Here is a 115,343-nt window from a genome sequence, read left to right as displayed (position 1 = left end):
CCGATCAGCATGTACAACTCCAGCCAGGATAAATCCTCTTCCCTGGAAAGACGCTCCCTGGTTAAGCCGAAAAATGCGCCGGACAAGGATATAACGCGGCAAAAAAGGCTAGGATAATCTAAGGCAAGGTGCAGAGAAACCGTTCCTCCCAGCGAGTCGCCGGCAACGATGCGTTCGGTGCGGTCTTGGCGGGCCGGATAGAGCCCTTCGATGTAAGGAATCAGTTCCTCAGCAAAAAAACGGGTGTAAGCGGAATGACGCTCGCCTTCAGGGGCGTATTCGCTTGTGCGAACGGCTGTATCGACGTCCACTCCGACAACGATGGCCGGCTCCATTCCGTCATCCAGAATGCAGCGGTTCAGAGTCGTCGCGATGCGGCCGAAATTAAAAAATTGTTCGCCGTCCTGGCAATAAATGACCGGATAGGACAGCAGGTCGTTATAGCCGGGCGGCAGGAAAATGCGGAGGGAGCGCCGTTCGCCCAAATAAGCGGATGTAATTTCGTCTTTGACAATCGTTCTTTTGTAGTAGCGGGAGTCTTCCATTGTATCATGCGCCCCTTTTTTAAAATGATGTCAGCCGTTACCGGCGTGTTATTGAGTGCCAGCAATGTGTGGCGGTTTTTTGCAAAAATTGGGTATTTTTTGGAGAGGTGTATTATAGCAGTTATTAATAAATTGTTAACTGTATTATATATTTTGATGAACTGTACTATTCAATTAGGTTAAAAAATGTCGTATTCCTTAAGGAAACTGGTGTACAATTCACAAAAACAGGTTTATAATAATACTATAACAGAAACGAAGCTAGCAGGCATTAAAATCATATATGAGGTGAAATGGTATGAGTAAGCCACTTGTCAGCCAAGCGAATTATGAAGTGACCACAGAGAAAGTTCAGCCTTTGCAGGTCCTTGCTCCGGACGGTACTGTTGTCAATCCTGACAAAATGCCGAATTTGAGCGACGATCAATTGAAAGAATTAATGAGAAGAATGGTATTCACCCGCGTATGGGATGAAAGAGCCGTTAATCTGGGCCGTCAAGGCCGTCTTGGTTTCTACGCGCCGGTATCTGGACAGGAAGCGTCCATGATCGGCAGCGAGTTTGCTTTGAACAAGGACGATTTCATTTGCCCGGGCTACCGCGATATGCCGCAAATCGTATGGCACGGACTGCCGATGTATCAAGCTTTCTTGTATTCCCGCGGTCACCAGCATGGCGGTCAGATTCCGCAGGATGTGCACGTGCTTATGCCGCAAATCATTATCGGCGCGCAAATTTTGCATGCTACCGGCGTTGCGATGGCGTTCAAAAAGCGCAATCAGCCTCGCGTAGCGATTACTTACACAGGCGACGGGGGCAGCTCCGAAGGCGATTTCTATGAAGGAATGAACTTTGCGGGAGCATTCAAGCTGCCTGTCATTTACTTCGTGCAAAATAACGGGTATGCGATCACGACTCCGTACGCCAAGCAAACAGGCGCGCTTTCCGTAGCGCACAAAGCGCTTGCCGCGGGAATCAAGGGCGTTCAAGTGGACGGCATGGACGTTCTGGCTGTCGTTCAAGCAGTGACTGAGGCTGCCGAGAGAGGCCGTCGGGGCGAAGGCGCAACTTTGATCGAAGCATTAACGTACCGTTTCCGTCCGCATTCGATGGCGGATGATACGACCAAATACCGCACCAAAGATGAAGAAAGCGAATGGGAGCCTAAAGATCCTCTTGCGCGCATGCGCCTGTTCCTGACACAAAAAGGACTGTGGAGCGAAGAGGAAGAGAACCGCGTGAAGGAAGAAGCGAAGGCTACTGTCGCCGAGCATATCAAAAAAGCCGAGGAAACCGAAAAAATGACGATTCCTGGCTTGATCGATTCGATGTTTGAAACTACACCGCAGCATCTGGAAGAGCAAAAGCAAGCGTACAAATAAATGGTTTCGCGGCTGTCGGCCGCGAGAACGAAAGCAATGCTAACGAGGCCAGTTTTTTGGCGAAAAACTCTTAGGAGGCACGGACTGTCATGGCACAAATGACGATGATTCAAGCGATAAAAGACGCGATGCGCGTTGAATTGGAAAGAGATCCCAACGTAGTTTTGTTCGGGGAAGACGTTGGTCATGTCGGCGGCGTATTTCGCGCGACGGAAGGTTTACAAAAAGAGTTCGGCGAAGAGCGCGTATTCGATACGCCTCTGGCTGAATCCGCGATCGGCGGACTTGCCGTAGGTCTTGGCATCCAGGGCTTCCGCCCGATTGCCGAAATTCAATTTGTCGGCTTCATTTATGAAGCGCTCGACCAAATTTGCGTACAGGCTGCCCGTATGCGCTACCGCTCCGGCGGCCGTTACAACGCTCCGATCGTGTTCCGCACGCCTTTTGGCGGCGGGGTTAAAGCGGCTGAGCTGCATACCGACCCGCTGGAAGGGCTGCTGGTGCAAACTCCGGGGATCAAAGTCATTGTCCCTTCCAACCCTTACGATGCGAAAGGGCTGCTCATTTCCGCGATTCGCGATAATGACCCTGTTTTCTTCATGGAACATTTGAATTTATACCGTTCTTTCCGTGCAGAAGTGCCGGAAGGCGAATATACCGTGGAAATCGGCAAAGCGAATGTCGTTCGCGAAGGCTCCGATGTCACGATCATTACTTACGGCGCTATGGTGCACACTTCCCTCAAAGCGGCCGAGGAAATCGAAAAAACGAAGGGCGTCAAAGTCGAAGTCATCGACCTGCGCACACTGCTGCCGCTTGATATCGACACGATCGTCGCTTCCATCAAGAAAACGAACAGAGCGATTATCGTACAGGAAGCGCAAAAAACTTCCGGCGTAGCGGCGGAAGTGATCGCGCAAATCAACGAGAAGGCGATCCTCCATCTGGAAGCTCCCGTGCTTCGCGTGGCGCCGCCGGATACGATTTATCCTTTTGCGCAAATCGAAGACGCTTGGCTGCCTAATCCTGCGAGCGTCATTGCCGGAATCAATCAAGTCCTCGAATTTTAATTATACAGTCGAAAGTAATGGGAGGTAGTGTACGTGGCACTTTTTGAATACAAGTTCCCTGAGCTTGGCGAGGGTATACATGAAGGCGAGATCGTCAAGCTGCTCGTAAAAGCGGGCGACGCCGTAACGGATGAAACGATTTTGATGGAAGTTCAAAACGATAAAGCGGTCGTGGAAGTACCTTGTCCTGTCGACGGAAAAGTCGTCGACGTGAAAGTGAAAGACGGCCAAATCTGCACGGTCGGCGAGCTCGTGATGACGATCGAGGTCGCGGGCGAACTGCCTGCGGCATCGATCCACGGCCACGACGCGCCTGCGGCCGCGGCGCCTGCTCCTGCTGCCCCTGCGGCGGCAGCACCGGCCCCTGCAGCAGCACCAGCGGCTGCTGCTGCAGCTCCGGCAGCGCCTGCTGCAAGCAGCGCCGGCCGCGAAGTGCTTGCGACGCCTAGCGTGCGCAAGCTGGCAAGAGAGCAGGGCGTCAACCTCGCAGAGGTGACGCCGACAGGCAAGCACGGCCGCGTTACGCGCGAGGACGTGCTCGGTTTCACAGCCGGAGGCGGCGCAGCCGCGGCTCCGGCAGCAGTGCCGGCCGCTGCGGAGGCGGCTGGCGCGGCGGCGCCTGCGGCAGCAGCGCAGGCGGCCGTGAGCGGCGATCGCGTCGAAGAACGGATTCCGTTCAAAGGAATCCGCAAAGTGATCGCGAACGCGATGGTCAAGTCCGTGTATACGGCTCCGCACGTGACGCTGATGGACGAGATCGACGTGTCGGCCCTCGTCGCTCTGCGCGAGCGGACGAAGCCTCTCGCCGAGAAAAAAGGCGTGAAGCTGACTTACCTGCCGTTCATCGTCAAAGCGTTGGTAGCAGCTTGCCGCCAATTCCCGGTCATGAATGCGATGATCGACGAAGAGAAGCAAGAGATCGTGTACAAAAAGTACTACAACATCGGCATCGCGACCGATACGGACAACGGCCTGCTCGTTCCGGTCATTCATGACGCAGACCGCAAAAACGTATGGTCGATCGCATCCGCCATCAAAGATCTTGCCGTTCGCGGACGCGAAGGCAAACTGGCTCCTAACGAAATGAAGGGCGGAACGATTTCCATTACGAACATCGGCTCCGTAGGCGGCATGTTCTTTACGCCGGTCATCAACTTCCCTGAAGTTGCGATTTTGGGTGCAGGCCGCATCACGGAAAAACCTGTCGTGAAAAACGGACAAATCGTAGCAGCTCAAGTTATGGCGCTTTCCCTAAGCTTTGACCACCGTATCGTGGACGGAGCGACGGCGCAAAGCTTCCTGAACTATATCAAGCAGCTTCTGGCCGACCCAGAGCTTCTTGTCCTGGAGGTGTAACATATGGTAGTAGGAGACGCTTCTTTAGATATTGACGTATTGGTTATCGGTGCGGGTCCGGGCGGCTATGTGGCCGCCATCCGCGCCGCGCAGCTCGGCAAAAGCGTATTGATCGTAGATAAATCGGAATGGGGCGGCGTATGTCTGAACCGCGGCTGTATCCCTTCCAAAGCTTTGATCTCCGCTGCGCATCAATACGAGCATGCCCTTCATGCCGACAGCATGGGCATTTCGGTTGAAAATGTGAAAGTGGATTTCGCCAAGGTGCAGGAATGGAAAAACGGCATCGTCAAAAAGCAAACAGGCGGCGTCAGCGCATTGCTCAAAGGCAATAAAATCCAGATGTTCCAGGGCGAAGTCATGTTCATCAACGAGCATGAAGCGCGCGTATTCAATGAGCAGGAAGCTCCGCGCTACCGCTTCCAGCACTGCATCATCGCGACGGGCTCCCGTCCGATCGAGTTGAAAGCATTCCCGTTCGGCGGCAGAATCATCTCCTCGACAGAGGCGCTTAACCTGCCGGAAATTCCGAAAAGCATGATCGTCATCGGCGGCGGCTATATCGGCATCGAGCTGGGCCAAACGTACGCGAAGTTCGGTACAAAAGTAACTGTTCTGGAAGGCTCTGACAGCGTGCTGCCGGGCTTTGAAAAAGAAATGTCCAAACTGGTTGCCCGCAACCTGGACAAAGTAGGCGTTGAGGTGCATACTGAAGCGTTGGCGCAAAGCTGCACCAAAACGGACAACGACGTGACGGTTACGTTCACTGTCAAAGGCGAGGAAAAGCAAGTTACGGCCGATTACGTGCTTGTAACGGTTGGCCGCCGTCCGAACACGGACGGCGAGCTCGGCTTGGATCTGATCAACCTGAAGCTGACAGAACGCGGTTTGGTCGAGATCGACAATCAATGCCGCACGAGCATTCCGCATATTTTCGCGATCGGCGATATCGTTCCGGGTCCGGCTTTGGCGCACAAAGCTTCCTACGAAGCAAAAGTGGCGGCTGAAGTGATTGCCGGTCATCCGAGCGTAATCGACTATAAGGCGATCCCGGCGGTCGTATTCTCCGATCCGGAAATTGCCAGCGTCGGTTTGAACGAAACCGAAGCGAAAGCGCAAGGCTACAATGTAGCGATCGGCAAGTTCCCTTACGCAGCCAACGGCCGCGCGAACTCGCTGAACGCAGGCCAAGGTTTCGTGAAACTGGTCGGCGACAAAGATACGGGCATCCTGCTGGGCGGGCAAGTTGTCGGTCCGGAAGCATCCAACCTGATCGGCGAGCTTGGCTTGGCGATTGAAATGGGAGCCACCCTGGAAGACATCGCATTGACCATCCATGCGCATCCGACATTGACGGAAATGGTGATGGATGCAGCGGAAGGCGCTTTGGGCCATCCGATCCATCAGCTCAAATAATAAATTAGAAAAAGTCCCGAAAGATTGGCCGTGGAGCCGATCCTTCGGGACTTTTTTAGCGTTTGAGTTCGATGCAGCGCGGCAACGCATGGAACGGTATTCCGGTTGGCGAACCGGCTTCCCCACCCACGCTGCTGCTCACTTTCGAAACGGGGCGAGGCTGTCGCACAAGTAGTTTGCGGCTGCTTCGGTAAATTAATCCAGAGTAGAATAAACCCATCAACCTAGCAATCACTAGCTACCTGTATAAACCCACCAATCCAGCAATCACTAGCAACGTCCAAAAAACCTGCAAAAGTACATCTTTTTGTGTGTTGATAGGCTTGTTTCAGGAAATTCCTGCAAATCTGCAGTTTTTTTGGCTATTAAGCAGGGTTCAGCCAATCAAGAGCGGAAATTCCTGCACAATCGCAGGCTTTTCGCCAAAACAAGCATATTCAGCCGAAAAAGCCTGCACTTTTGCAGGCTTTGCGAGCTGCCAAGCCGTTTCCCGAACGGCCGAGCAGGTTTTGCGAGCTGCCAAGCCGTTTCCCGAACGGCCGAGCAGGTTTTGCGAGCCGCAAAGCCGTTCCACGAACGGCCGAGCAGGTTTTGCGAGCCGCAAAGCCGTTCCACGAACGGCCGAGCAAGTTTTGCGTGGCGCCAAGCCGTTCCACGAACGGCCGAGCAGGGTATGCGAGCCGCTAAGCCGTTTCCCGAACGGTCGTGCAGGCTATGCGTACCGCTAAACCATCCCACGGCCACGCCGGTTGTTCGGCCTTACTCTTTTAGTGTCGGATTTTTAACGCCCCGCGACAGCTTGTCGATTGTTTTTTCAACGCGGGTGCGGCGCGTTTCTTTGCGTTTGGCGTCGGTGATCCAGCGGACGTATTCTTTGCGGTTCGTGTACGACAGCGTTTCGTAGAACGCGAAGGCTTCGGGGCTGGCGGCAAATGCCACAGCCAGATCGTCCGGCACGACGACGGTTTTGTCGGCGCTTGCCGCGGCTTTGTCGGCGTCCGCCGAGCGGTCTGTTGTGTGCTGGCTTCTCGTCGCTTTTACCTGGCTTGCGTGCCGAAAACGCATGGCTGACCAAGTGTCGTCCAGGGAGATGAGGGAGACGCCTTCGTACTGTAGGTCGTAAACCGGCTGCCACCCGGAATCCCGGTTAATGTCGGTTTTTATTTTTCCCGTACCTTTCGGGTAGCACATCCACAGCAAACCGTCCGGGGCGACGGCCTGGATCGCGATGGGCGCCAGGCTTTGCACTTCAGCGGCGCTATGGAGAAATACTTGCACAAAATCGTAAGCGTGGTCGGTTTCTTTTTGCTCGGATGCCTGAACATCCTCAGGCAGAGGGCCGAGCGATGCGATATAACCTTCAGGCGCATTCAAAATCAAAGCCCGCTTGCAGCTTGCCAAGCGGAGTTTTTTGACCAATTCGTTGCTCATGTGAGGGCTCACTCTTTTCTTTAGTTAGCAATCTTACCCACTATTCTAGAAGCAAGGAAGCCGCTTTGTCAAAATGCCGGCGCGAAATATGGCGAAAAGCGGTCAACCGTGTCTTTTTTGAAAATCGGTCATAAAATCGGCGAGCGCTCTGCACGCTTCCTCGGGTACTGCGTTATAAGCGGATGCGCGCAAACCGCCAACGCTGCGGTGTCCTGCCAGGCCTTCGAAGCCGTTCAGCTCGGACTCCCGGACGAACTTGCGTTCCAGCGCTTCGTCTTTCATTCGCCAAGTGATATTCATATGGGACCGGTCGGCCGGATCGATGATGCCTTTGTAAAATCCGCCGCTGGCGTCAATTACGCTGTAGAGCAGGCCGGCTTTGGCCGCGTTTTGCTTTTCGAGCTGTTCCAGGCCTCCCTGCCGGAAAAACCATTTTAACACAAGGTTCATCATGTAGATGGCATGCACCGGCGGCGTATTGTAAAGCGACCTGTCTTTGGCAAAAGTTCCGTAGCGGAGAATCGCCGGAATCCGCTTCGACGCCTGCTCCAGCAAATCTTCGCGGATGATGACGGCCGTTACGCCGGCAGGCCCGAGATTTTTTTGCGCGCCCGCGTAGATCAGGGAAAAACGCTGAAAATCCAGCTTCCGGCTGAGAATGTCGCTGGTCATATCGCCGATCAGCGGGACCGCCCCGACCGACGGTATTTCAGCATAGCGCGATCCTTCGATGGTGTTGTTCGTCGTGATATGGACGTAAGCCGACGAAGGGGCCAAGTCGCTTGCCGCCAGCTTTGGAATGTGGCGCCATTCCTGCTCGCGCGAGCTTGCCGCAACATGGACCGGGCCTACTTGGGCGGCTTCTTTGCAAGCTTTTTCCGCAAAGCTGCCGGTGAGCGCGTAGCTGGCCGTTGTTCCCTCTTGCAGGAAGTTAAGCGGAATTAATGCAAACTGGGTGCTTGCGCCGCCGCCCATAAAGAGCGTGTGATACTTGCCGTCGTCGAGCCCCAAAGCTTGCAGCAGGAGCTGCTGCGTTTCGTCGTTCAACTGCTCCACTTCTTTGCTGCGGTGCGACATTTCCAGTAGTGAAATTCCTTTGCCTTGGTAGTCGACGAATTGTTCTTTCGCTTGTTCCAGCACTTCGAGCGGCAGCGCAGCCGGACCCGGGTTAAAATTGTACAATCTTTCAGCCATCTCATGATTCCTCCCGTATATCGAATAAAAAACAAAAAGCGCCCTCATCCGATTGGGACGAGGAGCGCTTGCTCGCGGTGCCACCCAAATTGAGGAACTTCGTTCCTCCTCTTGGTTCCGCGGTAACGGGCGGGTCCGGTTAACTTAGAATCGACGCAGCGTCTATCTTGGCGAAAACGCCTCCGAGTTGGATTCTCATCACAGGCATGATCCGGTTATGAATGTTGTTAAGAAGTATATCCCAAGTAGGGGCATATGGCAATACCGGGAAATTATTTTTTTGAAAAGCGCTGCCGGTAGGTGCGCGGGGTAATGCCTTCGTATCTCGAAAAGCAGGATGTGAAATAAGCGGCATGGTTGAATCCGACTTCTTCCGCAATGTAGGCGACGGGTAGATCGGTTTGCAGCAAAAGCAGCTTTGCCTGTTCAACGCGGTAATGCAATAAATAGTCCATGGGCGAGCAGCCGAACTCCTTTTGCATGCAGCGGGCGATATAGACCGGATGAAAATTAATCGCTTCGCCAAGCTCCTGAGCGGTAATTCCTTCGCGGTAATGGAGCCGCAAATAAGTGGCGGCCTGATGGGCAACCGCCGCTGCCGGTTTGGCGGTCGTTGAATCCAGGGAGGCGCTGAGCTGCTCCATTATTTCCTGGAAAATAATTTGCTGCTTCCAGCGCACCCAGCTTTGGTGGGAGTTCTTTTCCAACCCGATCAACTGATTCAAACTTTCGTACATTTTGGAGGGCTGGAGCAGCTTCGTGAACTGTGGAACTTGAATTTGAAAAGTTTGCAGCATGAAATTGTTTTCTGCGTGGCCGGTTGAAGAACTTTGGCTGTTCTCCTCGACTGCTTGCCACGAGCCCGTAGTTTGGAAGTGTAGCCAGTACGTTCCGGTTGGGCTGCGGTTGCCTTCAGTCGGATAATGATGAAGGTCGGGCCGGAGAATGAGGGCGTAGTCTTCCGCAACCTCGTAATGGCGGTCTTCCTCGCCGACATAAAGGCAGCCCTTGTCCACTACAAGCAGGTCAAATTCGCCGAGCTTGTAGCGTTCGGGATGTTTTCTGCCTATTTGAGCTACGCTGTAGCCGCCCGAAATGTAATGCGGAAGCGGCGGAGCGGTAAATTGCAGGATGGACACAAGGCAGACCTCCCAGGAAATACAGCTGATCCGAAAAGTTGGAATCTTGATAGTATAGGTTGAAAAACTGATACTTGATGCCTAGTATACCATCTATAATGTGAATAAACGAGCTGTAATTAAACACGCGTTTAAAGCGTTTACATTGAAGTGGCAGTCGGGCAGCTCCGGTACATACGGCAATCGATACTTTTCGTTTTTGGATGAAAATTATGTAAAGAAAAGAGGCCGGTTCATGATGAAATACCGTAAATTGGGAAGAAGCGGACTGAAAGTTAGCGAAATCAGTCTGGGAAGCTGGCTGACCTACGGGAATTCCGTCGCCGAGGAAACGGTAGCGAAGCTGACTCGCAGGGCGTTCGAGCTGGGCGTTAACTTTTTGGATACGGCGAATGTGTATGCGCAGGGCGAAGCGGAAATATTGCTCGGAAAAGCTTTGAAAGCTTATTCGCGCGATTCTTATGTGCTTGCGACGAAAGCTTTTTGGCCGATGGGAGCGGGCCCGAACGACAGGGGACTCTCGCGCAAACACGTTTTCGAGCAAATTCATGCCAGTCTGCGGCGTTTGCAGACCGATTATGTTGATATTTTTTACTGCCACCGCTACGATCCGGAGACGCCTGTCGATGAAACGCTGCGCACGATTGATGATATGGTCCGCCAGGGCAAAGTGCTGTACGTCGGCGTAAGCGAATGGACGGCGGCGCAAATTCAGGAGGGTTTGCGGACCGCCGACAAATACTTGCTTGACCGGGTCGTCGTGAACCAGCCGCAGTACAACATGTTTCACCGCGGCATTGAAGCCGAGGTGCTGCCGGTCAGCGAGAAGAACGGCATCTCGCAGGTCGTATTTTCGCCTTTGGCGCAAGGTGTACTAACAGGCAAATACCGTAAAGGCGGGAAGCTTCCCGAAGGAAGCCGGGCGAGCGATCCGACAGCGAATTCGTCGATCGGCAAATTTCTGAGCGAAAGCCACCTGGACAAGGTGGAGCAACTGGCAGGCGTCGCGGACGAACTCGGCCTATCGATGTCGACGCTGGCGCTGGCTTGGGTGCTTCGACAACCGGGCGTCGCCAGCGCGCTCGTAGGCGCGACGCGGGTCGAGCAGCTGGAAGACAACGTGAAAGCGTCCGGCGTCACGCTCCCGGCCGAAATTATCCGAAAAATAGATGAAATTCTCGCTTGATTTTGGATGAATAGCTCCTTGTGAGCAAAGCGGTGGTTCACGGAAGCCGCCGTCTTGCTCACGAGGAGTTTTTTTCGTTGTACAAAGCTGGAAATCGTTATAAAATGAACTCGTTACAGCTGTCAGCGGTTTTTTTATCAATTTGGGTTACCGATAACACAAGGCTGAAAGGAGCATGTTTGTGAACCTGAAAAATAGGAGATTGTGGTACAGGCAGCCTGCGAACGAATGGACGGAGGCGCTTCCGATTGGAAACGGACGGCTGGGCGCGATGGTATTCGGCGGGACGCACGAGGAGCTGTTCCAGCTGAATGAAGACACGCTGTGGTCCGGATATCCGCAGGACAAGCTCAATTATAAGGCGCTCGGCCATTTGGAAGAAGCCAGGGAAGCTCTGCGGGCCGGCGCATATGCGAGTGCGCAGGATATCGTCGAGACGCATATGCTCGGCCAGGACAGTGAAGCGTATCAGCCGCTTGGAGATCTGCGGATCCGCACGGGCAGCGGGGGGGCAATCAGCGGCTACGAACGCGAGCTGGATCTGGAGACGGCGATTGCGCGGGTCAGCTACGAGCAGGACGGCGTGCGGTTCACGCGGGAAGCGTTTATTTCCGCTGCGGATCAGGTGCTGGTCGTCAGAGTGCAGGCCGATCCACCCGGACGGTTGAATGTGACGGCATCCATAGACAGTCCGCATCCGTTCTCCACCACTGCGGAAGCCGGCGCGCTGCAGGTGAAAGGAGCCGCTCCTTCCCGGATCTGGCCTGAAATTACATACGACGGCAAGGGCATGCTGTTCGAAATCGGCTTGCAAGCTGTGGCGGAAGGCGGTTCGCAAGCTGTGAACGAGCGATCCGAGCATACGTTGACGGACGCAGATGCCGTCACTTATTTATTGACTGCGGCAACGAGCTTTAACGGTTACGACCGGGATCCTGTCCAGGCAGGCAAAGACGCTGCGGCCATTTGCCATAGCATTTTGGCGGCTGCCGGCGCGTATTCGTACGAGGAGTTGAAACAGCGGCATATCGCCGATTATAGCGGGTTGTTTCATCGGGTGGAGTTGGACCTGGGAAGTTCCGGTGCGGCGGAGCTGCCGACGGACGAACGGCTTAAACTGGTGCAAGCGGGAGCCGACGATCCCGGCCTTGAAGCGCTTTTGTTCCAGTATGGGCGTTACTTGCTGATCGCCAGTTCCAGGGCGGGAACGCAGCCGGCTAATTTGCAGGGCATATGGAACAAGGACATCCGCCCGCCGTGGCGCAGCAACTACACGGTTAACATTAATACGCAGATGAACTACTGGCCTGCCGAAATAACGAATTTAAGCGAATGCCATGAGCCGCTTTTCCGGTTTGTACAGGAATTAAGCGAGAGCGGCCAGAAGACGGCCGACGTTCAATTCGGCTGCCGGGGGTGGACGGCTTGTCACAATATCGATCTTTGGCGGCACACTTCGCCGGTATCCGGTTCGGCAAGCTGGGCGTTCTGGCCGATGAGCGGCGCATGGCTGAGCAGGCACCTTTGGGAGCATTATTTGTTTACCGGGGATTTGTCGTTTTTGGAGCGGGAAGCGTACCGGCCTATGAAGGAAGCGGCATTGTTCTGCCTTGATTGGCTGATCGAGGATGGGAGCGGATACCTCGTCACTTCGCCGTCGACTACGCCCGAGAATATGTTTCTCGCGGAGGATGGAACCAAATGCAGCGTCAGCGTTGCGACTACGATGGATATGGCGATAATGCGCGAGCTGTTTGCGCAGGTCGTGCAGGCCGCCGAACTATTGGGCGTGGATGCGGATTTCCGTGCGCAATTGGAGAGCGCCGCTTCCCGCCTGCTGCCTTACAAGATCGGTCCTGCCGGCGAGTTGCAGGAATGGTCGGCCGATTTTGCCGAAGAATCTCCCGGGCACCGGCACATTTCGCATTTATACGGATTTTATCCGGGGAGCAAAATCGATCTGCTGGACACGCCCGCGCTGGCTCAGGCGGTCCGCCGCTCTCTCGAGCGCAGACTGCTTAACGGGGGCGGGCATACGGGCTGGAGCTGCGCCTGGATCATCAACGTCTGGGCGCGCCTGGGCGATGCGGAGCAGGCTCACCGCTACGTGAAGACGATGCTGGCGAAATCGACGTACCCGAATTTGTTCGACGCGCATCCGCCATTTCAAATCGACGGCAATTTCGGAGGCACCGCAGGCATAGCGGAAATGCTGCTGCAAAGCCATAACGGCGAAATCCGGCTGCTGCCGGCGCTTCCGTGCGGATGGGCAACCGGTTCGGTCAAAGGCTTACGCGCCAGAGGCGGCTATGAAATCGACATCGCCTGGAAGGACGGCCGCCTGACCCAAAGTGTGATCAAAGCGGACCGCGATGCGATTTGCAAGCTTCGATCTCCCGAGAAGCTGCGAATTAGCAAGCTGAACGGTGCGGAAGATATCGGGGAGCGGACGGAGCAACCCGGAATCACGACATTTCAGGCACGCAAAGGCGAAGTATACGTCATTCAGGCATAAGCTGCGAAAAGAAACTCAGCCCAGCAAGTGCAGCATCAGCGCTTTTTGAACGTGACGTCTGTTGTCCGCCTGCTGGAAAATGATCGATTTCTCCGATTCGATAAGCGCCTCCTCAATCTCATAACCGGGATGAATCGGCATGTCGTGCATGATGTAGGGCGAGTTGGAACCGAGATTGCTGCGGTTGATTTGATAGGGCAGCATTACTGCAATGCGGCGCTGTTTTTCCTCTTGATAGCCGGGGTGATGGAAAAACTCCATATCGATCCAGGTATCCGCGTAAACAAAATCGGATTGTGAGACGGCTTCCTTGAGATCGTCCATATGAAAAATAAACCCGCTGGCACGCGCTTCCTGCATAAGCTGTTCGTCCCAGGAAGCTTCATTGATGATCGGCGTCACCAGGATCAGCCGTACGCCCAGCTTCATACACCCGGCAATTAACGAGTTGGCGACGTTATTATGGATGCCGGCATAGGTTAGAGTAGCGCCCTCAAAAGATCCGATAGTCTCATAAATCGTCATCAAATCGGCCAACGCTTGGCAAGGGTGATATTTGTCGCAGCATCCGTTAATTACAGGGACGGCTGAAGCCTCGGCAAGCTGCAGCAGGTCTTCGTGCTTCTTGAGCCGAGCCATAATCAGGTCGCAATTGCGCGATACATATTTTGCTTCATACCGAATGGGAGAAAGGCTGAAATTGCTTTTCTCCCATTCCATTTGAATCGGATTTCCACCCAACTGTTGAATCCCTGCATGAAATGAGAGATAAGTTCGGGTTGAAGTTTTTTGAAACAACATAAGAAGTCCTTTGTTGGCGCAGGCGGATGCGTATTTATCAGGGTGAGCTTTCAGATCCAGCCCGGCTTCGACGATAGCGCGGATTTCTGACGCTGATAATTCTTTTAGAGACAATATATGATTCATGAGTTCTCCTACATATAAATTGAATATTTATTCATAATTATGAATATAAATTCATGATAATAAGTAGGGGAACAACTGTCAATCGCAATATTGCTAAAAAAAGGAGCACCTGGCTGCCGTCAGCCTGTGTGCTCCTTTTTATGACCGCTTATTTTACGGTTTTGTTATAGGCGGCGATTTTTTCAGTGATGCTCTTGGCTGCGCCGTCGAGCGCTTCTTTCGGCGATTTTTTGCTGTTCAGCGCTTCTTCAATCGCGCCTTCGACGATTTGGCGGGCTTCCGGGAATACGCCCATGACGGCGCCTTGCGTCGCTTTGTTCAATTTGGTGCTGTGAAGCTGATTGATCGCAGTTTGGAACTGCGGATATTTGGCGAGGTTGTCTTTCACGAGCTGCTCGTCATACGCTTTTTTCGTGATTGGGAAGTAGCCTGTATTGACGTGCCAATAGGCTTGCGTTTGCGGCGTTGCCAGGAACTTGATGAATTCCCAGGCCGCTTTTTGCTCGGCTTCCGATTTGTTGTTCAAGATGTACAGGCTCGCTCCACCTACGATGACACCGCCGTCTTTGGCATCGGCAGACTTTGGCGAAAAGCCGGTTCCGACCTGGAATTTGCCTTCGGCGCTGCTGACGATTCCGCGAAACGAAGCGGTGGTGTCGAGTGTCATTGCGATTTGACCGGCAGCGAACGCTTTTTTCGTGTCATCGGTTTTGCGGCCGAGGTTGGAAGTCGTTTTGTTGTCGACCATTTGCTTCCACCAGGTCAATGTGTTTACGCCTGCGTCGCTGTTTACGAGCGATTCGGTAGCCGGGGCGGTCCGGCCGTTGCCGTTGTTCACGTATTCTGCGCCCTGGTTCGCAAAAACATGAACTGGAAAAAGCGCATGCCCTTCAGGCGGTTGTGAGTCAGCGCAGCGAGCAGCAGCGCCAGCGCAATGCCGGTTGGAACCGTGAGCAGCGTAAAGGCGCCGGTCACTTTTAGACTTGTATAAAACCGTTCCGACGTGAAAATATCGACGAAATTGTCCAATCCCACGAAACCTGCGACTCGGCCGCGCGGATCTGTTTCATGGAAGCTGAGATAGACCGATTGCAAAAGAGGGTAGAACAGAAATATCGCAAACAACAGGATCGAGGGAGACAGGAAGAAATAACCGAGAAGGTTGCCTTGCCATTTAAAAGCGGATCGTGTTCCGGCCTTGCGGCGAACGCGAACAGCCGGCGGTGAGAGAACTACATCTCTATCAATCGTATTCATTAGCATCCTCCTAGAATAGGTCGGCAATTCGTTAATTGACCGTTTTTAGTGTATAAGCCCTATATTTGACCAGTGTTAAAAAAATATTAAAAATTGTGTATTTTCCCATTATTAGGTATCTTTTGCCGTCGTACATTGCGTTTATTAATTCTTAACTGTGCACAGGAAGGCAAACTCTACTATAATTGGAGAAAAGCAGTTTACTATCATTTGTCAGGAGTGTTGGATGATGAGCGGACACAAGCCTTTAATCATCGGCCACAGGGGCGCTGCCGGAGAAGCGCCGGAGAATACGTTGGCTTCCTTTGCGCTTGCGCTGCAGCAGGGGGCACAGGGCATTGAGCTGGATGTGCATCTTTCCAAAGACGGGGAAATCGTCGTTTGTCACGATCCAACGCTGAACCGCACGACTAACGGCAGCGGGCTTATCTGCGAGCAGACGGCCGGGGAGATCAAGCGCCTGGATGCGGGATCATGGTTTGGCGAAGCTTACAACAAGGAGCGGGTGCCGCTGCTTCGGGAAGTGTTCGAGCTGATTCCGCCGGGCTATCTGATCAACGTGGAAGTGAAGCTTGCTTATGAAGGACGGATGGAGCAGGCGCTGCTGGCTTTTTTGCATAAAAGCGGCAGACTGGACGACGTCGTTATTTCTTCGTTCGATCATAAATGCGTCAAACGTCTGAAGCAGGCGGAGCCGGAAGCGCGGATCGGACTGCTGTACGTAGGCAATTTGATCGACCACGCCGCTTATGCGCAGCTGCTCGGTGTGGAAGTGTACTCGCTGCACCCCCACTTTGAAGGGATCGGCAAGGCGGATGTGCACGGCGCGGAGGCGGCGGAGCTTCAAGTGTATCCGTACACGGTTAACCGGGTGGAGGATTACCGCAGGCTGATCGGAGCCGGAGTGTCGGGGATCATCACGGATTATCCGGCCCGGTTGGCGGGGCTGCTCAGGGAACAGCGGTGACAGCCGCAAGCCCAACCGAAACATTTTGCATGAACAAAAAAGCGCTGATCCACGGATTGAGATGTGGAAGCTCAGGGCTTTTTTTGCTTTGCAGGAAAAAATCGCTTTTTGTCGAATTATTGGAAATACCAGTATAAAGGAGAGAGAGGAAGATGAACAAAAAGCTGATTGCCGCTTGTATGGCGGGCGTACTGATCTTTGGAATCGGAATTGGCGTGCAGGCCGCATCCGATATCCGGCTGTTCATTCACGGAAAGCAAGTTAATGCCGACGTTCAAATTATTGACGGCTCCAGTTACGTGCCTTTGCGGGTAGTTTCCGAAGCGTTGGGCGCGAATGTGAATTGGGACGAGGAGTCCAGAACGATCAATATTAAAAAAACGAGGTCGTTTGAAGTGAACAGCGTCGTATGGTCAGGCTCTTTGTTGATGCAAATATCGAAAGTCACATTGGACACGTCCTACCGCAACAACAAAACCCCGACACCGATTAATGCGGTTATTTTCGATGTTACGATTACGAATAATGCGTACACCAAATTAAAGTGGTACCCGAAAAAAGGGCAGATCCGGTTGAACCTCGACGAAATCGCGGAAATAAGCAATCCTAACGATTATTCGGACGATTTTGACGGCACCTATACGACCCAACAGGTCAGAAAAGGAAAAATTGTCGTTCCGGTGAAAACGAATCTGGATGACGTCAAGACGATCGATTTTCTGATCGACGGCTCGACTGATGGAGAAACTTTCAATAGAGTGGAGTCCGCGCCGATTGAATTGAGATAGTGTATGGGGGTGACCGCCGCCATATAGGCCGACGGCCGCTTGCGAGAAATCGCGGGCGGCTTTTTGCTTGCTGACACGCTTGCAGCGAAACATTCCTGCAAAAATCAGGCTGCCGGCAGGCCATACGCCGGTGTCGGTCGCAGCCCCTGCCTGGCTGTGCGAAGAAAACCTGCAAAAGTACATCTTTTTGCTCGATGGTTGCGCTGGCCGCGACAAATTCCTGCAAATGTGCAGGCTTTTCGTCGCGAACGTGGGCTGAGGTCCGTTTTCGTGAAAAATTCCTGCACAATCGCAGGCATTTTGCCAAAACGAACCGTTTTCCCGGAAAAAGCCTGCACTTTCGCAGGTTTTTGCCTGCCAAGCCGCGTTTGTCTCCCCGCAGATCCCCAACCCGTGCAGGAGAAGCATAGGTTGGCGAAGAGCGCCTAACGTTCCCTCTGGTTCCTCTACTCAGTCACTTTATCAACAATCTGATTTTCGCAAGCATTCGGCTTGCCAAGCCGCTTAACGGACGACCACGGCCGCATCGCGCACAGTTCTCAGCGCACGGTATTGCGCTGCATGACGGCGATCGGTCGAGCACATGTCGTCTTGGACGGCAAAAGCCCTCCATGATTGCAGGGAATATTCTGCAAAATCGCCAAGGGCCGAAAAGATGCACAACCAATCGCAAGCTCTTTTGCGAACCTGAACCAAACTCCCGTCCGACACGCTAGTCGATTCCACGGGCTGCAATCAAGGTACTACGCAAAGTTAGTACTACTCGCGGCGCCGGAAATACATACAATAGAATTAAGACCAGGTATTAAGATGTGCCTTTAGGAGGTTGCCATCATGCTCAAACAACTGTTTTATATCGCTTTAAAACTGCTGCTTCCTATACTGAACCCGCTCGTTCGCGCTTGCTTCCGGCTTCGCGTCAGCGGCATGGAGCGCCTGGATTTTTCCGTTCGCACGGTGCTGATTCCGAATCACGTTTCTTTGCTCGATGCGGTGCTGCTGGCGTTCATTTTGCCGAAAGAAGTAGCGTTTGTCGTCAATACGAAAATTGCCAGACGTTTTTCCTTGATTCTGATGTTTCGCGAACATATTCCGGTAGATCCGCTCAATCCGTACTCGGTCCGAAAAATGCTCAAAACCGTACAGAGCGGAACCCCGCTCGTCGTATTTCCCGAGGGAAGGGTCACGACGACAGGGGCGATGATGAAAGTGTACGGAGGCATAGGCTATATCGCTCTAAAATCGCAAGCCCGGATGGTGCCGGTAGCGATTAACGGCTTGGAATTTTCGAAGCTTTCTTATTTGAAAGGCAAGCTCAGGCAGCGCTGGTTTCCTGCGGTCAGCATGCAGATCGGCGAGCCGTTTCAAGTCAAGCCGGAAGAGGGCGTTCCGATGCGCGTGCAAAAGGAACGAGCGGCCGAACTGATCCGCAGCCGTATGCAGAACCACTTGTTCGCAAGCCGGATGAAGCCGCAGCTCAACCTGTTCAATGAACTGCTTGCGGCCGCCGGGGTTCACGGCAAGTCTTTCAAGGTTTGCGAGGATCTCGTAAGCGGCACCGATTTCAGCTACAAAAAGCTGCTCGTCAGCTCCTACACGATGGCTGCCCGCCTGAAGCGGGAACTGGCCGGCCAGCAGCGCGCCGCCGTACTGCTGCCCAACTCCGCGGCGCACGTCATCACTTTGTTCGCGATGTTCCGGCTCGGGCTGACGCCGGCCATCCTGAACTACTCCGCAGGCAAGCAGACGATGCTCGATGCATGCGAAACGGCTGCCGTGCGGACGATACTTACGTCCAGAGCTTTTGCGGAAAAAGCGGGCCTGGCCGATTTCATCGAAGCCGCGCAGGGCCGATTTGCCCTGGTTTATTTGGAAGATGTGAGAGCGGGGATTACATGGGGCGACAAGCTTGCCGGGCTCAAAGATTACCTGCTCCAAGCGAAAGGGCCGGTCGGCGAAGACCGGAACGAAATCGTCCTTTTCACCTCGGGGAGCGAAAGCAAGCCCAAAGGCGTCGTGCTCGCACATCGGAACGTGTATGCGAACATTTTGCAAGCGCGGACGGTCATCGCGTTCAATTCGACCGACAGCGTGCTCGGCGCTATGCCGATGTTCCATTCCTTCGGGCTGACGGCCGGCACGATGCTGCCGATTTTGTCCGGCATGAAAGTGGTGCTGTACCCGAATCCGCTGCACTACAAAGTCATTCCCGAGCTCGTATACGACAGGAACATTACGATTTTGTTCGGCACTTCCACGTTTTTGGCGGCTTATGCCCGGACCGCGCATCCGTACGATTTTGCCCATTCGCTTAAATATGTCGTGGCCGGCGCGGAAAAGCTGAAAGAAGAAGTGCGTCAAATTTGGATGGATAAGTTCGGCATCCGCATTTTGGAAGGGTACGGGACGACGGAGACAGCGCCGGTCGTTTCGCTGAATACGCCGATGCACATGAAAAAGGGTACCGTCGGGCGCCTGCTCCCGGGTATGGAATACCGATTGGAGGCTGTGGAAGGAATTGAGCAAGGGGGCAACCTGTTAGTGAAAGGGCCGAACGTGATGAAAGGCTATCTGATTCATGAAAAAGGTTTTGTGCCGAGCCCGGAATGGTACAGCTGCGGGGATGTCGTGCACATCGACGAGCAGGGCTACATCACGATTCAGGCGAGGCTGCAGTCTTTTGCCAAAATCGGCGGTGAAAAGGTATCGCTTCCCATGGTAGAGGAGCTGGTTTCGGCAGCAATGCCGCAGGCTCTCTGCGCCGCCGTCAGCGTCCCGGATACGCGTAAGGGCGAGCGGATTGTCGTCTACCATAACGATCCCGGCGCTCAAATCCAGCAAGTAAAAGAATTTATGAAACAGCAGGGGCAGTCGCCCATTTATATGCCTTCGGAGTTGAGGTTTGTCGACAAACTGCCTCTGCTGGGAAGCGGCAAAGTCGATTATGTGACATTGAAGAAAATGGCTTTTTAAAACGGAACCTACGAACAGGAGCGAAACCGGCATGAACATCAAACGGATCAAACCGCTGCAAACTTTGTACCTGACGCAATTTCTTTCCGCTTTTGCCGATAACATGATTCTTTTCATTACGCTGGCTATTATTCAGCAAAATGCGTATCCCGACTTTTACATCGGTGTCGTGCAGGCTTCTTTTCTTCTGGCTTTTGTCATTTTGTCCCCGTTTGTCGGAGCTTTCGCCGATAAAAATCCGAAGGCCCACGTGCTGCTGGTCGGCAATGCGATCAAAGCGGCCGGGATCGTCGCCCTGTTCGCGCATCTCGATCCGGCGGTGTGCTACGGCATTGTCGGTATCGGTGCGGCCATATATTCGCCGGCAAAGTACGGCATCCTGCCGACGCTGACGCATTCCGAAACGGAGCTGCTGCGCGCTAACGCCAAAATCGAAGGCTACACCATCCTAGCGATTTTGATGGGTTCCGTTTGCGGAGGGATCGCAGCGAAAATGTCGCTGACAGGCTCGATTGCCGTCTGCCTTTCCTTGTATCTCCTTTCGCTGGGCATGACGCTTCTGATTCCAAGAATTGCCGGCAATCCGCACATTCAATATATGCGGGAAGCGAGGGCGTTCGCGTCCGATCTGCTTGTTTTGGTGAAGGACCGCACGACCCGGTTTTCGCTGGTGGGCACAGGCTCCTTTTGGATGGCGTCGTCCGTCGTTCGTTTGGCTATTATCGATTGGGTGCCGGCGCATTTGGGCATTCAATCGGTTGACCGAATATCGATGCTCGTCGCGGTAACCGGCATCGGCATCATGATCGGCGCCTTAATGACGCCCAAGCTGATTCCGGCCCGAAAATATTACAACTCCTACGTATTCGGCATTTTGATGATCTGTGCGATCCTGCTGTTTACGGTCATTTCCAACCTGTACCTGACGATCGGGCTGCTGCTTCTCGTCGGCTTCAGCGGCGGTGTGTTTATCGTTCCGATGAACTCGGTGCTGCAGGATAAAGGGCAGGGCATGGTAGGAGCCGGCAAAACGATCGCTGTGCAAAATTTTGTGGAAAATGGGCTCATGCTGACAGGGGTGGGGGCCTACACCCAAATTTCCAAGGCCGGCATTTCTACAGACTTGTCCATCGCCGGAATTGCCGCAATTTTGGCGGCTTTCGTAGCCTACCTGATGGTTCAGCGCCGACAGTTGAAAACGGCTTACACCGGACAGATGGAATAATCCCTAGTGCTTCTCTCCCAGTTTTTTCTTTACAGTCCCGATTCGTTTTTGTAGAATAAACCGTAGGTCAATTAAAGGTGTTATGTTTTCTCACATGCATCTGGCGCATTGGCGATTCGGAAGGGGAGATGGGATTTTGGGGGAGAAGTTTCAATTATTTTCGGGCGGTGCGGAGTTTCGTTTGTCCGGGCTGCGGAATCTCAGGCTTCGTTTTAAATTAATGCTTATGAACGGCTTTGCGATCGGCTTTTTGCTCATTGTTGGTTCCACGGGCTACTACTTCATGGATAAAATGTCGGAAAACTCGTCCCGCATGTATGAGGAAAGCTTGCTCTCCGTACAATGGATCAACCAGTTGAAATCGAGCTTTAACGAAACCGAATCGGAAATTTTGGAAATGATGCTGACCGTCGATATGAAGTACAAAAGCAAACTGCAGGCTCAGCTTGACGCATCGATAAAAGCCAATGACGAATTGGCTGCGAAATTGTCCGAAGTTCCTTTGAATGAAGCGGAGTCGGCCGGTTTTAAAAAGTTTGAGCAGTTGAACGCCAAATACCGGGAGCTGCTTGCCGCAACGATCGAACATGCGACGAAAAATAATCAGGTTGCATACCAGGTGTACAACAACCAGCTTTCCCCGCAAAGCGGGCAAACTTTGGCCGCGCTGAATGAGTTGGCGGCATTGAAGGAAGAAGCGGCCAAACAGTTCCGGAACAGCAATGCGAAAGATTCCGCCCGCGCGCATGCGATCATTGTCGTTACGATTATTTTGGCGATTCTCGTGCTGACCGGAAATGCTCTGTTGTTGAACGTATTGCTGACGAAGCCGATCGGCAGTTTGCAGGCTCAGCTGGAGAAAGCGGCTGCCGGCGATTTGTCGGTTAAAGGCGACTATCCGTACAAGGATGAGATCGGGCGTCTGACGGGCGCTTTTAATGCGATGACGGAAAACTTGCGAATCCTCGTCGCCCAAGTGGCAGATAACGCGATCACGCTGTCCGCCAGTTCGGAGGAGCTGCTTGCCGGTTCCGGACAGAGCGCGGAGGCGGCCAGACAAGTTGCGGTATCCAGCTTGCGGCTTTCGCAAGATTTTGAGAAGCAGTTTGCCGGCGTCATCCAGGCGAATGAGGCTGTGAGGCAAATGACGATGAGCACCAAAAGGATCGATCATTCGGTGCAGGAAGTCGCCGTTCTGGCGCAAGAAGCTACGGCTGCAGCGCAAAACGGCAAGCGGTCCGTCGTATCGATAGCCGGACAAATGCATGAAATTGCCGACTCCGTTCGGGAAGTGAACGCCGTCATTGAGGCGCTGGGCCGGAACGCCGATGAAATCGGCAACATCGTCAGCGCCATTAACGAAATCGCCGCGCAGACGAATCTGCTTTCGCTCAATGCGGCGATCGAAGCTGCCCGCGCCGGGGAAGCGGGTCGCGGCTTTGCGGTTGTCGCGGGGGAGGTCCGCAAGCTTGCGGACCAGTCTTCGGCCTCCGCGAGGCACATCACGACCCTGGTCGCGACGATTCAGACTCAGATCCGTCGCGCAGTCGTGTCGATGTCGGCCGGGGCGAACAAAGCGGAGCAGGGACTGGCCGTCTCCGATCAGGCTCAAGAGTCTTTCACCGACATCGCCGCATCGGTTGAAAAAGTAAGCGTCAAGGTGGAAGACGTGAACCAGGCCATCCGGGAGCTTGCCGATTCGAACGGGCGGATCGAAGAAGTGATGAATGTCGTGAGCAGCGTATCCGAAACGGGAATCGGCGTTAGCCAGGAAGCGTCGGCGGCCAGTCAGCAGCAGCAAGCTACGACGCAAGAGATCGCAAACTCCGCGAAATCGCTGGCAGGCCTCGCCGAAGAACTGCAAATTTCTTTGCAAAAATTTGTCGTTTGAGATAAGTAGTCATTGATTATTTTGTTACAATATGGTATTTTAATGTTCAAGAGAATACCGAATGTGTGCGGAAGAACCGCCCATGTTGTCGCTTATGAAGCTATAACGACAACGTGGGCGTTTTTGCGTTAAATTGGATGATTTTGGAGGAAAATGGTAGACGTTCACAGAAATGCTGTGTCATACTTTATGGCAGGAAGTCACATTTTGAATGGCCGCCAGGCAGCACATATTTATAAAAGGGGAGATTCGTTTATGAAAAAAATAATTTCTTTCGCAGTACTGATGTCGGTTAGCAGCGCCGGCTGTGAAGCCAGCGAAATTACCGGCGCGGCGGAAGCGGCTGTGCAGTCGCCCGCAGTCGTTGCGTTAAGCGACGTTAGCGGGCACTGGGCGGAAAAGCAAATTGCAGCCGCCGTCAAAAAAGGCTACGTAGACGGCTACGAGGACGCCGCTTTTAGGCCGGAGCTTAACATAAGCCGGGCCGAGTTTTTGAAAATGGCCGTAACCGCGTTAAAGCTTGACGCTGCCAAACCGGAAAATGGAGATAGCTGGTATACGCCTTACATCAACTCAGCCGTAAAAGCCGGAATCCACCGATGGAGCGATTTTACGACAGGCGACTGGAACACCCCGATAACCCGCCTGGAAATGGCGAGACTCGCCGTGCGCGCCACCACCAAAGACTTGCAGCATGCAGCCGTACACATGGATGATAAATCTTTCATGTACAACGCCACGAAAACGGGACTGATCCAGGGACTCGCCGGCGGGGAACTGGGAACGGATAAAGCAACGACAAGAGCGCAAAGCGTAACAATCATCGAGAGGATACTGACCGTGAACGCGGGCGGAAATCTGGAAGTGGACAAGTATGCTGTGAACAATGCCGAGCTGGCACTGAAAAAGACTAACATTTTCACGGTTATGCCTGAAATTTTTGGAGGGGAACAGTTTATTCCTTGGAATCCTGAAAACTTATCTGTAGAGACAGGGGACGGTCTGTATAAGGGCACGATGGATCAGATTATCGCCATCGATTTAGAAGATCCGAATGATCCGAATTTAGGCTTGTTGGGGGATATTAGCCAACTTAGGTGGCATAATGGCAGGTCGGCTAAAACCAGCCGATTTGTAAAGGATGGATATATGAATAGCTACGCTCTTTATTTTAAAGGGCATGTTGATTTTAATAAGGATACATCTATTTATAAGAACACAAGCAACGAGCCGTCATTTACCTTATACGGATTTGGTAATGGCGAACCTACAGACGGTATAAATGGAATTCTGAGTAGCACAGCACTATTGTTTAAGGAATCTATTGGTGATATACCTGCGCTTATTATTTCCAAAAATGCCCGTCCGATTGATGATTTAATCTTATCTATTAGCGCCCCAGCTATACCACCAGCACCAAACTTTAATAGAGAATTTTTCCATAGCTTGATTCCTAAAAAATAATAGATAGGAATGTTGATTAAGGGAAGGGGGATAAAAGCAGATCAAATTAAAATATATAAGTATTTTGATGTTGTTTTTGTTAGCAATTCAAATATTCCCAATACAATATATCGACTGGCCCATTGCAAATGCAGTATCGAGCAGTACACCTGATGAGACAAGGAATATGACTTATGCAGTTAATTCTCAGCTTGGCGATAAAGCTGTGTATAGTGATTCAAAAACAGCGAATACGAATCCTTTTTCTATAACTGCTCCTACAGGGAAAATCATTAAAGAGTTATCATTCTATCGAGAGGGACAAAAAGTTAAGACCATTGATGAGGCAGCCGGTTTGTCTACATGGAACACTCAAGGGGTTAACTTTTTAGGTACACCTGTAGCTGTAGAATCGATTGGAAATGACTCAGCACAGGGATATTTTGCTTGGTATCGATATGCCCCTAACAGTCCGGGAAGAACATTAGATTGGTATCAGGATGGGGCTACTGGCTGTGCAGATAACTCGGGCCGTGATTATACGGAAAACGTAAATGGATATCTTATGCCAAAAAGTCCGAATTGTGAAGGGGCTGGATTGTCTCTAAAAGCTAATCGAAAAAAAACCTATAAAATCGAAAATAGTTCAACCGAAATTCCTTCAATAATTGTTAATGTTTCCGACATCACGGCTACGGCGACCATTTTAAAAGAAACTATAGTTAAAGGGCCAGAATCTGTTCCAGATGGCACAACAGATTTTGCTTCGACTCGTTATGTTGAAACGAAAGGTATAACATCGGATTATTATGAAGTTTTTTACAAACAAGATTTGAATTACGAATCTGATTATGTAAAACAGCTAGCTTTACCCGGAGCAAAGGTAATGGTTTACTATGCCGCATTCACAGTCAATTTAAAATCAAACACCTATAAATATCCCGATCATATTGAAATTTCTTATGAGAATGCAACAGGCCCTCCGAACTTGGGAAATATTCATATGACTTTGCCCTCCTGTGTTGAAGCGGGTAAAGCGACAGTGTTTACTTTCACTTTTTCCAACTCGGGTGGAACGAACGTAACTTCTTCCTTCAACGTAAAAGTACTGATTGACGGATCGACGTTCAAAACGTTTAGTTATTCAGGGTTAGCAGCGTCATCGAGTAAAACTGAAACTTTTACCAAAACATTCGGAGGAACGTCGAGCTATTCGGTAGCTGTCATCATCGATGCTGTAAGCGGAGAGAGCGATACGGCGGATAACAGCAAATCATATTCGGTTACACCCGTTGCTTCTTGCAGTGGAGGCGGCGAAGGGGGAGGCCCTGAGGTCGTAACGGCCAACTTTACCATCGAAAAATCCACGATCCCTTTCGGTCAATCCAATACCTTTTATCCAACTGTTTCCGTAACAGGCGGTCAAGATTGCACGCTCCAGACCGTTACATGGACCGTCACGCAAGGAAGTTCAACTTGGTCTGTCACAAATACACAAGCCAGCAACCAAGGCTTTAATGGCCCGCCTTATCCCGGAGGGATCGGAGTAGGAACCGTCTCGGTTATACTCAAGGTTGTAACGTCATGCGGCACCATCCAAACAATCGGACCGAAGACGTTTACGATTACTACGCCGGCTTCATGCACCCCTTCCAATCAACCGCCGGTATTCAAAGCGGGCTTTGTTAACCACGGGAACAGCGGGGCAGTGAATGCGGTCACAAAAGCGTTTCCCGGCGATTGGCTGGACTTGCAAATCATTTACGATAATCAGTCGGACCCTCCGTATCCGCGGGATGTGGACGGCGATGCCTTTTATTTTACATGGGATTGGGCCAGCGCAGCGGCAAAAGATGCATGGCTAAAAAAATATGTGGACCTATACGGCAGCCCGTACACGCACGATGATCGCTATTCTTTTGGCTTCAGCATGATATTGACGGGAGCTGATATCGGTATACATACCATTGATGTCTATGCGACGGACTATTGCGGCAACACGTCAAAAGTAACGGCTAATGTGGATGTGACGTACCCGAATCCGATACCTGTAATCTCTATTCCGCGCAAAGTCGTAGAGGGCAGAACATTTACTCCGCTCATTAGCGGAGTCTCCAGCTACAGCCCAAAAGGAAATTCAATCGTCAGCTTCGATTGGCACGGCACGTACTCGACTTATTATGCAAGCCCCGGCGATTATACGATTCAATTGGATGTTTGCGATAGTGCCGGATTTTGCTCTTTGGCACCTGCTGTCAAAATTCTCCCCGTGCAGCCCGATTTGCCGCCCATCGTTCAGATCGTGAACCCGGGCACAGGAATGCGCGGAAACCAAATGGTATTTCAGGATACCAGTTACAGCCCGGACGATGATCCGATCGCAGTCCATACGAATAAGATCACCTGTGATACGAACAATGACGGTTCCTATGCAGATGAAACGTCTATAATGGTTTCCAAGGACGCAAGCGGATATATTTTTTATACGCCAACGCGGGTGGGCAAGTGCAAGATGGATATATTTATTCAGGAAGGTTTGGGGTATAAAAAATCCGCTTCGAAGACAGTCTACTTCGAAGTTGACAATGATTCACCGAATGCCACGTTTACGATGGCAGGGGCGTACAATCCTCCGGCACTAAGCTTGCCGACGCCGATCTCTATAGACGCGCTGCTCGGGTATTCGCGAACTTCGTTAGATGGCGATATGACGACCGGTTCCAACTGGTATAAAACAAGCAGCGGAACGCTAAAGAACGCGGCTGTCTACGATGTACCGATTTTGACTAATAACAATGTCCCGTATAACGGAATTGATTTGAGCCAGCCCTACACGGTTGCAAGTTCTGCAAAATTAGAATGGGAATGCTCCAATTTTTGTGCGGATAAAGCATCAAATTACAACGATCCATCCGGCTTGCGCTCAGACAACCACAGCGGAGCGATCCCGTTTTATTCTGTTTCCGGCGCCTATTACGTCAAAAACGTCGATGGTGTTCAGCAATGGGCGGTTTTATCGACGGATACCGATCATTGGAACTTCGGCGATGTTCGCAACCATATTACGCCAAGCAAAATTACAGCCGTGAGTCCTGACTTGTCCAAGTTCGCTTATGTCATAACAGATCAACCGACATATGCACCAACTATCATGGAATCCTGGTTGTATATCCGAAATGGTTCCGATGGCAGTCACCTGCAAAAAGCTCAGTTGACTTACAGGGAAACCATTGCCGGAACGTACAAGAATCTGATTGTCACATCGGGAGGCAGAGCATACGATTGGGACGGAAATCTCGTTTGGTCGGTCCCTGCCAACGCTTGCATAGTTACAGCCGGCAATCATGGAGCTTATGCCATAACAAAAGACGGGCAGCTATATTGTGCCGTGGCTACCGGGGGAACCGTTCAATTAACCCAAATCAATCTAAACAATGGCACTTTAACCAAAACTATGACTGTGGGCTCGTTCGCACACGGAAGCAATGATGCCGGCGATTATTGGGACGTTGGCACGTACATACAAGCTCTGAACATCGTTAATGAGGGCGAATTGGTACTGCAAGTGCATACGGTTTGGCAGTCAAGGGCGTCGGGTGGAGGAGCGCACACCTATTACGATGATCGTGAGTTTTACTATAGCGGCTCGCTAACGTCTACTGCCGGGAAAGAACCTTATTTCACGTCCGGACAGCTGTATGACCCGGCGGCCAACAATCAAAATGGCGAGTTCACCTATGCGTTTAAGTTTTCGGGTGCAACGAAGGCGAACGAGACGGCCGGATTTTCCTTCCGGATGAAAGACCGTTTGAATTTTTATCGGGTTGAAAATGACACGAATACCACCTCGCTCGTCGCTTATGTAAACGGCGTTCGGACGGTCATCAAATCGAAGGCGTTTCCGATCCCGGCGTATACCTTTGCTAACGGCAAAATCAAAGTTTCTGCCGACCATATTAAAGTTTATGTGAACGGGGCATTGATCATCGATGTATACGACCGGGCAATTGCCGAGAACGGCATGTACGGGATTTATGCGACTAAGGCGGGTACGGAGTTTAAAAACGTTACCGTTCTGGACGGACCGGGTACGAAATATTTGGGCAACGTCGTCGTCGTCGGCAATCCGATACAGTACTCGGTAAATTACAACGATCCGGAAGGCGATCCGGCGCGGCCGGAAACGGTGAAATGGACATTTACGAATGAGCAGCCATACAAATATCTTGATGCAGGGGACGGCTACTCGGATGCGCCTCCGGCCAACTCATACGATAATCAGGTCATCGGTTCGCCAAACGCTTCGCTTTATCGCGTCGGGTATTTTAAGGTCGATTATCAAATTGCGGACGACCCGTCGCCGCGGCCTTACACTTATGCGGACGGAACGTTCAGCTCCTACAGCAAATTGTCGGAGCCGTACACACAGTACGTCAAGGCGGTTCGTCTGCCGGTTGCCCTTTTTACGGTGTATGAAAACGCGGACCATACGCTGGGATATACGGATCAAAGCTACGATCCGGACCACTGGCTCAGCACGACAAACGTTCAAGCCGGCTATGAAAATAGCCGCGGTATTTTCGGCCGATTGTGGAAGTATACGGCGCCTGACGGCACTGCGGCCTACGGATTCCCGAGCCGGCCGAATCAAAACGGCACTTACGTCATCAGCGAAGCCGTCATGCAGGAGGATGGGCTTTGGAGCGATTGGTACGATCAAAGCATCAATGTAAGCGTGCCGGTTGCGAACAATCCGCCGGCAGCGGTCCTGACGTTCCCGGACGGAACGCAAGCAAGCCCAAGCTACGTGAACACGCTGACCCCTACGATTACGTGGAATCAGACGGATCCCGATGCGGGCACTGTTTTTGCAGCGTACGAGGTCATCGTCAAGGACGAGGGCGGCAATGTCGCCGCCGCTTCCGGAGTTCAACCGCAAGGGACAACAGCATCAACCGCTCAGTGGACGCTAACGCAAAGCTTGCAGCTCGGTCAAAAATATCAAGCCGCCGTCAGGGTCAATGACGGTCTTGTCTGGTCCGGTTGGTCGAATATCGGCTGGATGGTTACCAATCGTCCGCCGGTGGCGGCGATGACCGTTCCGGATGGAACGCAAGCCAATCCAACGATTGTTAACAGCTTGCGGCCGACGCTGCAGTGGCGGCAGACTGACCCTGATCCGGGGACAACGTTTACGTACTTTCAAATTCAGGTGACGAATGAAGCTAATGACGAGATGATCCTCGATTCCGGCCAGCACTGGCAGGGGACCGTTTCCAATACGGGGACGTGGGCGGTGCCTGCGGATTTGCCGGCCGGCCAAAAGCTGCGTGTTCGCGTTCGTGTTTTTGACGGATATGTCTGGTCCCCGTACTCCGAACAGACCTGGATGTACATCAATCGGCCTCCTGCCGCTGATTTTGACTGGTCGCCGAAGCCCGTATGGGAAGGGGATTGGGTTCATTTTACGAATCTGTCGTCGGATGCCGACGGCGATCCGTTAACTTACGAATGGAAGATTTCGACTCCAAGTGGAGACGTTGCCGTGTTCAGGACACAGCACGCAGCTTATCTTTTTGGCATACCGGGTCCTTACACAGTATCGTTGACGGTTTCCGACGGATATGCGTCGGCTCACGCGGAAAAAATCGTCGCGGCGTCACCGTTAACGATTCAATCGGATGTGACTTATACGGATCGATGGCTCGCCTACCATGAAAGCAAAGGGCACCGAACGACCGAGCATCCGAAGGACTTTTATTCGGGCGAAATATTCGTTGTCTCGACCCGAAGCTCCCCGGCTCCGGTTGCCGAAGCTTTGGCCTGGATTGATACGACAGGGCAGGACGGCCATTCTTTGTATGTATCCGCCAAATTAGCGCCCGATCCGGCCGACCCTGCTTCATTTAGAGGGCAGCTGTTCGATGAAAGATTTCTTTCTCTTACCGCGGGGCTGCCTGAAGGGCTGCAGACGATTCATTTTCAAATCCGTTACATGAACGGAGTCGTGCGAACGGAGGATATTGCCGTCCGTATCATCGGCAGCGCAAACAAAACCGTTGGCGTTCATCGGGTTCAATGAATGAGGTGTTGACAATTGCATATGGTACGTAGTATTATATGTAAATTGATATAAATGAAGTATATAAACACTTCGTACCAAAACCTCATTTACCCCTTTAAAATGTTTAGCGAGATGAAAGCAATTCCCTTCCATGTTTCTTTCTCCTTACGCGCAAGATGCTCATTTACAGGTAAACCCGAGGCAGGCGTTACGGTGTTTCGGCAGGCGTTTGTTAGACAATTCTCACTGGCGCGGTCATCGGAGCCGCAAGGATGGAAGAGAGGCAGGGCTTTCGTTGTTTTGATTCAGACACGCTTCTTATGCAAATTCATGAATATCAACTTTATAAAGAGGCCGTTTCTTTGTCCGGCAGGATGAAGAAGCGGCTTTTATTTGCTATACGGAAGTATGTTTTTGATGCCGGAAATTTCCAAAAAACATTGGGCAAAGAGAACGGTTTCATGTAGAATAATGTCAAAAAGCATAAGGGATTAGGAAGGGGAGTTTTGCAGGTTGAACAGTTTGTTGGCACGCATGGTTTTGTTTTTCTCGGGTCTTATTTTGATTGCGGGAACGGTTCTAGGATTTACGCTGTACCGCTCTTCCGGCAAGTTGGTGGAAAATTCCATGGGACTTCAGGCAAAGGCCGTTGCGGAACGCGCGGCCAAACTGATCGATGCGGAAGCGTATGCGGGCCTGAGTCTCAAGTCCGGAGCGGAAACGGAATATTATAAAAAGCTGCGTGCGGAGCTTAATGCATTGCGGGAAACGAACGGCTTCAAATATGTATACACGCTCGGAAAAACGGAAAAAGACGGGAAAGCCTCCTACGTTTATATGGTGGACGGGGCTCCGGCCGATGCGAAGGACGGGGATTTTTCGCCTTTGGGGAGCGAAGAGGGGCATGGCTATCCGGGGATGATCAAGGCGTTCGAGGAAGGACAGGTCATGATCGGCGATTTGTCCAGGGATGAGTTCGGAGCGACGATTACCGCCTATGTGCCGTTTAAAGGGAAGGACGGCAAGCTGCTTGGCGTCGTCGGGGCCGATTTGGATGCGACGGAAGTTTACGCATTGATGGATGCTTCCAGGAAGACGATGATCGGCGTCGCGGCGGGCGTTTTTGCCGTCAGCATGCTGGTCGTGTTCGGGCTGGCCCGCTACTTGACGCGGCCGTTAATCAGGCTGACTGCGCAGGTGGCCAAAGTCGGCGAAGGCGATATGACGGTCGAAATCCCAGTGAACTGCAAGGATGAGATCGGAGGGCTGGCGGCGGCTTTCGGGCTTTTGGTATCCGACACGAGGACGGTGATCCGGGGGATTCGCGGCAGCTCGGACAAGCTGCTCGGCGCATCGGTAGGCGTGGCGGATCACGCGCGCCATGCGACATCGGCGAGCCATGCGATCGCGGCGAACATCCGGGAGGCGTCGCAAGGCGCGCAGACGCAGGTGCGGCACGCGGCGGAAATGACCAAGGCGATGGAGGAAATGACATCCGGGATGCAGCGCATCGCCGAATCGGCCTCCATCGTCGCGGAAGTGTCGAAGCAGACGACCCGGGATGAGCACCGCGGCAACGCCTCCATCGTCACGGCGGTCAGCCGGATGGAGGCGATCGTGACGACGTCGGCGCACATGGCCGCCGCAACGAAGCATTTGGAAGGACGATCCGGCGAAATCGGCGAGATCGTCTCGATGATGGCGGAGATTGCGTCGCAGACCAATCTCCTGGCGCTGAACGCGGCGATCGAAGCGGCGCGCGCGGGCGAGAACGGCCGCGGCTTCGCTGTCGTGGCCGAGGAGGTGAGGAAGCTTGCGAATCAGTCGCAAGCTTCCTCACAGCGGATCGCCGAGCTGATCGAGGCGATCCTGGAGCAGACGGCCTCGCTGTCTGCCAGCATGGCGGCGAGCTCGGCGGAAGTGCAGGCCGGCCTCGGCATCGTCCGGGACGCCGGCGGCGCGTTCGGCGACATTGTCGCCGGGCTGGAGCGGATGACCGCGCAGCTCCAGGACGTCTCCGCCGCGTCGGAGGAAGTATCGGCCGGCTCCGAAGAAGCGGCCGCGTCCGTCGACGAGCTGGAGCGCATTTCGCGGCACGCGGCACAGCATTTCCGGGAAATCGCGGACTCTTCCGGCTCGCAGCTGGTATCCATGAACGAGGTAAGCCAATCCGCGGATTCGCTTAAAGCGATGTCGGCGGAGCTCAGACAGCTGATCGATCGTTTTAAAGTTTAACGTCTACAGGGACAGGGGGGAGCGGCAAGTATGGGCATTCATCGGTTTGAATTGGCGGCCCGTTGGTCGGGAGGTTTGCATGGCGCCGGAGAGCTTGCTTCGGGCAAGCTGGACACCGCAATTTCCGTACCGGCGGAGCTTGCCGGTCCGGGCGTCGGAAGCAATCCGGAGGAGCTGCTGCTCGGAGCGGCCGCGGCCTGCTATCTCATTTCGCTGGCGGCGCTCGTGCAGCGGCAAGGAATTGAACGGCTTGAGCTTGTATCGGAGCTGTTTGTAGCCGCAAACCCGGCGATGAAGGTCGACAAAATCGTCCACAAACCGGTTATCGCCGTCCCTGCAGGTTTTATGCCGGAGCAGGCGGATAAGCTCCGCAAAGCGGCCGTTCGCGCGGAGCGAACCTGTATGATCAGCAAGGCGCTCAAAGGAAACGTCGACATCGTCGTCGAACCGGAGCTGCATTTCATGTGACCGGTCATATGACTTCATTCACTAGACGCTGGCCCCCCTCATTGGATAGACTGGGATGGAAAGGGGTGCTTTTTCATTTATGTCACAGTCTGCATCAACCCAGGCGCCAAGCATGCGTACTTTTTTTGCCAACCGTTTCGTCCAGGCGATTTTGCTGTCGGGCCTGTTTCTCCAGATCGGCATTTGGGTCCGCAATTTTGCCGTACTGCTTTACGTTACGGATCAAACGGGAAATGATCCTTATGCGGTTTCATTAATCTCCGTCGCCGAATATGCACCGATCTTTTTGTTCTCATTCATCGGCGGAACGTTTGCCGACCGTTGGCGGCCCAAGCTGACGATGGTATGGTGCGATATACTTAGCGCGGTTTCGGTGTTCGTCGTTATGTTCACGCTCGCTTACGGTTCCTGGAAAGCGATTTTCTTTGCAACGCTCGTATCTTCGATTTTGTCGCAATTTTCCCAGCCGTCCGGTATGAAGTTGTTCAAGCTCCATGTGCCGGAATCGCAAATCCAACTGGGCATGTCCATGTACCAATCGATGTTCGCGATATTTATGATACTCGGTCCGATCCTGGGCACCTTCGTCTACTTCCATTTCGGCATTGAAGTCGGCGTCGGCATTATGGGCGTCTGCTTTCTGATCTCCGCCCTCGTTCTTACTTTTCTGCCGCCGGACCGCCAAACCGAATCTTCCGAAAAGCAGGAGCCTACGCATATTTTCAATGAGATGGCGCAAGGCTTCAGGTACGTGTTCAAGCGCAAAATACTGCTGATGCTTGGCGGATGCTTCGCCGTCGCAGGACTGGGACTCGGACTGATCAGTCCGCTCGGTCTTTACATCGTGACGGAAAATCTGTCCCTGCCCAAAGAGAATCTGCAATGGTTTATTGCGACTAACGGCGTCGCGATGATTATGGGCGGCGCTTTGACGATGGGGTTCAGCAAAAAAATGACGCCCCAGGCAATGCTTGTCGCAGGCATGGTCGTCAGCGTCGTTACGATCTCGGTTATGGGCAATACCCATCTGTTATGGCTTGCGCTTGCCGCCCAGTTCTGCTCGGGCTTCGTCATGCCGGCCATTCAAATCGGCATCAGTACGATGATTCTCGGCTACACGGATGAAGCTTTTGTTGGCAGGGTAAATGGCATCCTGAACCCGCTCTTTATGGGAGCGATGGTCATTACGATGAGCTTGGCGGGTTATTTGAAGGCACTGTTTCCGCTTAATTCGATCTATCTGGCTTCCGCAGCTTTATTTGTTATCGGTGTCATCGTGATGCTGCCTTCGTTGAAATACAGGCCTCAATCGCAGAGCGAGGGAAGTCCGGAAGCGCAGACGGCATCTTAAAAATCGAAAAAACCTCGGTCTCGACGGCATCGGCCGTGGAAGATCGAGGTTTTTGTTTTTACAGAAAAGGCGCTCCCGCTTCCTGGTAAGCGTCCATCATCTCGCGGGATACGGCAGAGTCGCTCAAAATGCCGGTCGTCTCGCGGACATCGCCGATGACGAACAAGGAGCTGCGGCTGAATTTGGAATGATCGGCCACAAGATACGTTTCCATGGACCTGCGCATCATGCAGCGGTTCGTTTCCGCTTCCAGCTCGTTGTAAATCATCATGCCGCGGGACAAGGAAACCCCGTCTACGCCCAGAAACGTTTTGCGGATGCTGAGATTGTCCAGCGTCGCATTAGCCAGCGGGCCGGAGAGCTCGAACGTCTGCGTCCGGATAACGCCGCCTGTAACGATGAGCTGCAGACTGGGCGTGCCGATCAACTCGTATGCGATATTGACCGCATTGGTGATGACGGTCAAGTTTTTGAATTGGTTGAGCTTTTTGGCGATAAACGTCGTCGTCGTGCCGCCGGTCAGCCCGATAATGTCGCCGTCCTCGATCAAGCGGACCGCTTTCTCGGCGATTTCTTTTTTCTCCTCGGTATACAGGTCCATTTTTTTAAAAAACGGCACTTCTACCTTCAAGCTTTCCAGTACGGCGCCGCCGAAAGTGCGGATGCACCGTTTCTCCTGTTCGAGAATTTCGAGGTCCCGCCTGGCGGTAGCTTCGGAAACGGCGAACTGCTGCACAATGTCGGTCAGCGCGATGGAGCCTTTATCTTTAATGATCTGCATAATCGCATCCCGGCGAATGTCGGTCTTTCCCATGGGCCCTCCTAAAGAGTAACAGCTTTCCTTAATAGCGGTAACGCTTACTTGTATCTTATCATGCCGATTGATAAAACGTCCATCATCGGATAAGCTGTAGATAGATTGGGAAAGGGGTGTCGGGCATTGAAGTATTCCCTTTGCATCGGAGCGTATCCGGGTAAAGATGCAGTGTATCATTTGGAAAAGGTTAAGGAGCACGGGTTTGATGGTTTGGAGCTGTACCAGTGGTGGGGGCTTGGCGATTTGCAGCGGTTTGCTGCGGAGCAGGAGCGGATCGGCGTGGGCATCATCAGCACCTGCACTAAGGTGTTCAATCTGGTTGATCCGGCTTACAGAGAAGCTTATGTAAGCGCTCTTCGCGAGACGATCGAGGCGTGCCGCAGGCTGAACATCCCGGCGATTATTACCCAGACCGGCAGCGAAAGAGCCGGCGTCCCCAGGGAGCTGCAGCGGGAAGCGATGATCGAGACGCTGAAGCAGTGCGCGCCGCTGCTTGAGGACGCGGGCATCGTGCTGGAAATAGAGCCGCTCAACGGGCTGGTCGATCACGCGGGCCATTATTTGCAGCGCTCCGACGAAGCGGCGGCAGTGATTGACGCCGTAGGCAGCGAGCGGGTCAAGCTGGTGTTCGACGTGTATCACCAACAGATAACGGAGGGCAACGTGATTCGCAATGCGACAGCCTATCGGGAGCGCATTAGCCATTATCATATCGCGGACAATCCGGGACGCAAGCAGCCGGGAACCGGCGAGCTCAATTACGTGAATATTTTGAAAGCGATTCAAGATACAGGGTTCGACGGTTTTGTAGGACTGGAGTGCGGCTACACGATCGATACGGATCAAGCCGTCGAGCAGTTCAAAAACGATATTCTCGCCAGGCTGTAACGGGAGACCGCCCCGGATTGCACGGAATCATGCAATCCGGGGCGGTTTGTTTCACGCTTTTAACGCTTCCTGCGTCAAGTCGAGCCATTCGAGCTCCTGCGGAGTTAATACCAGCTGCGCGCCGGCGCTGCACGACAGCATTTCGGCTTCGCTGCGGGGACCGATCAGCGCGCACGCCGGGAACGGCTGGTTCAGCACGTAAGCGAGCGCGATTTGAATCGTGGTAACGCCTTTCTCGGCAGCCAGCTGCTCGGCGCGGTGAAGCCGTTCCCAGTTGGCATCGCTGTAAAATACGCGCACGAGATCGGCATTGTCCCGGATGTCGGGCGTGAACCTGCCGCTGAAAAAGCCCCGCGCTTGCGCAGACCAGGAGAGCAGCGGAAACTGATTCGCCGCATGCCACTGCAAGGTGTGCTCGTCGGCCGACACGCAGCCTGCCCAGAACGGCTCGTTCGCCTTGGCGAGGCTGAGGTTGGGGCTGCTGAAGCTGAAGCCGATCAGACCGTGCTGTGCGGCATATTCGTTGGCTTCCTGAATGCGCTGGTGCGTCCAGTTGGAACCGCCGAATGCGCGGATCGTTCCGGCTTCCACCTGTTCGTTCAGCGCTTCGATAATCGCGCCGACCGGAGTCGCGGGATCGTCGCGGTGCAGAGCGTACAAATCGACGTAAGGGGTGCGCAGCCGCTCCAAGCTCGTCAGCAAATCGCTGCGAATCGCCTCGCGGTTCACGCGCGGGCCGTTCTGGTCATGATGCGCGCCTTTTGTAAAAATATTGATCTGTTCGCGGTTGTTCATCGCGTCCAGCCAAATGCCGAGGGCTTGCTCGCTTTCCCCTCCGCAGTAGATAAAGGCCGTATCGATCGTATTTCCGCCGATCGCCAAATAATGCTCCAAAATTTGACTCACTTCGTCGCCATTGTCCAGCCTGAAAAAATCCGAGCCCATGATGAGCTGGGAGACGGGCTTGTTCAGCCCGTTGATTTGGATATGTTTCATTGCGTTTCCCAACCTTTCCGATTATGAGTGAGAGAGAACGATTCGGCTTCGCTCCCTGGCTGATTGCAGACAAGCATCGATCACTTTCATATTCAGGACCGCATCGGAAGGAGCAAAGCGCTGAGGCTTTTTGCCCCATACCGCATAGGCCATATCGTCGGCTTGGAGCGCGTATTGGTTCAGGAACGGGGCTTTCTCTTCGCGGCGGCCGTCGGCATTCCATACGATGAAATGCCCGCTCTCCTCCGTAGGCGTAATAAAGGCGGACGGAACCTCGATGCGGCCTGTCGTTCCCAGCACTTCCACGGTGTTGCGGAAATTCGCCCACATGCCGCAATCGAACGTCAGCGCGACGCCGCCGCTGAACTCGACGAGCCCGGACATGACCATGTCGACGTCGTCATGCTGCGGCGAGAAAAAGGCGTGAGCTGTAACCGCTTCCGGCTCTCGTCCGAGAATGAGTCTTGCCGCGCTGATCGGATAGCAGCCAACATCGTACAGCGAGCCGCCGCCCATTTGCTTGTCAAAGCGGACGTTCCCTGTGGCTCCGGGGTTGTTGAACGTGAAAGTGCCGTGAATGCCCCGGACCTCGCCGATTTCACCGGATGCGATAATTTCGCGGATCCGTTCGTAGCGCGGATGGTGCCGGTACATGAACGCTTCGGCGAAATGTATGCCGGCTTTGGCGCAGGCGGCGATCATTTCTTCCGTTTCAGCGGCCGTAAGCGAGGCAGGCTTCTCGCAAAGCACATGCTTGCCGGCTTCGGCGGCACGAATGGTCCATTCTTTATGCAAATGATTCGGCAGCGGTATGTACACGGCGTCGATATCGGGATCGGCGATGAGCTCTTCGTAACTGCCGTAAGCTTTCGGGATGTTTAAAGACTCGGCGTTTTTTTGCGATTTGTCCAAATCGCGGCTTGCGATCGCGGCTACTTCGCCCGTTTCCGACTGGCGGATGCCCGGAATGCAAGCCCGGATGGCGATGTTGGCGCAGCCCAAAATGCCCCAGCGTAGTTTTGACATGAAAAACAACACTCCATTCTTTTTTAATAGCGTTATATTGTCATTATAAAAGCAGTTGATTAAAATGAATATAATAATATATTGCATTAGATATCGTAATATTGTCATCAGGAGGATGTATGTCCAGACATGTGATGCTGCCAACGCTGCAAAACTCGCCATACTTTATTTTTCCCGAATCCGTCGGATGGTACAGAAATGTGCCGAATCATATCGTGGATCGTGCTGAAGGCGCGTGGGCCAGCTACAGCCTGCACTTCGTGACCGCCGGCAAAGGATACGTAGTACTGGACGGTACGGCGCATACGCTGCAAAGGGGCGACGCCTTTTTGTTTTATCCGCTGCAGAAGCAGAACTATTACAGCAGCAAGGAAGACCCGTGGGACGTGCGCTGGGTGCATTTTTACGGGGATCATTTGAAGGAGTTTTTGCTGGAGAAAGGTTTTTTTCGCAATCTTTGGACGTTGAAGCGGTGGAGCGAGCTGGAGGAGGCGATGGATGAACTGCTGCTGGAAGCGGAGGCGAACAGCATTTTGCGGACGACGAAGCTGACTTCGCTCACGTATACGATTCTCGCCGAATTTATGAGCTATGCCGCGCCGCTTACGGGAGCGAATAGAGGAACGGAGTCGATTGACCGGATTTTGGCGCTGCTGTCCGAGATGCAGCAAAAAGCGTGCGAGCCGTTTGTGCTGGAGGAATGGTCGGAGCGTGCGGGAGTCAGTCCGCACTATTTTTGCAAGCTGTTCCGCAAGGCGACTTCGATGACGCCGCTTTCGTTCATTACGCTCTGCCGCATGCAGTACGCGAAGCAGCGGCTGATCGAGCAGGAGCATTGCAGCGTCAAGGATATCGCCAGAGAAGCGGGGTATCCCAGCGCCAGTTATTTTAACCAGCGCTTTCACGAGCATGAGGGGATGACGCCCAGCGAATTTCGAAGTTTGTATCCGAAACGGCTATGAGCGGAGGCGAGACCGGATCGGCCGGCCGTCCCAAAGCAGTTCCGTCGCCGCTTGGCGGCTCTTGACTTCCGGCTCTTCGAGCAGCAGGAAAAAGTTTTTGGTCGGGAGCTCGCCGAGCCCATGCTTGGCGGACAGCTTGTCCAGGTAAGGCCGCATATTGTCAAGCTGGCCGGACATGTTGCCGCCCTGCTGGGAGAAGGCATAGAGAACGCTGGCGACAGGCGCCCGCTTGACGCGGAACTGCTCTACGGCGCGCAGGAAAAAGTCCCAGTCCCAGTAATGAAACATTTCGGTGTCAAAAGGGCCCAGGGCGTCGAGCAACTGCGGGCGGAACAGGCAGCCTGACGAGAAAAAGGTGGAAAACCTGCGCATCGCCGGCACATCGAACTCGTAGGCGAATACGAACCGGCTGGTCGGCCGGCGGATTCCGTCTTCGATTACATAGTCGAAAATCTCGACATCTGTGTATACAAGATCGCAATCCGCGATTTCTTGCAGCATTCGCTCTACGTGAACGGGCAGCAGCAGGTCGTCGTCATCGCAAAGCATGATGTAATCGCCGCGCGCTTCCTGCAGCCCGCGGTTACGGGCATGAACGTGCTTGAGATTGCGGGGCATGTTGACAACTTCAATGTGCAGCTCCGGGTACAAGCTTTGAATGAAATCGACCGGCTCCCCGCAGTCGTTGACAACGATGATTTGCAGGTTCGAATAAGTTTGCGCAGATAACGATTCGATCAGTTCAGCCAGCTCCAGGGGCCGATTGTAAGTTGGTATTATGACGGAAACTAACGGTTCTGCGGACGGCAAAAGCGGAGCACCTCCTGTTAGGGCTTTGGTTGTGAAGCGGTTCAGTTTCATTATAGTCAACGCTTTTGCAATATGCCAGCGAAACCGTGGATAGACAGAGGTTCCATAAGGATCGGCAAGCAGCCTGGCCCAAACGGCCGCAGGCTGTTTGGCATGGATAAGCTGCAGCTTCCTGTTTAGTACTACTAAAAGTTAGTACTTCCGGCAAACCGGACCGGCAGGGTACCCTTGTCTTGAGAACTTCAGAGCAGGGGGGATCTAACCGTGAAACAGACGCCGAAGCGCGGAGTATGGCTGAACCGGGAAATTCCGTTTAGAGTGAACTGGATGCTGCATGCTGTCATCGTTGTATTTGTCTCAGTATGGACATGGCTGGCCACGGAGCCTTCCAGCAGGTTTGACTGGTTTTTGGAAAATTTGTTGGTCTGGGCTGCACTGCTGCTGCTCGCAGGTACTTACCGTCGGTTCGTTTTTTCCAATTTGTCCTATGTGTTGATCGCCTTGTTTTTGTTTCTTCATGTGTGGGGCGCCCATTATGCTTATAATGAAACGCTGGCCGGCGCATGGATGAAAGAGTGGTTTCATACGGAACGCAACCACTACGACCGGTTGGTTCATTTTAGCTATGGGCTGCTGCTGGCTTATCCGATTCGGGAAGCGTTGAAAGCGCGGACAGGACTCGGCAAAGAATGGCTGTATACGCTGACTTGTACGATCGTGCTGGCCAGCGGGGCATTTTATGAGTTGATCGAGATGTGGGTGGCGAACATCGTCGCGCCGGAAATCGGGACCTTGTTCCTGGGAACCCAAGGCGACCCGTGGGACGCTCAGCACGATATGGAACTGGCCTTGTACGGCTCGATCGCAGCGATGCTCATTACGGCAATGTGCGGACGAATCGGGCGGAAAATGCAGGGCGGATACGTTAAGAAACGGCTCAGGCCGTAAAGAAGCATTTTGTGCGCAATATCGGTTATAATGAGTGACAGGTTTGTATGATTGGGACAAAATGGAACAAAGGCTGGGAGGCTGCTTTATGGCAGAATCGAATGAAAACGTGTATAAATGGTACGCGGGCTCCTATACGGATGCCGGCAGCAGGGTCGGAATTACGTTGTGTTCGTTTGATGCCGGTACCGGCGAGCTTGGCATTTTGGAGACTTATGACGATTTGCCGAACGCTTCTTTTTTGGCGGTCGATTATCGCCGGTCGAGGCTGTATGCGGTCAGCGAAACGGAAACGTACAACGGCATGTACGGAGGAGCTGCCGCCGCTTACAAGATCGACGTCGGGACCGGCAGGCTGACGAAGCTGAACGAGCAGCCGACGCATGGCGCGGCGCCGTGCTACGTCAGCGTGGACCGGACGAGCCGGAACGTGTACGTCGCCAACTATTTGGGAGGCAGCGTTACCGTGTTCCCGGTTGCGGAAGACGGCAGCCTGATGGCCCACAGCCAGCTGCACAAGCACGCGGGCGAGCTCGGGCCGAACGCCGAGCGTCAGGAAGCGCCGCACGCCCACTCGATCGTAGTGGACTCGGATAACCGCTACGCGATCTCGGCCGACCTGGGCCTCGACAGGCTCGTGATCTCGGCCGTCGACGCGGCAGGGCACAAGCTGGAGCCGCACGGCGAAGCGGCATTGACGCCCGGCGCCGGGCCGCGGCACCTCGTTTTCAGCGCAGACAGCCGTTTCGCGTATGCGGTAAATGAGCTGGATTGCACCGTGACGACGCTGCAATACGATGCGGCAGCGGGCACGCTGACCCCGCTGCAGAGCGTTTCGACATTGCCGGCCGGTTTCTCCGGCAAGAACATATGCGCGGACATCCATCTGTCACCGGATGGCCGCTTTCTTTATGCGTCCAACCGCGGGCATGACAGCATCGCGGTGTTCGCGGTGGACGAGCGGCAGGGCGCGCTGTCGCTCGTCCAGGTGCAGGCGACGCTGGGGCGGACGCCGCGCAATTTTGCTTTGACGCCGCAGGGGGATTACCTGCTCGCGGCGAACCAGGACTCGGACCGCATCACGGTGTTCCGCGTCGATGCGGCAACAGGCCGGCTGACCGATACCGGTCAGTCGCTCGGCATTTCGCGCCCGGTATGCATCAAGTTTTTGTAGCGAGCGGATGCGACTCAAACTGTAAAGAACCGTTCAAGTCTTAAACGTGCTCCTCAGAGGCTTTTCTGCATGTAACGAACCGAGACGCCCCTATATTGTGGTAAACCGACTGAAACCGTGGTAATCCGTGGTAACCCGTGGTAACCCGTGGTAGGGAAAAACCTGCGAAAGCGCAGGTTTTTCCTCTGAAAGTGGCTTATTTGGGCGAAAAGCCTGCAAAAGTACAGGGATTTTCGCTGAAAGTTGAGCCTGAACCCCTATCCCCGCTGAAAAACCTGCACAATTGCAGGAATTGTTCGTGGCCAGCGATCAAGGACGCAAATTCATGTATGTTTGCAGGTTTTCTTCGCGCAGCCAGGCAGATTGTGGTTATCGCCTATGACGCGGGGGTTTTTGGACAGCCTGGAAAGTGCAGTTTTTTGCTCGTCGATACACTGGCAGCGAGACATTCCTACAAAAATGCAGGTTTTTCATCGTATACATAGGCTCAGACTAGCATAACCGTCATTTAAAACGCCCAAATGTTATTTTTTTGTAAAAATATCTGTTGCATTTACAACTAATCAGGCGTATGCTGAATTAGTGGCAAGTGCAACTAATCGGTGAAAGGAGGGAACGTATGATTGACGCCAAAAATTCGATACCGCGATGGGTATCGCTGTTGTACCGCTACGGCCAAATGTATATAGGCGATCGCCTGAAAGATTACGACATCGGCAGAGGGCAGCATATTTTTCTCAACGCGCTCTACAAGGAAGACGGCCTGACGCAGGAAGAGATTTCCGATTACTTGAAGATCGACAAAGGTACGACGGCGAAAGCGCTCAAAAAGCTGGAAGAGCAGGGATACATCACCCGGAGCGTCAGCGAAAAGGATAAAAGGTGCAATCATGTCCACCTGACCGAGAAGGCGCTCGGCATTAAGGAAGACGTGCGAAACGTCTTGACGGATTGGAGGGAGAGGTTGACTTTCGGCCTGACGGAAGAAGAGAAGCAGCTCGCTCTTACGATTTTGGAAAAAATGGGGAACAATGCGGCGCGGTTTGCCGCGGAATGTTCGGATTCCCCCGAAAAATCAACATCAAGCTAGCAGGGCAGGTGTTCGCAATGAATATTCGGCTTACCGGGGCTTCGATTATTGACCGGCATTTTCATGCTTTGACTCACCGGAATTACCGTTACTTGTGGCTCGGACAATGCGTTTCGCTGATCGGCACCTGGATGCAAAATATCGGACAGTCGTGGCTCGTGCTGACCTTGACCGGCTCCCCTCTGCTGCTCGGGTTTGTGGGCGCTTTTCAATTCACTCCGATTCTTTTGTTTTCCTTGTTCGCGGGCGTTGTCATCGACAAGTTCCCGAAGAAAAACATTTTGATCGTGACGCAGACGATCTCGATGCTGCTTGCTTTTACGCTGGCGATCCTCGTATTTACCGATACCGTGCGGTACAGCTACATCCTGGTGCTTGCGCTGCTGCTGGGTCTGAACAACACGTTCGATATGCCGACGCGGCAGGCGTTCAACATCGAAATTGTCGGTAAGGAAGATTTGATGAACGCAATCGCCCTGAATTCCACTACGTTTAATATGGCCAGAATCGTCGGCCCTTCGATCGGCGCGGTCATGATGGCTTTCTTCGGGGCGGGCTGGTGTTTTTTGCTCAACGGGCTCAGCTTTCTTGCCGTTTTGTACGGTTTGCTGCAAATTAAGGCGACCCCTTATGTGCGCGAAAAGAAATCAAGCGAAAACGTGCTTAAAGAAATTAAAGACGGTCTCCGCTACATCGCGAAGGACCCGCTGCTGTCGCAGACGCTTCTGCTCGTTACCGTAATCGGAACGCTTGCTTTTAACTTCAATGTGCTCATTCCCGTATTTACGAAAGATGTGCTGCACCTCGGGGAGACGACGTACGGAACTTTGATGTCCTGTCTCGGAGCAGGCTCTTTCATCGGGGCGCTTACGATGTCGCTGCGCAGCAAAAAAGGGCCGCGTCTTACGCTCAGCATTATTTGCAGCATGGTTGTAGCGGGCTGTCTCGTGCTGAACGGGCTCAGCAAATCCGTCGTGTTGTGCGGGATCGCGCTGGCGATGACGGGATTTTTCAATATTTTGTTTTCGACCAACAGCAATTCCGCGCTGCAAATGCATGCCAAAGATGAGTTCAGGGCGCGGGTGATGAGCGTCTATGCCCTCGTATTCGCCGGATCGACGCCTATCGGCAATTTGATCGCAGGGTATGTGGCGGACCGATTCGGCGCGGGCGGCGCGTTTCTTTGCTGCGGCATTTTGAGCGCGGTGCTGAGCTTGGTAATTATTTTGAAATACCGCGGAAAAAGCGGCGTCCAGCCGCTGATTGAGGAAGCGAAGCACGCCTAGAAGAAGCTGCAAGCAAGCCTGCTGGCGTTTTCAGACTGAACGGGCAAGAGAAGCGGTCAATAAGTTTTTTGCGACCGATCCATTTTTTGGGTTGTCAAATTTGTCCGAATCCTCTACAATAGGCTGTAGATTCATGTCGGAAACGGAGGAAAGACCATGTTTGATTTTTTGAAGAAAATGTTTCAACCATCGAAGCAGGAACCTGCGGCGGCGGATGATTACAGAACGATGGAAATCGACGTTGTCATTAAATGTTTCGTTTCGGACAAGGAGAAGCCTTTTCGCGTCATCTTTAAGGTGGAAAAGCAGGGCTCGTTTTTTACGAAGGACATCTTCGTGAAACATGCGGATGCGAACACGCAATTTGAGCTGGTGAACAATTTTTCCACACTTGGCATGAATCCCGAGGAACTGCGCAAATACGGGGCGACCGACCATGCGGAGTACGGCTTTGCGACGATCGAAGAAGCGAGGAAAGTCAAGGATACGACCGTGGAATACGTCAGGTTCCTTTTGCGCGAGCACAAGCACGAAACAATGGCGAAAATCTCATAAAATAGATAGCAAAAAGGAGTCGGCGCTAGTTCGCCGGCTCCTTCGCTTTTTTACAAATTGAGGGGCTCCGCATTTCTTTGCAATATTTCTTTTAAACGGTGCTGCCGCAGCTTCGTAATGGGAGCGTACTTGGAATCCGCGCCTTTCATTTCGAAAAATACTTTGCCTTCCTGAACGACGGCGATTTTTTTAATATTCACGTAACAGTCCGTGTTCGCTTTGAAAAATGCGGTGTTCCCGATCAGCGCGCTGAGCTGCTCGGTGGACATGCGTTTTTTTATGTTATAGTTTTTGCCGTGAAAGCTGACGAGACCGTGTTCTCCGACGCGGAAAAACATAATATCTTTTTCCAGAACAAAATCTTCATAACTGTTTCTTGAACTGAGCGCTACATTCATGTGTATTCCCCCTCATTTTAATGTGAACGACTCAAATGTTAACGCTTTCATTTTAGCACATTTTTCAGTAATGTAAAAGGGCTTTTCACCTAATATAAAAGCCCTCCGGGAGGAAGGCTTTGTCGTTTTACGAAACTGCTTATGCCGAAAATCGCTTCAGCACATTCCGTGCGATCCAGACGCCTGCTGCGCCTGCTTGGGCCAATCCCCGCGTAATTCCTGCGCCGTCCCCTCCGCAAAATAAACCTTGAATCTCGGTCTCGAATTCCTCGCTTAATCGCGGACGCGCCGAGTAAAATTTCGCCTCGACGCCATAGAACAGCGTATGCTCCGCGGCGATGCCGGGCGTGACCTTTTCCAGCGCATGAATCATTTCGATCAGGCTTTTCATGGTGTTGTAGGGCAGCACCAGCCCCAGGTCGCCGGGGACGGCCTCCTTGAGAGTCGGCTCGAGGAAGCCTTCGCGGATGCGCTCGACGGTCGATCTGCGGCCGCGCAGGATGTCGCCGAACTTTTGCACGATGACGCCGCCGCCGGACAAATCGTTGGCGCGCTTGCAAATTTCCCGGGCGTACTCGTTCGGCTTATCGAACGGCTCGGTAAATTTGTGCGAGACGAGCAGCGCGAAGTTCGTATTGCCCGACCCGAGCGCAGGATCTTTGAACGAGTGACCGTTGGCGGCCATGACGCCGCTGTGATTTTCGACGACGACGTGACCGGACGGGTTGCTGCAAAACGTGCGGACGCGCGTACCGACGGACGTGTTGAAAATAAATTTGCCCTCGTACAAATGCTCGTTGATTTCGCGCATGACGACATCGGAAGTTTCGACGCGCACGCCGACGTCGACCTGATTGTTGTGCATGCTCAGGCGGCGCTGCTTGAACACCTGCGTCAGCCAGGCGGAACCGTCTCTGCCCGGGGCGAGCATGACGTGGCTGCCGTGTATTTCCGTACCGTCTTTCAGGCGAATGCCCCGGACTTCGTGCTTGCTGCCGCTTTTGACCGTAATGATGTCTTCCACTTCGGTTTTGAACTGCATGTCGATGCGCGGTTTCAAATATTCATAAATGGACTGCAGGATGAGCAAATTTTGCTCGGTGCCGAGATGCCGGACCTGTGCGCGCAGCAGTTTGAGCCCTGCGGCATAGGAGCGCTGCTCGATGTTCCTGACGGCCTCAGTCGTCGGATCCGTAATGCCCGGCGCCGCACCGTGCTGCAAATTGATCCCGTCGACGTAATGGATGAGCTCCAGCACCTGGGACGGAGCCAAATAATCGGTCATCCACCCGCCGAATTCGGTGGTGATGTTGAATTTGCCGTCGCTGTAAGCGCCGGCGCCGCCGAATCCCGCTGTAATGGAGCAGGCCGGCAGGCAGCCGGAGAAATCTTTTTTCCCCGCCGGGGGCGGGCACAGCTTGATTTTATTTTCCAAAATCGGGCAGCTGCGGCGGTAAATATCGTGGCCTTTGTCCACGAGCAGCACTCTTGCCCCGGGCTTGCGAAGGGTCATCTCGTAGCAGGCAAAAATTCCGGCCGGGCCTGCGCCGACCGCAATGAAATCATATTCGCTCATGTTCAGTCTCCTTTGTGCGTTATGCCCCGCTGGGCTAATTGAACACAAAAAATCCCAGCCACCCGGGTATGCGAAAGCAGTACCCGATCGTAGCTAGGAAGTTATGGCTCCCTCTAGAGACCCTCAAGCCGATTCTTAAGGATATACGAACGTTATTTGAAGTGATGACTGTTATTTCGTTTCATAAATATCATAATACGTATGATTGAAATGTGTCAATAAAAGAATGTTCGTAAATTAGCGGAAAAATGCACGAAAGAAACCACTCTGTCATCGCCCCCCCCCCCAGCGGGAGCCTATGAACAGAGTGGTTGGCATGCCGCTACAGTTTGACCCAAGCAACCAGGCCATCCGGCTGGTCGGGGTTGATGCCTTGCCGCTCGGCGCTGCTCAAGGCAACGATTTGCGGGATGAAAATGAAAGGAATGCCCTGCGCCGCAATGTCGAGCTCGCTCTCGGAAACGACGGCCAGATCGACGTGCTCGGCCGGGATCGCTTCGGCGCGGTCGGCGAAGGCGATGATCCGCGCGCCTCTGGCTTTAATATCGCGCATCAGGTTGCGCTGATGCTCCGTGCCTTCGCCGGACAGCGCCGCGATGACGAGCGTATCTGCGCCGATCGTCACCATCGGGCCGTGGCGCACGTCCAGCAGATGGAAGGAGCGAGCCTGCACGTTGGCGATTTCCGTCAGGGCGATTGCGCCTTCGGAAGCAAGCCCTTGCAGTTCGCCGTCGGCGAGCACGACGGCATTCGTCCAGGCGAAGCCGGCCGCTTGGCGTATTCCGCTTTCTACGCGGGCCATATAAGCTTCGCCCTGCTCGATCGCCTTCCCGATGTCGGCGATCAGCTTCTCGTCGCCGCCTATGAAGGCCGCCAGCAGCAGGTTCGCAGCGTACAGGTTCGTCACGGTTCTCGTCTGGCAGACGCTGTTATCGAACGCCCAAGGCAGCTCAAGCGACAGGTCGGCTATTTTCGACAACGGAGAATCCGTTACGCAGGACAGCGCGATAACGGGAATGCGTTGGCCGGTTTGAATCAAGCGGACGGCTTCCACCACCTCTGTGGTGGAGCCGGAGCGTGATGGCGCGACCAGCAGCGTGCTCGCGATAAGCGGGCGGTAGCGATCCAGGTTCAGCAGCAGGTCGCCTCCGGCAAGTGCGCTGGCCGGCAAGCCTGCGCGCAGCCGCACGGAGAAAGCGGCGGACTCGCTCAGGCAGTAGCTGGAGCCGCAGCCGACGAAGGTGACCGATGCGGCGGACCCGGCGCGGGCGAACGCTGTGATTTGTTCTCTTTTGGACAGCAAGTAGTCGTAGGTTTGCCGCAAGGCGGAGTACTGCGCAACAATTTCGTTATAAGTCAAGCTCATAAATGATGACCTCCCGAATATGAAGATGTATCGTAAACATAGTTTAAAGCATAGATATGATTTTTTCAATCAAAAAATGATTTTTATGATCAATATATGGAATTTGAAAATCTATAATTAGTGATTATTGTCGAATATCGATTAATTTTGATCAAAAAAAGATTGAAAAAATCATTTAATGGGATTATCATAATCACAAAGATGAAATAAAAAATCAAATGAAACAGCATATGCGCGGCCGGATGTCCGGATGGCGGGTGCGTGCTCGGCCATGTGGTCGACCGACCGCCGCCATGCATCGGAACACCGTGCGCCGCTGGCTGCCGGTTTCATTAGTAGTGAACAAAGCGATACAAGATTGCCTGACTTTTGCCGGAGACCGCAGCTTACGAAGACGGGACTCCGTACTGTTCGGCGGGAGCCGCCTGATGCGGATTTGCTCCAAACGAAGCTTTTTAGGAGGAAGATGCTTGTGAAGTATGCGGCAGGGGTTGACGTTGGCGGTACGAATATCGTCTGCGGCTTGCTGGACGAGAGGGGCCGGATACTGATCAAACGCAAATTTGCGACAGCTCCCGAGAAAGGCCCGGCTTCCATTCTGGAAACAATTGCCGGACAAATTGAAGACATGCGAGAGGAAGCCGAAATTGCCGCAGACGAGTTGGTTGCCGCCGGGCTGGGCATCCCTGGCTTGGTCGACCCGGAAGCGGGAGTGAGCCGCAGAGCGGTCAATTTGCGCTGGGAGCAGGTTTCCGTTGCCGCGGAGATGCAGCGCTTGTTAAGAAGGCCTGTTTTTATCGACAATGACGTGCGCATGTACGCTTATGGCGAAGCGGTTGCCGGCGCAGGGCGCGGCTATCGTTACGTGTACGGCATTACGATCGGCACGGGGTTGGCCGCCGCGCTCGTGCAGTGCGGCGAGCCGTATAGCGGCTACCGCTTTATGGCCGGAGAGATCGGGCATGTCAAAGCGGAGGGCGGACATGCGATGTGCAATTGCGGCAGGATCGGCTGTCTGGAGACGATCGTATCGGCAACGGGCATCGCCCGTCAAGCCAGAGAACGGCTGGCCAAAGGGGAGCAGAGCATCCTGTTGGCCCGGTTCCCGGACCTTGCCGCGATTCGGGCTGTCGACGTTTCGCGCGCCGGCGCCGAAGGAGACGCCCTTTCGCTGGACGTTCTCGCGCATACCGGAAAAACGCTCGGCCGCGCCCTTTCGTCGGTCGTGCCGCTTTTGTCACCGGATGCGATCGTGATCGGCGGCGGGGGTGCTTTGGCGGCCGGCCTGCTCATAGAGCCGATGAAGCGCGAACTGGACGGCGCATTGCTTCATGACTACCGCGGCCAGTATGCCGTCAAAACCGCCGAATTGAACGACGATGCGGGCCTTGTCGGCAGCGCGCTCCGGGCGCTGCACCGCGGCGGTTGGCCGAAGTCAACGATGATTACAAACCATTAGGGAGGAACTTATATGCCGCTTATTTCATCCACAGAAATGCTGCAAACCGCCAGAAAGAACAAATACGCCGTCGGTGCTTTCAACGTCCACACGCTGGAAATGCTGCAAGCCGTCGTTGAGGCGGCGGCGGAGACGCATTCCCCGCTAATTATTCAGTCTACGGTCGGCACGGTTAAACATCTGGGCCCGGACTACATTGCTGCGGCCGCGACGGTCGCCGCGAACCGCACGGGAGTGCCGATTGCGCTGCACCTCGATCATTGCACCGATTTTGCACTCATCGTTCAGTGCATCCGCGCGGGCTATACATCGGTCATGATCGATGCTTCGATGCACCCGTTCGAAGAAAACGTGAGCCGCACGCGCAGCGTGATGGAAGTGGCGTCGGCAGCGGGCGTGAACGTCGAGGCCGAGCTGGGCAAAGTCGGCGGCGTCGAGGACGATATCGTCGTCGACGAGCGCGACGCGCTGCTGGCCGATCCGGAGGAGTGCAGCCTGTTTATCGAGCGGACCGGCGTCGACACGCTGGCTCCGGCTATCGGAACCGCGCACGGCATTTACAAGGGCGAGCCGAACATCGATTTTGCACGGATCGAGCAAATCGCGTCGCGCGTCGCAGCTCCGCTCGTGCTGCACGGCGGTTCGGGCATTCCGGCCGAGCAGGTGAAGCGGGCGGTGTCGCTCGGCATGGCGAAAATGAACGTGGCGACCGAACTGCGCATCGCTTTTTCGAATGCGATCAAAGACGTATTTGCCGCGCATCCGGACGAGAACGACCCGCGCAAATATATGGTTCCGGCCAAAGAAGCGGTCAAACGTCTGGCGATTGAAAAAATGTATCTGTGCGGCTGCATCGGCAAAGCCGGCGATCTGCGATGATTACGACGGTCACGCTGAACGCGGCCATTGACAAGACATATTATGTCACGCAATTCGGCTTGGGGGTCGTGCAGCGCGTCGCCCGGCAAATCGCCGAGCCCGGCGGCAAGGGCAACAACGTCGCCAAAGTAGCCCGGCTCCTTGGCGGCGACGTAACGGCATCCGGCTTCATCGCGGGAAGCAGCGGCTCTTTCATCGCGGAGCGGCTTGAGGAGCGCGGCATCGCGACAGCGTTCGTCCGCGTGCCGGGCGAATCGCGCGTATGCCTGAACATCATCGACGAGTCCAGCGGCACATCGACGGAACTGCTGGAGCAAGGCCCCGCCGTAAGCGAAGCGCACATCGGGGAGATGAAGCAAACGATTCGCAGGCTCGCCCTGCAATCGGGCGTCGTCGTGCTGTCCGGCAGCCTGCCGCCGGGCGCACCGGCCGATCTGTATGCCGACCTCATCGGCATCATTCGGGCTGCGGGCGCACGCGCTTTCCTGGACACCAGCGGCGCGGCGCTCGGCAGCGGCCTGCGAGCGCGGCCGCATTTTGTAAAGCCCAACGAGCAGGAGCTGGCGCAATGGCTCGGGGTTGACGCCAGCGCCATCGGCGAGACCGACGGGGCGGAGGCCGCCGCCAAGCTTGCGGACGAAGGCATCGCCCAAGTGTGCGTGACGATGGGCGGCCGCGGTGCGATAGCTGTCATCGACGGCCGCGGCTATCGGGTTATCCCGCCGGTCATCCCGGCGGCGGTCAATACGGTCGGCAGCGGCGATTCGTTCGTGGCCGGGATGGCTTTTGCCGAGGAGCGCGGCGCGTCCGCCGAGGAAAAGCTGCGCATTGCCGCAGCGGCCGCTGCAGCCAATGCGATGTCGGAAAAAGCGGGTCACATCGACTACGCGCTATTTCAATCGTATATGGAGCAGGTACGGGTCACGGCCCTGTAAAGGATCGCCGTCATGCACCGCCACACCGCGCGGCTAGGATGCTCCTTTTTGCCGGGAGAGGGGGAATGGTTATGAAACTTGGTGTTGTCGGATATGGGACAAGAATACGCTCTATGATCGACGAGATTATGCAAATTGCTCCCGATACGCAAATTGCGAGCGTTTGCGACCCGCAGTCGGAGCGGGTTCGTGGGCAGTTTGAAGGGACGGGGCGGCCTGTTCCTGCTTTGTTCGACGCCGTGGAACAAATGCTTGCTGAGTCGGATTCGCTGGACGGCGTTATGATCGGGACGCGCTGCTCGCTGCATACGCCCATGGCATTGCAGGTGCTGCCGACGAATCTCCCTATATTTCTGGAAAAGCCGGTCGCTACCAGCGATCATGATCTGGCTCTGCTGCAAGCGGCCGGCGGCAAGCGCGGCAGTACGGTCGTCGTCAGCTTTCCGCTGCGGCTCTCGCCGCTCGTCAAGCTTGCGAAGGAGATCGTCCAGTCCGGCAAAATCGGGCGCGTCGAACACGCGCAGCTGGTCAACAATGTGCCCTACGGCAGCGTTTATTACCAAAATTGGTACCGGGACGAAGAAGAAACGGGCGGATTGTTTCTCCAAAAAGCGACGCATGATTTCGATTATTTGAATGCGATTCTGGACATTGCTCCGACGGAAATTTGCGCGATGACCTCGAAGCAAATTTTTAAAGGCGACAAGCCGGCCGGACTGATTTGCCCCGACTGCGCGGATCATGCGACATGCCCGGAGAGCGCTGTGCGGAAGCGCAGGGAAGGGCAGGAGCCCGAGGGCGAGCAGTGCTGTTTCGCAGTCGATACCGGCAATGAAGACTCCGGCTCCGCACTGATCCGCTATGAAACGGGCATGCATGCCGCGTATTCGCAAAATTTTTTCGCCCGCGGCGCAGCCGCTGCCCGAGGTGCCAGGCTGCTCGGCTACAAGGGTACGCTGGAGTTCGACTTTTATACGAACGCGGTCAAAGTTTTCATGCATCACACGGCGCGGGTGGAGACGTACGATCTGAGCACGGGGAATTTGAATCATAGCGGCGGAGATACCGCGCTGGCCGCGAATTTCGTCGATGTGATCGCCGGGCGGGCGAAATCCGAGGCGCCGCTCGAAGCGGGCATCGTCAGCGCAGCGATGTGCCTCAGGGCGCGCGAGTCGGCGGCGACGTCCTCTTTTCAGAAGATAACCATTCCTCCGCGCCCGCTTGCAATCTAGTCTTTTATCCTCCAAAATTAGGAATACCACGGAAGACGGATGCGGATTCCTCAAAAGGAGAGAATTATGGAACATTCAAAAAGCGAGCTGCGGAGAATGAGGGCGCTGGAGCTGATCAAGCTGCACGGCAAAATCACGGTACAGGAAATCGTCGAGGCCATCGGCTGCTCGGAAGCTACGGCCAGACGCGATCTCGATATGCTGGAAAAATCGGGCCAAATCATTCGCACCATCGGCGGCGCAATTTATGAGGGAGCGCTGATGCAGACCTCGTCGGAGCTTCCTTTTGCCGACAAGCGTTTTTTTCAGCGCCAAAGCAAGGAGCGCATCGCCAAAGTGGCGGCCGAGCTTGTCGAAGAGGGCGATGTCGTCTGCCTGACGGGGGGGACGACGACGTTTTTTATCGCCAGAGCGCTGAAACAGCATCGCAACATTACGATTGTGACCAATGCGGTCAATATCGCGGCGGAGCTGGCGGATGCCGAAGGCGTGCAGGTCGTCGTCATCGGCGGCGTCATGCGCGCCAAAAGCTACGAGCTGATCGGTCCTCTGGCCGAAAGTGTGATCGACAAAATCAACGTCACCAAAATGTTTCTCGGCGTCGACGGCGTTTCGCTGGAGCACGGGTTTACGATGCATTCGGAGCTGGAAGCGCGCATCGCGCAGCTGCTGATCGAGCGTTCCGGGCAAGTGTATGCAGTTTTTGACCACAGCAAGCTGCAAAAAGCGGCGCTGTTCACGATTATCCCGCTGAGCCGGGCAACGGGAGTGATTACGAACAAGCAGCCGGAGAGCTGGTTCGAGCAGGCTTGCCGGGAGCGGCAAGTCGCCGTGCATCTCGCAGCGGACGATGCCGCGCTGCTTTTGTAGGGCTCTGGCCTGGCCGCAGCGCTTGCGGACATGCGAAAAGCGCCTCCGCGGTTCCGGAGGCGTTTTTTTTGCGGGCGGGGCACGCGGCGCTCCGGCTCCAGTGGGCGGCCTCGCCGCCAGAGCTGCGGAGCCGGGAGCGTGCGGCATCCGCCAGCGCCAGCGCTAGCGCGGCGCGGCGAAAACTCTGCGGCGCTTATGCCGCCGCAAATCGTAAGCGGCTCGGACAAGTAATCGGATGCCAAGCCAACAGATGCTGCGCCGATTTGAACGGCTGGTTTCGTGCTCCTGCCGCCTATTATAGTTGGTGCACGGTTCTTTAAGCGACTTGGCATCAGCAGTCGGCAAAAACCTGCGAAAGTGCAGGCTTTTTCCGCGAAAGTAGCTCATTTTTGGGAAAAGCCTGCGATTGTACAGGAATTTTCGAGGAAAATGAGTCTGCGCCGACGTGTTCGATGAAAAACCTGCACATTTGCAGGAAGTTCTTGAAGCCGGCGCTTTAAAGCGCAAAAAGCTGCACTTTTGCAGGCTTTTTACGCGCTGCGTGCGGAATCCACCAGCGCGCCGTGGCGTGCCCGGGCGTCACTGTAATGCACCGCTCCAGCGTGCAGGCTAACCGCATCGCCGCAGAGGCGGGAGCGTGCGGCATCCGCCCGCGCCATCGCGCCGCGTCTCGCCCGGGCGTTCACCGCGCCGCACCGGTTCCAGCATGCGGGCTCGCCGCATCGAAGCGGAGGTGGGAGCTGCGTGGCGAAAACCTTGCAGCTCTTACGTCCGCCGCAAATTGATTCAATAGTCTCGGACAAGCAACTGGATGCCAAGCCAACAGATGCTACGCCGATTTGAGCGGTTGATCGCAATTTCGTGCTAATTCCGCCTAAAGCCGGTGCACGGTTCTTTAAGCGACTTGGCATCAGCAGTCGGCAAAAACCTGCGAAAGTGCAGGCTTTTTCCGTGAAAGTGGCTCATTTTTGGGAAAAGCCTGCGATTGTGCAGGAATTTTCGAGGAAAATGAGCAAGAGCCGATGTGTTCGATGAAAAACCTGCACATTTGCAGGCTTTTCCCAAAGGCAGCGCATTAAAGCGCAAAAAGCTGCACTTTTGCAGGCTTTTTACGCGCTGCACGGGGATGTGCTGTCATTTGGCGTGCGGGTTTACTGGCAATGCGCCGCCTCCAGCCAGCGGACTCACTGCATCGCAGCAGAGGCGGGAGCGCGCAGCACCCGCCCGCGCCATCGCGCCGCGTCTCGCCCCAGGCGTCACAGCGCTGGGCCGGCTCCAGCGTGCGTACACGCCGCATCGCAGCAGAGGCGGGAGCGCGCAGCACCCGCCCGCGCCATCGCGCCGCGTCTCGCCCCAGGCGTCACAGCGCCGCGCCGGCTCTATCGTGCGGCACCCGCCCGCGCCGTCGCGCTGCGCCCCGCTGCCGTGGGCGTTCATTGCGGCCGTGTGACCGGCCAATCGCTCGATTGCCGGAAGATCGGCTCGAACGGCAGCACGATTTTGATCGGCAGCGGGTAGGGCGAGTGGATGCATTGCAAAATCGTTTTCGCGGCGACGATGCCGATTTCGAATGTCGGGATGTGGATCGTCGACAGCGGCGGCACCGTGTAGCGCGAAGGCTCGTTGTCGTCGAAGCCGACGATCGCGAAGTCTTGCGGCATGCGGAAGCCTTTCTCCGCAATGGCACGCATGGCGGCCATCGCCATGATGTCACTGGCGGCGAACACGGCTGTCGGCAGCTGCCCGCGGTGCTCGTCCAAGTATTTCAGCATCAGCCTGTAGGCATGATCCGGCTCCCATTCGGCGTTGATCACATGGTGCGGCGATACGGGCAGACCGGCTTGCTCCAGCGCCTGCTTGTAGCCGCGGTACCTTTTTTCCCGGTCGAATTCGCCGGACAAGCCGGTGCCGCCGATGAACAAAATGTCGCGGTGGCCCTGGTCGACCAGGTGTTTGACGGCAATGCGCGCCGCTTCTACACGGTCGTAGGAAATGGTCGGAATGTCCGGGTCGGACACGTCGATGCCGACGATATGTTTGGTGTGCTTTTTCAAGGAGTTGTATATTTTGGGATCGATGCCTTCGACTACGATTATCCCTTCGATCTGATCCTCAAGCGTAACTTGGCGCAAAATTTCCGCTTTTTTCAAATCTTCCTGCGTATACGTGAAAGCGATTTTATAGCCGTTTCTGGACAATTCCTTCTCAATTCCGTCGAAAATGACGGAGAAATAAGGATGGTAATGACGGTTTTGCATCGTCGACACAATGCATCCGATGCTTTTGGCCGCCGCTGCCGTTACCAGGCCAGGGGTCTTGATATGATAACCGAGATCGCGCGCGGTATCCCAAATTTTTTGCTTCGTCTCGCTGTTCACGGTGCGGTTGGCTTCATTAGCCAGCACGCGGGATACGGTGGAGATGGAGACGCCGACGCGAACAGCGATATCTCTTAAAGTGGTCATGACGATAACCTGCCTTTTTCAACATTCTTATTTTTTTGCCGCAAAATCTCACTCTTTATGTTAAGTAAAAAGCAGCGCAAGGTCAACTTGAATTTGGGTGAAAATATTGCAAAATGATTGTAAAATTTGCGGCAAAATAACGAGAAAAATGCATTGACTGCACCTATTTTTTGCGGTATATTTTTCATATCGGCAATAAAAATGAACTTATACATACGTTCGGAAGGGGTTATTTTTATGCGATTCTCGAAGTTTTTTGCTGTTTTTGCATCTGTTTGCGTAATTTTTGCAATAGTTGGCTGTTCCAGTGATGCAAATTCTCAACCGACGGCGGCCGAATCGTCCGCAGCGCAAGGGAAAGTGAAGCTCGTTTTTTGGAGCCACCAGGAAGACGCTTTTATAAACGCCTACAAAAAGATGATCGAAGCCTACCAAACCGCGCATCCGGGCGTAGAGATCGATTATCAAACTTTCCCCTACGACGTTTATAACCAGAAATTGAAAGCTTCCTTCTCAGCCAAAAATCCGCCGGATATTGCCGAAGTTTTCGGTACGTGGGTGCCGGAGTATTCCAAAAACGGCCTGCTTGCCGAGCTGCCGAACGGCGACGCACTGCGCAAGGAGTACTATGAAGCTCCACTCGGCGGATACACATGGGACAATAAATTGTATGGCTTGCCGATGGAGTACAACATCGAGAACGGGGGCATGCTGATTCATCCGCAAATGCTGAAGGACAAAGGCATTGCCGGCCCGCCGGCGACATGGCCGGAGCTTGTCGATGCGGCGAAAAAACTAACGGTCCGGGATGGCGGCGGAATTAAGGTGAAAGGCTTCGATTTCGTTTCCGGCGACAATATTACGTTCACGTTCCTTTCATTCATTTTGCAGCAAAAGGGCAAAATTTGGGGCGACAACGGCCACGTAAACTTCCAGACCCCGGAAGCGGTTAAAGCGATGACGGCGCTTAAAACGCTGGTCGCCGACGACAAGGTCGCAGACCTGACAACGTTTGGCGGCGAGCTGGATACGTCCGATTATTTTTTCCGCGGCAATTCCGCGATGACTTACCGCGGTCCGTGGACGATCGCCGCCGGCCTGAACAATTACAAGGCGAAAGATTTTGAATACGTGCCCATGCCTTCCTTCACTTCGGAAAAACCGTACTTCGCAGCGGAATCCGGCTGGGGAACGATTGTGGCACAAAAGAGCAAAGCGCAGAAGGAAGCGCTCGACTTTGTTCAGTTCATGGCTTCCAAAGACAACCTGCGCACATGGAATCTCGCCACGTTTACGGTTCCGGCCAAAAAGGAAGTGGCTGAGGACCCGGAATTTTTGAAGCAAAATCCGTATATGAAAACGCCGATCGGCGTTCTGCCGTACGGTCAGTGGATCGGACCGGTAGCCGACCGCGATTTTTTCTTCAAACAAGTCAACGACCATTTCCAACTGATGGCGACGGGGCAGGAGAGCGTAGAAGACGGGCTTAAAAAAATCGAGAAAGCGATTAACGATAGCCAGGATCAACATAAGTGATCGGAGTGTTAGGACATGAGCAACCGTACGATAACTAGCGAGAATAGGCGCATGCAGACAGCGGAAGCAGCGCCTGTCCGATACCGCAGCGGGAAACGATTTGTATTCATTTCACTTACGCCTGTGCTGCTCCTGTTCGGGATATTCGCCTTTCTTCCGATTGCCTGGAGCTTGATTTTGTCATTGTTCAAATATAATCCGCTCAGCGATCATGCGATCTTCACCGGCGCGGATAATTATGTCCGTATGCTGGGGGACGCGGTTTTTCTCAAATCGCTCTGGATAACGTTCAAATTCGTCATCATTACCGTCGCTGTCAACATCGTCGTTACACTGCTCATTGCCATGGCGATTCAACGGGTGCGGGTGCGCTGGCTGAAAGATTTGTTCCGCACGCTGTTCTTTTTGCCGACGATCGCACCGCTGGCCGGAACCGCCATCGTGTGGAGCACGATGTTCAATTACCAGAACGGCCTGTTCAATATGCTGCTCGGCCAGCTGCATGTTGCGCCGGTTCAATGGCTGAGCGACCCGCGTTACGCCCTGCTCTCCGTCATCATGATGACGCTGTGGGCCGATATCGGCTACAATATCGTGCTGTTCATGGCAGGGCTGGATTCGATACCGGATATGTATTACGAGGCCGCCATTCTGGACGGCGCGAACAGGTGGGAACTGTTTAGACACGTCACGCTGCCGCTTCTAAGAAGAACGACGCTGTTCGTGACGATCACGACCGTGATCTCGTACTTCCAGGCGTTCCCGCAGTTCCAGATCATGACCAAAGGCGAGCCGTTCAACGAGACGAGAGTGCTTGCGCTGCACATTTACGACCAGGCGTTTTCCAACTCGAATATGGGTTATGCGTCGGCGATGGCCGCCGTGTTCCTCGTCGTCATCTTATTGGTCACTTTGCTGCAGCTGAGATGGGGCCGCACGCAATGGGAATATTGACAGGAGGCTGGAGCTTATGCATCGCAAAAGTGTCTGGATCGATACGTTCGTCATCGTCGTCCTCATAGCGGCTGCTGCCGTCATGCTTACGCCCTATCTTTGGATGGCGCTCTCTTCGCTCAAGAGCAACATGGACATCATTTCGGGCTCAAGCGGCTTTTGGCCGAAGCATCCGAGCCTGGACGGCTACCGCACCGTGCTGCGGGACGCTCCTTTCGGCAAATGGCTGTTCAACAGCGCCCTGACTTCCGTCATCATCACGGCGGCGACGCTGTTCACCAGCGCGCTTGCCGGATACGTTTTCGCCAAGCACCAATTCAAGGGCAAGCGCCTTATGTTTCTGCTCATTTTGGCGACGATGATGATTCCGTTTCAGGTTGTGATGATTCCGACTTATTTGATTACGGCGAAGCTCGGACTTATCAACCACTTGATGGCAGTCATTTTACCGAATCTGGTCAGCTCCTACGGCGTATTTTTGGCCAAACAGTTCATTGAGGATATTCCCGAGGACTTGCTGGATGCGGCCAGGATCGACGGTACGGGCGAGCTGAAGCTGATGGTTCGCATCGTTGCTCCGCTCATACTGCCGATGCTGTCGGCGCTGGGCATTTTCACCTTCATGAATTCGTGGAACAATTATTTGTGGCCGCTCATTGTGCTCAACGATATGAACAAAATGACGGTTCCGCTCGCACTGGTCTATTTCAACGGTACGCATGTCGTCAACTACAACGTCGTCATGTCGGCGGCCGTGCTCATTACGATTCCGGTTATTATCGTGTTCCTTATTTTCCAAAAGCAGTTCATCAAAGGCTTGACGATGACGGGCATGAAATAAATGCATACAAGGAGAAGCATATGACGAAAATTACGATCATTGGCGCAGGCAGCGCATTCACGCAGGAGATTGCAATGGACATTTTGAATATTGCAGGAGTGGACGGCGGCACGATTGCCCTTGTAGATATTGATGCGGGCCGGTTGGATATCGCCAGACGGCTGGTGCTCAAAATCGTAGAGATGACGGGCAAAAAGTGGGACGTTATCGCATCTGTCGAGCGCAGGGACGTACTCGCGGGCTCGCAGTTCGTGATCAATCAGATTGAAGTTGGCGGGCTGCAAACCGTCAGATACGAATACGAAATTCCGCTGAAATTCGGCGTCAACCAATGCATCGGGGACACCTTGGGCCCCGGCGGTTTGTTCAAAACGCTGCGCACGCTCCCCAGCTGGATGGACATCGTCAAAGACATCGAGGACTTATGTCCGGACAGCATCATTCTCAACTACACGAATCCGATGTCGGCGGTAACTTTGCTGACCTCCCGCATTACGGACATTCCGGTCGTCGGGCTGTGCCACTCGATTCAGAACACGTCCCGCCAGTTGGCGAAATACGCCGGCGTTCCGTACGACGAGCTTCAGTGGAGAGCTGGGGGGATCAATCACATGTCCTGGTTCGTGGAGCTGACGCATCAAGGGCAAGATCTGTATCCGGTGCTGCGGGAAAAAATCCAAAATCCGGACCTGCTGCGCAAAGATCCCGTGCGCTTCGACGCGATGAAATATTTGGGCGCTTTCGTCTCCGAATCGAGCGGCCATTTCTCGGAGTACATTCCGTACTACCGCAAGCGGCAGGAGCTGATTGATCTGCACTGCAATTCCGGCTACAATGGCGCTACCGGCTACTATGCCGACAATTGGCCGATTTGGCGCAAGGAAAACGACGAGAAAATCTTGCAGCAGTTGGAGGGTACGGCGCCACTTGAGCTGCAATCCAGCAACGAATACGCTGCAGTCATTATCGAAGCGATGCTTAAAAACGAGACGAAGGTGATCTACGGCAACGTGCCGAATCAAGGACTTATTCATAATTTGCCGCAAAACGGCGTCGTCGAAGTCGCCTGCATGGTTGACCGCAACGGCGTCAACCCTTGCCGCTTCGGCGAGCTGCCGGAGCATCTGGCGGCGCTGTGCCGCAGCAATATGGCCTTCTTCGAGCTGGCCGTGGGCGCCGTGTTGAACAACGACAAGGAAATGGCCCGTCATGCGCTCATGGTCGATCCGCTCTCCGCGGCCGTCTGCTCGCTGGCCGAAATCAGCGACATGTTCGAGCAATTGTACGAAGCGGAGCGGGATTACATCCCGGCGCTCCGATGATGCGCGCCGGCCAAGGGGCCCGGCCCCGTACTGTTATTGTCGCCGGCGAGCTGAACGTAGACATCATCCTGTCCGGCAGCGACGTCGTGCCGGAATGGAACCGCGAAAAAATAATCGACGGCTTCCACGTCGTCTTGGGCTCTTCCTCGGCCATTACGGCGTGCGCGCTGGCGAGCCTTGGCATGGATGTCCGGTTCGTCAGCGTAGTCGGCGACGATGACTTCGGAGCGTTTTGCACGGCTGAGCTGCGCCGCATGGGCGTAGGCACCGAGCATATCAAGCCGCTGTCCGGCGTGAAGACCGGCGTGACGCTGTCGTTCTCGACGCCGTCGGACCGCGGGCTGCTGACGTACCCGGGCTGCATCCCGCTGCTCGCGCCGGAGCACTTCCCGGAGCAGCTGCTGCAGGAAGCGGACCACCTTCACTTCGGCTCGTACTATTTGCAGGACGGGATGAGGCCGCATTGGAAGGCGCTTTTCGGGAACGCGCGCAGCCAGGGCGTCAGCACCTCGTTCGACACGGGATGGGATGTGCGCAATGCGTGGGACCGCGAAGGGATTTGCGCACTGCTCGCGCATACCGATTTGTTTATACCGAGCGAAGAGGAAGTTTTCCATATTTTCGAAACCGATTCGATCGACGGCTTGTTCGCGAAGCTGCCGCCTGACGCCGGGCTCGTTGCCGTCAAACAGGGCTCCAGAGGGGCGACGCTGCGCGAGCCTGGAAAAGCGCCGTTAACAGCGAGACCATACCGCGTAATGCCTGTCGATACGACCGGAGCGGGGGATTGCTTTAACGCAGGTCTGATCTATGGCTATCTGCAAGGCTATAGAGCCGGGCAACTGCTTCAATACGCGAACGCTTGCGGCGCTTTATCGACTCAGGGGTCCGGCGGCACGGGCAGTCTGCCGACGGCGGAAGGCGTAGCCCGTTTGCAGGCGGCTGACTGAGCGCCCATCCGGATTGCACAAACGGTACAGCATCTTTCATTTTGCCTGTGACAGACTCCTGGAATGACGGTTCCGCTTCGGAAAGGGGGTGATGCGAGAAGGTTTCGGGTACTGCAGCCTCAAGAAATTCGCTTGATTTGAAAGCGCAAGGCCAAATACTTGATCAGGGAGATGATGGTTCGTGTTGAAAATTGGGAAAAGTGCAATTATAGGCATGAGTATCGCCGCATTAAGCCTTATAATCGGAGAGGTTCGTCCGTCGTCGGCTTCCGCCTCCGGGCCGGAGTATTACGTATCCGCGACAGGCAGCGATTCGAATGCCGGCACCAGCAGCGCGCCGTGGAAAACGCTGCAGCATGCGGCGGACGCAGCCGATCTGGGGAGCACGATCTATGTGCGGGGAGGCGTCTACAACCAGAAGCTGAAAATAACGCGCTCCGGTTCCGCTGCGCAAGGGCCGATCACATTTACCAATTATGCTTCCGAGGTTCCGATCATTGACGGAACGGGACTTTCCGTCAGCGGTGCGGAAGGAATCGTCGATCTTACAGACGCCAACTACATAACGATCAAAGGTTTCGAAATCCGCAATTATACGACGACGACGAACGGCGCCATGCCGGTCGGCATTTACGTGCACGGTTCCGGGAGCTTCATCAGCTTGCTGAACAACAAAGTGCATGATATCAAAAATACGGCGACTCCGACAGGCAGCGCCTTGAGCGGCAGAGATGCGCACGGCATCGCCGTGTACGGCACGAAGGCGCCCGATTCGATTCATGACATCACCATCGACGGCAATGAACTGTACAATAACGTGCTCGGCTCCAGCGAGACGCTTGTATTGAACGGCAATGTCGATACGTTCGCCGTCACCAACAACGTGATTCACGACAATGACAACATCGGCATCGATATTATCGGCTTTGAGGGCAAGTCTCCCAATACTGCCTACGATCAGGCCCGCAACGGCTTGGTCAAGGGCAATAAGGTTTACAGCATTACGTCCAACAACAATCCGTCCTACGGCAAAACGCTGCCGAACAACAGCAACGCGGCTGACGGCATCTACGTCGACGGCGGTAAAGATAGTGTGATCGAGCAGAACTACAGCTACAATAACGACATCGGTATCGAAATCGCTTCCGAGCACGCCGGCAAGTCGACGAGCAACATTACGATCCGCAGCAACATGGTGTACAACAATCGTTTGACAGGCATCGCCATGGGCGGCTATGACACCAAGCGCGGTTCGACCGAAAATTGCAAAATCGTCAACAACACGCTGTACAAAAACGATACGCTCGGCGACGGCAGCGGCCAACTGTACGTGCAGTACGACACGAAAAACAACGTTATCAAAAACAATATTATGGTAGCCAGCTCGTCCGATGTCTTGATCTATAACGAGTACACGAAAAACTCGGGCAATGTCGTCGACTACAATTTGTACTTTGCCCCGGGGGGCAGCTCGAATGCGACCTGGACGTGGAAAAACAAAGCGTACACCGGTTTTTCCGCTTACAAAACAGGAACCGGCAACGATGCGCACTCTTTGTTCGCCGATCCTTTATTTGTCAATGCGTCGGCCAATAATTTCCACCTTCAAGCGACATCCCCGGCGATTGATGCCGGATCGACGGATACGGCGATCATCGGGAATTACGATATCGACGGCCAGGCCAGAGTTCAGGGAGCGGCGGTTAACATCGGCGCAGACGAATAAGGGTCAAGCAACTGAAAGTACCCAAGCCGCGAAGCCGCGACGTGCTTTGCAAACAAAAAAGCGAATGGCCGGGGAAGTCCCGGTATTCGCTTTTTTTGACGTTGATTCCGCATCAGATCGGAATGTAAACTTTGAACCGGGTTTCGGTTTCGCTGCTTTTTACCTGAATGATGCCGTTGTACGTCGAGACGATTTTTTTCACGATATTCAAACCCAAACCGGAGTTTTTGCCGCCTGTCGGCTTGGTCGTGAAGCCGGGTTCGAATATTTTTTGCTCTATCCCCGCAGCGATCGGCTCTCCGTTGTTGATGATTTCGAAAGTCAGCTGATTGCCCTCGATCCGGCCGATCAGCCGGACTTCTTTATCGGCGTTTTTATTCGACTCGGCAACGGCTTCGAACGCATTATCGATCAGGTTGCTGACGATTTTGACCATATCCGTCGCTTTCAGAGCCCCCAGCTGAATGCCGCCCAGGTTATCCACTTCGTGGTGGAAATTGATTTTTCGTTCGAGCGATTGTATGACTTTGGACTGCACAATCGCGCTTAAGGACGGAACGTTGATTTGGATAATATCGTTGAGAGCGCTCGTCTCGCCGATAATTTCTTTCGTGTACCGCTGCAGCTCGTCGTACTCCTTCAGGTGAACGAGCGAGTGGATCGTCGCGACATGGTTGTTAAAATCGTGCCGCTGCTCCTTCATGGAGCGGAAGAGAGAGTCGATGTTATCGACGTACACTTCCTGAATGCTTTCCGCCGTCGCCTCGCGGTTGCGGTTCACAAAACGGATCGCAATGACAATGATCAAGAAGGCGATCATGGCGGTGGAACCTATGAGCAGAAGCAGGTTGGACTGCTGATGTTGAAGCCATTGCTGCACTTTTTCATAATCGGCGGTAAGTCCGATCACCACCGGAAAATCAAGCTGCAGCGGGATAAACATTTTCAGATAAGGCTTCCCGTCCACGGTTGTCAAAAACTGCTGCCGCTGCTTGGATTGCATCACTTTGCCCACATACTCGGCATCCCGGCCGTCCTGCATCAAATACGACCCGAACAAAATTTCGCGGTCGGAAAACCAGACGTAGCCTCCTTTTTTATACTGCGCTTGCTGCTTCAAAAAAATCGGCGGGTTGTACACCGTAATTTCCTTGGCCCCGTTGACCGATTCGCTATGAATAACTTCGTTGATGAAAGCGTCAATGCCGGTATCCCGCTGGTAATCGCGGAAAAAGGTATCGTGCACGAAAGGGTCGAGGATATAGTTCGTCCGTCCGTCGTAGTAATATCCCCATTTGTCGACATACTTCGGATTGGTCATGGAGGTGTTGATCGGTCCGGACCAATAATGCGGCAGGGCTTGTCCCGATTTTACCTGCGTATTCCCGGTATCCAGCAGCTCGTTGAAAGCTATGAACCAGTCGTCGCCCCATCCCTTGGTGCTCATGCCGATTTCCTTGGGATCGGAGGATTTGTAGCCGATAATGTCGTCGCCGCTGCGTTTCATAAGCGTGATGTGATCGACCATCAAATCTTTGCTGATCTCGGCCAGCTCTTCGTTCGTCACCTGCTCGATGTCCGGGTTCAAGCGGTATTGGGCGGCGATCGAGGCGGTTCGCAGGTTCGTTCCGATCAGATTTTCCACGTATTTTTCGCCGGTTTTCGAATGTTTGATAGAAATCGCCAAGTTGTCCGCGATCAGCTGCATCCTGGCTTCCAGTTCGGAGGTCAGCATCCTTTTCGTATAATGGTAGAATACGCTGTCGGTTAGTAGTACAATGATAAGAGAAATCATTAAAATGACAATTGAGGAACGAAATTGCACTTTTTGCTTCTTTTGTATGTTACTGTTCACGCCAGTCCTCCCAAGAATAAACTCTATTGACATCATACATACAACAGTGCAATTTCACTAGGAAAAATATGGATGGGAGAATTTATTGATGAAATTGACATTTTTGGGCTGCGGCGACGGCTTCAGCTTGCTTCAAGGCCACAACAGCGCGCTGCTACAATTCGCGGACACGAACTTATCCATTGACTTTCCCGAATCGAACCACATCGGCCTGCACCAATTGGGCTTAAAGCTGAACGATATCGCGCATATTTTTGTGACGCACCTGCATGAAGACCATATTAACGGGCTACAAAAGCTGGCGCTGTTTCACCGCGTCTACCCCGCCGCCAATAAACCCAAGCTGTTCGTACCTGCAGGACTCCGCGAACCTTTGTGGGAATGCCTGCGCCACGGGCTTGAACTGACAACGCGCGGGAAGCGGGTGCTGGAAGATTACTTCGAAGTCATCCTTGTGGAGCGCAGCTTTGAGATCGCGGGCGTGGAATTCGAGCTCGTCCCAACGCTGCATGTTCCCGGCATGCTGAGCTTCGGGCTTTTGTGCAAGCCTTACTTCTACTTCAGCGGCGATACGGTGTTGGATGCGGCATATCTTGACCGCGTAGCGCCTGAGGTGGAAACGGTTTTCTACGAATGCCACATGCAGGACGATGTGCTGCCGTCCCATACGTCGCTGCAGGAAATTCAGTCGCTGCCTGTGGATATTCAGGACAAAACGATTCTCATGCATTATGTGGACGACTATCTGGACGCCGATTTGAGAGAACCGTTCCATTTGCGCGAGCGGGTTCGGCTGGCCGAGCCTTTGGTTGCGTATACGTTTGGGAGCAAGTAAACGGGCCTAAAGGCAATATCAAAAACCTTGATTTCCAGCCGGAGGTGGAATCAAGGTTTTTGGCCGTACGGGCCGGCAATGCCAGACCCTTAGTAGACGGTCGCGCGTTTGCCGGTCGCTTTAATGCCGTTGGTGCCGTTGACGACGAGATTGCCCCAGGCGGTTAGCGTCTTCCAGTCGCTGCTTTGGGCCATATCCAGCCATGCGTTGGAACTGTCGTTGCCGGTCCAGGACCAGGCCAAATATCCGATTCCTTTGGATTGGCACTGGTTCATGACTTCCTGGGCGTCAACTTTGCTTCCCAGATTGTTATTGCCGTTATTGTAATTGTAGCCGAACTCTCCGACGACGACGGCGAGGCCCAAATTTTTGATCGCTTGAAGCTCTGTGCCGATTTTGCTCGAGTCGTTCCATGCGGCGTACATATGAATGGAGAACATCACATTTTTGTTCGGATCATGGTTCAGCAAAGTTTGCCCGTAAGCTTTAATGGGGGAAGAATATTGTCCCCAACCGGAAGCGTCGATCATAATCGTGTTGGTTATCCCTGCGCTGCGTATCGTCGTGATGGCCGTTTTGTAAGCGTCCCGCCAGGTGGTATCGGCCAGATTGTTGTCTCCCCATTCGTTGGCGATGTTGACAATGACGTATTTCGCATTGTTGATCAGGATAGGTTTAATATCGCTTCTGGCAAAATATTGCGCCATGGCGTTGACTTGATTCGGATCCGTCCCGCCGGTCACATCGTGAAGCTCAATGACGCCGATAAGCTTTAATTGCTTTAATCGGTCGACGATTTGCTGCAAGCGCGCGGCCGTACCACTGGTGCTCCAGACGACCCGTACAGTATTGGCGCCGTTTGCGCTAATCGTATCAAGCGCGGCGTACGCCTGGCTGTCGTACCAAATATGAGGGTTGTTGACTCCGCGCATGACAAAATTCGATCCATTGGCATCCTTCAAACTGGAACCGCTTACATAAAACCCGGAAGCTGCATCCACTTTCGTGCCGTTCGTCAAAACGAGCACCAGCATCAACATCAAGCAAAGGGATACAATACCGGCATTTCTACATGTTTTCATCGTCTCATCTTCTCCTTTCAGGTTTGGGTCCTGCAAGTAAATCCCGCCTGCGGCAAGGCGCGTCCGGCTTCGCAGATTTTCCTCCTTTCATGTAAAAGGGTTTGAGTCAAGCGCTCTCCGGCATGCTCACCTCCTTTGGCATTTTCAGTATAAAGGCAATTCACGGAAAAAGAGTACCTGTCAAAACTAATATCGGTACCTGACAAATCTAATCTCTTTGGAACCACAAAAGACGATAGTCTTCGGAAGATTTGTTATTTATATCGCTAACTTATATGATAACTTTTTTTGCGATTCTAATAAATTTCACTAAAAACAGGATTGAAATTTACATAAATTTGTTTATAATAGCGTTAAAGCGCTTCCAAATCTATTAATTTCCTGGATTCTGTTAGCGATAATGAACTAACAAAATATTTTCGTTAGGAAGGCGGTGCAATGGAAAATCAAAAGTTACGACGAACCTGGCTTCGGGTCAATTCATGCGAAAAGAAGAGGAGGCAATGCATGTTAAAAGCGAAAAAATGGTTGGGGACCGTTCTGACTGCAGCTATTGTAGCTTCCCCCTGGTCCCAGGCTGCGGCATCGGCTCCGGCAATAGCGGCAGCGAATGCGGGCTTCAGCGATTCTCAAGGGCACTGGGCGCAAGCCAGCATAGAAAAATGGGCGGCGAATGGAGTTTTGAGCGGGTATCCCGGCGGAACGTTTCACCCGGATGACGGGATTACGCGAGCCGAATTTGTTACGGCGCTGAACAAATTGTTCGGTTTCTATGTCAAATCCGATCTCGCTTTTGCCGATGTGGTCGCATCGGACCGGTATGCGGAGCAGTTCGCGTTAGCCCGCAAAGCGGGTTACTACGAAGGCTTCCCGGGCAACCGGGCGCACGCCGCCGAGAAGTTGACCCGTCAGGACGCGGTCACACTGTTGGCCCGCGTTTTTGCTCTGCCGGCCCGCAAAGATGTTGCCGTGACGGGCAAATTTCGGGATGCGGCGCAAATTCAGGCGTATGCGTTGAACGCGGTGAATGCGCTTACGGGATTCGTCAACGGTTATGACGACGATATGTTCAGGCCAACGGAGCCGATTACGCGGGCGGAAACCGCTGCGCTGATCGACAAGCTGGTTGCCGGCTTTTATGCAGGCGAGGGAACATTCGAGGGAGGGACGATCACCGGCAACGTCGTCGTGAACCATGGAGGCGCCGTGCTGAAACATGCGACCATCAACGGCAATTTGTACCTTGCCGCAGGTATCGCGGATGGCGACGCAGCGCTCGACGGTGTGAAGGTGACAGGCCGGACGTTCGTCGCGGGCGGCGGCGTCAATACGGTTACTTTTCACGATTCCGATTTGAACGAAGTTTACGTGAACCGCAAGGAAGGCGAGGTACGCGTGGTGGCGAGCGGGACGACGCAAATGGCTCATATTGCCGCGGACCGTTCCGCCAAGCTTGAGTTCGGCGCGGGAACGGCGGCTGCGGCGGCGGATATCAACCAAACGGCAGAGGTCGCCGTGGGCGAAGGGGCCGCCATTGGGGAGTTGAACGTAGCCGGCACGGCAGGCGGAACGAAGATTGCCGGGAACGGGGACATCGCAAAAGCGCAAATTGCGGCGGCCGGAGTTACGCTCAACGGCAGCGAATTGAAACCCGGCTCATACGCAATCGTCAAGGGAAGCGCCGGAACGGCAGCGAACCCTTCGGCAGCGGGGCCGGTATCGTCCGGGTCTGCGTCATCCGATTCGTCGGGCGGTTCCGGCGGTTCCAGTCCGGTGCGCACCGAAAACTTTGCGGATCAAAATGCCAGCTCCGAAACCAAGTCATTATTCGCTTATTTGGAAGATATTCGCGGCAAGGAAATTTTGTTCGGCCACCAGCATGCGACGACAGAAGGCATTTCGATTACGGCCAAGGATGGGACGCAGTCCGATGTAAAGAATGCGGTCGGCGACTTCCCCGGCATGTTCGGTTGGGATACGCTTAGTCTGGAAGGCAAAGAAAAGCCGGGTGCGCTCGGCGCAACCAGGGAAGAAAACCGCGATAAACTGATCGCCGTAATGAAATCGGCTTATCAGGCAGGGGGCGTGCTTACGCTGAGCTCGCACATGCCGAACTTCGTAACGGGCGGAGGCTTCTATGATACGAAGGGCAGCGTCGTTTCCCACATCCTGCCGGGCGGCGACAAGCAGGCGGAGTTCAACCAGTTTCTCGATATGGTTGCGGACTTTGCGCTCCATTTGAAGGATGACAACGGCAAGCTGATTCCCGTTATTTTCCGCCCGTTCCATGAGCAAAACGGAGGCTGGTTCTGGTGGGGCGCGCCGTACCGCACGAAGGAGCAGTATGCGGAAATTTACCGTTATACGGTGGAATATTTGCGCGATAAGAAAGGCGTGCACAACTTTTTGTATGCGTTCTCGCCGAACGGTCCGTTCAACGGGGCGGATGCATCGTTTCTCGAAACGTATCCGGGCGACGACTACGTCGACATTCTCGGTTTCGACTATTACTATGACGGAACGAGCGAAGGCTGGTACGATGCGGCCATGAAGAATGCGAAGCTCGTATCCAAGCTGGCCGACGCCAAAGGGAAAGTCGCCGCCGTCACCGAATTCGGCTATTCGAACGTGAAACCGACGGGAACAAAAGATTTGAAGTTTTTCACCAAGCTGATCGCAGCGCTGCAAGCCGATCCGGACGCCAAGCGCATGGCGTATATGCTGACCTGGGCGAACTTCAGCACTGATTCCATTTTCGTTCCTTACAAAAATGCGCCGAACGGCCTTGGCGATCATGAACTTTTGCCGGATTTCGTCAACTATTACAACGATCCTTATACAAGTTTCAGCCGGGAAGTCAAGGCGGCCAATGTTTATAACAAACCGATCGCGGCAGCTCCCGAGCAGCCGTTCATGCACATCGCGTCCCCGACCGCCAACCAGACGGTGGCGACGACGAAGGCGTCGACGATCCGTGCGCGGGTGCTGAACCAGGATGTGGACAAAGTGGCGTATTATATCGGTGGCGATACGACGGAACACATCATGGCAAGGGACGCCGACGGCTTTTACTACACGGCCGACTGGACGCCGGGGGCAGCGCTGGACGAGTCAGGCACGACGCTGACGGTCATGTCTTACGCGAAGAGCGGCGCTGTGCTGTCACAGACGATTCAGGTGTTTGTAAGCGACGTGCAGGGCAATACGAATCCACTTGTTGTAGACATGTTCGAGAACTATAAAGGCAGCGACGAGCTGCTGCAAGCGGCTTACAGCCCGGCAGGCGATCTGAATACGATATCGTTGGCTGCGGATCACGCGAATGGAGGCAAATACGGCCTGAAATTGGCCTATAACGTAAACGGCCAAGGCTACACCGGCCGGACGAAAAACATGAACAACGCCGACTGGTCGGACGCCAACAAGCTGAAGTTCTGGCTTGCTCCCGACGGCAGCGGCCAAAAGCTTGTCATCCAGATCAACGCAAGCGGCATTTCTTTTGAAGCGTACCCGTCTCTGGCGGGAACGACGGCGGGCATGGTGGAAATTCCGTTCAGCCAATTCGTTCCGGCGCCTTGGGACACCGCGAATGCAGGCAAGGTCATAACGAAAGAGAATCTGAAGGACATCCGCGCCTTCTCGATCTATGTGAACAAAGCTGCAGGTACGTCCGGCACTTTATATTTTGACGATATCGAGGCTTACAACGATGGCACGGGCGGCGTGCCGAACGGCGGAACCGGACCGGGAAGCACGCCTGCGCAGCCAGGGCTTCTGTACGGGTTCGAATCCGGCACGCAGGGCTGGACCGTTGACGTGAACAACGCAAGCGCAAGCGCTGCAGCGGTCACGGCGGATGCGTCGGCGGAAGGCACGCACGCGCTTAGTGCGGCATTCTCGCTGGCAGGTTCCGACTTCGAAATCGTCAAGTTCGAGGACATCGATCTGAGCGCTGTAGATACGCTCAGCGCGATGGTGAAGCTGGCCGGCGGCACGGCCAAGGCCCGTTTATACGTCAAGGCCGGCCCTGACTGGGCGTGGTCGGACAGCGGCAGCTACGATATCGGCTCTGGCGGTTTCACGACTATTTCGCTTCCGCTCGCCGGCATTGCAAATCTTAGCAGCGTCAGGGCAATCGGCTTTAAGCTGGAAAGTTTTAGCGGAATGGGCGAGTCCGCCGTTTATTTAGATAATGTGCGGCTTTCCAAAGGGGGCGCGGTGTTTCAACCCGTCATTTACGGGTTCGAAGACAGCACGGTGCAAGGATTCAGCATCAATACCGATAACAACAACCAGTACAATACGGCGCTCGCCGGCGGGCTTTCGGTAACGGATGCCGCTTACGCCGCAGCCGGTGCGCACGCGGTAAAAACCGACTTTTCGCTTAACGGCGGTCAGTTCCAGATGAGACGCATGGCGCTGGCAGACTTGTCTGGCGCGTCCGCGATCACGGCCAAGGTCAAAATCGTTCCCGCTGCCGGGGCCAACATCGCAGGCGGCGCAACGCTGCAGCTGTTCATGCAAAGCGGAGCAGGCTGGGGAACATGGACAGCTTCCACAGCCGACCCGGCAGCACAGACGGATGCCAACGGTTTTGTTACATTAACGCTGAATATCGGCCATGTAAGCGACCGAAACCTTACGCAAGCGTTCGGGATTCAAGTCATCACGGCTTCCGGCTCCTCCAGTACAGCCACGGCCTATGTGGATGAAATAACGATCTCATAGCAAGCGGGCAAATCACTTTAAGCCTTCAAGCAGCCTTTCGATGCAAACCTGCATCAGAGGGGCTGCTTTTTGCCGTTCGCGCTGGCCCGGACTCGCCTGCGGCTCATCCGTGAATAATTGGTGCAAACTTTCGAGTACAGGCACTTCTGGGCAAACACCCACATACAATGATACTATTCACCATACGTTCAGCATTGGAATCATGGAGGGGGTTGTTGATATGACCGGTTTTTTCGCCGCCATTGCGATTTTCGTCAAACAACTTACGCTGCTCGTTTCATATGTCAAAAATAATGCCTTCCCGCAACCCTTAACCGAGGAAGAAGAAGAAAAGCATCTCAGGCTCATGGCCGAAGGCAATGATCATTCCCGAAACATGCTGATCGAACATAATTTGCGGCTTGTCGCCCATATCGTCAAAAAATTCGACAACACGGGTGAAGATCTGGAGGATTTGATCTCCATCGGGACGATTGGGTTGATCAAGGCGATCGAATCGTTCTCGCCGAATAAGGGGACTAAGCTGGCGACGTTCGCAGCGCGGTGTATTGAGAACGAGATCTTGATGCATCTGCGATCGCTCAAGAAAACGCGCAAGGATGTATCCCTACACGATCCCATTGGCACGGATAAAGAGGGGAACGAAATTACATTGATCGATATCCTTGGCACGGAAGCCGACGATGTTGTGGATAAGGTGCAGCTCAAGATTGAGAAGAGCAAAATCTACAAGAATTTAGATATATTGGATGAGCGAGAGAAGGAAGTCGTGGTCGGGCGGTTTGGATTGGAGCTTGGCGGGGAGGAGAGAACGCAACGGGAGATAGCGAAGGAGTTGGGAATATCGCGGAGTTACGTGTCGAGGATAGAGAAAAGGGCGCTCATGAAGCTTTATCATGAGTTTTATAAGGCGAAGCGGTAATGGGAAGGGCTAAGGTCCTTCCTATTTTTCGTTATTTTGTTCCGGAAATAAGAATGAAAAAAAAGTATTAGGGCTGCGAATGTAAAGTTTTAGACTGGACGCCAGCGTCAAACGAGGAACGATAACTGAATAAAGACATGAAGGCAGCCGGCCAGTACGATCGGCTGGCTTTGTTGAACTTCGGGCAGTAGAGCGTGGTGTTCCATTTCCCATCATCACATTGGGCATGATACTCCCGAATCAAGGTCCCGATTTGCTTCGTAATCAATCGATTCTCTCAGCCCTTCATCAAAATATTGAATGACGAGCTAACTTGCGAATTGTTGCACAGTTGCCCTTTCTCCTAGACCTGCCGTACATACTCATAAAAAAGCCTCGTTGTCATGCATTCCAGTGATTCCAGTTTATGGATCCATAGAGCTGCAGGCCTGTCGTCCGATTCATGCTCCGAAGGAGCGGAAGAAAGGGAGGCGATACGGTCCAGTACGCTGGCATGGGTTTCCGTTTCGACGTTCAAAGCCGCTCCGGACAAAGCTTCACGTTCTTCCTCCAATTTGTTCGTCCATTCCGTCCAAAACGACAGGTACAGGTTATCGACATCTCCACCAGCTTCCGGATTGTTATCGGTAAGAATCCGAGCGGCATAAGTATGAAAATCATTTCCGACACCTTCCACTTTACTCAACGCTGCCGCGAGATAGCCTCCCCCTGCGTACCCGGCGGCACGCCGATCAGCCAGAAATTCTTGCGTAAGGCTAATCTCCATACTTTTGCGATGAAACCATCTCGCATACCCTTGCAACAAAAAAAGCGGAACGATGAGTGGAAGAACGGACAAGGAATATTGTTCGCGATTGAGGAGCAGTTCTTCCTGGATGCCTCGGGCTGCCTCGCCGGCCATTGTAAGTGCGGGCTGAACTTTACGTATATAGTGGATATCGCCGCCGGTTACATGAGCCAATTCATGGTGAATAACGGCACGAAGTTCACTTGCTGTCAAGTAGCGGAACATCGGGAGACTGAGGATCAGGCACGTGCCGCTGTATATGTCGCCGCCTAAGAAGCGCAAAGGACCGGCCGTCACCATGTATTCGCTCGTCGCATGTAAAGCGATCTGATCCGGCATCGGGCATTTCGCTCTATTGCAGCATCTGCGGATCAGTTCGAACAATTTCGGCTGATTATTTTCGTCGATCAATAAAGCGGGTTCGTTCTCGGGAATAGGCCGGAATGTTCGCAAGATCCCGCGGTAGATCATGGCCGATCCGATATACAGTCCGCGACCGAGCGGCCATGCCGTGAATACAGCTAGGATAGGGATCAGGTCGATATAGCAATAAAGTAACGCAACCCAAATGCCGAATGCACCAAACGCTGTAGCAAACAGTGATGCCGGTACGACAGCATAAACGCCATAGGCATATAACATTATCATCCGCCTTCGCGAATAAAGGGTCGAAAGTTCCGCCTGCATGATATCACCACTTAATCGAAAATGTCGAAAATATACTATATTTTTAAATATTAATAAATATTGACTATTTTGTATAAATAAACTATATTAATCTCGCAACCAAGACGAACAAGGAAGGAGGTTATAGCCATGACTTCAAGTCACTGCCAAGGGGTTTCAAGTGTAGGTCCAATTTCAAGCATTCGCCTCACTGCGAAGAAAGCCGTCATCGCTAAGAAGTAATCTTGCTGAACCAAACGCCCGGGATCCGGGCGTTTGGTTCATTAATGTCCCTCGCGGGACAGGATTTTTGTTCTGGCGTTCATCTTCCCATACCGCCCGATAAATTCATCAAACTGCGCGGAATATGTGCAGTGTACCCCGTAATTGCTTTGGAATTCTCCGGTTTTCCGTGCCATTTTGCTATACATGGCATTCAGGTATTCGTTTTCTTTAACCGCAAGGAAATAAACGTCGGTAACCGGAATCTCCGCGCCCATCATCCCATCGATAAATGCCCTCCAGCCCAAATACAGCAGCTTGCTGAAACGGAATTGTTCAAGAATAATGACAGTACCAATGAAAACGGTGGAAGGATCCTCGAAATTCCGGTCTGGAGTTCCTACGGAATATCCGATATATCCGGCGATCTCGCCTTCGCTTTCTCCGTAATACACGCCGCCGTGCTCTTTGTACATCATAATCTCCAGAAGCGCCGATTCGGGATCGAGTGTCGGGTTCATTTGCTTGTAATGCTTGATGTAAAACTCGGAAAACCGGTACCACTGGTCGTCCGTTTCGCATTTATCCATGTGAAAAGCCATCGATCGTCGTCCCCTGTCTGCAAAGTGTTGCTGTGTAGGCAGCAAGTTCGTTGGTCTGTACGCTATAATAATCCAATAACCCGCACGCTTTCTCCAAAGTGTCCTGATAGACTGCGAATTTGCCGAACAGCTTCCGATAACACGGCTGCGGAGCGGCATAAAACATGACCCGATGCCCCCCGGCAGTCCTGACTCTATCCGTTAACAGAGCTAAACCTTGGGCGAACAAGCGACTCCGCCGATACTTCTGATTCGCAAAGGCGATCAGCACTTCCACGTTCTCCACGTCCTGATATTCCCCAAGATCGGTGCCATATGTATAAACCACGACAGCGACAGGTCGTCGGCATTCATCCCGGCAAAGTAAAAATTCTCCTTGGGTGACGGAAAGGTACAACGACCCGATCACCGTTTCAAACGCATATGGCAAACTAAGCTCACGACGTCGGCTCAAAAGAAACAAAATCGCGTCTTCCACATCCCCGTCTGCCTGACAAATCGTCCATGTATTCATAAGCTTCCTCCTCCACTCAACCTAATTGAAATACGGTGAAAAAACCGCGGAGCAGGGCGGAATTATTATGCCTTAACTTAGAATAAATCGGTGTCTCCTTTACTTCTATACCTAAAAAGGGGTATTTTTGTTCATCGATTAAGATCCCGGCGGTCTGTTCCTGTCCGGTGAAAATAAAGTTAGACTGAGAAGCCTTTGCAGAAAGTCTCGTCTCATGCGCTCATAACCTTGACTTGCTATATATTACTTGCGGAGATGAAGACGCAATAGCGATTGACAGCTATATAAAATCCATAGCTGGGCTTAGCTGTCATGCGGGGGATCATCTTCATCATTTTTATCACATTCTGATTAAAGATGGTTTACATGATTTTCATGTTTGGAATATTGGAGTCTACAATTTTAGTCGATTGATTTTCAAATGAAATAGGTGACAAAAAAAGTCTCGCCTTTTTTCTAAATCAAATAAAGATGCTGCCGTGATAAACGACAGCATCTTTATTTATATTGTATCTAACAGAATAAGCTAAGACTAACCAATATTCCTACAAAATTCCTTCCAGTCGTATTATTGTCTCTGTACGAAGGAGTCACGAAAAACTACAATGAATTCAGAAATGATATCGCTTACAAAATGCTGCTAAGTCCTTAATGGAAGGGGGGATTCGAACAAAGCACCTGCTGGCGTGCTAAGGAGAACAGTACAGATTCCAAATTCGAGGAGGGAACAGAGTATGTTAACAACGATTTGGTCAAGGCAGAAGAGGTTGTCCTTGCAGGCGCTACTTCTGATCTTCGCAATGCTGATTGTAAGCGTTACAGTTCCGGCACCGGCGTCTGCGGCAACACAAGCCCAATATTACGTTTCACCCAATGGCAGCGACAGTAATGCGGGAACGCTCGCCTCGCCTTTCAAAACGGTGCAGCACGCGAGGGACGTTGTACAGACGATCAACAGCAGCATGACAGGTGATATCATCGTATATCTCCGTGGCGGCAACTATCCCGTGACGAATTCTATCGATTTCGGTCCTAACGACTCCGGTACGAATGGATATCGGATTATCTATCAAGCCTATCAGAACGAGACTCCAGTTCTAAACGGGGGCGTCCAAGTCACTGGATGGTCACAGCATAGCGGAAATATTTGGAAAGCACCGCTTTCGCGAAGCAACAAATTGCGCGCGCTGTACGTGAATGACAAAAGAGCAGCGATGGCTACCAAGACAGTCAGTTCCGCAGGTTGTTATGGAACCTACAACGTGACGGCTGGAACAGCACCTTGGGCGTGGGAATCGGGCTCGCAATGCGATGGAGCCAAGTATAGTTTGAGCGACTTCCCCGCGATTGCTTCTAATCAAGACGATATGGAGATCGAGACGCGGACGACGTGGACGACCTCTATTGTCGGAGTTCGCCAAGTGACGGTGAACGGCAGCAATCGTGTAGCCCTTTTCCAGCAGCCTGGTGCAGCGATTGCCCAGGGCGCCTACAACGGTAATTTCCAGATTAACGGAAGCCACAAACTCATGAACGCCTATGAATTTTTGGATACACCTGGCGAGTTTTATTTCGATAAAACCAGTCAAACTGTTTACTACTATAAGAGCTCTTCCGAAAACATGACGACGGCAACAGTATTTGCACCTAACAATGTTGAAACAATCCTTAACCTGAAGGGGACCTCAACGAGCAATCATGTTCGCAATATTACGTTCTCGGGTATTACCCTCTTGCATTCCGATTGGAACTTGGCAAATGTCGACGGCTCTTCATTCAAACAAGCACAACAAGGCAATCTTGTAAATACAGCTTATGCCAAACAAAATTTCCATGATTATACTTATCGGAATTTGGACTTGATGCCCGGCATCGTGAAAATCGCAAATGCGGACGGGATCCTGTTGGAGAAAAATACCGTTAAACATACCGGTGCCGACGGCATTTCTTTGATCAACGACGTCAAAGACTCACAGTTAATCGGCAACTCCATTAGTGATATCGGCGGATCCGCAGTTAATGTGGGTCATCCCCAGCACGTGTATATTGGGGATTATACATCATCGAATCGAGAAAAATTTTCGGTTAGTGTAGAGAGCGTTTGCAAAAACATTGATATCAAAAATAACTATATTTATGATTCCGCGGTATTGTTCAACGGCAGCGCAGCCGTTTCAGGTTATTTTACGGATACGCTTAACTTCCAACGAAACGTCATCGAAAAGACACCTTGGGCCGGCATCTCTCTCGGCTGGGGTTGGTGGAATTTTAACGGCTCATCCGGCTCTGAGCGGCCTGGCGTCCCAACCACAACGGCTCAAAATAATAACATCAGCTACAACCAATTTATCGATACTGTTCAAATATTGGATGATACCGCTCCCATCTATACACTCGGCAGTCAGCCGAACACCGTTATCTCCAATAACTACATTAAGGGCGTGCCATCCGGACATAAATACGGCATGCATCCGGACGAAGGCTCTGCCTACATCTCAATCCAGAATAACGTCTTGAATATCAACCCAGGGATCAACTGGACGCTGAATTCTGATAATTTTGGCAGCAAGCACGATTTGACCTTCACACAAAATTACGGGACTGTCAATAAAATCTCCAATTACAGCCTTCCGAATAGCGTTATTAATGACGTAAGTGCTTATTCCGATAACGTATGGCCGCTTCAAGCCTATAACATTGCATTGAACGCCGGTTTGGAAGACGCCTACAAGAGTCTTGTTACACCGTCGCGCGTGCCTGTGCAGGATTACGTTCTTCCTGCAAGCGTGTTTGTAGGCAGTTCGGCAACAATCGGCATACGTTCTACGGGGGATGCGAGCAAATCCGTCTGGCTTGCGCCATCGGGCACGACGAGTTTCGCGGAGGGCGCTTCCATGACGAGAGCGAATGGAAACGCAACCTCCATTGCAGCGCCTCAGACAGCAGGCAACTATAAACTGTTTATTATTGATGCTCAAGGCAATCGCTCTTTGGAATCCGCGTCGCTTGTAAGAGTGAACAGTGGTTCCTATGTCAGGATTCGCAATGCGGCAACGGGACTTTACATTGATGGAGTGAGTTCAACTACTAACGGAGCAGATGCCGCTCAATGGAGCGACAGCAGCTCCTCCAACGCCCAGCAATGGACGATCGAAACGTCGGGAAGCTACGTTCTGATAAAAAACCGTCAAACTGGCTTGTATCTGGATGGCATGGCTCGGACTGGAAATGGCGTCAATTGCGGACAGTGGAGCTACAGCGGCGGCAACAATCAACAATGGACGATGGAAACGTCGGGAAGCAACGTTCGTTTCAAAAACCGCCAAACTGGCTTGTACCTCGATGGTATGGGACGAACTAGCAACGGTTCCATTTTGGGACAATGGGGTGATAGCAACAGCAGTAATCAGCAGTGGCAAATTCAGTAATCGACTTTAGATAAGTTTGCTAGTTAGTGCCCAATAAGCTGCATGTCTCATTAAGGATGACATGTGCTAATTGGGCTTTTAATGCCAAAAATTTGCGCAAGAATGAGGATTGTATTGTTAATTTCCTCCTTGTATAATGATGGGAATGGGATGAGTTGGTTGATTCGTAAACGCTTACATTAAAGTTTTACTTGCTTTGGTTGAAAGGTGGCACCAACATGAAAGGGTTCGCGAAATATTTCAGTGGAATCTCCATTAAAAACAAAATTTTCAGCACAAATATTTTGATTATTATCATTTCAATTTCAACCCTTGCGTTTTTCGCCAATATCGTTTCGCAAAAAGCAATTATCGAGAAGGCAGTCAAAAACTCGTCAAGAGAACTTGTTCTCATTGATAATAACTTGCAGACACTAATAACTACAGTGGAAGATTACTCGAAAATATTAGCAACCGACTACAGATTGCAAAACGAACTGTATATCGATTTTTTGGAGAACAATAACTCATCCTTCTCTCACCATGGCGGAGGTTTAGATAATTTATCAATGAAGAATACACTCTCTGAAGTCATTAGCAATATCGTGGAGCCCAACACTAATATCAAAGCGGTAAGCGTTCTCACGTCGAATCAACAATGGGTCGATGTCGGCTTTGCCGATAATGAATTCGCATCTCGCATATTCGGTTCCGGTCCTGAAGCGACCAACCATTCCTATCAGCCTGTTTTGACAGGCCTAATGAAATTCAAGTTCCGTTACGAAGGAGACGACAATGTATTTGCCGTTACCAAAACGGTCATCCATAAAGATACAGGCAAAACGGTTGGTTTAGTTGTTCTATACGTAAAAGAAACAGTTATCGCTTCTATTTATGAAAGAAAAATGAATTACAAGGGAGGAAATTTTTACATCCTCGACAGTAACGGGAAAATTATCTCCTCACAGAATAAAGCTAATTTGTATCGGGATTTCAAAGAGGCAACTTCTATTTCGATCGCTAATTCGACACAAGAAGAAAACAGATTCTTTCAAGGGAACGGCAGCGAGAAGGTGCTGGTCTCTACCCACCGTTTGGAACCGTTGCAATGGTCGATTGTGAGCGTTATTCCTATTGATGAAATTACGGTGGAGCGCAAAGAAATTAACAAATTAATTATTTGGATCGGCTCCTTATGTCTGCTGCTCGCATTTATTGTCTCCTATCTGTTGTCCCGATCGATCACGAGGCCGATCTTCCAACTTTCCAGAACGATGAGAGATATTCGGACTGGCCATTTGACGGTCAGAAGCTCGTACCAATCATCGGATGAAATCGGTTATTTGAACTATGTGTTTAATAATTTGATGGACCGTATCGAAGAACTATTGGCCGAAAATGTTGAGGAACAGAAGACAAAGGCCGAGATTGAATTTAAATTGCTGCAAACACAGGTGCAGCCCCATTTTTTGTATAATACACTTGAAACGATTATATCGCTTATTAAGCTAAATATGAAAACAGAAGCCATTACAGCAGCGAAATATATGGCTAATTTCTATAAAATTTCGTTAAGCAAAGGAAACGATATTATTTCGCTTCGAGAAGAAATGCAGTTATCCGAGAGTTATTTGGAAATCCAGCAATTGCGCTATGTGGAATATATGGAGTATACAATGGATATAGACGAGGAAATTATGTCATGTTCAATTTCGAAGTTAACGCTGCAGCCAATCGTGGAAAATGCCATCTATCATGGACTTAAGCGGAAAATGGTAAAAGGTTTGTTGAAGATCACTGGACTACGCTTGGGTGACGAGGTGCGTATTGAAATTTACGATAACGGCGTTGGAATAGAAGAATCACAAATAAAGGACATGTTGAAGGAGGTTCCGGGCTCCAGAGAAAGAGCGGGCTTCGGAGTCAAAAGTGTCCATAATCGGATCAGAATGCTGTATGGGGACAGATACGGGTTAGAAGTAGAGAGCGAAGTAGGCTTCTATACCAAAGTTACCATCCGTTTGCCTTTCAAACCATTGCGGGAGGGTTGACATGCTAAAAGTACTCATTGTCGATGATGAATATTACTTTAGACAAGCGTTGAAAATATCACTGCCTTGGGAAGAGTTGGGTTTGCAGATCGCTGGCGAAGCGAAGAATGGTGAGGAAGCTCTGTCGTTGATGTCTGAAATCAGTCCGGATATCGTCTTGGTAGATATTAATATGCCCATTATGGGCGGCATGGAATTTATTCAGAAAGCCAAACAATGTGAGCAGGAAACAAAGTTTATCATGTTAACAGGTCAAAGCGAGTTTGTATATGCCAAAATGGCTGTGCAGCTTGGTGTTTTTAATTACGTGCTCAAGCCGATTGACGAAGATGAACTTAGAAACTCCTTACTTGAGATTAAGAATTTAATCTACAAGGAGCACTCCGTAAAGCTGGATTATGAACACTTAAAGAAGCAGGCAAAAGAGCATATGCCGATGTTGAAGGAGCGATTATTGAATGAATGGCTGCAGGGCAGTAGAGTTATAGATCCCTTGTCCTCTACAGAACGGTTGCAGTATCTGGGCATCAATCTGGATGCTCCATTTCATATGGTGGTCGTAGCCGATATCGATTCTCATGATGATCTTGTTACTAAAGAAGACATGCATATTCGCAAGCTGGCTGTTCAAGATATAGCCCAAGAATTTATTCATAACACGTACCCGTTTGCCAGTTGCCATGATACGAACGATAGGTATGTTATGATTATTGGCGTTCCTACGAGTTCTTACGACCAACTGGATTCGATCTGTGAAGCGATTCGGAAATCTGTTCAGGGGAATTTAGGGTGTACAGTAACGATTGGCGTTGGCAATGGATATACGGCCTATACGTCGATTTCCGTGTCCTACCAAGAAGCGTTATATGCATTGAAGCATCGGTTTGTTTTAGGCGGGAATCAGGTTATTCTTCATTCCTTGATCGCTGAAACGGGAATGAAGGTCAGTTTATTCTCCGTAGAAAGGAGAACCGCTCTATTAATGAGTATGCGAATTGGAAATATCTCCGAGACGGAGGAGTGGCTCACGGCTTTCTTCCAGGATGCTCGCTCCAAGAACGCTTCCATAGAGATGCTGTATGTTGCCGCGCTTGAAATCCTATCCACCTGTTTGGAATTTTTGAATGAGATGTCGCAAAGTTTCGAACACGTATTTGAGAATACAGTTCAGACTGATATTTTTCAGTTCATTCAACAGTTGAGCTCCTTTGGGGAATTAGAAAGGTGGATTCGCTATCTGATTCTCAAGGTAATCGCGCATATCCATGGCAGGAAGCAGAATAGAGCTGCCAAAGTGGTAGACGAGGTAAAGACCTATATTCACAATCATTATGGGAACGAAGAACTGCGTATCGTAGATCTCGCTAAGAGTGTGCATATGAACTACAATCATCTCTGTTATGTGTTCAAAAAGGAAACTTCCATTACCATTAACGACTATTTAACCGAAATACGCATCACGAAAGCGAAGGGACTTTTTGATCAAGGAGAGAAGATTGTTCAACACGTCGCAAGTCAGGTTGGGTATGCAGATGCCAATTATTTCGGTAAATGCTTCAAAAAGTATATAGGTATTTCACCCAGTAAGTACGTGAGCAATATTCAATAAAGTAATTTTTTACATAGGGCACAATGAGACAAGAATCTCGACAACGTCTCGTTGCGTCTTTTTTTGCAATTGCAAACAATTTTCCTTTCTGTCCGAGAATAATCTCTGTAATTAATGAAGTGGAATCCGTAGAATGAAATCAAGGATGATACCGCTTCCATTGGGGAATCAACCCAGTAGATACGATACTTTAAACAAACTTAGGAGGTCAACAAATGGTAAGAACAGTAAAAGTACTCAGTACGTCACTTTTGGCAAGTATGCTTCTCGTTTCAGCCGGTTGTAGTACGAAGAATGAAGCCCAACCTCAAGGAACTACCGGAAGCGCACCAACCCCGGCGGCAACGACGGCTAGTAAAACCAGTAGTGATAAGAAAGTAAAGCTGAGAGTTGTAACGATCACAACGGACGAGAATCGCAATAATATCATGGAAAAGTTTATTAAACCGAATGTTGCGAAGGCGATTCCAAACCTAGAAATTGAATTTGAGCCAGGCGGCGGCGGCGAAGATATGGCCAACAAATTGAAAACGTTTAATGCCGCAGGTGATATGCCCGACGTATTCTGGGACGATGCAGGGTACTTTACGCCCTTGAACAGTACCGGCAGCATTATGGATTTAACTTCAGCGATTACCAAGGATGGCTTCTTGAACAAGTATGCTGTTCCTGATGCATTGAAACATGTTGACGGGAAGATTTACAGCTTATCTTCCGGAGCGGATACCTATTTCACCCCGGTCATTTTCTATCATAAGGATATGTTCGAGCAAGCAGGCGTGCAAGTGCCGAAAACCTTCGACGAATTTATCGAAGCATCGAAGAAGTTAAAAAGCAAGGGGATGGTTCCTGCGGTTACCCCTGGCAAAGATGGATGGGGACCTAAACTTTTCCTGCTGCAGCAGATGATCCAAATTGGCGACCCGCAAGCGATGGCAGATCTCGTGAGCAATAAGATAGACTTTAATAATCCAGCCGTCAAGGCAGGGGTGTCTCGCATTGAGAAGATGGTGAAGGAAGGTGTCTTTCCTGAAGGGATTGCGAATCTAGATTACGGTCCAGCCAACGAAATGTTTACATCAAAGAAGGCAGCTATGTACATGATGTTTACATGGGAGCTTCCGAATTTGGCGAAAGATGATACCGTCGATTTCTTCCCGTTCCCAAGTGCTAGCGACAAATACGACCCAACTAAGCACGTTCAGTTCTGGGGATCTCCACTGAACGGATATGCAGTTAGCGCAAAAACCAAGTATCCTGAAGAGGCAGTAAAGTTGGCAGAATTCCTGGCTATGGCAGACGCTCAATATTTCGAATCTACGGGTGCCCCAATTGCCTTGAAGACGGGGAATACAGTGGGGGAACCTAAGCCTTTAATGAAGAAATTCATTTCCTGGTACAATCCTATTCCTACCAAGATTGCTTCTCTTGCACTTAACTCGTTGGATGCAAAAACATCGGCAGAGCTTGCAACGCAAGGGGCAAAATTGCTGACGGGCCAATACCCGGCCGATAAGTTTAGTACAGATATGGGCAAGATCTGGAGTGAAAATACATGGTTTAAAAAGTAAGTTGTCTATGTGGATGAAATCAATCGAATTCCCCTTGGAACTTAACTTCCGGGGGAATTCTATAACAAATTAGACGGTGGAGAGAGCCATGAACAAGTACTTCAGCACCCATGTATCCATATTCATTTTTTCCGCGCCTGCGTTGCTTTTGTTTACTGTATTTTGCGTTTATCCACTTTTTCCTGAAATATGGATGAGTTTGAATCATCATGATGGTTTCCGAAATTTAGGGTTTGTTGGTTTGGATAATTATAAAGACATTTTTGCATCTTCTTCTTTCTGGACAGCTCATAAAAATACGTATCTAATTGTAGGAATTTCCGTCTTTCTGGGATTGCCGCTCTCCTTGATGTTTGCTCTTTTTATGGATGTTCAAACACCAAGGTTTCGTCGTTTTTTTAAAACATCTGCCATGCTTCCTGCGATTTTGTCCGTTACGGTCGTCGCGGAAATGTGGATATCCTTCTACGAACCAACCTGGGGGTTGTTTAACAGTGTTTTGAGATCCATTGGTCTTGGATCTTGGACTCATTCCTGGCTTACTGAAAAAGAAACCGTGATGCCAAGCATCGGATTGACATTTCTATGGCAGTATGTTGGGTTGAACGCCATGCTATTCTATACAGGAATCAAGACGATTCCCAAAAATTATTACGAAGCTGCTTTAATTGACGGTGCTAGCTTTGTCCAAGTCTGCTTACGAATTACAATTCCACTTCTTCAAGATGTAACGAAGTACGTTTTAATTTTGTCGACATTAGGCTCCATGGCCTTTTATGCGCAAGTCCGCGTCATGACAGCTGGTGGTCCGGGTGATTTGTCCAGGACGGTCATTTACCAAATGTATTACACGGCATTCGAAACGTCTGAATTTGGTAAAGGAACGGCTATTGCGGTAGTATTTATTCTAGAGTGCCTTTTCATCTCCTTTCTCATTCAACGGTTCGTCGCCAGAGAAAAGCTGGAGTTCTAAGGAGGAGATCATCTTGAGATACTTAATCCGTGTATTTTGGCTAGCCGTAGCCTGCACATTTCTGTTTCCCCTATACTGGATGATTACGATGTCACTCAAGTCCAAAAGCGAAGCTTATAACAATCCATTCGGCATCCCCCATTCCTGGGAATGGATAAATTATAGTGAAGCGTTGTCGAAGTATCATTTTTTTGTATACTTCGAGAACAGTTTAATTTACACGGTAGGGACCATTGCAATCACACTGACAACGGGGAGTATGCTGGCGTATTGTCTGAGCCGAATGCATTGGAGATTCAATTCGGCGGCACTATTCTATGTGTCCTTAGGGTTGATTGTACCTATTGAAGTAGTTGTCATTCCCTTATTTCAATTAATTAAATCGTTACACCTTAAAGATACTTACTTGGGGCTCATATTGCCGTATTCCGGATTCGCAATGGCTTCCTGTGTGCTGATGTTATTTGCTTTTCTCCGTTCACTTCCCAAGGAGTTGGAGGAAGCTGCCTGTATTGATGGGACGAATGTGTATCAGACATTCTTCAGAATTATATTTCCGATTGTTACGCCTGCACTAATGACACAATGTGTGCTGTTGTTCATGCGGATATGGAATGAGTTCCCGCTGGCTTTCATTATTGCTTCTAAAGATCAATTCCGACCATTGACTGTCGGCTTGCTAAGCTTTTTCGTGAGCGTCGGTGTTTCAGACTGGGGACTTATCGGGGCAACGATGGTGCTCTCGAGTTTACCTATGATCATCGTATATATGATAGGAAATGAGAGAATTGAACATGCATTGACGGCAGGAGCGATTTTGAAGTAAGTGGAGTAGGCTAAGATGAACAACTCCCTGGGGATGATTTGAAATTCTCACACAAATTAGTCAATTCGAAGGATTGCATGATGGTGTAAGTACTGGTGTAAGTGGAGCGACCAAGCATAGGTCGAGTGAGGTAGCAGGTGGGAACCCTGCTTGGAAAGGTGTTAGCCACACCACCAATAACGAGTCTTGGAGCGAACATGGTAATTGAGCCTCGAAAGGCAGAAAACGGGAACGGCCGACAGTGTCACTTTACTGGAAGGCAACACGACTTTGAACTATAGAAGGCGAGTTCGAAGGAGCTTCCCCGGGGTCGAAGAGCCAGGCATGCAAACCAATAATCACTCGGCAACTGGGGAGACCCTGACCGTTCTTCCGCTAGACAAGTTGAAGAAAACACGTAAAGACGTATCCTTGCACGAGCTGATCGGAACGGACAAAGAGGGGAATGAAATTACGCTTATCGATATCCTCGGCAGTGAGGCGGACGATGTGGTTGACGCGGTACAATTGAAAATCGAGAAGAGCAAAATCTATCGGAACTTAGAGATTTTGGACGAGCGCGAGAAGGAAGTTGTCGTCGGTCGGTTCCGCTTAGAGCTTGGTGGTGAAGAGCGGACGCAGCGGGAGATCGCGAAAGAGCTAGGAATTAGCCGCTCCTATGTATCGCGGATCGAAAAAAGGGCGCTAATGAAGCTCTATCATGAATTGGGCGGGGAGACAATCCGCGCCCTAGATGACATTTCACTGGACATTGTACAGGGCGAATTTGTCGCTATATGGGGCCGTCAGGCTCAGGAAAGTCCACGCTGATGAATATCATTGGCTGCTTGGATAATTTGGCTTAATCAGTGGGACAGCAATCATTTTAGATGCAACTGATCCAACAACGCGTGCAAAAACTCAAGGAACGATTGATGTTTTGATTGCGCTTGCTGGTGCCTCGGGTGGAGCGATGTCCGGCATGGTTGTAGCTCATTCAAGCTATGCAACGTTGTCGCTCGCTGGGGGAGGACTTGCCCCTTTGCTTATACCTGTTGTCATATGGTTTCGAAGTAAATCAAATGTACCGGTTCAAAATAATAAATCTAACTCCAAAGATTAAACTAAGAACGATAGCACAAAAACCAGGGAGCAGATCGCCACACGGCAGTTGCTCCCTGGTTTGGTTGACGGCAGTATAATAGAATGGTTATAAAGAATTTGTGCAGTCACGGTATAGGGAAATCCTTACATGAGGCTCCAACAGACAGCCCTCCCGGCAGGCAAAACCAGGTCGTGTAAGGCAACCGCCATTTCGAGGCGGAGTAAAAGGGCTCAACAAGAAGCGACGTCGTTCCATGCATTCGCAGGGAATAACGTCGCTTCTTCATTTTTGCGGAACTGGTCCTCATCATTTGCTGTAAGCATCCAGCCCCTTCTGCATGATCGTGATCATCTCGTCCACGCGCATGCTCTTCAGCTTCGCCACATAGGAATCCCACTCCTGCTCGATGCCGCCTTTGACAACCCAGTGAATCAACGTCTGTCTGACGTACTGCTTGACGTTCATCTGCAACTGCGTCAGCTTGTCGCGGTCGTCGGGCGAGTAGGCGACATAATCGGGAAAGAACATGTCGAGCGGTGCGACAACTGGCTCGTACATCGCAACGGCCCTGGCGCGGTCGGCATTGCTGTTTCCCGGCAGGTAGCGGAGCTTTGCAGCCAAGTCCGACGTCATGGCCGATATGGCATCCACATTGGGAAAATCGCCCTCGTTCCCGGTTTCCGGCATAATATCGTACGTCCCGTCGTCATTTTTCCTTGTCCCGTCTCCGAACAGCCCATACAATTCTTGTACGGTCCAATCGGGATCGGCCAGCAGGTCCGCCAGCCGGGCCGTGGCGACCGGATACTTGTTGTTTTTGAAAATGGTGAACTGATTGTTGCGGACGATCCAGGTTTGCTGCCGGAACAGCTGCCTGGAAACGCCTTCGGCTCTGGGCGGGAGCATCGGCACATAGACGTCGGGGTTCGGATTGCTGTAGGCTTCAAAGGATCCGGCAATCTCCGGCTTGGCTCCCCGTTTCGCATAAAAAGCGCTCCAGTCGTCCGTGAATACTTCGGGCGGAATCAAGCCATCCTCGTACAGTTTATGTAAGTAGGAAAGCGGCTTTTTGATTTCCGGATTCAAGGCCTGGAATCGGACCTTGCCGTTCTCGACCGACACGTAGTTTTCGTCCGGCACGAGGACGCCGAAGGAACCCCCGAACAAGTCCAACTGACCGCCAACATATTGATCCCAACGAAAATAATACGGAATCATGTCTTTCGGAATGTCTCCTTTACCGGCGTTCGCCTTGAATTGCGCAAGCGTATAGGCGAACTGCTCGGTTGTAGCTGGAACCTGCAAACCGAGCTGATCCAGCCACTTCTTGTTGATCAGCCATTGGTCGCGTATGCCCAAATAGACGTTGTTCTGTTGAACGAGGCCGAGCGCGTAAATGTTTCCGTCTGCGGCTGTCATCGCTTTCTTGACGGAGGGATTCGATTGAAGCAGCTTCGTCCAATTGGGCGCGTATTTCAGCAGGCTGGAGAACGGTACGATGTCTCCGGCGCTTTGCGCCGTTTCGATTTGAAACGGCGACGGGTCGGCGCGCAGCATGAGATCGGGATATTGCCGGGAGGTAAACATCAGGTTCATCTTGTCCCGGTTGTCGACGGAAATTTGTCTGATATCGAGATGAATGCCGCTCTTCTTCTCCAATGCCTGGAAAAACTTCGATTGATTGTAGTCGCTTTTAAACGACGTAACGATAACGGTTTTGAGCGTAATCGGCTGGTCCACGATCGGATACCCGGTCAAATGGACGGCGACGCCGTTCTCGATAATCCGGTCGCCGATCGTTTCCTTGGAGCTTCCTGAAGCTCCGGCGGAGTCGGAAGTCTCCGGTCGTTCGCATCCCGGTAAGAGTATGGCGATCCCTAACGTGACGACGAGAAGCAATCCGGTCCATTTGTTCACGATTCCATCATCCTTTCCGTTTTGCCGCAGATCGGTCAACCTAACAGCGCTAATTAATACAACAATAATAGCAAGCAAGCATGTTTTCGTAAATATGCGGTTGTTGGGGCATAGGCGATTATTCCAAAGCGGGCGGCGGGACGTCCGGCGAATGTACATTCCCGGAAGTTTGCGATATATTTATAACAAAAACAGAGTGAAAGCGTAATCATGAAAGGCGGTATGCGAATATGCTTTGGCCAAAACGTAACGTTTTGCAAAGAAATCGGCTGTATCTGCAGTATTTGTTTTCCTACATACTGGTATTGGCCATCCCTCTCGCGATCATCTCCATGCTGGTATACAACTATTTCTTCCATTTGCTGAAGGAGGAAGTGGTCAAGAACAACGTCAATCTGCTCCAGCATGTCGTCACGGCCATCGATACGAATATTTCAGGCATGAACACGGTGGCCTACCAAATCTACAACAACCCGGACCTGACGACCCAGCAAATCGGCGACGGTCCGAACAATACGTCCAGAGGCATTCAACAATTAAAAAGCTATATTTCCGGCAGCAACTTTATAACCGATGTCGTGGTTTACTACAACCAATTGAATAAGTTCGTCTCCTCGACGCGAACGTTCACGATGAAGGATTTTTTGAAAACGTACTACGGCGATACGGTCTCCGAAGAACAATTTCAAGTCTCGACCCAGAACATAAACGGCAATGCGGTCTGGGTGCCCGGCAGCGATTCGGATGGAGGCGAAGCGGGCAAGGTGGTGACGTATTTGGTGCCCAACAGCTCCAATTACGACAAACGCATGGTGCTGTTTATTATCAAGCAGCGGGCGTTTGAACAGACCATGGGCAGCGACAAAGGCAATATTATGGCGGTACACCCGGATCGCAAGATCGTCGCCGCCTCCAAAGAAATCGATCGTCCGACCGGGCAGGAGCTGTTGGCCTTCATTCGACCGGATCTGCTCGAGCAGTCGATCATCACGAATATAGGCGATTCCTCCCATTTCGTTTCTTACATCCAGTCCCCGGAAACCGACTGGAGCTACTTTATGATCATGCCTGTCGGCGAAGCGATGAGCCAAGTTATCGCTGCCAAGCAGACCTTCCAGTGGGCGTTCCTTGCCATCGTCCTTGCCGCGGGCATTATGATCCTGTTCAATATGCGGGTCAATTATCGGCCGATCCGCCAGCTGCGCCTGTTTGCGGAATCGGAGACCGGCAGCGTCGCGGAGACCGGAAACGAGTTCGAAGCGGTGCGGATGACGATCAACCGGATCAACCGTACGAACAAGATGTTGAACGATCAGGTCAAAAGCAATCACAACGCAGTCAAGGACTTTCTGCTGAGCAGCTTGATCCGCGGGTCTTTTCCGCATGCGGCCGCCTTTAACGAGCAGGGAGGAGATATCGGCATTTCCTTCAGCAAGTCGTTGTTTCGCGTCGCCATCTTCTCCGCGTCCCTGTCGGAGCGGCAGCGGAACCAGTCCGCGGCATCGCTTCCCGAGCTCGTCGAGCTGCTAGAACGGGAGCTGCAAGGCAAACTCGAAGGTTACGGCCGCATGAACATCGACAATCATCTGATTTTCGTTCTGGCGGACCGTCAGGAGCCGGACCGTCAATCGCTGTATGAAGCTTTGACGCATATGCAGCAGATCATGATGAATCGGCTGGGCACCCATGTTGCGGTCGGTGTCGGCAAAGGATATACGGAAACGGGACAGATCGGCAAATCGTGCATCGAAGCGTATACGGCGCTCGATTATCGGCTGGTCAAAGGAAAGGACCAAATCATTTATTTCGAAAATACGCAAATCGTTGCCGCATCGGACTATCCGTATCCGGTCGAGGCGCTTAATACGCTCGAACTGTCCATCGTCGAAAGCAATACCGAGCAAATTTCCACTACCGTTTCTGATCTCGTAGACCAAATTACCCGGTCCGACATGACACTGTTCGAAGCTCGCTGTCTGTGCTTCGATATTATCAATACGGTATTGAAGACGATGCAATTGATCAATAAAAAGTTCGTCGGCCTGGACAAAGGCTATATCGACGTCATTTCGCTCGCCCAATTCGAAACCGTGAAGGACCTCGGACGGAGCGTCAACGAGGTTTGCCAGACAATCTGCAAATACATCAAGGAGAATCGCGAGAAGCACGATCAGGAGCTGCTCCAGCAGTTGGCCGCCTATATCGACGGCAACTATTACCATATAAATTTTACGGTCCAGAACATGGCCGATCATTTCCACATGTCCCTGTCCAATTTGAGTTATTATTTCAAGAAATGCTCCGGCCAGAATATCTCCGATTACATCAATTACCTGCGCATTGAAAAAGCGAAGCAGCTGCTTAGCTCGACGGAGAAGCCGCTGAGCGAGATCATCTCCGAAATCGGGTATTGCGACGTATCGAGCTTCGTACGCAAGTTCAAGAAGGAGGTCGGCACGACGCCGGGCGTTTTTCGCAAGATCATGTATAAAGGCGTTTAGGCAGGGAAAAAGGGAGCCGGCTTTCGATGACGGCGCATCGACGATGCGTTGTTACCGGGAGCCGGTTTTTGTGTGGGGAACCCCTCGCCGATCTCCCCGGTAATGCCCTCGCTAATTGGAGAATGGGATTGAGGCCCCCCCTAACGCTGTATTTCGATTTTGCCTCCCTAGCGAACGGTTTTTCCAGTATGTAGGGGCAAATAGGCTCTTCAAATGGACATTTTCTGACTCCAGACGAGGGAAGAAGTCAAGACTCGATTCTAATTGGGCAAAATTGGACTGCAGTGCGTGTAGGGCAATAAGCGAGGTTCGGTGACTTGAGGTGAAGGTGTGCAGCAAACGAGATCTGCTGAAGAACGTAGAATAAGCAGCAAGGCGGGCGAAGGAACGGGAGGGAGAATCAGCGGAGCGGACGTGTAAGAAATCGGCGATGAGAATGCAAACTGCCAACGTGAGCGGTAACCATGCGACGCACATGAATAGAAACTCGTATACTGCCCATGCGCAGAATGCCGCCGACTCATGCCAAAGCCTTACGGCGCTTGGTTTTTTCGCCTGTTGGAAAACGGCATATCGCTAGATAACGGCTGATTTACGTTTCTGCACCGCATCTGTTAGCCTGAAGAAGCGATCGATCAGCATGCGTATGTAATCGTTTACAACGCAAAAACAAGTCAAATTTGAAAGCAGGAAGCAAACGCAAGAATCAACGAGCAAGGAGCAACACAAGGAGCAAACGCAGGAAGCCATAAGAAAATAGGGGGAATTCAAATGAGCAGAAATTGGATCAGGCTCGTTTCTGGAACCGTTTGCATCGGCGTACTGGGAGGGATGTTGATCGCATGCTCGTACAACGCCGGCAAAGCCGGAGAGAACACGCCGACCGCGAGCGGCAGCAGCAATGAAGCGCAGCTGCTGGACGGCGGCACAACGAATGCAACGGGTTATCCGATTGTGAAAACGCCGATCACGTTGAATGTGGGCATTATTTCCTATGCGAACATGGGAGATTTAACGAAGTACGATATTTGGAAGAAAATTGAGGAAAAAACGAACATCAAAATCAACTTGAAAGTGTACAGCGGTGTGGAAAAGGTTAATCTGATGTTCAGCAGCCGGGATTATCCGGACATTATGCTGCGGATGGATCCTACGCCGCAGTCGATTTCCGATGCAGTCGACGCGAAGGACATCGTAAGCGTCGACAGCCTTCTGAAATATGCTCCGAATTGGAGCAAGTTTTTCGAGACGAATCCGGATCTCAAGCAGCAAGCGCTGATGCCGGATGGCAAATTATACGGCTTTCCATACGTGCTGCTCGACGAATACAGCTACGGCCTCCGGGATCAATGGTTTATCAATCGGAAGTGGCTGGATGAGCTCGGTTTGAAAATGCCGGCCACGACGGAAGAATTCAAAAACGTCTTGATGGCCTTCAAACAAAATGCCGGCAAAGGCTCCATCCCCAAAAACGTGATTCCCTATTACTTTCAGTACGGCAACTACATCGGCGGTCAGTTCGATATGTACGGTACTTTCGGCGTGTATACAACCGCAGCCTCCCTAAGTACACCTGACCATTATTTTATTGTCGAAGACGGCAAGTTCAAATCGCAGGCGACTAATCCGGACTTGAAAGAACCCATCCGCTTTTTGGCCGACCTGTACAAGAATGGGCTGATTCCTCCGGAGGCCTTCACGGACGACTGGGGTAAATATACAGCCGCCATTTCGTCCAACCCGCCGATCGTAGGTTCGATGACCTCGTATGGCGATCAGAATGAAAACTATATGGATGGCAAATGGTGGTACCCGATGGCGCCGCTCAAATCCCCGAACGGGAAGCAGCCTCTCATTCGCCGCCAGAACCGCAGCATATGGCCGAGAAACTTCGTTATTTTCAAGAACAACAAATACCCTGTTGCATCGGCAAGACTCGCGGATATGCTGGCGGAACAGGATTGGTCCATGACGGAGAGATATGGCAAAGAAGGCGTGGCATGGACGAAATCGGACGACGGCAAATTCCAATTGACAAATCAAAAAATAGCTGCAGACGAAGACAGAGGGCTCGATAACTTTGGCATTGCCCTTCTCGACGAGAACCTGTTCAAGAATAAAATCGTCAACAATAACGTCAACAAGGAAGGCACAAGAGAATGGGCATACAACAACATTTATAAAAATTATTTACCTGCCAAAAACTTGAACATTCCGAAATTGCCGGAAGGCCTGCTGAAGGACATGGAAAAGCAGCGCCTGTTGGTTTTGGATACAGCGATCAATGATTATATTAAGGCAACCATTGCAAACTGGATATCGGGCAAGGGTGATGTGGACGCCGAGTGGGATGATTATGTGAAGAAGCTGCAAGGCCTGGGGCTGGACGAGTTCATGCAATTGTATCAGAAACAGCTGGATGCAGCAGCCAAACTTGGCAAGTAACCGGCAGCGGGGGATCGGGCAGCAGGCAAGAGGACATATTCACATATGCGGAGTGGGTCCTCCTGACCGTCTGCCGTCCGATTACCGCATCCATCGAACGTACGGGAGGATTCAGCATGATCGATTCAAATTCGGCGATTCCGGAGATTCGGGAGCAAACCACGATGCGTTTATTCAGCAGGAGAATGCTCAAGGTGAAAGAAAATATCGGACTATACTTTCTAGTTCTTCCCGCGCTCATCTATGTCATTCTATTCGAATATGTTCCTTTATACGGCGTATTGATCGCCTTCGAGAACTTTAAACCGGTTAAGGGCATATGGGGGAGCGATTGGGTAGGGCTGTATCATTTTAAGCAATTTTTCAAGCTGGACATTTTTTGGATGCTGATCAAAAATACGTTGACAATAAGCATATATTCCCTGCTGGCGGGTTTCCCCATTCCGATCATACTTGCCTTGGCTCTCAACAGCACGAACAGCAAGCGGTTGAAAAGCGTTGTGCAGACGATCACATACGCGCCCCACTTCATATCGACGGTCGTATTGGTAGGCATGATCAATGTATTTATGGCTCCCAATTTAGGGGTTTTCAGTCAATTGCTGAATAAGATCGGCTTGACGAACGGTCCGCTCATGATTCTTACCGATCCTAACGCCTTCGCGCATCTGTATGTATGGTCCGGCGTCTGGCAGGGGATGGGCTGGGGGAGCATCATCTATTTAGCGGCTTTGTCTGGCGTGGATACTTCACTTCATGAAGCGGCGATCGTGGATGGCGCGAATAAATTTCAACGCGCGTGGTATATCGATCTGCCTTCGATCCTGCCGACCATCGTCATCATGCTGATCTTGAACTGCGGAGGCATCTTGAGCGTCGGCTTCGAAAAAGTCTTTATGATGCAAAACCCGTTAAATTTGGGCAATTCCGAAGTGATTTCCACTTATGTTTACAAGATCGGCCTACTTCAATCCCAATACAGTTTCTCTGCGGCTGTTAGCCTGTTTAATTCGGTTGTGAATTTGATTCTGCTGCTGTCGGTCAACAAATTAGCCAAAAAATTGGGCCAAAGCGGTATTTTCTAAAGGCGGGTGATCAGGGTGACGGACTTAACGAACAAAAGTGGATCCGACAGGGCGTACGATATCATGAACAGCATATTTTTGCTGTTGCTGCTGATCATGGTAGCGTACCCGTTGTACTTTATTGTGATCGCTTCTTTCAGCGACCCTTCCGCAGTCGGAACGGGCAAGGTGATCTTGTTTCCGAAGGGCATGAATCTGAACGGATACGAAATCATTTTCAAATACAAGCAGTTATGGATCGGATATGGCAATACCATTTTGTACACGGTCGGGGGAACGCTGCTTAGCGTCAGCTTGACGCTTATGACGGCCTATGCTTTTTCGCGGCAGGACATGGTCGGGCGGGGCTTCATTGTAACGGTGTTCATCATCCCGATGTTTATCAGCGGGGGGCTGATCCCGACTTATTTGCTGATCAGAGAGCTGCACCTGGTCAATAATCCGCTTATCATCGTCATTCTCGGAAGCGTCAGCATGTGGAACATCATCATTACAAGAACGTTCTTTCAGTCCACCATACCCGTGGAGTTGTTCGAAGCGGCGAAGATGGACGGCTGCGGCAATATCAGCTACTTTGTCAGAATCGTCCTGCCGCTGTCTAAAGCGATCATTGCGGTATTGGTCGTATTCACGGCAGTCTGGCATTGGAACTCGTTTTTTAATGCCCTGATTTATTTGAACAACCAGAAATATTTCCCACTGCAACTGGTGCTAAGGGAAATATTGACGAGCCAGACGCAGATGATGCAGCAGCTTGATCTCGGTGTCATGGACCAGAACATGGCTGAAAAAACGATGTTGGCCGAGTCCGTCAAATACGGCATCATTATCGTTTCCAGCTTGCCGATTTTGTGCCTGTATCCGTTTGCACAAAAATATTTCGTCAAAGGGGTCATGATCGGTTCGCTGAAAGGCTGAGAAGCCGGGCATCGAAGTAACCCCGCCCCATCCATTTTAAACAGAGGTGAAAGCAAATGAAGGCACTGGCCGACGATTATGTCAACGTTTACGAATCCGAAGATCCGTCCCGCATCTATTGCTACAGTCCCGGTCTTGCGCAGCTTCCTTCCGGCCGACTTGTGTCGACGCTCGACCTTGACGGTCCCGGCGTGAAGCCTCCATACGGAAAGGTGCTTACCTCGGACGACAAGGGCCGAACGTGGGCGCATCGGACCGATTTTCCGTTCGTGCATGCGAGACCGTTCACCGCGGGCAGCTCCCTATACGTGATCGGCCACAACGGCGATTTGACGATTATGCGATCAGACGACGGAGGGGATAGCTGGACGGAGCCGATTCACCTGACCGAAGGCAAGGAATGGCATCAGGCGCCGTGCAATGTCCATTATGCAGGAGAATCGGTCTATCTGGTCATGGAAAAACGCAAATACCGCCGTATCGAAAGCTGGCCCGTTGGGGAATTGGCGCCTGTGCTGATGCGCGGAAGGACGGATTCCGATCTAACCCTGGCAGCGAACTGGACGTTCGCCTCCGAACTCGCCTTCTGCGATGCCGTTCCGGCGGATAAGCTTACTGATTTCGGCGTTCCTTTCTACCATAGCGATCCGTTGCGCTCTATCAACATTGCGCCTGGCAGAGGCTGTGCCCCTGCGGGATGGCTGGAAACGAACGTCGTGCAATTTGTCGACCCCGATCATGCATGGTTCGATCCGGAGGGGAGAACGTTTCATTTGTGGCTGCGCGCGCATACGGGGGGAAGCGGCTATGCGGCTATCGCCAAAGTCGTGGAGGACGAGAACGGCGCGATGACGACCATGCTAGAGACCGTTCCGTCAGGGAAACGCGTCGTGTTTGTTCCCTGTCCGGGCGGACAAATGAAATTTCATATCCTGTACGACGACCGGACCCGATTGTATTGGCTACTCAGCACGCAGGCGACGGACAGCATGACGCGAGCGGACAGACTGCAGCCCGACCGGTACAATTTGCCGAACAACGAGCGGACGAGGCTGCAGCTGCATTTTTCCAAAAATTGCATCGATTGGTGCTTTGCCGGTTTGGTTGCTGCCGGACCGGGGGCGAAGCATTCTCGGCATTATGCCTCCATGGTGATCGACGGCGATGACATGTATATCTTGAGCCGATCTGGCGATGAGCGAGCCGCCAGCGCACATAACGGTAATTTCATCTCGTTTCATACCGTCAAGCGTTTCCGCGAGCTGGTTTATTGAAAAATTCAGCATATCCTTTCCAGACGGAAAGCGCAGCAAATGCTTACGAAGCGAGTTTTGCTCTCGCAAAACTTTTAGGAGGAATGATTCATGTCCGAGCACAAGGATTCGAACGAAAAGTTGTCCCGTAGAAAGCTCCTCGCTTCGATGGGAGCGGCGGGAGCCGCGGCTATTCTGTATGGCGTGACGGCGGGAACGGGGAATGCGAAGGAGTCTTCCGTGACTGATGCCGTCTATGGAGACGATCGTGATCGCGATTCGGGTAAGTCCGGCAGCAATATCCGAGCGCGCGGCGTTTTTCGGCCTCGGGTGAAGATCACGCAGGAATGGGATGTACTGGAATTCACCGCGGCCGACGGCATCACGACCGGATACCGGTGGGCCGGTCCGCTCCCGCACACGACGAGGGCAGACAACCCGGTTGCCGACGGAGGGATAGGATCTGCCGTGTGGGTGGCCGTTTATCAGACCGGGCTTGAAGAAGCGCTGGCTGAAACCGGAGGCGTCAATCTTATCGGGGGCGCCAGACCGGTCTGGCGCGTTGTCGACACCGATTTATGGCTCACCGACCCGACTGCCGCGGTCAAATCGGTGCTGGGCCTCGCGGCCGTTTCGGGTGGCGTCGTCCTGATTCCCGCCGGTACGCACAACTTTACGGCAACGGGCGGCAATATCGATTTGCCGCCGAATGTCATCATCACGGGCGAAGGGGTCGGCGTGACGAATCTCGTCTGGAACGGCGACGGTTACCTGTTCCGCTATTGGAGAAGCTCGGCGACATGGGGCGACGCCGTCGGCACGAGCCATGCGATCACAGATTTGTCGATGAACGGCGGAGACAATCCGAATTCGACCGCGGTCGAAATCTCGGATACGTACGGGTTCAAGCTCCGCAATATCAGCATGTACGGGTTTACGGCCGGCTGTGGCCTGGTGCTCCACACCCGCAAGTTCTGGGTCGAGGGAACGACGCTGGAAAACGTCTCCATCAGCAACTGCAAGCGCCAAATCGTGTTCAAGCGTCAGCCGGGAACGTCAAGCATGCCTTCGTATGGCTATACCACGTTCCGCAATGTGTCGCTTAATCTCCGCGACGGCCAGATTGGGATGCTGGTCGGCGACGATGCGTATAACAACGCACAGCATGAAATCTACAACGCGATTTTGGAAGTCAACATCTGGACGACCGGTAGCTCGATAGGCGTCGCCTTCGGCAAAAACGGCACCATCCGGGACTCCAGCGGCATCTTCCGCTGTGAAACGCCGCCGGAGGGGGCTCCATTCTCGGGCAGCTTCTTTCAAATCGTTTACCCGGAAACGTCGGGCATGTTTAACTTTGACGGGCCTGTAAGAACCTCGCATTTGAGTAAAGCCGAGGACTGGAGAAATACGTGGCGTGATTTGCGTTACAAGAAGCTGCGCGACATCGGGGAGCCCAAGGCTGGCGGCTTGCAAAACTATGCGCAATGGTTCCGGGTATGCCGGATCGGCGGGGACCGCTCGCTGTTCAGCGGACGCGTGAGGATGACGACGGATTACGGCAAGGCTTCCTACCGCACCGCATCCGCGGAATTTGCGTTCGGCGTCCGCGGCAATGAGGCAGGCGGCTTTAAGCCGATCTTTACCGTCGACGGCGACGGGTTTAACGGAACAAGCGACGTGTTCGCCAAATTTTCAGTTTATATCGATGCGAGCGGGAAATATTGGCTGTATTTCCGCCGTCCGAAATATACGAACTATTGCGTGTTCGAGTATACGTACGACCTGTATCCGCAAGGGACCTTCGAATATTGGGACAAGGTGGATTCGCCGGAGACGGACTCTTCCCTGACGAAGGTATGGGATTCCGTGTCTTATCCGTCCCAGGCATCCTACATCGGCGACGAAATGGTGTTTACCGGCCAACGGGCCATCGCTGCGGCCAATGGCGGCAATGTTTCGTATCAAGTGGCGCACCAGTTGGGCGTCGCACCCGAATGGTACACGGCAACGGCGTTGTCCGTGGATGCCAATGCCGTCGGCATTTCCTCGATCATGGCCGACGCGAACAATATTACGGTCACGTTCAAATCAGCAACGCCCGCCGGCATCGGGAATATCAAATTCGGAGTCGAGTGGGGACGCAAGCAGTTCAACAACCGTTTCCGGCCGTCGTGACGCTTCGTCCGGGCCGTCACGCTTGGCCTACGATGATCACCCCGTTTACGGAGTCCGGCCAGATCGATTATTCCGGACTCGAGCAGTTGATCGAGTGGTATATCGGGCGCGAGGTGGACGGCCTTTTTGCGGTATGCCAATCAAGCGAAATGTTCTTTCTCGGCCTGGAGGAGCGCGTAAATCTGGCCCGGTTTGTCAAGGAAAAAGCGTCTGGCCACCTCCCCGTCATCGCTTCCGGCCATATTTCGGATGATTTGTAACGCCAAATCGACGAGATCCAAAGCATTGCCTCTACGGGAATCGACGCGTTTGTTCTGGTGACCAATCGGGTTGTGGTGCAAGAATTAAAAAAGATAGCAATTTCCCAATAAATTAAAATTAACTATGCCATAATACCAAATATCTTATTAAGCCATTCAACTGCAGAGAGGACAGACGAATTATTTTCGGCCTGCCCTTTCCTAATCATATGCATTAATTTTTGTATTGCTGGTGGATATGCTGGATTTTTATCCAAGGTGATTACACGTGGGATTTGATTATGTGGAGAGGACAAGGCCTTTGTAAAGAAACGCTTAGCTGCCGGCATGTCCCGATTTTCAGATAACATGAAATCAATGGTTTTCCCCATAGAATCAACTGCCCGATATAGATACTTCCACTGACCTTTGACTGTGACATAGGTTTCGTCAGTCCTCCAAGAATCGTTTGTAGGTTTCAAATAGGGACGGATTCGTTTGTCGATTTCGGGTCCAAATTCATGGACTCATCTCATGATCGTCGTATGGGAAATCTTGGGGAGACAGCAGACCAAAAAGTTTCATGGATTCAGGATATTTTCAAAGAGCGTTACTTTCGAAATTCAGGATAATATTACTCTAATGAGTTTGAAAGGGGATGCTTACGATTGTCCAATACTTCAACGCCCACATCAAACGTAGTCTCTTTCCCCATAAAATGAAGCAATATTTTCGCTCTATTTTTATGTTTATCGACCTTTTTAATAATGTTCTCTTTACCCAGCAGGGGACCGGAAATGACAACAATTTTGGAGTTTTCCACATATACATTCGAATAATTGATCGTATCTCTCTCATCGAGAAGCTGTAGAATTGGAGAAATCTCATTTTCACATATTTTCGAAAAATATATGCCTTGATCCCTTGAATAAAAAAATCCATTATTTACTAACCATAAGCATTTAGGGATTTTTTTGAGCTGATAAAAAATATCGGTGTTCATGTTCGTTTTTATGAGTACGTAACCAGGGAAAAAAATTTTGAGTACATGATTGATGATGCCAGACTTTTTCTCAGGAATTTTTCTTTTAGGAACTATGGATAATAAGGTTTGATGATCAAAATAGAGTTGCAAAAATTTCTGAACAACTTCTTCTTTCCCTGTTTCTACGAAAAGTGCATACCAATCCAAGAAGATCAGTCCTTTCTATGTAAAATTGGTGCCTATAAATAAGGCCAACAATGCTGAAATGGGGTGTAGATAATTATACAATGATTGATTTGAAAAAAATGTAAAAATACGTCGGAATGGAAAAAAGTATCAAATGCAGACCGGATTATTGGCCTGTGCGTCGAGGGCGTCAGTACCCGGGACATTCTCTTATTAATAATAGTTTGACACGTATCAAATGATTGAATATACTAATTTTGGGAGATTATTAAATTTATCCCGCGTAATTGAACTGGATTGTCAACTTGGAAGCAATAGAAACAATTGTGTTTGATTTACTTGTTCTTGCTGTCAGTGGCAAATTTTCCTTTTGATCTGGTTACCACTGATCCAAGTAGTTACTATTTTTTATGAATTTATATTCTATATTAATCATCTAAGTAGTCTAATCGGTGTTTCGGCACGTTGGAGGAGTTTAGATGTTCAGAGAACCATTCAAATGGGTATAGGGAGTAGTTCGCCTATAAATAATAGTGTATCCCTTAAATTATCAGAAAATTCAATCTATTTTAGGGGTGATTTTATTCCTAACGGATTCCTTTCAATAAATCCAACTACGATGATACAAGAGCTAGTATTCGAAGGATTAGCCCGAGAATATAAAGCTTATTTTTGTATTTCTTATTTTCATGAGGATTACCAGTACGTTGATATGACCCCGATTCTGCATCCGAAAGAACTTGAATATTACACGACGCTCCGATTCGAGCGTCGGATACAGAGCTACATTGCCGGCCGATATGTTGCTAAGAAAGCAGCCTCGCTGCTTTTTAAAGTGGATAATATGGCGTCTATTTTTATTGACCAAGGGATTTTTTATCAACCGATCGTTGTCTACCCGGCCATTTCCAATACGCAAGTAAGCATCACACATGGTGATGGTCTTGCGGCAGCACTTGCATTTTCAGAACGATTTCCGTTGGCAATCGATATAGAAAAGATATTGAATAAAAAGGAATTTTTTATGAGTCAATTTACTGATCTAGAGATTACTCTTATTCAAAGATTGCCGTTTGCGAATGATACGGCCTTTACAGTATTGTGGACGGTGAAAGAAGCTTTGTCTAAGATATTGAAAACAGGCTTGACGGCCCCACTTTCCATTTATGAAGTAAATCACATGGAAGCAAGGGAGGGCGTTCTATACAGTTCTTTTGCAAATTTTATGCAGTACTCGGCGGTTTCGCTTATTTTCGATACTTATGTATGTTCGATTGTCTATCCGAAGAGAATGCCACTTGTGGTCGGATCTCTAAAGGAAGCGCTGGTACGTTTCATGGCGATTTCGAAAATCCCCCCAACAAAGTTGGAGGGGAATTTTCAGTACGCCCGGCAGGAGTTTGCAATGTCAAGGCAACAAATCGATTGACTGTATTCCAAGGGGATAACCAAATTTACTATAACAGGAGGAATTTAGAATGAGTACACCCGTTGAGCCGATTTATTTGAAGGAAATTTCCAAGCTTGGATCGCCTAAGGAAGGATGGGAGCCGTATCAATGGTACAAGGAGATGAGAGACAATCAACCCGTCTATTACGATGCTGAGCAAGATGTCTGGAACGTTTTCCTATACGAAGATGTCAAGCGGGTTTTATCTGATTATGAGCTATTTACAAGTAAACGGAGTAGGAGCTTTTTCCCTATCGCTCATTCCATGGACAGTAAAAGTAATGTCAATTTTTCCGATCCTCCTGTGCATACTCATCGCAGGGCTTTTCTCGGGAAAGCTTTTAGCCCGAAAAATTTAGTGAACTGGGAAGCCCGGATTCACCGCATCGTCAACGAAATGCTGGATGAGCTTGCGGGCCGCAAGCAATTTGATATTTTGGATGATTTTGCGATTCCGCTTCCGATCATTGTAATGGCCGAGCTGTTGGGAGTCCCTGCGAAAGATCGCCAGTTATTCAAGGGATGGTCTACCGTGATGTTTCTTCCTCACAACAAAGACTCCCGGCAAAATGTTATGGAAAGAAAACAGCAAGTGTTAAAGGAATTTGCCGGGTACTTGTTTCCTTTTGTCCAAGAGAAACGGAACAATCTTGCCGATGACATCATATCGGATTTAGTTCAGGCCGAGTCCGAGGGCGAGCGGCTAAATGATCAGGAGGTTCTTGCCTCGGCTATGGCTCTGCTTGGGGGCGGCTTCGAACAAACGACGAATTGGCTTGCGAATTCATTGTATTGTTTCTTGTACGATAAGCCGGATACGTATCAGGAATTGCGTGATCGTCCGGAATTGATCCCTCAAGCGATTGAAGAAGTTTTGCGCTATCGGTTTCCGGTTTGTCTGGATCGGCAGGTCGTTCAGGATACGGCCGTCTTCGGCCCTGAGATGAAACAAGGGCAAATGGTTGTAGCATGGGTCAGCTCTGCCAATCGCGACGAACGGCAATTTTCACATGCTGAACAGTTCGATATCCATCGGGAAGGCAATCAAAAGCACTTGTCATTTGGGGCAGGCTCCCATTTTTGCCCAGGTTCTTCGTTGGCCCGCTTGAAAGTAAAGACGGCATTAACGACGTTTATTCAACGATTTTCACACGTGCAGTTGCCTCCTTCATTTGATGTAACGGAGCACTTGATCGAGTCGACAATCGGCCAATCTTTAAAGAGCCTGCCGGTGATTGTTCAGGGGTAAAAATGAATAGTACCTATGAGATCATTCAACTGAAGGCCGGTTCTTCGTTGATGCCTAACTACATGTACGTCATTTTGGACAGAGCTACTCATAAAGCTGCCATTATTGATCCGGGGTGGGATCTGGAGCTGATTACGACATGTTTTTGGGAATTGGGGGTGCAGTCCTCCATCATCTTATTGACGCATTCCCATTTTGACCATGTGAATATGGTAGAGCCTTTAGTTGAAAGATTCGGATCGTCGGTGTACATGTCTGCCGTAGAAAGCGGGTATTACCAATTTACGTCAACCAATTTAATCCGATTTCACGATATGGATGTCATTTATTTGGGCCAAACTCGCATTCAATGTCTCGTAACCCCAGGCCATACCGCAGGAGGGAGTTGTTTTCTTCTGACCGACAGTCTGTTTACTGGAGATACGGTTTTCACTGAAGGCTGCGGCGTGTGCGATATGGCGGGTGGATCTCCCGAGCAGATGTATGAGAGTATCCAAAGAATTAAACGGATCGTAGCTCCTCATGTTCGCATTTATCCGGGGCATTCGTATGGAAAACCGCCAGGCTGTGCTTTGGTCGATTTGGAAAAACACAATATTTACTTTGGTTTGGACAACAAAAAGCATTTTGTCGATTTCAGAATGCGTAAAAATCAGAAGTCTTTTATCCGGAAATGAAAGAAGCGGTGCCGTTTTGCGAAAAGGAATATCGTTGAAAGGGATACTGCGTAATTCTAATGTAAGGTCATAGAACATAGGACCGGGAAGGATGCAAAGATGAGTGTACAAGCTCAATTAAAGAATGGGGCAGGAGGAATTCTGCTGGCTGCAGGAATTGCGTTGTCCCTTGCTCAGGCTCTATTCTATTTCGCTATTGATTCGAGTTCGATTGCCTCAACGGTGAAGAGCCCAGGATATGTTTATTACAACATACTCAACATATTGGGTGTTATTTTGCTGGTGGTTGGACTCTGCGGGTGGTCACTGAGGCCTTCATTCGGGACAGGAATGTTTGCGGTAATTCGGTTTTTCCTTGCAGTTGCCGGGACGGTCTTTTTATTTGGGGACGTGTGGTTTGAGTCGTTTGCGGTACCTTCAAGCGTACAGACAGCGCCTCAACTGCTTGATCTGCCTCCGGGAATTACGCTCGTTGCCGGGATGCTGATTTCCTCTGTGCTGTTTAAATTGGGTTGGTTTATCATTGGTGTTCATATCACGATCAAGGGAACGATTGCGCGTTGGTACGGGGTGCTTTTAGCCTTGAGCTGTCTATATGGAGTTCTTCCCTTAGTTTTCCCGCATCTGCTCCCTTTCGCTATAGCGGTAGGATTAATCGGGCTCCATTTGCATGCAGCGCGCAGCGATGTGCGTACGAGTGAGACGAACAAGATCTCGATTCAAGCCTGATGACATCGATTCTGAAGGTATTGGAAGAAAGGAAGTGCTGACATGCTAACCTACATGTTTCCGGGACAGGGCTCCCAACACAAAGGGATGGGCGGTGAGCTCTTTGACGAGTTCCCGGACATTACCCGCAAAGCTGACGATATATTGGGTTATTCGATTAAGGAGCTGTGTTTATACGATCCCTTGCAGCAATTAACGAATACACAATATACGCAGCCTGCGTTATACATAGTGAATGCCCTCAGCTACCTGAAAAAAATCAAGGATGGACATGCAAAACCTGATTTTTTGGTTGGGCACAGCTTGGGCGAGTATAATGCGCTGTTGGCGGCAGGGGCTTTTGATATGGAAACAGGCTTGCAGCTCGTTAAAAAAAGAGGGGAATTGATGAGCAAGGCAGTCGGCGGAGGCATGGCTGCCGTTCTTGGCTTTCATGCGGATCGAGTGCGTCAGGTGTTGGCAGATAATAAGTTGGATCAAATTAATATCGCCAACGATAATGCGCCTACACAGATTGTAATAGCCGGTTTTAAAGAGGATATAGAGCGCGCCAAGACTATTTTTGAAAATGCGGGAGTCCGCATGTACATTCCGTTGAATGTGAGCGGTGCATTTCACTCCATTTATATGGCAGACGCACAAAAAGAGTTTGCTCTGTTTTTGCACAAATTTCATTTCTCAGGGATTACTATCCCCGTTATTTCAAATGTGGAAGGATTGCCTTACCGGAGCGATGAGGTGAAAACAAATGTAATCAAACAAATTACGCATCAAGTGAAGTGGACAGATACGATCCGTTATTTGATGGGATATGAAGACATGCAGTTTGAAGAAATTGGGCCTGGCAATGTGCTGACCAAGCTTCTTAGCCAAATCCGTAAAGAGGCAACGCCGCTTCAACCGCTTCCAATCGTTGAACCGATTCACGGCAGCGTTCAGACCTTTGTATCCAAGGCGCTGCAGGAGGAGCCCGTTCTTCCGAAGCAGGCGGCGCAACCGCGTTTCGAAATTACGGAAAAGAGCCTTGGAGACAGCCAATTCAAAAAGGATTACGGCCTAACTCGCGCTTATGTGACTGGAGCCATGTACAGAGGGATTGCATCCGAGCAGATCGTTGTGAAGATCGGTAAAGCTGGCATGTTAGGTTTTTATGGGACAGGCGGACTCAGTTTGGAGCATATCGAAGGAGCCATTCAGCGAGTTCAAGAGGAACTGGGACGGAACGGATCTTATGGATTTAATTTGCTTCATCATCCTGTTGATCCTTCCAAGGAAGAAAAGACGGTAAATCTGTACTTGAACTATGGAGTTCGGAATGTCGAGGCATCTGCTTTCATGACGATCGTTCCGGCCTTGGTTATTTATCGGGCTAAAGGGTTAAAAAGGACTACAGACGGCGGGGTGCACATAGGAAATCGGATCATGGCCAAGCTGTCCAGGCCCGAAGTGGCGGAAGCCTTTCTGAGTCCGGCGCCTGAACGAATCGTAGACAAGCTGCTTCAAGAGTATAAAATCACGCCGGAAGAAGCCGCTATGTTGAGCAAAGTTCCCATGGCAGACGACTTGAGCGTAGAAGCGGATTCCGGCGGTCATACCGATCTTGGTGTGGCCTATGCGTTGATGCCGGCCATGGTCAAGCTTCGGGACGAGATGATGAAAAAGTACGGTTACGTGAAACAAATCCGTATAGGAGCTGCCGGCGGCATTGGAACGCCAGCCTCTGCTTCTGCGGCCTTCATGCTGGGCGCCGATTATATCGTTACCGGCTCTATCAACCAGTGCAGTGTCGAAGCGAAAACGAGTGACGCTGTGAAAGATTTATTGCAGCAGGCCAATGTGCAGGATACCGATTATGCGCCGGCAGGAGATATGTTTGAGCTTGGGGCCAAGGTGCAGGTATTGAAAAAAGGATTGTTCTTCCCGACAAGAGCCAATAAGCTGTACGATTTGTACCGTCAATTTTCTTCCTGGGAAGAAGTTGATGAAAAAAACAAAGTGATGATTCAAGAGAAATACTTCAAACGAAGTTTTGAACATATTTTTGAAGAAATCAAAGCGACTCGCCCGGAGCAAGAAATTGAGAAAGCAGAGCGAAACCCCAAATATAAGATGGCCTTGGTATTCAAGTGGTATTTCGGGTATACGACTCAACTGGCACTGAGCGGTGAATTAGATCATAAAGTTGATTTTCAAATCCACTGCGGTCCTGCATTAGGCGCTTTTAATCAATGGGTCAAAGGTACGCCCATGGAGAATTGGCGCAATCGCCATGTCGATGAAATCGCAATTAAGCTTATGAAGGAAACAGCAGCATTCATGAATCAACGCTTTTTGACGTTAACCAGTTAAATTAGCGGAAGGATGGATATACCATGAAATTGGAAGTTTTGGAATATGCGCCGGAGACGAAATCGGAACTGCCTCCACTGTTATTTGTGCATGGCGCTTCACATGGGGCATGGTGTTGGAAAGAAAACTTTTTACCTTATTTTTCCGCCAAAGGCTTTCCGTCCTATGCGCTCAGCTTTCGCGGGCATGGCGAAAGCGAAGGACGAGACCAGCTGTATTCTTTTACACTGGGGGATTATACGGAAGATGTGCTGAAGGTGATAAAGGGAATGAAGAGCAAGCCTGTTCTCATTGGACATTCGATGGGCGGGGCTGTCGTTCAAAAAATTATGCATACGTATCCTGATCAAATCCGGTCCATGGCGCTTATGGCCTCGTCGCCTCCAAGCGGGATGGGGAAAGAATGGGCGAAGATCGTATTGACCCGATTCAGACTCGTCTATAAGATGTATCTCTTTAATAAAGGGAGCAGCACGGTATTCCCTGAAAGGCTCTTGTTCTCCGAAGGGCTGGAGGCCGCCAAAAAAAACGAATATATGAGTCGATTGCAACCGGAGTCGATGAAAGCAGCTGAGGAAATGATCAGGCAAACGTTGGATACCAAGGCTTTAAAAATAACGATGCCGATCTTGGTGCTTGGTTCGCGCAAGGATGAGTTTTTCTCAGACAAGATAGCAATTAAAATTGCAAAAGCTTATCAAACGGAGCCGATTATTTTCCCAAATATATGTCATGATATGATGCTTGACCCCAACTGGGAACATGTCGCTGAATCACTCCTCCACTTTTTTCACGAGACGGCATCTTAATTAGGGAGAAGGGAGTATATAGCATGAATGGAGCGGGTTCTTATCAAATTAAACATATTGCCAGCAATGTTGACGCTGAGATTAATCGGCTGAAAGCCCAGGTAGAATTATTTTGGGAAAAAGAATTCAAACGATATAAGGAATTCGGATTAACGGATGGATTGAAGGTGATTGAGCTCGGAGCGGGACCTGGATTTGTGATTAAGAAGATACTGGATCATTTCCCTAATATTTCTATAACGGCATTGGAAATTGAACCGTTGCTGGTCGATTATGCCAAAGCCTATTTATCGAAAAAGAAGTACAAGCAGTGCAAAGTTGTTCAAGGTTCCATTATGGAAACGGGGCTTCCGGAGCAATCGTTTGATTTTGCCATTACAAGGCTTGTTTTGGAGCACTTGCCTGACCCGATTGGCGCCGTCCGGGAGGTCTGCCGGATACTGAAGCCGGGAGGCAAAGCGATTTTCGTTGATAATGACTTTGAAATGCATATTATGGCCCACCCTACTATTCTGGAGTTGAGGGATTTATACGGCGCCTACTGCCAGTCGCGATTTGCCGAGGGAGGGAATCCCAGAATCGGACGGGAATTGCCTCGGATATTAAAGTGCGGAGGGTTCTCCAACGTTGACTTTGAAGTGATCAGTGCCCATAGCGATATCGTGGGGGATGAAATGTTTTTTAAGTCTGAAGGAATCGGAATCCCGGCCAAATTGGTGCAGGACGGTTATCTGTCGAGCAAAATGCTGGGGAAAATCTCTGTCGAATGGAGAAATATGATCAAAAACGAGAATCATTCCATAATTCGCCAATTATACATGGCCGTTGGCGAGAAATTGCTCTAAAAGGGGAATGAATGATGGAGAAAACAAATTTTCCAATAGATGTGGATCAAGTGACGGACAAAGTGAAGGAAATCGCAGCCGAGGTCTTGCAGATGGCGAGCGATTCCATCCATAGCAAACAGAGCTTTATTGAGCTGGGTATGAATTCAGTATTAAGCGTTGATTTTATTGAAATGATCAATCAATCATTATCGATTCGTCTAGGCGTTGAAAGTGTGTACGACTATCAGAGTATGGAGCAGCTTGCCGGGCATATTGTCGATATGATGACAATCAACAGCCAAAGCTCCAGCCTTTCAGGCGATGGAAAAAAAGGAAATGGAAAAAGGAAACGCAAGAAAATGGATGCGGGGCACGTGTCGGTCGATTCGCTCGCAAAAGGAATCTTAGCCGAGGTTTTGAACGTACCGAGCGATACTTTGGATACTGCCAAAAGCTTGGTCGAGCTTGGTTTAAGTTCCGTGCTTGCTGTGGAATTTATTGAAAGCGTAAATCACAAGTTGGGTACAAAGCTGGGCGTAGAGGTCGTCTATGATTATCATTTAATTGGCGACTTGATAGGATATATTGCAGCGATGATCCAGCCCGGAACGAGGCAAACGGAAGAAGAAAAAAATACTCTGTCGCCAGATTCTCTGGAAGAAAGAGATTCGGATATAGCGATTATCGGCATTTCTGGAAAATATGCAGGTTCAGATACGATCGAGCAATTTTGGGAACATTTACAGGCAGGAGACTGTTGTATAAAGGAGATTACGCGCAAAGACTGGGTGAAAAGTCGTTATTACACATCGGATCCGACACAAAAAAATAAATCGGTGAGCAAATGGGGGGGATTATTAGATCAGATTGATGAATTCGACGCTGCTTTTTTTCATATATCCAGACAAGAAGCCGAAAGAATGGACCCGCAGCAACGTTTATTTATGGAAGAAGCCTATAATGCAATTGAAGACAGCGGATATTCGGCCGAGCAGTTGGCAGGAAGCAAAGTAGGCGTATTTGTCGGAGGGAGATCCTCCGATTATAAAGGCAATCGCCTGGAAGGCGAGAATAGCTCGCAAACTTTTTTGGGAAACGAAATGTCAATACTGGCATCGAGGATTTCCTACTTTTTTAATTGGAAAGGTCCTAGTTTTGCTATAGATACGGCATGCTCTTCTTCTCTTGCAGCGATGCATATCGCGTGTGAAAGTATTCGCAGGGGAGAATCGGAGATGGCTTTGGCCGGAGGGGTTTTTGTCATGAGCTCGCCGGAGTTTATGGTTATGTCCTCCCAAATGGGCATGCTGTCGCCTGAGGGTGTATGCCATACCTTTGATACGAGGGCGAACGGAATGGTATTGGGCGAGGGTGTCGGTATTGTCGTTCTGAAAGGGCTGCAGGAGGCTGTCGAAGACAAGGATCACATTTACGGAGTTATTAAAGGTTCCGCCATGAATCAATCCGGCAAGACGAATGGCATGACCGCGCCAAGTATGCTTTCACAAAAGGAACTCCTTATAGAAGCCTATCGAAATGCGGATATCTCGCCGGAAACGGTCAGTTACATTGAAGTACATGGAACGGGAACGAAATTGGGGGACTCGATTGAAGTCAAGGCATTGACAGAGGCCTTTCGAGCATTTACGGAGAAAACAGCCTATTGCGCGATTGGTTCTCACAAGCCTAACTTTGGGCATGCTGCGATGTCGGCTGGCATTGCCGGCGTATTCAAAGTGTTAATGGCGATGAAGCATAAGAAAATTCCACCGACGATCAGCATGAAACAAGTAAATGAACACATCCATTTTAACGAAAGCCCGTTTTATGTGAATGAGCAGCTTATGGATTGGAAGGGTCCGGACGGGATTCCATTAAGAGCAGGCGTCAGCTCCTTTGGCTTTGACGGAACGAATTGCCATCTGGTGCTGGAGCAGTTTGTAAGAAAGCTGAACCCTGCGGAACGATCTGTGCAGCCGTTATACATATTGCCGCTTTCCGCAAAGACAAGGGCAGCTTTGCGCCGAAAGCAGCTTGACTTGATCAATTGGCTGGACAAAGCAGGGGATGCATGCTCTCTAAGTGACATCGCTTATGTGTTAACGGTAGGCAGAACCCACTACCCGATACGATGCGCGTTTATTGCCGGAAGCTTGCAGGAGTGCAGAGAAAAGCTGGCGGAGCTTTATGGGCAAGCTGCAAGAGGCGATGAGAGTAGTAACGAAGAAGAAAATGATGCAATCCATACAGATTCAGCCTATCCTGATTTCTATGCTCAGCTTATGGAACAAATGAAGGATTCAAGCAGCACATATACTGAGAATTTTTCAGCGGCATTGTCTCAAATTGCCGGATTTTATGTAAGGGGAGGGCAACTAGATTGGGGAATTCTTTACAGCAAAGATTTCCACTATCGGATTCCCTTGCCTGCCTATCCGTTTGAAGACGAACGCTATTGCATGGAAGAGTCCGGTGCTCAGGCTAGTCTCAAAACTCAACCCAACTCCGAGTCAAATCAGTCATGGATTGAAAATTTGCGCAGTCGCGAAACGCAATTTGACTATCAAGCCAAAGGGTTGTCGACAGAAGGCGGACTAAGGGTTGCCGGTATGGATGAACTGCTCGCTTCCTTGTTAGCGAAGCAACTGCAGTCGGTCGCTTCGTTCGCGGATCATCCATTCTCTATTCCGAAGATGAAGCAGGCGGGGATTCGCGATACGTATGATCGATGGCTTGAAGTAAGCCTGGCATTTCTGGTTCAACGCAATTATCTCGACTGCGATGGAGAGTCTTACTGCGTAAGGGCCGCCAAAGTGCACGACATCGAGCATGCCTGGGAAGCATGGGATCGTCAGAAGGAAGTTTGGCTGACAGACCCGAGCACAAGCGCTCAAGCCGTATTAGTTGAGACGATGCTGCGGGCATTGCCGGAAATTGTGACCGGCAGGAGACCTTCTACCGACATTATGTTTCCTGAATCCTCTATGAGGCTGGTTGAAGGCATCTACAAAAACAACGCTGTAGCCGACTACTTCAACGAAACGCTGGCGGATACCCTGGTCGCTTATCTGGAAGAACGACTGAAGCAAGACCCGTCAGCTTTGTTCCGATTCATTGAGGTGGGGGCCGGTACAGGGGGAACAAGTTCCATTATTTTCGAGAAACTGCGAGCATATCAAGACCACATTCAAGAATACTGCTATACAGATATCTCGAAGGCTTTTTTAATGTATGCCGAAAAAGAATATGGGAAACGGTATCCTTATTTAACTTTCAAAAAGTTGCATGTCAATGCCCCGTTCGAAGGCCAGAATATCCAAACGGGTCTCTACGATATCGTCATTGCAGCGAATGTGCTGCATGCTTCCCAAAATGTAAAGGAGGCCCTGCGCAATGTCAAATCAGCTTTGAAAAAGAATGGTGTCATTTTGCTTAATGAAATTAGCGGCAATTCTTTGTTCCTTCATTTGACCTTTGGCTTGCTGGACGGATGGTGGCTTTATGAAGACCGGGAGTTAAGGATTCCCGGAAGTCCCGCTTTGACTTCCGACAACTGGGAATTGGCGCTTACCGGCGAAGGATTTCAGCAAGTTTTCTTCCCACGGGAAGAAGCGCACGAACTGGGACAGCAAATTATCGTGGCTGAAAGCGATGGAATCATTCGTAAGGCACCGACAGTCGAATGGCATGAGGAAAGGACACCTGCAACTCGTATGAAGCCGGTGCAAGATGCAGGTCGTGTGCAGAACGACAAGGGGAAAGATTACATTAAAGAAACAATTCTCGATACATTATCCTTGGCGTTGAATGTTAGCCAGGAGTGGATTGATGCGGAAACATCGTTCAGGGATTTTGGAGTCGATTCAATTATTGGCGTCAATTTGGTTAACGCGATTAATGAAGCTTTAGCTGTCGATATGGAAACGACCATTTTGTTTGACTATAGCTCGGTGAATCAGTTGACAGCTTATATCATATCTCAATACGGAGAGCAGCTCGCTGCTTTGCCGCAATTTGAAGAATCTGTCCCGGTTCCTGAATTCTTGAACGAGGCAGCGCGGCACAGCGGAAATAAGAGGTTCGATAAGAATACCAATGTTCAGAAAAACGGCGGCGAGAGCGGAGCAGGAGCAGCCCTGTCCAAAGAACCGATTGCGATTATCGGGTTGAGCGGAAGGTTTGCACAGAGTGAAACGGTCCACGAATTATGGCAGCATCTTGTTCAAGGCGCCCATTTGATTGAAGAAGTGAAGCGTTGGAATTTATCGGATCACTACTCGGACGAGTCGGCTTATTGCAATTACGGCGGATTTTTAAAAACTATCGACCAATTTGATCCGCTATTTTTCAACATATCCGGGCTTGAAGCGGCTTATATGGACCCGCAGCAGCGTATTTTCCTGGAAGAAGCATGGAAGGCGTTGGAAGATGCGGGGTATGCAGGGGCCAAAGCAGCGGGAACTCGCTGCGGCGTGTATGTCGGATGCGACAAAGGAGATTATCAGCAATTAATTGAAGCCGATTCGCCGCCGCAAGCTTTTTGGGGGAATTTGGGGTCTTTGATTCCTGCCCGGATCGCTTATCATTTGGATTTGCAAGGCCCGGCGATTGCTGTGGATACAGCCTGCTCAAGCTCTTTGGTATCCATTCATCTGGCCTGCCAGGGCTTATGGTCGAGGGAAACGGATATGGCTTTAGCCGGCGGGATATTCATCCAGGCGACTGCCGGATTTTATGTATCGGCTAACCGGGCGGAGATGCTGTCCCGTTCCGGCAAGTGCTACACCTTTGACGACCGGGCTGACGGAATGGTTCCCAGTGAAGCTGTCGGCATCGTCGTGCTCAAACGTCTCCGCGACGCGGTCGCTGACGGGGATCATATCTACGGCGTTATTCGCGGCTCGGGCATCAATCAGGATGGCACGACCAACGGCATAACTGCTCCCAGCCTCAAGTCGCAAGAACGGCTGGAGCGCGAGGTATATGAAACGTTTGGCATCGATCCGGCACAGATTCAAATGGTTGAAGCGCATGGAACGGGCACCAGGCTCGGTGACCCGATCGAGTATCAGGCGCTCAGCCGGGCTTTCCGCCATTATACAGATAACGAGCAATATTGCGCTATTGGCTCTTTGAAGACGAATCTCGGGCATCCCCAAATTGCTGCCGGCGTCACAGGTTTGATTAAGATTTTGTTAAGTTTGAAACACAAGCAAATACCGCCTTCTCTTCACTTTGAGTCTGGCAATACGAACATTCAGTTCGCAGGCAGCCCCTTTTATGTCAATACGGAACTAAAGGATTGGAAGGCGGGGGCAGGCGGTAAACGTTTGGCTGCGCTAAGCTCTTTTGGCGCCAGTGGAACGAACGCGCACATGGTGATCGAAGAAGCTCCGCAGATGGAGCGCGTGCACGCCGGGAAGCCGGGTTACCTGATCGTCTTATCGGCGCAAAGCCAGGGGCAGCTGCGTCAGCAGGCTGAACAGCTGGCTGCCTTTTGCACGCAGGAGCCCGGCATCGACTGCGGCAACATCAGCTATACGCTTTTGCTCGGCAGAAAGCACTTCAAGCATCGCTTGGCCTGTGTGGCACGCACGGCCGAAGAGGTGGCAGCCCTCCTTCGCGGCTGGATGCAAAAAGGGAAGCAGCCGCAGGTATATGTCTCCGAGGTTCAGGAGAATGAACGCCGCGAGCAGCCATCGCTGAAACGTTATGGCAATGCGTGTATCCGCAGCTGCCGGGAAATCGGGGAAGCTGGCGAGTACATGGAACAATTGTCAGCGATCGCCGATTTATACAGCCTGGGCTACGGCTTGGAGTATGGAGAGCTGTTCGCGGATGGCGGGTATTCGCGGATTCCGCTGCCGACGTATCCGTTTGCGCGGGAGCGTTACTGGGTGCCGGAGAAAACCGCGGCGGCAACCGTGGA

Annotated in this window: 81 protein-coding genes, 5 pseudogenes and 1 riboswitch (1 of these 87 running past the window's edge); of the genes and pseudogenes, 63 read left to right on the top strand and 23 right to left on the bottom strand. The window is 51.6% G+C overall.

Features of this window, described 5'->3' with window-relative positions:
• On the bottom strand, positions 1-545 hold the 5' portion of the coding sequence (locus tag AC0LWT_RS06110) for an alpha/beta hydrolase (protein WP_474680345.1). The gene continues 184 nt to the left of window position 1, outside the view; 545 of the gene's 729 nt are visible here — the first part of the coding sequence; the start codon lies at positions 543-545; its stop codon lies beyond the left edge, outside the window.
• Positions 546-843: 298 nt separating this feature from the next.
• Here AC0LWT_RS06110 and pdhA point away from each other — a divergent pair, with 298 nt between their 5' ends.
• The 4 genes from pdhA to lpdA all read left to right on the top strand — a co-directional run bounded on the left by pdhA (position 844) and on the right by lpdA (position 5,768).
• On the top strand, positions 844-1,926 hold the full coding sequence (pdhA, locus tag AC0LWT_RS06105) for a pyruvate dehydrogenase (acetyl-transferring) E1 component subunit alpha (RefSeq protein WP_474680344.1): 1,083 nt from the start codon (positions 844-846) through the stop codon (positions 1,924-1,926).
• Between the two features lie 89 nt (positions 1,927-2,015).
• Entirely contained in the window at positions 2,016-2,996 is a 981-nt protein-coding gene (locus tag AC0LWT_RS06100) for an alpha-ketoacid dehydrogenase subunit beta (RefSeq protein ID WP_474680343.1), read from the top strand.
• 33 nt (positions 2,997-3,029) lie between these two features.
• Positions 3,030-4,352 carry a dihydrolipoamide acetyltransferase family protein gene (locus tag AC0LWT_RS06095; RefSeq protein WP_474680342.1) on the top strand — a complete coding sequence of 441 codons (1,323 nt, stop codon included), beginning with the start codon at positions 3,030-3,032 and terminating at the stop codon, positions 4,350-4,352.
• Between the two features lie 3 nt (positions 4,353-4,355).
• Positions 4,356-5,768, top strand: coding sequence for a dihydrolipoyl dehydrogenase (lpdA, locus tag AC0LWT_RS06090; RefSeq protein ID WP_474680341.1), 1,413 nt, complete (start codon positions 4,356-4,358; stop codon positions 5,766-5,768).
• Positions 5,769-6,527: 759 nt separating this feature from the next.
• On the opposite strand, the gene AC0LWT_RS06085 is transcribed toward lpdA, so the two are convergent.
• The 3 genes from AC0LWT_RS06085 to AC0LWT_RS06075 all read right to left on the bottom strand — a co-directional run bounded on the left by AC0LWT_RS06085 (position 6,528) and on the right by AC0LWT_RS06075 (position 9,532).
• The gene (locus tag AC0LWT_RS06085; RefSeq protein ID WP_474680340.1) at positions 6,528-7,199 is read right to left on the bottom strand and encodes a YdeI/OmpD-associated family protein; all 672 of its coding nucleotides are present in this window, start codon (positions 7,197-7,199) and stop codon (positions 6,528-6,530) included.
• 102 nt (positions 7,200-7,301) lie between these two features.
• Positions 7,302-8,393: a 3-phosphoserine/phosphohydroxythreonine transaminase gene (serC, locus tag AC0LWT_RS06080; protein ID WP_474680339.1), complete on the bottom strand. Its 1,092-nt coding sequence runs from the start codon at positions 8,391-8,393 to the stop codon at positions 7,302-7,304.
• A 272-nt stretch (positions 8,394-8,665) separates the two neighbouring features.
• Entirely contained in the window at positions 8,666-9,532 is an 867-nt protein-coding gene (locus tag AC0LWT_RS06075; RefSeq protein ID WP_474680338.1) for a helix-turn-helix transcriptional regulator, read from the bottom strand.
• Positions 9,533-9,770: 238 nt separating this feature from the next.
• On the opposite strand from AC0LWT_RS06075, the gene AC0LWT_RS06070 reads away from it, so the two are divergent.
• A complete protein-coding gene (locus AC0LWT_RS06070; RefSeq protein WP_474680689.1) occupies positions 9,771-10,718 on the top strand; it encodes an aldo/keto reductase family protein in 948 nt (315 codons plus the stop codon).
• 175 nt (positions 10,719-10,893) lie between these two features.
• A complete protein-coding gene (locus tag AC0LWT_RS06065) occupies positions 10,894-13,233 on the top strand; it encodes a glycoside hydrolase family 95 protein (protein WP_474680337.1) in 2,340 nt (779 codons plus the stop codon).
• Positions 13,234-13,248: 15 nt separating this feature from the next.
• On the opposite strand, the gene AC0LWT_RS06060 is transcribed toward AC0LWT_RS06065, so the two are convergent.
• The 3 genes and pseudogenes from AC0LWT_RS06060 to AC0LWT_RS06050 all read right to left on the bottom strand — a co-directional run bounded on the left by AC0LWT_RS06060 (position 13,249) and on the right by AC0LWT_RS06050 (position 15,417).
• On the bottom strand, positions 13,249-14,160 hold the full coding sequence (locus tag AC0LWT_RS06060; RefSeq protein ID WP_474680336.1) for a Rossmann-fold NAD(P)-binding domain-containing protein: 912 nt from the start codon (positions 14,158-14,160) through the stop codon (positions 13,249-13,251).
• Positions 14,161-14,308: 148 nt separating this feature from the next.
• Positions 14,309-15,037: pseudogene (locus AC0LWT_RS06055) on the bottom strand (extracellular solute-binding protein); the annotation flags it as partial.
• Positions 14,995-15,417 (bottom strand): carbohydrate ABC transporter permease, encoded by a 423-nt coding sequence (locus AC0LWT_RS06050; protein ID WP_474680335.1) that lies wholly within the window; start codon positions 15,415-15,417, stop codon positions 14,995-14,997. The pseudogene AC0LWT_RS06055 and the gene AC0LWT_RS06050, both read right to left, overlap by 43 nt.
• Positions 15,418-15,643: 226 nt before the next feature.
• Here AC0LWT_RS06050 and AC0LWT_RS06045 point away from each other — a divergent pair, with 226 nt between their 5' ends.
• From AC0LWT_RS06045 to AC0LWT_RS05990, 12 genes are all read left to right on the top strand, one after another.
• Positions 15,644-16,384, top strand: a complete 741-nt coding sequence (locus AC0LWT_RS06045) for a glycerophosphodiester phosphodiesterase (protein WP_474680334.1) — start codon at positions 15,644-15,646, stop codon at positions 16,382-16,384.
• A gap of 152 nt (positions 16,385-16,536) precedes the next feature.
• Positions 16,537-17,172 carry a stalk domain-containing protein gene (locus tag AC0LWT_RS06040; protein WP_474680333.1) on the top strand — a complete coding sequence of 212 codons (636 nt, stop codon included), beginning with the start codon at positions 16,537-16,539 and terminating at the stop codon, positions 17,170-17,172.
• Between the two features lie 67 nt (positions 17,173-17,239).
• Positions 17,240-17,431 (top strand): hypothetical protein, encoded by a 192-nt coding sequence (locus AC0LWT_RS06035; RefSeq protein WP_474680332.1) that lies wholly within the window; start codon positions 17,240-17,242, stop codon positions 17,429-17,431.
• 575 nt (positions 17,432-18,006) lie between these two features.
• Positions 18,007-20,145 (top strand): AMP-binding protein, encoded by a 2,139-nt coding sequence (locus AC0LWT_RS06030; protein ID WP_474680331.1) that lies wholly within the window; start codon positions 18,007-18,009, stop codon positions 20,143-20,145.
• A 31-nt stretch (positions 20,146-20,176) separates the two neighbouring features.
• The gene (gene lplT / locus AC0LWT_RS06025; protein WP_474680330.1) at positions 20,177-21,370 is read left to right on the top strand and encodes a lysophospholipid transporter LplT; all 1,194 of its coding nucleotides are present in this window, start codon (positions 20,177-20,179) and stop codon (positions 21,368-21,370) included.
• A 136-nt stretch (positions 21,371-21,506) separates the two neighbouring features.
• Complete coding sequence (locus AC0LWT_RS06020) at positions 21,507-23,261, top strand: methyl-accepting chemotaxis protein (protein WP_474680329.1); 1,755 nt, start codon at positions 21,507-21,509, stop codon at positions 23,259-23,261.
• 255 nt (positions 23,262-23,516) lie between these two features.
• Positions 23,517-24,725 carry an S-layer homology domain-containing protein gene (locus tag AC0LWT_RS06015; protein WP_474680328.1) on the top strand — a complete coding sequence of 403 codons (1,209 nt, stop codon included), beginning with the start codon at positions 23,517-23,519 and terminating at the stop codon, positions 24,723-24,725.
• 865 nt (positions 24,726-25,590) lie between these two features.
• Positions 25,591-30,786 (top strand): glycoside hydrolase family 78 protein, encoded by a 5,196-nt coding sequence (locus AC0LWT_RS06010; RefSeq protein WP_474680327.1) that lies wholly within the window; start codon positions 25,591-25,593, stop codon positions 30,784-30,786.
• 254 nt (positions 30,787-31,040) lie between these two features.
• Positions 31,041-31,235 carry a hypothetical protein gene (locus AC0LWT_RS06005; protein ID WP_474680326.1) on the top strand — a complete coding sequence of 65 codons (195 nt, stop codon included), beginning with the start codon at positions 31,041-31,043 and terminating at the stop codon, positions 31,233-31,235.
• A gap of 46 nt (positions 31,236-31,281) precedes the next feature.
• On the top strand, positions 31,282-33,003 hold the full coding sequence (locus AC0LWT_RS06000) for a methyl-accepting chemotaxis protein (protein WP_474680325.1): 1,722 nt from the start codon (positions 31,282-31,284) through the stop codon (positions 33,001-33,003).
• A 30-nt stretch (positions 33,004-33,033) separates the two neighbouring features.
• Complete coding sequence (locus AC0LWT_RS05995; RefSeq protein WP_474680324.1) at positions 33,034-33,471, top strand: OsmC family protein; 438 nt, start codon at positions 33,034-33,036, stop codon at positions 33,469-33,471.
• A 112-nt stretch (positions 33,472-33,583) separates the two neighbouring features.
• Complete coding sequence (locus AC0LWT_RS05990; RefSeq protein WP_474680323.1) at positions 33,584-34,822, top strand: MFS transporter; 1,239 nt, start codon at positions 33,584-33,586, stop codon at positions 34,820-34,822.
• Between the two features lie 58 nt (positions 34,823-34,880).
• On the opposite strand, the gene AC0LWT_RS05985 is transcribed toward AC0LWT_RS05990, so the two are convergent.
• Positions 34,881-35,636 (bottom strand): DeoR/GlpR family DNA-binding transcription regulator, encoded by a 756-nt coding sequence (locus AC0LWT_RS05985; protein WP_474680322.1) that lies wholly within the window; start codon positions 35,634-35,636, stop codon positions 34,881-34,883.
• Between the two features lie 126 nt (positions 35,637-35,762).
• Here AC0LWT_RS05985 and AC0LWT_RS05980 point away from each other — a divergent pair, with 126 nt between their 5' ends.
• On the top strand, positions 35,763-36,527 hold the full coding sequence (locus AC0LWT_RS05980) for a TIM barrel protein (protein WP_474680321.1): 765 nt from the start codon (positions 35,763-35,765) through the stop codon (positions 36,525-36,527).
• A 51-nt stretch (positions 36,528-36,578) separates the two neighbouring features.
• Here AC0LWT_RS05980 and AC0LWT_RS05975 read toward each other — a convergent pair whose 3' ends face one another.
• Positions 36,579-37,523 carry an aldo/keto reductase gene (locus tag AC0LWT_RS05975; protein ID WP_474680320.1) on the bottom strand — a complete coding sequence of 315 codons (945 nt, stop codon included), beginning with the start codon at positions 37,521-37,523 and terminating at the stop codon, positions 36,579-36,581.
• Positions 37,524-37,544: 21 nt separating this feature from the next.
• Complete coding sequence (locus tag AC0LWT_RS05970) at positions 37,545-38,549, bottom strand: Gfo/Idh/MocA family protein (protein WP_474680319.1); 1,005 nt, start codon at positions 38,547-38,549, stop codon at positions 37,545-37,547.
• Positions 38,550-38,668: 119 nt separating this feature from the next.
• On the opposite strand from AC0LWT_RS05970, the gene AC0LWT_RS05965 reads away from it, so the two are divergent.
• A complete protein-coding gene (locus tag AC0LWT_RS05965) occupies positions 38,669-39,511 on the top strand; it encodes a helix-turn-helix transcriptional regulator (protein WP_474680318.1) in 843 nt (280 codons plus the stop codon).
• Here AC0LWT_RS05965 and AC0LWT_RS05960 read toward each other — a convergent pair.
• Positions 39,506-40,321, bottom strand: coding sequence for a glycosyltransferase family 2 protein (locus tag AC0LWT_RS05960; protein WP_474680317.1), 816 nt, complete (start codon positions 40,319-40,321; stop codon positions 39,506-39,508). The genes AC0LWT_RS05965 and AC0LWT_RS05960 overlap by 6 nt on opposite strands.
• Before the next feature lie 264 nt (positions 40,322-40,585).
• Here AC0LWT_RS05960 and AC0LWT_RS05955 point away from each other — a divergent pair, with 264 nt between their 5' ends.
• The 5 genes from AC0LWT_RS05955 (at position 40,586) to AC0LWT_RS05935 (ending at position 45,374) form a co-directional block, all read left to right on the top strand.
• Positions 40,586-41,269, top strand: a complete 684-nt coding sequence (locus AC0LWT_RS05955) for a DUF2238 domain-containing protein (RefSeq protein WP_474680316.1) — start codon at positions 40,586-40,588, stop codon at positions 41,267-41,269.
• 88 nt (positions 41,270-41,357) lie between these two features.
• Positions 41,358-42,443: a lactonase family protein gene (locus AC0LWT_RS05950; RefSeq protein ID WP_474680315.1), complete on the top strand. Its 1,086-nt coding sequence runs from the start codon at positions 41,358-41,360 to the stop codon at positions 42,441-42,443.
• Between the two features lie 619 nt (positions 42,444-43,062).
• Positions 43,063-43,533, top strand: coding sequence for a MarR family winged helix-turn-helix transcriptional regulator (locus tag AC0LWT_RS05945; protein WP_474680314.1), 471 nt, complete (start codon positions 43,063-43,065; stop codon positions 43,531-43,533).
• Between the two features lie 17 nt (positions 43,534-43,550).
• Entirely contained in the window at positions 43,551-44,819 is a 1,269-nt protein-coding gene (locus AC0LWT_RS05940; protein ID WP_474680313.1) for an MFS transporter, read from the top strand.
• Positions 44,820-44,975: 156 nt separating this feature from the next.
• Positions 44,976-45,374, top strand: a complete 399-nt coding sequence (locus tag AC0LWT_RS05935) for a hypothetical protein (RefSeq protein WP_474680312.1) — start codon at positions 44,976-44,978, stop codon at positions 45,372-45,374.
• Between the two features lie 50 nt (positions 45,375-45,424).
• Here the strand turns inward: AC0LWT_RS05935 and AC0LWT_RS05930 are convergent, their stop codons facing one another.
• The 3 genes from AC0LWT_RS05930 to AC0LWT_RS05920 all read right to left on the bottom strand — a co-directional run bounded on the left by AC0LWT_RS05930 (position 45,425) and on the right by AC0LWT_RS05920 (position 48,714).
• Positions 45,425-45,772, bottom strand: a complete 348-nt coding sequence (locus AC0LWT_RS05930; RefSeq protein WP_474680311.1) for a LytTR family transcriptional regulator DNA-binding domain-containing protein — start codon at positions 45,770-45,772, stop codon at positions 45,425-45,427.
• A 139-nt stretch (positions 45,773-45,911) separates the two neighbouring features.
• Complete coding sequence (locus AC0LWT_RS05925) at positions 45,912-47,348, bottom strand: NAD(P)/FAD-dependent oxidoreductase (protein WP_474680310.1); 1,437 nt, start codon at positions 47,346-47,348, stop codon at positions 45,912-45,914.
• Positions 47,349-47,418: 70 nt separating this feature from the next.
• Positions 47,419-47,517: riboswitch (purine riboswitch) on the bottom strand.
• Between the two features lie 153 nt (positions 47,518-47,670).
• Positions 47,671-48,714, bottom strand: a complete 1,044-nt coding sequence (locus AC0LWT_RS05920) for an SIS domain-containing protein (RefSeq protein WP_474680309.1) — start codon at positions 48,712-48,714, stop codon at positions 47,671-47,673.
• 472 nt (positions 48,715-49,186) lie between these two features.
• Here AC0LWT_RS05920 and AC0LWT_RS05915 point away from each other — a divergent pair, with 472 nt between their 5' ends.
• From AC0LWT_RS05915 to AC0LWT_RS05895, 5 genes are all read left to right on the top strand, one after another.
• On the top strand, positions 49,187-50,173 hold the full coding sequence (locus AC0LWT_RS05915) for an ROK family protein (protein WP_474680308.1): 987 nt from the start codon (positions 49,187-49,189) through the stop codon (positions 50,171-50,173).
• Between the two features lie 12 nt (positions 50,174-50,185).
• Positions 50,186-51,052, top strand: coding sequence for a class II fructose-1,6-bisphosphate aldolase (gene fba / locus AC0LWT_RS05910; RefSeq protein WP_474680307.1), 867 nt, complete (start codon positions 50,186-50,188; stop codon positions 51,050-51,052).
• Positions 51,049-51,987, top strand: coding sequence for a 1-phosphofructokinase family hexose kinase (locus AC0LWT_RS05905; protein ID WP_474680306.1), 939 nt, complete (start codon positions 51,049-51,051; stop codon positions 51,985-51,987). The genes fba and AC0LWT_RS05905 overlap by 4 nt, the downstream gene beginning before the upstream one ends.
• A 71-nt stretch (positions 51,988-52,058) precedes the next feature.
• Positions 52,059-53,219 (top strand): Gfo/Idh/MocA family protein, encoded by a 1,161-nt coding sequence (locus AC0LWT_RS05900; protein WP_474680305.1) that lies wholly within the window; start codon positions 52,059-52,061, stop codon positions 53,217-53,219.
• A gap of 66 nt (positions 53,220-53,285) precedes the next feature.
• On the top strand, positions 53,286-54,089 hold the full coding sequence (locus tag AC0LWT_RS05895; RefSeq protein WP_474680304.1) for a DeoR/GlpR family DNA-binding transcription regulator: 804 nt from the start codon (positions 53,286-53,288) through the stop codon (positions 54,087-54,089).
• Positions 54,090-55,522: 1,433 nt separating this feature from the next.
• Here the strand turns inward: AC0LWT_RS05895 and AC0LWT_RS05890 are convergent.
• Positions 55,523-56,554, bottom strand: coding sequence for a LacI family DNA-binding transcriptional regulator (locus AC0LWT_RS05890; RefSeq protein ID WP_474680303.1), 1,032 nt, complete (start codon positions 56,552-56,554; stop codon positions 55,523-55,525).
• A 360-nt stretch (positions 56,555-56,914) separates the two neighbouring features.
• On the opposite strand from AC0LWT_RS05890, the gene AC0LWT_RS05885 reads away from it, so the two are divergent.
• From AC0LWT_RS05885 to AC0LWT_RS05860, 6 genes are all read left to right on the top strand, one after another.
• Positions 56,915-58,090: an ABC transporter substrate-binding protein gene (locus tag AC0LWT_RS05885; RefSeq protein ID WP_474680302.1), complete on the top strand. Its 1,176-nt coding sequence runs from the start codon at positions 56,915-56,917 to the stop codon at positions 58,088-58,090.
• A 15-nt stretch (positions 58,091-58,105) separates the two neighbouring features.
• Positions 58,106-59,044 (top strand): carbohydrate ABC transporter permease, encoded by a 939-nt coding sequence (locus AC0LWT_RS05880; RefSeq protein ID WP_474680301.1) that lies wholly within the window; start codon positions 58,106-58,108, stop codon positions 59,042-59,044.
• Positions 59,045-59,060: 16 nt separating this feature from the next.
• Positions 59,061-59,885 carry a carbohydrate ABC transporter permease gene (locus tag AC0LWT_RS05875; RefSeq protein ID WP_474680300.1) on the top strand — a complete coding sequence of 275 codons (825 nt, stop codon included), beginning with the start codon at positions 59,061-59,063 and terminating at the stop codon, positions 59,883-59,885.
• A gap of 20 nt (positions 59,886-59,905) precedes the next feature.
• The gene (gene melA, locus AC0LWT_RS05870; RefSeq protein WP_474680299.1) at positions 59,906-61,207 is read left to right on the top strand and encodes an alpha-galactosidase; all 1,302 of its coding nucleotides are present in this window, start codon (positions 59,906-59,908) and stop codon (positions 61,205-61,207) included.
• A complete protein-coding gene (locus AC0LWT_RS05865) occupies positions 61,204-62,157 on the top strand; it encodes a carbohydrate kinase family protein (RefSeq protein WP_474680298.1) in 954 nt (317 codons plus the stop codon). Before melA ends, AC0LWT_RS05865 begins: the two co-directional genes overlap by 4 nt.
• Before the next feature lie 181 nt (positions 62,158-62,338).
• On the top strand, positions 62,339-63,883 hold the full coding sequence (locus AC0LWT_RS05860; RefSeq protein WP_474680297.1) for a right-handed parallel beta-helix repeat-containing protein: 1,545 nt from the start codon (positions 62,339-62,341) through the stop codon (positions 63,881-63,883).
• Positions 63,884-63,995: 112 nt separating this feature from the next.
• On the opposite strand, the gene AC0LWT_RS05855 is transcribed toward AC0LWT_RS05860, so the two are convergent.
• A complete protein-coding gene (locus tag AC0LWT_RS05855) occupies positions 63,996-65,738 on the bottom strand; it encodes a sensor histidine kinase (RefSeq protein ID WP_474680296.1) in 1,743 nt (580 codons plus the stop codon).
• Between the two features lie 88 nt (positions 65,739-65,826).
• On the opposite strand from AC0LWT_RS05855, the gene AC0LWT_RS05850 reads away from it, so the two are divergent.
• On the top strand, positions 65,827-66,573 hold the full coding sequence (locus tag AC0LWT_RS05850) for an MBL fold metallo-hydrolase (protein WP_474680295.1): 747 nt from the start codon (positions 65,827-65,829) through the stop codon (positions 66,571-66,573).
• Between the two features lie 89 nt (positions 66,574-66,662).
• Here AC0LWT_RS05850 and AC0LWT_RS05845 read toward each other — a convergent pair whose 3' ends face one another.
• Positions 66,663-67,655 (bottom strand): cellulase family glycosylhydrolase, encoded by a 993-nt coding sequence (locus AC0LWT_RS05845; RefSeq protein WP_474680294.1) that lies wholly within the window; start codon positions 67,653-67,655, stop codon positions 66,663-66,665.
• A gap of 507 nt (positions 67,656-68,162) precedes the next feature.
• Between AC0LWT_RS05845 and AC0LWT_RS05840 the strand changes: the two genes are divergently transcribed.
• Complete coding sequence (locus tag AC0LWT_RS05840) at positions 68,163-72,383, top strand: glycosyl hydrolase (RefSeq protein WP_474680293.1); 4,221 nt, start codon at positions 68,163-68,165, stop codon at positions 72,381-72,383.
• 220 nt (positions 72,384-72,603) lie between these two features.
• Positions 72,604-73,305: an RNA polymerase sporulation sigma factor SigK gene (gene sigK / locus AC0LWT_RS05835; protein WP_474680292.1), complete on the top strand. Its 702-nt coding sequence runs from the start codon at positions 72,604-72,606 to the stop codon at positions 73,303-73,305.
• Positions 73,306-73,648: 343 nt separating this feature from the next.
• On the opposite strand, the gene AC0LWT_RS05830 is transcribed toward sigK, so the two are convergent.
• The 3 genes from AC0LWT_RS05830 to AC0LWT_RS05820 all read right to left on the bottom strand — a co-directional run bounded on the left by AC0LWT_RS05830 (position 73,649) and on the right by AC0LWT_RS05820 (position 76,096).
• Positions 73,649-74,734, bottom strand: coding sequence for a M48 family metallopeptidase (locus AC0LWT_RS05830; RefSeq protein WP_474680291.1), 1,086 nt, complete (start codon positions 74,732-74,734; stop codon positions 73,649-73,651).
• 308 nt (positions 74,735-75,042) lie between these two features.
• Complete coding sequence (locus AC0LWT_RS05825; protein WP_474680290.1) at positions 75,043-75,582, bottom strand: hypothetical protein; 540 nt, start codon at positions 75,580-75,582, stop codon at positions 75,043-75,045.
• Positions 75,563-76,096, bottom strand: a complete 534-nt coding sequence (locus AC0LWT_RS05820; protein ID WP_474680289.1) for a hypothetical protein — start codon at positions 76,094-76,096, stop codon at positions 75,563-75,565. Before AC0LWT_RS05820 ends, AC0LWT_RS05825 begins: the two co-directional genes overlap by 20 nt.
• 734 nt (positions 76,097-76,830) lie before the next feature.
• On the opposite strand from AC0LWT_RS05820, the gene AC0LWT_RS05815 reads away from it, so the two are divergent.
• From AC0LWT_RS05815 to AC0LWT_RS05775, 9 genes and pseudogenes are all read left to right on the top strand, one after another.
• Positions 76,831-79,524 carry an RICIN domain-containing protein gene (locus AC0LWT_RS05815; protein WP_474680288.1) on the top strand — a complete coding sequence of 898 codons (2,694 nt, stop codon included), beginning with the start codon at positions 76,831-76,833 and terminating at the stop codon, positions 79,522-79,524.
• A gap of 218 nt (positions 79,525-79,742) precedes the next feature.
• Positions 79,743-81,554 (top strand): cache domain-containing sensor histidine kinase, encoded by a 1,812-nt coding sequence (locus tag AC0LWT_RS05810; protein ID WP_474680287.1) that lies wholly within the window; start codon positions 79,743-79,745, stop codon positions 81,552-81,554.
• Between the two features lies 1 nt (position 81,555).
• Positions 81,556-83,163, top strand: a complete 1,608-nt coding sequence (locus AC0LWT_RS05805; RefSeq protein WP_474680286.1) for a response regulator — start codon at positions 81,556-81,558, stop codon at positions 83,161-83,163.
• A gap of 215 nt (positions 83,164-83,378) precedes the next feature.
• The gene (locus tag AC0LWT_RS05800; RefSeq protein ID WP_474680285.1) at positions 83,379-84,734 is read left to right on the top strand and encodes an ABC transporter substrate-binding protein; all 1,356 of its coding nucleotides are present in this window, start codon (positions 83,379-83,381) and stop codon (positions 84,732-84,734) included.
• A gap of 88 nt (positions 84,735-84,822) precedes the next feature.
• Positions 84,823-85,707, top strand: coding sequence for a carbohydrate ABC transporter permease (locus AC0LWT_RS05795; protein WP_474680284.1), 885 nt, complete (start codon positions 84,823-84,825; stop codon positions 85,705-85,707).
• A 13-nt stretch (positions 85,708-85,720) separates the two neighbouring features.
• Positions 85,721-86,533, top strand: a complete 813-nt coding sequence (locus AC0LWT_RS05790) for a carbohydrate ABC transporter permease (RefSeq protein ID WP_474680283.1) — start codon at positions 85,721-85,723, stop codon at positions 86,531-86,533.
• 375 nt (positions 86,534-86,908) lie between these two features.
• Positions 86,909-87,238, top strand: a pseudogene (locus AC0LWT_RS05785) (sigma-70 family RNA polymerase sigma factor); the annotation flags it as partial.
• A pseudogene (locus tag AC0LWT_RS05780) lies at positions 87,221-87,366 on the top strand (ATP-binding cassette domain-containing protein); the annotation flags it as partial. The pseudogenes AC0LWT_RS05785 and AC0LWT_RS05780, both read left to right, overlap by 18 nt.
• Positions 87,367-87,368: 2 nt before the next feature.
• Positions 87,369-87,635 (top strand): annotated as a pseudogene (locus AC0LWT_RS05775) (MFS transporter); the annotation flags it as partial.
• A 288-nt stretch (positions 87,636-87,923) separates the two neighbouring features.
• Here the strand turns inward: AC0LWT_RS05775 and AC0LWT_RS05770 are convergent.
• Positions 87,924-89,534 carry a type 2 periplasmic-binding domain-containing protein gene (locus tag AC0LWT_RS05770; RefSeq protein WP_474680282.1) on the bottom strand — a complete coding sequence of 537 codons (1,611 nt, stop codon included), beginning with the start codon at positions 89,532-89,534 and terminating at the stop codon, positions 87,924-87,926.
• A 230-nt stretch (positions 89,535-89,764) separates the two neighbouring features.
• Here AC0LWT_RS05770 and AC0LWT_RS05765 point away from each other — a divergent pair, with 230 nt between their 5' ends.
• The 7 genes from AC0LWT_RS05765 to AC0LWT_RS05735 all read left to right on the top strand — a co-directional run bounded on the left by AC0LWT_RS05765 (position 89,765) and on the right by AC0LWT_RS05735 (position 100,174).
• Entirely contained in the window at positions 89,765-92,035 is a 2,271-nt protein-coding gene (locus tag AC0LWT_RS05765; protein ID WP_474680281.1) for a helix-turn-helix domain-containing protein, read from the top strand.
• A 771-nt stretch (positions 92,036-92,806) separates the two neighbouring features.
• Entirely contained in the window at positions 92,807-94,480 is a 1,674-nt protein-coding gene (locus AC0LWT_RS05760; protein WP_474680280.1) for a type 2 periplasmic-binding domain-containing protein, read from the top strand.
• Between the two features lie 116 nt (positions 94,481-94,596).
• A complete protein-coding gene (locus AC0LWT_RS05755) occupies positions 94,597-95,565 on the top strand; it encodes an ABC transporter permease (protein ID WP_474680279.1) in 969 nt (322 codons plus the stop codon).
• A gap of 63 nt (positions 95,566-95,628) precedes the next feature.
• Positions 95,629-96,483: a carbohydrate ABC transporter permease gene (locus AC0LWT_RS05750; protein WP_474680688.1), complete on the top strand. Its 855-nt coding sequence runs from the start codon at positions 95,629-95,631 to the stop codon at positions 96,481-96,483.
• Between the two features lie 56 nt (positions 96,484-96,539).
• The gene (locus AC0LWT_RS05745) at positions 96,540-97,757 is read left to right on the top strand and encodes a sialidase family protein (protein WP_474680278.1); all 1,218 of its coding nucleotides are present in this window, start codon (positions 96,540-96,542) and stop codon (positions 97,755-97,757) included.
• Between the two features lie 90 nt (positions 97,758-97,847).
• Positions 97,848-99,914, top strand: coding sequence for a hypothetical protein (locus AC0LWT_RS05740; protein ID WP_474680277.1), 2,067 nt, complete (start codon positions 97,848-97,850; stop codon positions 99,912-99,914).
• Positions 99,872-100,174, top strand: a complete 303-nt coding sequence (locus AC0LWT_RS05735) for a dihydrodipicolinate synthase family protein (protein ID WP_474680276.1) — start codon at positions 99,872-99,874, stop codon at positions 100,172-100,174. Before AC0LWT_RS05740 ends, AC0LWT_RS05735 begins: the two co-directional genes overlap by 43 nt.
• A 215-nt stretch (positions 100,175-100,389) precedes the next feature.
• Here the strand turns inward: AC0LWT_RS05735 and AC0LWT_RS05730 are convergent.
• Positions 100,390-100,707: pseudogene (locus AC0LWT_RS05730) on the bottom strand (IS6 family transposase); the annotation flags it as partial.
• Between the two features lie 80 nt (positions 100,708-100,787).
• Positions 100,788-101,345 (bottom strand): antiterminator LoaP, encoded by a 558-nt coding sequence (loaP, locus tag AC0LWT_RS05725; RefSeq protein ID WP_474680275.1) that lies wholly within the window; start codon positions 101,343-101,345, stop codon positions 100,788-100,790.
• Positions 101,346-101,823: 478 nt separating this feature from the next.
• Here loaP and AC0LWT_RS05720 point away from each other — a divergent pair, with 478 nt between their 5' ends.
• The 8 genes from AC0LWT_RS05720 to AC0LWT_RS05685 form a co-directional block, all read left to right on the top strand.
• A complete protein-coding gene (locus AC0LWT_RS05720) occupies positions 101,824-102,753 on the top strand; it encodes a 4'-phosphopantetheinyl transferase family protein (RefSeq protein ID WP_474680274.1) in 930 nt (309 codons plus the stop codon).
• Positions 102,754-102,802: 49 nt separating this feature from the next.
• Positions 102,803-104,023: a cytochrome P450 gene (locus AC0LWT_RS05715; RefSeq protein ID WP_474680273.1), complete on the top strand. Its 1,221-nt coding sequence runs from the start codon at positions 102,803-102,805 to the stop codon at positions 104,021-104,023.
• Between the two features lie 2 nt (positions 104,024-104,025).
• Positions 104,026-104,700, top strand: a complete 675-nt coding sequence (locus tag AC0LWT_RS05710) for an MBL fold metallo-hydrolase (protein WP_474680272.1) — start codon at positions 104,026-104,028, stop codon at positions 104,698-104,700.
• 99 nt (positions 104,701-104,799) lie between these two features.
• Positions 104,800-105,429 (top strand): hypothetical protein, encoded by a 630-nt coding sequence (locus AC0LWT_RS05705; RefSeq protein WP_474680271.1) that lies wholly within the window; start codon positions 104,800-104,802, stop codon positions 105,427-105,429.
• Between the two features lie 42 nt (positions 105,430-105,471).
• The gene (gene fabD / locus AC0LWT_RS05700; RefSeq protein ID WP_474680270.1) at positions 105,472-107,778 is read left to right on the top strand and encodes an ACP S-malonyltransferase; all 2,307 of its coding nucleotides are present in this window, start codon (positions 105,472-105,474) and stop codon (positions 107,776-107,778) included.
• Between the two features lie 23 nt (positions 107,779-107,801).
• Entirely contained in the window at positions 107,802-108,587 is a 786-nt protein-coding gene (locus AC0LWT_RS05695) for an alpha/beta hydrolase (RefSeq protein ID WP_474680269.1), read from the top strand.
• A 23-nt stretch (positions 108,588-108,610) separates the two neighbouring features.
• Entirely contained in the window at positions 108,611-109,432 is an 822-nt protein-coding gene (locus tag AC0LWT_RS05690; protein ID WP_474680268.1) for a class I SAM-dependent methyltransferase, read from the top strand.
• An 11-nt stretch (positions 109,433-109,443) separates the two neighbouring features.
• A partial coding sequence (locus AC0LWT_RS05685) for a beta-ketoacyl synthase N-terminal-like domain-containing protein (RefSeq protein ID WP_474680267.1) occupies positions 109,444-115,343 on the top strand: 5,900 nt, incomplete at its 3' end.

This window comes from Paenibacillus sp. sgz302164 (genome assembly GCF_056120505.1).
The sequence above is the reverse complement of the archived record's forward strand: the minus strand, read 5'-3'. Positions and strand labels throughout refer to the sequence as shown.

Bases quoted from the DNA above. Each gene is read 5' to 3' on its own strand.
- AC0LWT_RS05830 (WP_474680291.1), bottom strand. From the start codon at position 74,734: ATGTTATATGCCTATGGCGTTTATGCTGTCGTACCGGCATCACTGTTT.
- AC0LWT_RS05905 (WP_474680306.1), top strand. From the start codon at position 51,049: ATGATTACGACGGTCACGCTGAACGCGGCCATTGACAAGACATATTAT.
- AC0LWT_RS06070 (WP_474680689.1), top strand. From the start codon at position 9,771: ATGAAATACCGTAAATTGGGAAGAAGCGGACTGAAAGTTAGCGAAATC.
- AC0LWT_RS06050 (WP_474680335.1), bottom strand. From the start codon at position 15,417: ATGAATACGATTGATAGAGATGTAGTTCTCTCACCGCCGGCTGTTCGC.
- AC0LWT_RS05935 (WP_474680312.1), top strand. From the start codon at position 44,976: ATGTTTGATTTTTTGAAGAAAATGTTTCAACCATCGAAGCAGGAACCT.
- AC0LWT_RS05995 (WP_474680324.1), top strand. From the start codon at position 33,034: ATGGGCATTCATCGGTTTGAATTGGCGGCCCGTTGGTCGGGAGGTTTG.
- melA (WP_474680299.1), top strand. From the start codon at position 59,906: ATGACGAAAATTACGATCATTGGCGCAGGCAGCGCATTCACGCAGGAG.
- AC0LWT_RS05900 (WP_474680305.1), top strand. From the start codon at position 52,059: ATGAAACTTGGTGTTGTCGGATATGGGACAAGAATACGCTCTATGATC.
- AC0LWT_RS05840 (WP_474680293.1), top strand. From the start codon at position 68,163: ATGTTAAAAGCGAAAAAATGGTTGGGGACCGTTCTGACTGCAGCTATT.
- AC0LWT_RS05695 (WP_474680269.1), top strand. From the start codon at position 107,802: ATGAAATTGGAAGTTTTGGAATATGCGCCGGAGACGAAATCGGAACTG.
- sigK (WP_474680292.1), top strand. From the start codon at position 72,604: ATGACCGGTTTTTTCGCCGCCATTGCGATTTTCGTCAAACAACTTACG.
- AC0LWT_RS06100 (WP_474680343.1), top strand. From the start codon at position 2,016: ATGGCACAAATGACGATGATTCAAGCGATAAAAGACGCGATGCGCGTT.
- AC0LWT_RS05940 (WP_474680313.1), top strand. From the start codon at position 43,551: ATGAATATTCGGCTTACCGGGGCTTCGATTATTGACCGGCATTTTCAT.
- AC0LWT_RS06015 (WP_474680328.1), top strand. From the start codon at position 23,517: ATGAAAAAAATAATTTCTTTCGCAGTACTGATGTCGGTTAGCAGCGCC.
- AC0LWT_RS05965 (WP_474680318.1), top strand. From the start codon at position 38,669: ATGTCCAGACATGTGATGCTGCCAACGCTGCAAAACTCGCCATACTTT.
- AC0LWT_RS05765 (WP_474680281.1), top strand. From the start codon at position 89,765: ATGCTTTGGCCAAAACGTAACGTTTTGCAAAGAAATCGGCTGTATCTG.
- AC0LWT_RS05815 (WP_474680288.1), top strand. From the start codon at position 76,831: ATGTTAACAACGATTTGGTCAAGGCAGAAGAGGTTGTCCTTGCAGGCG.
- lplT (WP_474680330.1), top strand. From the start codon at position 20,177: ATGAACATCAAACGGATCAAACCGCTGCAAACTTTGTACCTGACGCAA.
- AC0LWT_RS05925 (WP_474680310.1), bottom strand. From the start codon at position 47,348: ATGAGCGAATATGATTTCATTGCGGTCGGCGCAGGCCCGGCCGGAATT.
- AC0LWT_RS06040 (WP_474680333.1), top strand. From the start codon at position 16,537: ATGAACAAAAAGCTGATTGCCGCTTGTATGGCGGGCGTACTGATCTTT.
- pdhA (WP_474680344.1), top strand. From the start codon at position 844: ATGAGTAAGCCACTTGTCAGCCAAGCGAATTATGAAGTGACCACAGAG.
- AC0LWT_RS05720 (WP_474680274.1), top strand. From the start codon at position 101,824: ATGGGTATAGGGAGTAGTTCGCCTATAAATAATAGTGTATCCCTTAAA.
- AC0LWT_RS05950 (WP_474680315.1), top strand. From the start codon at position 41,358: ATGGCAGAATCGAATGAAAACGTGTATAAATGGTACGCGGGCTCCTAT.
- AC0LWT_RS05740 (WP_474680277.1), top strand. From the start codon at position 97,848: ATGTCCGAGCACAAGGATTCGAACGAAAAGTTGTCCCGTAGAAAGCTC.
- AC0LWT_RS05750 (WP_474680688.1), top strand. From the start codon at position 95,629: ATGAACAGCATATTTTTGCTGTTGCTGCTGATCATGGTAGCGTACCCG.
- AC0LWT_RS05875 (WP_474680300.1), top strand. From the start codon at position 59,061: ATGCATCGCAAAAGTGTCTGGATCGATACGTTCGTCATCGTCGTCCTC.
- AC0LWT_RS05760 (WP_474680280.1), top strand. From the start codon at position 92,807: ATGAGCAGAAATTGGATCAGGCTCGTTTCTGGAACCGTTTGCATCGGC.
- AC0LWT_RS05970 (WP_474680319.1), bottom strand. From the start codon at position 38,549: ATGTCAAAACTACGCTGGGGCATTTTGGGCTGCGCCAACATCGCCATC.
- AC0LWT_RS05825 (WP_474680290.1), bottom strand. From the start codon at position 75,582: ATGGCTTTTCACATGGATAAATGCGAAACGGACGACCAGTGGTACCGG.
- serC (WP_474680339.1), bottom strand. From the start codon at position 8,393: ATGGCTGAAAGATTGTACAATTTTAACCCGGGTCCGGCTGCGCTGCCG.
- AC0LWT_RS05810 (WP_474680287.1), top strand. From the start codon at position 79,743: ATGAAAGGGTTCGCGAAATATTTCAGTGGAATCTCCATTAAAAACAAA.
- AC0LWT_RS06060 (WP_474680336.1), bottom strand. From the start codon at position 14,160: ATGAATCATATATTGTCTCTAAAAGAATTATCAGCGTCAGAAATCCGC.
- AC0LWT_RS05890 (WP_474680303.1), bottom strand. From the start codon at position 56,554: ATGACCACTTTAAGAGATATCGCTGTTCGCGTCGGCGTCTCCATCTCC.
- AC0LWT_RS05930 (WP_474680311.1), bottom strand. From the start codon at position 45,772: ATGAATGTAGCGCTCAGTTCAAGAAACAGTTATGAAGATTTTGTTCTG.
- AC0LWT_RS05710 (WP_474680272.1), top strand. From the start codon at position 104,026: ATGAATAGTACCTATGAGATCATTCAACTGAAGGCCGGTTCTTCGTTG.
- AC0LWT_RS05755 (WP_474680279.1), top strand. From the start codon at position 94,597: ATGATCGATTCAAATTCGGCGATTCCGGAGATTCGGGAGCAAACCACG.
- AC0LWT_RS05820 (WP_474680289.1), bottom strand. From the start codon at position 76,096: ATGAATACATGGACGATTTGTCAGGCAGACGGGGATGTGGAAGACGCG.
- AC0LWT_RS05920 (WP_474680309.1), bottom strand. From the start codon at position 48,714: ATGAGCTTGACTTATAACGAAATTGTTGCGCAGTACTCCGCCTTGCGG.
- AC0LWT_RS05845 (WP_474680294.1), bottom strand. From the start codon at position 67,655: ATGAAAACATGTAGAAATGCCGGTATTGTATCCCTTTGCTTGATGTTG.
- AC0LWT_RS06030 (WP_474680331.1), top strand. From the start codon at position 18,007: ATGCTCAAACAACTGTTTTATATCGCTTTAAAACTGCTGCTTCCTATA.
- AC0LWT_RS05880 (WP_474680301.1), top strand. From the start codon at position 58,106: ATGAGCAACCGTACGATAACTAGCGAGAATAGGCGCATGCAGACAGCG.
- AC0LWT_RS05805 (WP_474680286.1), top strand. From the start codon at position 81,556: ATGCTAAAAGTACTCATTGTCGATGATGAATATTACTTTAGACAAGCG.
- AC0LWT_RS05800 (WP_474680285.1), top strand. From the start codon at position 83,379: ATGGTAAGAACAGTAAAAGTACTCAGTACGTCACTTTTGGCAAGTATG.
- AC0LWT_RS05715 (WP_474680273.1), top strand. From the start codon at position 102,803: ATGAGTACACCCGTTGAGCCGATTTATTTGAAGGAAATTTCCAAGCTT.
- AC0LWT_RS05705 (WP_474680271.1), top strand. From the start codon at position 104,800: ATGAGTGTACAAGCTCAATTAAAGAATGGGGCAGGAGGAATTCTGCTG.
- AC0LWT_RS05850 (WP_474680295.1), top strand. From the start codon at position 65,827: ATGAAATTGACATTTTTGGGCTGCGGCGACGGCTTCAGCTTGCTTCAA.
- lpdA (WP_474680341.1), top strand. From the start codon at position 4,356: ATGGTAGTAGGAGACGCTTCTTTAGATATTGACGTATTGGTTATCGGT.
- AC0LWT_RS06010 (WP_474680327.1), top strand. From the start codon at position 25,591: ATGGTTTACTATGCCGCATTCACAGTCAATTTAAAATCAAACACCTAT.
- AC0LWT_RS06005 (WP_474680326.1), top strand. From the start codon at position 31,041: ATGGAAGAGAGGCAGGGCTTTCGTTGTTTTGATTCAGACACGCTTCTT.
- AC0LWT_RS06085 (WP_474680340.1), bottom strand. From the start codon at position 7,199: ATGAGCAACGAATTGGTCAAAAAACTCCGCTTGGCAAGCTGCAAGCGG.
- AC0LWT_RS05690 (WP_474680268.1), top strand. From the start codon at position 108,611: ATGAATGGAGCGGGTTCTTATCAAATTAAACATATTGCCAGCAATGTT.
- AC0LWT_RS05865 (WP_474680298.1), top strand. From the start codon at position 61,204: ATGATGCGCGCCGGCCAAGGGGCCCGGCCCCGTACTGTTATTGTCGCC.
- AC0LWT_RS05985 (WP_474680322.1), bottom strand. From the start codon at position 35,636: ATGGGAAAGACCGACATTCGCCGGGATGCGATTATGCAGATCATTAAA.
- AC0LWT_RS05975 (WP_474680320.1), bottom strand. From the start codon at position 37,523: ATGAAACATATCCAAATCAACGGGCTGAACAAGCCCGTCTCCCAGCTC.
- fba (WP_474680307.1), top strand. From the start codon at position 50,186: ATGCCGCTTATTTCATCCACAGAAATGCTGCAAACCGCCAGAAAGAAC.
- fabD (WP_474680270.1), top strand. From the start codon at position 105,472: ATGCTAACCTACATGTTTCCGGGACAGGGCTCCCAACACAAAGGGATG.
- AC0LWT_RS06045 (WP_474680334.1), top strand. From the start codon at position 15,644: ATGATGAGCGGACACAAGCCTTTAATCATCGGCCACAGGGGCGCTGCC.
- AC0LWT_RS05795 (WP_474680284.1), top strand. From the start codon at position 84,823: ATGAACAAGTACTTCAGCACCCATGTATCCATATTCATTTTTTCCGCG.
- AC0LWT_RS05895 (WP_474680304.1), top strand. From the start codon at position 53,286: ATGGAACATTCAAAAAGCGAGCTGCGGAGAATGAGGGCGCTGGAGCTG.
- AC0LWT_RS05945 (WP_474680314.1), top strand. From the start codon at position 43,063: ATGATTGACGCCAAAAATTCGATACCGCGATGGGTATCGCTGTTGTAC.
- AC0LWT_RS05990 (WP_474680323.1), top strand. From the start codon at position 33,584: ATGCGTACTTTTTTTGCCAACCGTTTCGTCCAGGCGATTTTGCTGTCG.
- AC0LWT_RS05745 (WP_474680278.1), top strand. From the start codon at position 96,540: ATGAAGGCACTGGCCGACGATTATGTCAACGTTTACGAATCCGAAGAT.
- AC0LWT_RS06065 (WP_474680337.1), top strand. From the start codon at position 10,894: ATGTTTGTGAACCTGAAAAATAGGAGATTGTGGTACAGGCAGCCTGCG.